This is a genomic window from Bradyrhizobium sp. SZCCHNS30572, assembly GCF_032484415.1.
In the GTDB taxonomy this organism is placed as follows: domain Bacteria; phylum Pseudomonadota; class Alphaproteobacteria; order Rhizobiales; family Xanthobacteraceae; genus Bradyrhizobium.
Map to the genome: position 1 here is coordinate 171,937 of NZ_JAUESY010000013.1, position 115,343 is coordinate 287,279.

The window sequence follows — 115,343 nt, forward strand, 5'->3', positions numbered from 1 at the left end:
CCCTTGCCGACCTCGTTGAGATTGTCGTCGCGCTCGTCGGCGAAGATGTCCTTGCGCAGTTCCAGCATGGCGATCTCTCCTCACGCACTCGCGCGCAGCGACGCGGCCGCCGCCAGCACCGCATTGATGATCGGCTCGTAGCCGGTACACCGGCAGATGTTGCCCGAAATCGCCTCTACCACCTGCTCGCGGCTTGGCTGCGGGATCTTGTCGAGCAGCGCCTTCGCCGCCATCAGCATGCCCGGCGTGCAATAGCCGCATTGCGCGGCAAAACCCTCGGCGAAGGCGCGCTGCAGCGGATGCAAATTCGGACCGCTCTTGATGCCGTCGAGCGTCTCGACCGCGCGGCCCTCGACGGCTTCGGCGAGCGTCAGACAAGACAGGTGCGCGTCGCCATCGATGAGGACCGTGCAGGCGCCGCAGCCGCCCTGGCCGCAACCGAATTTCGGCGTGAGGTCGCCGATCATCTCGCGCAGCACGACCAGCAGATTGGTGCCGCCGTCAACGAACAGCGCGACATCGCGACCATTGTGCCGGAACTGAAGTGGGGTCTTGGCCATGCTCTAGCTCTCCTGTCCCGACAACAGCCGCCGCAGATGCACGCCGACCACTTCGCGGCGATACCACGCGCTGGCCAGCGAATTGTCGGTGGGTGCCGTTCCCTCGGCCGCCGCAGCAGCGGCGGCACTGATCGCGCCGCCGTCGAACGGCCGCCCTTCGAGCGCGCGCTCGGCCGCCTTGGCGCGGATGGCGGTCGGGGCCATCGATCCCAGCGCGATCCGCGCGCCGGTCACGCGGCCGCCACTCTGTGGAAGATGCGCCGCAAGCGTGATCACCGATCCGCCCTTCGGCTTGATGCGGGCGATCTTGCGATAGCGGAACGCATCCGCCGACGCAGGCCGGATGCACGACACGCCGACCACCAGCGCACCGGCCTGGCGGTCGCGCGATTGCAGGAACTCCTCGATCGGCATGTCCCGGACGCCGAAGCCGCCCTGCAGCGAGACGATGCCGTCGAGCGCCAGCAGCGCCACCGTGAAGTCGCCGAACGGCGCCGGAGCGAACAGATTGCCACCGACGGTCCCCATGTTGCGCACCGCCGGGCCGCCGATCGAGCGCGCCGCCGGATGCAGGAAGGCGAGATCGCGCTCGGCCAGCACGCGGGCGAAGGTGACGCCGGCGCCGATCCTGATGCGCGCGCCTGCCGCATCGATGCCCTGCAAGGTCCGGTCGGTGGCGCGGATGACCGTCGCAATCGAGACGTCGCCCTCATTGAGATCGCGCATGACCAGCGTGCCGCCGCCCAGGTAGCGCGCCGCGCGGTCCGACGACAGCGCAGACGCTGCTTCGCTCGCGGCCTGAAACGTCTTCACCGTGACCGGCATCGATTCACCTCGTCCTCATGCCGCCTGCTTCAAATGCGATCGGATCGCCTCGAAGCCAGCCTGGTAGATGTCTTCTGCGACCATGCGCGTCAGCGCCTCGGCCAGCTCGGGCCGCGTCGTGAAGCGGCTCTCCCAGTGCCAGAAGGTGCGGTCGCCATCGGTGACCGGCAGCAGCCGGACATGGGCGACGTAGTTGAACATCGGGATCGGCGTATCGAGCAGGCAGTAGCTGAAGCTCTGCTCGAGATCGGACAGCGCCAGCAACTGCTCGCGCAGCTCGGAGCCGTCCTTCAGACGAAAGCGCCTGACACAACCGATCTTGTCGGACGTCTGCGAACGCTCGATCGCAGAGGTCGCCACCGCCGGGTGCCAGCGATCATGACCGTTGAAGTCGCGCAGCACCTCCCACACGGCCTCGGTCGGCGCATCGATGATGGTGCTCTTGACCACGTGCGGCACGGCGTCAGCCTCCGAACGCCCGCTTGAGCGCATCGAAGCCGCCCTGGAACACGCCGCCGCCGATCGAAGCCACCAGATCAGCCTCGCGCTCCGGCGCGCAGTCGAACTCGGCGGTCCACTCCAGAAACGTCTTGTCGCCGTCCGTGACCGGTGTCAGCCTGAGGGTCGCGACGTAGTTCGATACGCCCATCGGCGATTCCAGGATCGAGTAGGTGCAGAACATGTCGTAGTCCGACAGGCCGAGCAGCTTCTCGCGAATGCGGTCGCCGTTGCGAAGCCGGAAATCCCTGACGCAGCCGATCTTGTCGGCGGGCTCGCCGCCCTCGATCCGGCTTTCGGCGATCGCCGGATGCCAGTTCGGCAGGCCGTTGAAGTCGCGGACGCGCGCCCACACCCGATCGTTGCGGGCACTCACGACGGTGGAGACGTAAACCCTCGCCATCTCGCATCAACCCTTCTTGCGCGGACCGCGATCGGTCGGCGGCTCGGACGGGCTGCCCTCGCCCGATCCGGCGCCGCCGCCTGTCTCCTTGCGCGCCGAGGTTTCTTTCCGGATGCCCTGCATGTCCCTGGCCTCGCGGATCAGGCCCGGCATCTTGGCAAGGCTGCCACCCTCGACGCCGATATCGGAGAGGATCGAGTCGATCAGCGGCGCCTGGACGCGGTAGCGCAGCGCGGAATCGATCACCTCGTCGGTCGCACTGCGGCCGCCATTGCCGTTGCCGCCATTTCCGTTCAAGCCGTCGACCTGCAGGATGCGGATGCCCTCGATCTTCTCCATCGGCTTGACGCTCTCGCGCACGATGCCCTCGATGCGGTCGAGCAGCTTGCGCCGGAACAGCGAGTAGCGTGCCTGGTCGGTCAGGACGTTCTCGGCCTCGTTGAGCAGCTTCTGCGCCTCCGCTTCGACCGCGGCACGAACCCGCTCGGCCTCTGCGGCGATCCGCGTCTCCTCGGCCTGCTTCTCGGCCAGCAGCACCTCGACCGTCTTACGGCGGCGGGCAATCTCGCTCTCGCGCGCGGTGACGACTTTCTCCGCCGCTTCCGTTGCGCGCGAGCGCGCCTCCTCGGCCGCGACCTTGGCCGCGGATTCCTCCAACGATTTTTGATACAGCGCGATGGCCTTCTCCATCAGCGCCGTCTCGACGTCCTTCTCGCGGTTCACTTCGAGCTTACGCAGCTCGCGCTCGCGGCCGATGCGAGCCTCGTCGAGACCACGATCCGAGGCGATGCGGGCGCGTTCGACCTCCTCACGGGCCGCGATCTCGGCCTCCTGCAGCGACTGGACGCGCGCGACCTCGAGCTGCTCGATCGCCCGGCGACGCTCCAACCGGACGGCCTCCAGCGCCTGCTCGCGCGAGACATCGGCGGTCTCGACCTGCCTGCGCGCGACGATCTCGGCTTCCTTGACCTGACGATCCGCATCGATGCGCTCGGCTCGCTTGGCGGCGAGCTCGATGACGCGGGTTTCGTCGGCGAGCTCGATCGCCTTCTTCTGGTCGATGTTGAGCACCTCGCGCGTCCGCGACGAAGCAATGCGCTCGGCCTCCAGCGCCAGCTCGACCTCGATGCGGCGCCGCTCGACCGCCTCCCGACGCTTCAGATCGGCGGCCTCGACGGCCTCCGTGCGCTCGATCTCCAGGCTGCGCGTCTCCTTCTCCGACTGGATCCGCTTGGCTGCTACAGCCAGCTCCTGGGCGATGCGGGCCGCTTCGATCGCCTCGCGCGAGGCGATGTCGGCCTCCTCGATGGTCCTGACGCGCGCGATCTCCAGTGCACGCACGCGTTCCTCCTGGGCGATGCGGCTGGCCTCGGTGGCCTCGCGCGCGGCGATGCCGGCGATCTCGATGCCCTGGTTGCGCTCGATCTCCAGCCTGCGCGTGGCGTGCTCGGCGGCGATCCGTTCCGCCGACAATGCCTGCTCGCGCGCGATCCGGGCGGCCTCGACCGCTTTCTGCGCCTCGATCTCAGCCTCCTGGATGTTGCGCACTTGGGCAATCTCGGTGGCGCGGGTGCGCTCGTCGGAGCTGATGCGCTCCAGATTGACGATCGTGGTCTGCGCGATGCGCGCCTTCTCGGTCGCCTCGCGCGCGGCGATCTCCGCCTGCTCGATCACGCGGGTACGTTCGATCTCGCGGCGGCGTGTCTCCTCGTCATTTGCGATGCGCGCATCGGAGACGACGCGGTCCTGCTGAATCCTGGCTTTCTCCACCGCCTCGCGCGCGGCGATCTCGGCTTCCTCGATGGTGCGGGTCCGCTCGATGTCGCGCTGGCGCACCTCGCGCTCGGATTCGATGCGCGCGGCATCGATCGCGCGCTGGTTGGCGATCCGCGCCTTCTCGATGTCCTCGCGCGCCAGCAGCTCCCTCTCTTCGACGGCACGCGTCCGCTCGATCTCGCGCTGCCGCGTGTCGCGCTCGGCAGCGATTCGGGCCTCGGCAATCGTCAGTTCGTTCGCGATCCGCGCCTTCTCGATCGCCTCGCGCGCCATGATCTGTGCCTGCTCGGCCTCGGTCTCGCGCAGCGCCCGCTCGCGCGCCACCTCCGTCCGCTGCAGGGCGCGGCGCATCTCGATGTCGCGCTCCTGCTCCAGCCGCGCCGTCTCGCTCTCGCGCTCGATATCGAGCGCCTCGCGCTCGGCTTCGAGGTTGCGGGTGCGAATCTTGATCATCGAGTCCTGCTCGATGTCGTTGCGCAGCTTGCGCTTGCTCTCGATGTCCTCCATCAGCCGCGTCAGGCCCTCGGCATCGAACCGGTTCGAGGGGTTGAAAAATTCGAGATCTGTCTGGTCCAAATCGGTGATCGCCACCGATTCCAGCTCCAGGCCGTTCTGGGCCAGCGCCTCGGCCGCGGCCGCCTTGAGACGGGACACGTAGTCACCGCGCTGCTCGTGCATCTGCTCCATGGTCATTTCAGCGGCAACCGAGCGCATGGCCGAGATGAACTTGCCGGACAGCAGCGCATGCAGCCGCTCCGGCTCGAGGGTGCGACGGCCGAGCGTCGCCGCCGCGATCGACACCGCCTCGCGCGTCGGCTGGACACGAACGTAGAAGTCGGCCTCGACGTCGACCCGCATGCGGTCGCGCGTGATGACGGCGTCCTGCCGCGCGCGCGTGATACCCATCGGCAGCACGTTCATGTTCACCGGCGTATAGTCGTGAATGAAGGGCAGCACGAAGGCGCCGCCATTGATCACGACGCGCTCCCCGAGGAAGCCCGTGCGGACGAAGGACACCTCCTTCGAGGAGCGGTGATACAGCCAGTTGACGATGTAGACCGCGACCACGATGACGATGATCGCAATGATCAGCCAAAGAATCAGCTCACCGATCAGAGCCCCGGACATCTCATTTCTCCCTCAGTCTCTCGTCCGGCGAATGCGGCGCCTCAGCGCCGCTGCTGCCGGATCTCGTGTTGTCGCCTCAGACGCGGCGTGGCCGCGCGCTGATTGCCTTGAAATGTCGTACCTGCTCCGTCAGTGCGCGCTCCACCGGCAGCCGCTCCATCGAGGAGGCGCCGTAGAAGCCATGGCAGTTCTTGGTGTGCTTCATGATGAAGTCGGCGTCGGACGGCTCCGCGATCGGGCCGCCATGCGCCAGAACTAGAATCTCGGGGTTGACACTGAGCGCGGCCGAGGCCCAGCTGTCGATCAGGCCGGGACAGTCTTCGAGCTTGGGCGCGGTCTGCGCGCCGATCGAGCCGCCGGTTGTCAGACCGAGATGGCAGACGATGATGTCCGCACCCGCGATCGCCATGCCCGCGGCCTGGGCTTCATTGAAGACGTAAGGCGTCGTCAGCAGGTCCTTGTCATGCGCGCGCCCGATCATGTCGATCTCCAGCGCGTAGGAAATGCCCGTCTCCTCGAGATTGGCGCGGAAAGTGCCGTCGATCAGGCCGACGGTCGGGAAGTTCTGCACACCGGAGAAGCCGAGCGCCTTCAGCTCATCGAGGAACACATCCATGTCGCGGAACGGGTCGGTGCCGTTGACGCCCGCGAGCACCGGGGTCGACTTCACCACCGGCAGCACCTCGCTGGCCATCTCGACCACGATGGCATTGGCGTCGCCATAGGCCATCAGTCCGGCGAGCGAGCCGCGGCCGGCCATGCGATAGCGGCCGGAATTGTAGATCACGATCAGGTCGATGCCGCCGGCCTCCTCGCATTTGGCCGACAGGCCGGTGCCGGCGCCGCCGCCGATGATCGGCACGCCACGGCGCACCATGTCGCGAAACTTCTTCAGCAGCGGTGCGCGCTCATATCTCGGCATGACCATCACCTCGCCTGTCTGCGCCGCGCCGGCAGCCGCCCGAGCATCGGCCGGATGGCGCCGACGACCACTGCTGCGAACTCATTGTCGTTGATGTGATGCGGCACGCGGATCAGGCGCCGGCTCGAGGTCTGCCGTACGGTCTGCTCGAGACTGCGGAACAGCGCCTCATCCGCCTCGCGATCGAAGAACGGCTGCCCGGGCGCATCGAGCGCGGAGACGCCCTTTTCCGGCAGGAGAAACCGGACCGATCCATCCATGCGATTGAGCCGCTCGCCGATCCAGCGCCCCATCTGCGCGTTCTCCGCGGCCGTCGTCCGCATCAGCGTGACCTGCGGATTGTGCACGTGGAATTTGCGGCCGCGGTAGCGCTCGGGAATGGTCTCGGGCGCGCCGAAATTCACCATGTCGAGCGCGCCGACCGAGCCGACATAGGGCACGCGGGTGCGGATGATCGCGCCGAAGCGATCCTCGGTTGCCGGAAACACACCGCCCATCAGCAGGTCGCAGACCTCGGTCGTGGTGAGATCGATCACGCCGGCGAGCATGCCGGAATCGACCAGCTTCTCCATCGAGCGGCCGCCGACGCCGGTGGCGTGGAAGACGAGGCACTCGTAGTCGTCGCGCAGCTCGGCCGTGAGCTTCTGCACCGCCGGCGTGGTCACGCCGAACATGGTGATGCCGATCGCGGGACGTTGCGGTCGGGTGCCGTCAGCGACAGCGGACTGCCGCTCGCGGGCCATCACCATGCCGGCAAGCGCATGCGCGCCATTGCTCAGCACCGCGCGCGAAATCGAATTGAGACCCTGGACGTCGGTGACCGAATACATCATCGCGATGTCGGCCGGCCCGACATAGGCGCCGACGTCGCCGGACGCGACAGAGGAGATGATCAGCTTGGGCACGCCGACGGGGAGCTCGCGCATGCCCGGCGCGACCAGCGACGTTCCGCCGGAGCCGCCCGCCGAGATGATACCTGCGACATTGTCCTGCCGGCGCAGCCAGCGCCTGAACGCATCCGCCATCGCGATGACGGATGCGCCGCGATCGGTACCGAACACAGCGGGACCGCCGCGCGGATGATTGAGCGCGATCTCCTGGGCCGAGACGTCGCAGCTCGTATGGCGTCCGCTGGTGGAGAGGTCGACCAGCCGGGTGCGCAGCCCGTGGCTCGCGACGAGATCGCGGATGAAGCGCAGTTCGTCACCCTTGGTGTCGAGCGTGCCGGCGACGATCACCGCGGGCGGACCTGACGTGATCGGCGCGGCGCGCTCGCGGCCCTGGCGCGCGGCCTCGTCAAGTCGGCTGACGCTGGTGGAGAGCGTGCGCGCCTTGGCCTCGATCTGCGCGATCGGCACCGGCTGCGACCAGCGCGTCGGCAGCACGGGATTAGAGACGTAAACCTTGACGGGCGCAGCTTTCGGCGTCGTTGACACCGCCGCACGTGCGGCGGGCCTCTCCTGAACTTCGCCCGTCCCGAGATCGGTCTCGTCGCCGGCATGCTGGCCGACACCGAGCAGGCGCTGCTGCAGTTCGCGGTCGGCGGCGAGCCGGGCCGAGTCGATGATACGGTTGATGCGGCCATTGACCATGATCGCGACGCGGGACGAGATCGCGGTCGCAACGCCGATGTTCTGCTCGATCACGAGCACCGCCATGTCGCCGTCCTGGCTGAGCCGGATCAGCATCTCCTCGACCTGGGCGACGATGACCGGCGCCAAGCCCTCTGTCGGCTCATCCATGATCAGGAGCTGCGGATTGGTCAGCAGCGCGCGCGAGATCGCCAGCATCTGCTGCTCGCCGCCCGACAACTGGCCGCCGCCATTGTTGCGGCGCTCGGCGAGCCGCGGAAATGTTTCGTAGACGCGCTCGACGGTCCAGGCGCCGCGGCGCAGGCCGGCGGCGAGTCGCAGATGCTCGTCGACGCTGAGCGAGCGCCACAGACGCCGCCCCTGCGGCACATAGCCGACGCCGAGCCGCGCGATGCGCGCCGGATTGAGCCCGGTGATATCATTACCGCGCAGACGCACCGTGCCGGCGGACGGCCGCAGCAGGCCCATGATGGCCTTGCACAGCGTCGTCTTGCCCATGCCGTTGCGGCCGACCAGCGAGAAGACGCCGCTGTCGAGCCGGAGATCGACGCCCTGCAGCGCATGCGAATGGCCGTAGTACACGTCGAGGCCGCGGACCTCGAGCGCAGGCGCGGAGCGGCGGACGTCATTCATGGCCGCCTCCGAGATAGAGCTCCTGCACCTCCGGATCGGATTCGATCTCCTGCGGTGCGCCTTCCTTGAAGATGCGGCCGTTGTGCATCATCGTCACGCTCTCGACGACGCGCAGCGCCACGTCCATGTCGTGCTCGATGATGATGTAACCGATGTGCGGCGGCAGCGACGTCAGGATCTCGACCAGCTCGCGCCGCTCGGTCGGCGACAGACCCGCCGCCGGCTCGTCGAACAGGATGAATCGGGGCGCGCCGGCCAGCGCCAGCGCGATCTCGAGCTGCCGCTGCTGGCCATGGGCGAGCTCCGAAACCAGTTGATCACGCACGGACGTCAGATGCACGGCCTCGATCAGGCGCTCGGCCGCCTGCATCAGGGCGTCATTGGCGCTGGGACGCAGCATCGAGAAGCGCGCTCGCGAGACGCCACGGCATGCCAGATAGACATTGTCGCGCACCGACAGGCCGAGGAACAGCGCCGAGATCTGGTAGGTGCGGCGCAGCCCGCGGCGGATCCGCTCGTAGGGCGGAAAGGCGGTGATGTCCTCGCCGAAGAAGCGGATCGTGCCTGAGGTCGGCAGGAAGTCGCCGGTCACGCAGTTGAACAGGGTGGTCTTGCCGGCGCCGTTCGAGCCGAGCACCGCGCGCCGCTCGCCGGGCCGCACCGTGATCGTGATGTCGGTCAGCGCGGCGAGCGCACCGAACATCCGCGTGACACCGCGCAATTCGAGGGCTGCAGTCGAGCCGAGCGCCGAGAGCCGGTCAGCGACCCTATCCATGGCCGTGACCTCCGGGGCGCGACCGCGGCTCCGAAGCCTCGCTGCGACGGCGCCACCGCTCATAGAGGCCGATGACTCCGTCGGAGGACCAGAACACGATAGCGAGAAAGCCGAGCCCGATCAGCAGCCGGAACCGGTTGCCGTCGAGCCCGACCTTCACCAGGAAGTCGAGCGCGAAAGTGCGCAGGATGACGAAGATGAAGGCGCCGATATAGGGCCCAACCGGCCGGGTGATGCCGCCGACGACGGCGACGATGAGAATGTCGATGCAGCGCTCGACCGCGACAGATCCGGGCGAGATCTGCCGATAGTTCCAGACCTGCAGCACACCGCCCATGCCGGCGATCAGAGCCGCGAACGCATAGGCGGCGATGCGATGTGCATTGACGTTGAAGCCGAGCGCGGCCATGCGCCTGGGATTGTCGCGCACGCCCTGCAGCGCCAGGCCGAACGGCGCGCGCGACAGATAGAGCACAGCGAAATAGCACAGTGCGGCCACCGCCAGCGTCAGGTAATAGAACGCGACGTCCATGCGCCAATCGACGCCGAGAAAATGTGGCGTGGCGATCGTGTTGATGCCGGTGTGGCCGTTGAATATCGCCCAGTTCTGATTGGTGAAATAATAGAAGGCCGCGCCGATCGCGAGCGTGATCATGATGGTGTAGATGCCCTCGGTGCGTACCGCCAGCGCGCCACCCAGCGTGCCGAACAGCACCGCGAGCACCAGGGCCATCGGCGTCGCCAACCACCACGGCCATCCGAGGCTGATATTGGCGTTGCCGCTGACGCCGAACACGGCGACCATGTAGCCGGCAAAGCCCGCGATCGTCAGCTGCATCAGGCTGACCATGCCGCCATAGCCGGCGAGGAACATCAGGCTCAGCGCGATGGTGCCGAGGATCAGGGTTGTGCCGAAGATCTCGATCAGGAAGAAGCCGTTGGCGATCAGTGGCATGATCAGCAGCAGCGCGGAGACCGCCCAGGCCCAGGGCTGCTCGGTGGCCGACCATGCGGCCGGCTGCCGTGCGGCGCCGCCTGCCAGCATGCTCTCCCGCGCACTTGCCTCCTGGATCAGCGACATCTCATCGCCTCGCCAGGAGGCCCTGGGGCCGCAGCGCGAGCACCAGCACCATGATCAGGAAGGTCACGACGATCGCATAGGTCGGGATGTAGACCGAGCCAAGCTGCTCGGCGAGCCCAATGATCAGCGCGCCGAGCGCGGCTCCCGGGATCGATCCCATGCCGCCGACGATGACGACGACCAGCGAGGCCAGCAAAAAGCGCGTGTCCTCGCCGGGTGAGATCGACTGGAAGGTTCCGCCGACCACGCCGGCAATGCCGGCCAGCCCCGCGCCCAGTGCGAACACCAGCACGAAGACGAGCTGAATCTGCACGCCGGTCGCCGCCAGGATCTCGCGATCATCCACGCCAGCGCGCACGATCATGCCGACGCGGGTGCGGTTGAGCGCGAGCCACATCGCGACGCCGATCACGACGGAGCCGCAGAAGATCACCAGCCGCACCAGCGGATACTGCAGGAACACAGCCTCGCCCGACGATTTCATCGCCGTCATCAGCGGCAGCTGTACCGGCCCGATCAGCCAGGCTGGCGTCTGGATCTGATAGAAGTCGCCGCCGAACGCCCACAGCATCAGATCGGCGAACACGATCGAGAGGCCGATCGTCACCATGGTCTGGCGCAGGTCCTGGCCCTCCATGCGGCGAAAGACGAGCAGTTGCAAGAGAACGCCGATGGCCGCGACGACGATGAAGGCGGCGGCGAAGGCGAGGATCCATGACCCGGTCGCGGCGGACACGCCGTAGCCCACATAGCCGCCGAGCAGATAGAGCGAGCCGTGCGCAAGGTTGACGTTTCGCATCAGACCGAAGATCAACGTGAAGCCGCTCGCGACCAGGAAATACAGTCCGCCCAGCGTGATGCCGTTGAACACCGCACTCAGGAACACCTTCTTGCGGCCGATCGCCTCCTCGAGCCCCGGCGGCCAGACGGCGAAGATCAGCCACGCCAGCAGCGCCAAGGCGAGAAGAAGAATGAGGGACCAGATCGGGTGACGCTCGATGAAGCGGCTCATCAGCCCGCCCTCACGACAAGAGGGACGGATCCGTCATCACAGCGGAAAGGCGCATTCAGCCGAAGATCGCCGGGTCTGCCGGCCATCGCTCGTCCTCCCTCGTCGGATCCTTTTGCGGATCACGTTGCCCAGAGTGTAGCGGCAGACGAGAGTGCGCACTTGATCGACAGTCTCTTTTCGCGCGACGCGCAGCAGCACGTCAGGCGCGCAGCACCTTTGCAGCGCGGCGATAGTCGGTCGGCGCCATGCCGACATTGCCGGCGAAGAAGCGAGTGAAGCCGCTCTGGGAGGTGAATCCGAGATCGAAGCCGATGTCGGCGATCGGCGCTTCCGTTGCCACGACGGCATCGAGCGCCCGCTCCATCAGCAGCGTATTCAGATAGAGATTGGGCGTCACTCCGGTCTGGCTGCGGAACAGCCGATAGAAATGCGGCCGCGACAGTCCGGATTCGCGGGCGATCTGATCGAGCTCGATCTCGGCGCATGGACTGTCCGACATCAGCTTGATGCACTTGCGAACACGAAAATCCGTCACTTCCGCGCATGGCCGCTCCGGCATCTGCTCCGAAACACGCCAGCTTTCCTCGTAACAACTGTCGATCAGCTGCCGCAGCTCGCCGTCGAGACAACCGAGCGATGGCGCGCCACATACCAACGCTGCGGCGCGGCGAATGCAGCGATCGAGCGCGGCGGTCCGCCGGAAGCAGGTACGACCAAACCGCAGGCCCTGCTCGCGCGCGGCCGATGGCGTGAACCACTCCGCATTGACGTAGAGCACGAAGAAGATGGCGCCGTTGCCGACATCGTTCGGCAGGAAATTGTGCGGTTCCCACGGATTGACCGCGACGATCCAGTTCTCGCCGATCTGATAATGCTGATCGCAGACGTCAATATCGGCCGGCGTCCCGCCAACGTGAAAGATCAGATGTCCCTCGCGATGGGCATGCACATTGAATGGCCGATTGAGCTGATAAACCGTCGCACGGCCGAAGCGAGCATGAAAGACGGCGAGCGCCCTACTCATCACTTCCTCACCGAAATGGTTCTTATTGTTCGTCAGCGTCGATCATTGCTTGGCAGAACGCAAGGGACGCGACGACGCGGCCCGAGCCCGCTCGAGCCGCGTCGCCCTCTGCAGAAAGGTCAGTACTTCTTACATTCAGGCACGGTGCGGCTCGGCAGGCCGATCTTGGCGAAGGTGGCGGCATCATATCCCAGCGTCTGGTTGACGTCGGGAATCACCTTCACCACCTTGCTGAACAGCGCGCCCTTGCCGTCGTCGACGACCTCGGTGACGAAGTTGGTGCCGATGGCTTGGCGGTTGGCGTCGAGCTTGATCTTGCCGTTGGGAGCATCGATCTCGATCTTCGCCAGCGCCGCCTTGAGCTTGGCCTGGTTGTTCGACAGATCGCCATTGACCTCGCGCAGCGCCAGGATCAACGCCATGGTCGAACCATAGTAGTTGGTGGCAAGCAGCGACGGGCTCGGGAAGCGCTTCTCCGGCGGGAACGAGTCCTGATAGGCCTTCACGAACTTCTGCCAGCGCGGATCCTCCCAGGTATCGGCCTGACCCGACGCCGCAATCGTACCGATCAGGGCGTTCTTGGCATTTCCCTTGGACGCCAGGATGGTCTGGTCGATCATGATCGAGCCGCCCATCAGGTGCGCCTTGCCGCCGGCCTGCTGATACTGGTTGAGGAAGTTGACGGCATCGGCGCCGCCGAGACCGAGATAGATCGCATCGACGTCATCGGGCAGCGCCGCAATCACCGACGCGAAATCCTTGGTGCCGAGCGGGACCCATTGCCGGCTGGTGATCTTGCCGCCCAGGCCGCAGAACTCCAGCGCCAGGCCGAACACCTGGGTGTAGATGAAGGAATAGTCTTCGCCGACGGTCGCGATCTTGCGATAGCCCTTGGTCTCGTAGGCATATTTGCCGAGGCCGACCTGCCATTGGGCGCCGTCCATGTTGAAGCGGAAGAAGTTCGGCGCGGGATCGACATAGGTCGTCTCCTGTGCGCCGGACGCGGCGTTCACGAAGGTCAGCTCAGGGTGCGTCTTGGCGAAGTTCTTGACGGCGATGCCCTCGTCGCCCGACAGCGGCGACAGCAGAATCTGTACCTTGTCCTGCTCGATCAGCTTGCGCACGGCACGGACGGCCGAGTCCGGCGTGGCGTCGGTCGACGCGACGACGAATTCCAGCTCCTTGTCGCCGACCTTCTTGCCGAGCACGTTCAACGCGGTGACATGTCCGCGCATCCCGTCCTCACCGAGCACGGTATAGGTGCCCTCCAGCGTCGCCGTGACGCCGACCTTGATCTTTTCCTGCGCGAATGCCGTGCCGGACAGCAAAAGCGCCGTGAACACGGCGATACCTACACTTCGCATGTGCATCGAACTCCTCCCTTGTCGCCCATTGCTGGGGCACACGAGCGTGTGCCGGCCACTGTTTCTCTGGCCATGTTGGCAGCGGACCTTCCCGGCGCCTCGCGTCATCTCTGACGAGCGACGGTCAGTCCCCATCGACCGCGGAGGCTACCGGATGAGCCGAGCGCGCGTGCAACCCGCCTGGCCTCGACCTTGACGACGAGTCTCATTTTCCATGATGCGACGCGATAAGGGCGTGATGCATTCCGCGTGCGTCGCGGTCCCGTCAGTCCCCGGTAGGCGTGGTCGGCGACCTCGCCCCGCTGCAGAGCCCGAGCAACTCAACTGCCTCGGCCCGGCTCCCTCGGATTCGTCTTGGCGTTCAGTCGCCGCGATCGTACCGTCACCCGGGAGCGACGAATGCGCCGCTTCCGGAATTCCAATCCGCACATGACGATATCGATGCTTTCATTCGGGTGCCGCACGCGGCGCCCGTGGAACGCGAGCCATTTCTCGACCTGCCGCACGACCACGCGGCCGAGGTCCAGCCGCCGCACCAGCTCTTCACGCGTATGCAGCGAGGCGATGTCGACGATGTAGTCGAGCCGCTCCGACATGGTCCGGCCGACGAGCCGCGCGTACTCACTCGATACCAGCAAGGTTACGACCCGCTCAGGCAGATGCGGCTCACCCATTTCCAATCCTGCACTCCACCGTGCCCACCGGCCGACCCGAAAGGTCGGCAATCCGGCAAATGCAGGCACGGCGCCCCCCGATGACAATTCGACCGTGACACGCCAGGGACGGCCCGGTCGCCGCGACGATATCCTTTCGCCTCATTCCACGACGCCGCGCGCGGCGCGCTCATCGTCGCTCTGCACTCGACTTTCCATCACGAGTACACGCGCTCCGCCCGGTCGTGAGACGGCGCTGCATCCTGGTCTCTCCCCGTTGTCGACACGAGCGACTTCGTGATCTCCTGAGCCCGCATCGGCAACACCGAGAGCAGCGTGTCGCTCAGGCCGTGCGAGGTTTCGGCGCAGCCTTGGACATAGACTTGTGGACAAAACGCCGGGCTTGTCTGCAGACGATAGTCGCGATCGAGCGACGCCGACTCGATGTAGCGGCTGATCGGATCGAGACACGCCGGGACCGGAGATCGCTCGTAGCCGGTGGCGAGCACGACGGCATCGTACACTGCCCGGCGGCGGACCTCCTCGTCCTTGTTGACGAACTCGAGCTCCATCCCCTCCGGGACGGCATGAGCTGCGACGATCTCGCTGCGCGGATGGAGCGTCAGCTTCCGAGCCCCGGCGACACGCTGTTGGTACGTCATCCGGTAGAGCTGATCGAGCAGGTCGGGGTCGACCACCGCATAATTGGTATTGCGGAAGCTGCGGACGATTTTATCGCGCTGGCTGTCGGACCGCGAATGGAAATAATCGGTGTAGTCCGGGTTGAAGATCTCGTTCACGAACGGGCTGCTATCGGCCGGCTTGAGGGCGTGCCCGCGGAAGACCAGATCGATGTGGGCGTCGGGAAACCGTTCGCTGAGATCGAGCGTGACTTCAGCCGCACTTTGCCCGCCGCCGACGACCGCCACCCGCGGCGACCGGCCGTCCGATCCTGCCGCAAGCAACGAGCCGAGATAGCCGCTGGTGTGCACGACGCGCGGATCCATCGCGATCGCTCGAAATACCGACGGGATGTGCGGCACGCCGCCGACGGCGGCCACGAGGTGCCGCGTGACGCGTGACCGTTCTTTCCCGTCAGCCATGCGCGTGAGCACGCGAAGCGCGGTGACGGACTGGCCGGCGTGCACGGGCTCGACAGCCTCGACCGTCTCTCCATACGCAACCATGCCGCTGAACTGACCGGCGACCCAACGGAGGTAGTCGTTGAACTCGATCCGGCTCGGATAGAACGTCTTGCAGTTGGTGAAGTCGAGCAGCCGCCCGGATTTGTGCAGGTAGTTGACGAAGGTGAACGGACTGGTCGGATCGCGAAGCGATACGAGGTCCTTGAGGAAGGAGATCTGCATGTTGCTGCCGGGCAGCAGCATGCCGCCATGCCACTTGAAGTCCTGTTGCTTCTCCAGGAACAGGGACCGGCATTTCAAGCGCTGCTGTCTCGCGCAATCGTCGAGCGCGATCGCCAGTGCGAGGTTCGATGGCCCGAAGCCAATGCCGACGACATCATAGTCAGGGGCAGGATGATACGACATGGTGATGCTCCGTCCGCGCTAGGCTTCTGTGGGTGCTTCATTGATCGCCGGCTGCCACAGCCGGTCGCCGAAGAAGCGCTCGCGCAGCAACATGACCAGGGTTGCCCGCTTGTGTGGGAAATCGAAGTTCTTGAGCCGGGCAAACCCAGCCAGATCCAGGTTGCGCAGCTGCTGCGAATGCGCCGCCGCCGGCTCGCCGACGATGCGCTCGGTGCGGCAATCGTCGAGGAACATGTAGTGCATGAGCGAGGGAAGCCAGGCCGTGATGAAGCGGCGGCCCCGGAAGCCGTCCTCGCCAACGATCACGTGCCAGCCGCGATCATAGTCCGCCGCATCGTAGAACGGCGCGATGCGATTTTCCTTCGCCCAATAGAGCTCGAAATAGCCGAACGGCTGATCACCGAAGGAGCCGATCAGCGGCACCATGTGCGGGTCCGACATGATCCGCGACAGATACTGTCGGTGCTTGTCGATATCCCCCGCTTCGTTCCAGAACGAGTCCACCCGCGGATCGTTGAGCCAGCGGTGGACCAGCGGGAGATCGTGAGCGATGTCGACGACGCGAAAACTGACGACGTCGGACAGCCAGGGAATGAAGCGGGCGTAGACGGTGCCGACCGGCTTGGGCGGCCGCCGCGGATGGCGCCTGCCGTCGGTCATCGCGTAGGACAGTGGAAACGCCGGGCGTGCGGCGTCCGTCAGCCAGTTCTCGCGAAGCTGCATCACCATGTCCGGATACAACGCCAGCCTGCCGTCGGTCACGACCGCAACGCCGTCTTTCGCCAAGGCCGATGCTGCCGCCGGGTTGTCGTCAAGCGTGATGACGAGCCTCTCGAGCGACGGCGCCCAGCCGAAGACCGCTTCGGCCATTGCCGCCACTCCGCGCGACACCCGGCGCCAATCATCGATCCCGTCGTGCACGATCAGACGCGTCAGTTCGCCATCCGGCCGAAGCGACAGCAATGGCGCGCCGTCCGCGATCACCCGGAGCCCGTCATCGTCGCGAACGACCGACATTGTCGCATCGGTTGCGACAGGGAATGTCCGGACACTACCCCTAGCGCTCGCAGTCGCGCTCATGCGAACTCCTTCCCTCTCATTGATCTGCACGGGCGCCATCTCTGTCCACTCCCGCTCAGGATGTAGATCGGCCGGCACGACGAAGACAACAAAGTCTGTAGCGCTGTCTTTAGATTAACTACAAAGATGCGGCTCACGGATTCGATGCTCCAAGCGACGGAGCGGGCTCCTGCATAACGGTCGTGAGCGTGCGTTGCCTTTGTGCCGGCTCGCGGCGTTCAGCGGCGTCGCTGGCGTCAATCCGACCGTCGCGCAGGCGCACGATCCGATCGGCGCAGTGGAAGTAGCGATCGTCGTGTGAGATCACGATGATCGTCTTGCCCAGACGTTTGAGGTCGGCGAGCAGCTCGGTGTAGAAGATTTGACGGAACGCCGGGTCCTGATCGGCCGCCCATTCGTCGAACACCAGCACCGGGCGTCCCTCGATCCAGGCATTGATCAGGGCGAGCCGCTTGCGCTGGCCCGTCGACAGGTCGGTGGTTGAGAATGCGCCGCCATCGATCGAGACCTTGTGGGCGAGCTCGAGACGGTCGAGATAGCGCTGCGCGAGCTCCGGCCGCTGACTGCTCTGCTGCGCCAAGGTGTCGAACAGGAAATAGTCCGAGAATATTGTGGTGAAGAGCTGCCGATAGTCGTCGCGGGTCTCGTTGACGACCGGGCTGCCGTCGCGCAGCAGCACGCCGCGGTCGGGCACATAGAGGCCGAGCAGCAGCTTGATCAGCGTCGTCTTGCCGCTGCCGTTTTCACCGACGATGAAGACGATCTCGCCGCGGCGAATGCGAAGGTCGATCGGTCCGATGGTGAAGGGGCGTTCGGACGACGACGCCGGGAAGGCGTAGGAGACGCCGCGCAGTTCGATCGATTCGATCTGGTCGGCGGTTCGATCCTGCGGATCATCGAGCAGTTCCGCCTCTGTGGCGGTGAAACGGTCCGACAGCTCGGCGATCCGGCGCATCGCGACCTGCGCGCGGCCGAGCGACGGCAGCATGCCGATCAACTGGTCGATCGGTCCGCGCATGAACAGCAGCACCAGAACGAAGCCGCTGGACACCGAGGCCGGGCTGTCGGGCCACAGCAGTGGACGCAGCACCAGAGCGGTCCCGATCACCAGGAACAGGAGAACCGTCCCGAGCGCACGCGCCGTCACGAGCAGATTGATGGCCTTGATCTGCACGTTGCCGATCCGGTCGACCGTCCGCCCGATCAGATCGACATGGACGTGGCGCCGGCGCGGGCGATGCAGGCGCAACTCCTTGGCGCCTTCGGAGATCGCGCGGTAATGCTTCTGCAGGTCGTCTTCGTATTGGCGCGCGAGAGTGAAGCCCATCATTCCGCGCTTGCGGGCGAGATAATGGACGAACGACCCGAGCGCGATCAAGGCTGCCGTGACCAGGAACAGCGGCCACGACAGCACCGCCAAGTAGATCAGGCAGCCGGCGACGATGACGCCCGACACCAGGAAGGCCGGAAAGAAGAACGCGAAATCGCTGATGGCGTCGACATCCTTGGTCAGGACCGGGATGAGGCGGTGCGACCGATAGGATTCGAGCTGGTCGATCGGCGCCGTCAGGATCTTGGCGGCCAACGACTTGCGCAACGAGGCCACGATCCGCTGGCCGACGACATTCGCGCTGATGTCAGAGCCGACCGACCCGATCACGATCAGAATGCAGAGACCCGCGAACGAGGCGACGAGGCCACCGACGTCGCCTGCCCCTGCGTAGAGGCCGCGGTTCACCACGGCGAGCAGGCCCGCAACGCTGGCGCCGCCGAGGAGACCGAGCAGAATGGCTGCGGCGAGCAGCAGCCAATAGGGTCGCAGCAGGCTTCCGACGCTGGCAACGCCTGGATTGGATGACGTCATCATGGATTGCCGGCTCCCATTCGCGTGGCGAAGACAGCGGCGAGCTTGGCGCCGATGTCGGCGCGGGCGTGCAAAGCGTCCGGAACCACGTTGCCCATGCGCAGGAACTCGTGGATCATGCCGGGATAGACCTTCAGATCCACGGCGGCGCCGGCCGCGCGCAAGCGTGCGGCATAGGCCCTTCCCTCGTCCGCCAGCGGATCGAACTCGGGGAGCAGGATCAGCGCGGGCGCGACGCGCGTGAGATCGGACGCGGCCAGCGGCGCAAATCGCCAGTCGTGGCGATCGGCGTCATGGCGGAGATAGTGGTCGAAGAACCAGTCCACGGTCTCGCGCTCGAGCAGATAACCCGAACCGTATTTCTCGTAGGAGTCCGAGACCTGCTGCGGGCTGAGCCCGGGATAGGCGAGGACCTGAAGGACAGGCTGCGGTAAGGCCCGGTCGTCGCGCGCGGCGATCGCCAGCGCCGCGGCCAGCGTGCCCCCCGCACTGTCGCCGCCGATCGCGACCCGCCGCGGGTCGAGGCCAAGCGCAGGCCCCTCGCGCCCGATCCAGGCGAGGGCATCGACGCAGTCCTCGAATGCCGTCGGAAAGCGGTGCTCCGGCGCCAGCCGGTAGGCGATCGACAGCACTGCCGCGCCGCTGTCATCGGCAAGGCCCCGGCACAACGGCTGGTGCGAGTCGAGGCTGCCGACGACGAAGCCGCCGCCATGCATGTAGAGCAGCACGGGCATCGGATCGGCGACGTCCAACGGCCGCGCTGCATAGAGGCGCCCGGCAATCTCCGTCGCGTCGCGCATCGGCAGCGCAAGCTGCCTCTCGAAGGCGAGCGGCGGCGGATCGACATCCAGCAGCGGCGAGGAGGCGTCGAAATCGGCACGCGCCTGCGCTGGCGTCAGTTGCGGAAACGGAATGCGCGCGCCCGATTCCGTTCCGAGCTGGATCATCTCGAGCAGTGCCGCGATATCAGGATGAAGGCCCATGGTCACCTCATTCAGCCGGTTCCGGCTGCAGAGCCGGTGATGTCTGCGCCGCCTGGTCCGGCTCCAGCCACGCGCCGAGCGCCGCCAGGAAAGATTCGTTGCCAAGGATCGAGAAGTGGTCGTCGCCGACCACGCCCAAATCTGCCGCCTGCGGCAGTCCCGCCGCGAGCCGATCGCGCTGTCGAAGCCGGCCGGAGGTCCACCAGCAGCCGGGCGCTGCAACGAGATCGGCCGGCCATTCGGCCGCCCGAGCCAGTTGCGCGAGGTGGCGCCCGACCCTGAAGGCCGAGACGATGTCGTCGACGCGGAGAAGACCGTCGCGCGGCTGCAGCGGCGCCGTGCCGATTGCATCGACGACCAGGCGCCGGATCACCTCGTCCGTCACCGGCGCATCGCCGGAACGAATCGCCGTCACCTGCGACGCAATGGCTGAAGGCTGCACGCCCGGCGCCGCGACCGACAGCAGCGTCAGCAAGTCGTCGGTCCAATGCCGCCCGGGCGACGGCTGCTCGTCACCATGCGGAACGAAGCTGTCGATCAGCGCCAGGCGCTCGACCCGCTCACCGCGCCGCTCAAGTTCAGCAGCAACCAGGCACGCGACCAGTCCGCCAAGCGACCAGCCAATCAGATGATAGGGTCCCTTGCTTTGCTTCCGCGCGATCTCATCGACATAGTCCACGGCCATTGCCGTCAGCGACTCGTCGGTGAAGGACGGTTCGATCAGCGTCCGGCACTGCAGTCCGATCAGTTGCCTCCGTCCCTCCAGACGCCGCGCCAGCGGCGCGTAGTCGAACACCGTGCCGAAGCCGCCGTGAAGACAGAACACCGGCGGCGCGCCATCGATCGGCGAACTCAGGGGCAGCAGCGCCGACGGTCGGATGGATGATGCTGCGGGCGTGCCGAGCAAGGCGCGAATGGTCGGCTTCTGAAGGAGATCCCGCAGCTTGATCTCGCCATCGAGGATCGGGGCACGGCGAAGGCGCGCGATCACATTGAGGCTCAGGATCGAGTTGCCGCCGAGCTCGAAGAAGTTGTCGGTGACGCCGACTTGCGCAACACCGAGGATCTCCGCCCACAGCTTCGCCATCGCGACCTCGGCGGGACTTTCCGGGGCGATGAACGCGCGCCCGGCTGCGATATCAGGCGCGGGCAACGCCTTGCGATCGACCTTGCCGCTCGATAGCGTCGGCAGGCGCTCGAGCACGATGATGCGGGATGGAATCATGTAGGCCGGCAAAGTCCGGCGCAGCGCGGCAGTCAGCGTTGCAGACAGCCGCTCGGCCGCAGCCGCGGCGGCGTCGCCTGGCGCGCGTGGCGCCACATAGGCCACGAGCTGATTTCCTCCCGCACCCACCACGGCGAGCACGGCAGCCTGCGCGACCGCTGGGTCGCTCAGCAGAGCCGATTGGATTTCGCCAAGCTCGATCCGGAAGCCGCTGACCTTGACCTGATCGTCGCTGCGTCCGAGATATTCGATCGTGCCGCTCGCATCCCATCGCGCAAGGTCGCCGGTGCGGTAGAGACGTGCGCCCTCGTCCGCCGAAAATGGATCCGGCACGAAGCGTTCCGCCGTCATGCCTGGCTTGGCGTGGTACCCGCGCGCGAGCCCGAACCCGCCGATGTAGAGCTCGCCGGCTGCGCCTGCCGGAACGAGATTCAGCGAGCCATCGAGGATGTAGGCGGTGCGGCGGCCAACGGGAATGCCGATCGGCGCATAGGCCTTGTCGCACGCCGTGTTGCCGTCGACCTTCCACACGAGCGGTGTCACGACGGTCTCGGTCGGACCATAGCCGTTGATCAGGATCTGCGGCTTCAACGTCCGCCTGACCTTGTCGAAGCCGGCCTTGGGCATCGCCTCGCCGCCGAACGAATACAGCCTGACGGGCGGCGGATTGCCGGCCTGCTCCACCCACTCTGCGACCTGCTGCAGATAGGCCGGCGGCAGGCCGATATGCGTGATCCGCTGCGCATGAAGTTCGGCGACGGTCCGTTCGGGCGTCCACAGCTCCGCATCGCGCATGACCAGCCGAGCGCCCTGCGACAGCACCGTGAGCCACCGCTCATGCGCGCCGTCGAAGGCCAGCGACAGGAAATGCAGCTCGCTTGCGTGCTCGTCGAGCTCGTAGAGCGCAGCGGTCGCTCGGCAATGCATCGCCAGCGGTCCATGCGCGACGGCGACGCCTTTCGGCCGCCCGGTCGAACCGGACGTGTAGATCACATAAGCGAGACTCTCCGGATGCAGGCGTGGATCCGGCGCATGGTTCGGACCGCTGGCGAAATCGAACGAGGCCAGATCGATCGCCTGGACGCCTTCGATAACGGAGATGTCACACGCGCCGGACAGCAGCATCCTCATCCCGGAATCGCGCATCACATGAGCGATGCGGTCCGGCGGCAGCTCGGGATCGAGCGGGACATAGGCTCCTCCGGCCTTCAGCACGGCAAGCAACGCGGCCATCGTCGCTTCGTTGCGCTCGACGACGACGCCGACGCGCTGGTCGGGCTCGAGCCCGGCCTCGACGAGGTGGTGCGCGATCCGGTTGGCGCGACGATCGAGCTCACCGTAGGACACGTTCCGGCCGCCGATCGTCAGGGCGACACGTTCCGGATCGCGCTGTGCATGATCGCGGATCATCTCGTGGACGAGTGGACGCATCGCGGCAGACGCCGCCCGGCCATTGCAGGCGTCTGCGCGCTGCACATCCTGAGCGGTGGACGCATCGATCGCGCCAAGCCTGGCTTCCGGACCTCGTAGCATGGCCGCGAGCAGATGTTCGAATTGCGCCCTCACCTGCTCCGCCTGTTCCGGCGTGAAGTGGCTCGGCATATAGGTGAATTCGACCTGTAGCGTATCCTCGACCATGACGGACAGGTCCATCGGATAGTTCGTGACGTCGACGTTGCGCAGCTCGCCGAATTGAAGCGAGCCGTCGCCCTGCAGCAGGCCTCGGTCGACGGGATAGTTCTCGAACACGATGATGCTGTCGAACATGGTCTCGCCGGCACGCCCGGCCCAGCTCTGGATGTCGTAGAGCGGCGTCTGCTCGAAGTTGCGCATCGCCGCGTTGCGGTCCTGCATGGCGCGCAGCCAGTCACCGATCGTTGCGGCCGGCGAAGGCGTCTCGATCACGGGCAGCGTATTGATGAACAGGCCGATCATCTGCTCGGCCCCGTCGAGACCAGCCGGACGGCCGGCGACGGTGACCCCAAATGTAACGGTCTGCTGGCCGGTGTAGCGTTGCAGCAGCAGCGCCCAGACGCCCTGGATGAGCGTGTTCAGGGTGATGCGCTCGTGCCGGGCGAACGCCTTCAATGCCGCGGTCGCATCCTTGTCGAGCCGGGTGTAGCAGCGCCGGTGTCCGTGCGCGTCGTAGCGCCGCGCGCCGAAGGCATCGGCCAGTTGCGTCGGCTGGTCGAAGGCCGTGAGTTGTCCTCGCCAGAAGCGCTCGGCGGCCTGCGCGTCCTGGGCCAGCAGCCAGGCAACATAATCGCGATAGTGCGCCGAAAGAGCCGGGAGCGCCCGCCCGGCATAGCACCCTAGGATTTCGCCGATGAAGCGGGCCGAGCTCCAGCCATCCATCAGGATATGATGGTAGGTCCAGATCAGGCGATGACGATCGTGGTCGAGCTGCAACAAGCGGACACGCTGCAGTGGCGGCACCGCGAGATCGAACTCGGCATCACGCTCCGCGGCCAGCGCTGACGACAGCCGCGCCTCATCGACAGCTTGCCCACACCAGTCTTCCGTTGCGAACGGCACACTGGCCGCGCGATGGACGGCCTGCAGCGGTGCGCCGGACAGCTCGCGCCAGAGAAATCCGGTACGCAGCATCGGATGACAGGCAGAGACCTCCTGCCACGCGGTGCGCAGCCGCTCGACGTCCAGCCCGCGGATCTCGACGCTGACTTGGTTGACATAGACGCCACTTCCGGCATCGCGCAGGCTATGGAACAGCATGCCCTGCTGCATCGGCGAGAGCGGGTAGACGTCCTCGATGCGGTCCCAGTCGACACCGAGCCGCGCGAGCTCCTCGCTCGTCAGCCCGGACAATGCGCCGCGCGCGCGAGTGATTGCGGGCTGGTCGTTCCGCGCCGCCACGCAGGCCGGCGCGAGCAGCTCGATCGTCTGCAGCCGGAACACGTCTCTCGGCTCCAGCTCGAGACCAGCCCGGCGTGCGCGACTGACCATCTGCAGCGAGATGATCGAGTCGCCGCCGAGCTCGAAGAAATTGTCGGTGACGCCGACGTCCGGCTGGTGCAGCAGCTCGGCCCAGATCGCAGCAAGTGCGGCCTCGGTCGGATTGCGTGGCGCGACGCGCTGTCCCTGCCCAAGCCGCGTATCGGGCAACGGCAACGCCTTGCGATCGATCTTGCCGTTCGGTGTCAGCGGCAGCCGCGGCAGCACCATCACGCGCGACGGCACCATGTAGTCCGGCAGCGTTGACGCGAGAGTCGCGCGCAGCTCGGCTCCGTCGAGCGCATCGTCGCCGCTGACATAGCCGACGAGCTGCCGGCCGCCGCCGAGCTCTTGCGCCACCACGACGCTGTCGCGCACGCCGGTCTGCGTGCGCAGCCGCGCCTCGATCTCGCCGAGCTCGATGCGGTGGCCGCGGATCTTCACCTGATGGTCGGCACGGCCGACATAGTCGAGCAAACCGTCGGCGCGCCACCGCGCCAGATCGCCGGTGCGGTACAGCCGCGCACCGGGATCGCCGAATGGATCGGGAATGAAGCGCTCGGCGCTGAGCGCCGCTCGCCGCCAATAGCCGCGGGCCAGGCCCTCGCCGCCGATGAAGAGCTCGCCTGTCACGCCGACGGGGGCGGGTTTGAGATTGCCGTCGAGCACATGCAGCGTGGTGCTGCCGATCGGGCCGCCCAGGACGGGTGCGGGATCGCGTGCGTCGAGCCGATGGCGCGCCGACCACACCGTGGTTTCGGTCGGCCCGAACAGGTTCCAGGCCTCGCCTCCGAGCGCGAGCAGCCGAAGCGCCAGGTCGGGCGCCAGCGCCTCGCCGCCGCTCAGCAAGCGGCAGCCTTGAGGCAGCCAGCCGCGCGCACCATCGTCATGATCGAGCAGCATGCGCCAGCTCGACGGCGTGGCCTGGATCATGGTCACGCCATGACGGGCGACGATCGCCTTCAATCTCGCCGGATCATGGGCCGAGGCGCGATCCGCCAGCACGATCCGCGCGCCATGAATGAGCGGTAGCCAGAGCTCAAGCACCGCGATGTCGAATGACAGCGAGGTCAAAGCGAGCACGCGGTCATCGCGCGCGATGCCCGGTTGCTCAGCCATCGTCGCCAGGAAATTCGTCACGGCGCCATGGCGCACCATCACGCCCTTGGGAAGGCCGGTGGAACCGGAGGTGTAGATGACGTAAGCCAGGTTGTCTGGATGGATGGCGACGTCGAGATTGCCGACGCCGACCGAATCTTCTCCAAACTCCTCGTCCAGCAGCCAGGCCTGGGCGTGGCCGTCCGCCAGCACAGGCGCGAGCTGGTCGTGGAGCGTCGCCTGCGTCAGCAGCAGCTTCGCGCCGCTGTCGGACAGCATGTGCGCGAGACGCTCGGCCGGATAGTCCGGATCGAGCGGCAGATAGGCTCCGCCCGCCTTGAGCACCGCGAGCAGCGCCACCATCATCGTGACACTGCGCTCCAGCGCCAGTCCCACCACCACATCGGGACCGACGCCGTGCTCCCTGAGCCTATGGCCCAGCCGGTTCGCGCGCGCATTCAGCGCTCCGTAACTGATCGTCTCCTCATTGTGCACGAGCGCAATCGCATCGGGCGCGCGCCCTGCTTGGGCCTCGAACTGAGCGACGACACCCGGCGCTATCACGGCCCCGGCCGTTGCGTTGACCCGCGCCAGCAGCGCGATGTCCGCGGGATCATCAGCCGCAAGGCAGCCGACCGCCTGCTCGGCATCGCCAGTGATGGCCGCGAGCAGTTGCACGAACGCCTTGTGCAGCCGGCGAATCTGGGCCTCGTCGAAATGTTGCTGCTGGAAATTGAATACCAGCCGCAGCTCTGCTTCGAGACCGACGCTCACGAACAGCGGGTAGTTGCTCGTTTCGAGGATCCTCGTCCGGCCGACGCTCACGCGGCCATCTCGGGTCTTCAAGGCCTCGTCCACCGGATAGTTCTCGAACACCAGGATGCTGTCGAACAGCGGACGCCCTGCCTGGCCCGCGATCCGCTGAATGTCGGCCAGCGGCATCCAGCCATGATCCCGCAAGGCGAGATTGCGATCCTGCAGGTCGCGCAGCCACGCACCGACCCGCCGCTGCGGATCCTCGGCATCGACCACGGGCAAGGTGTTGATGAACAGGCCGACCATCTCCTCGGCGCCAGCGAGCCCAGCGCGCCGGTCCGACACCGTCACGCCGAAGCAGACCGTATCCTGGCCGGTGAACCGACGGAGCAATTGCGCCCATGCCGCCTGCACCACCGTATTCAGCGTGACCCGTTCGCGGGTCGCGAAGCGTTGCAGCCGCTCGCTGAGATCGGCGTCCACCGCCATGGTGAGCGAGCCATGGCCGACGCGAGCGTCGACCGCAGGCCGCGACAGCAGGCTCGGCTCGTCGAGCCCGGACAACGCCGCTCGCCAGAACTCGGCCGCAGCACCGTGGTCCTGCGCCTGCAGCCATGCGATGTAGTCGCGGTAGCGCGGCGGCTGTCCTTGCAGCGCCCCCTGCCCCTCGTGCTGCATCACCTCGGCGATGAATCGGGCCGAGCTCCAGCCGTCCATCAGAATGTGATGATGAGTCCAGATCAGCCAATGCCGGTCGTCGGCGATCCGGATCAGCCTTACGCGCTGCAGCGGCGGCCGCGAGAGATCGAAGCCGTCGGCGCGCTCGCGGTCTGCCGCCGCCATGAGCGCAGCATCCAAAGCGGCCGGAGCGAGCTGCGCCGCACGTTCCCGCCAATCTTCCGCGACGAAGGGAACGTCGGCACTGCGATGGACGACCTGCTGCGGTGGTCCCGGCAATTCACGCCACAGGAAACCGGTGCGAAGCACGGTATGGCGATTGCTGACCGCCTGCCACGCGGCTTGCAGCTTGCCGGCGTCGAGACCGCGGGTCTCGGCGGCAACCTGGTTGACGTAGACCCCGGTGCCGTCGTCGTGCAACGCGTGGAACAGCATGCCCTGCTGCATCGGCGACAGCGGATAGATGTCCTCGACCTCGCGCCAATCCAGCGCCAGCGCATCGAGCTCGGCCTGGCTCAGCTTCGACAACGGCACATCGGACGGCGTCACGCCATGGACGCCGCTCGTGCAGTGATCGACCAGCTCACGCAGCGCCGCCTCAAAACAGTCCGCCAGGCGCGCAATCGTTTCGCGGCGTTGACGCTTCCCGCTGAAGCCGAACGACAGCTCCAGACGACCGTCGAGCACCCTCGCATTGATCGCGATATGGTGGCGCAACGGGCTCGATGCGGCGCGCGACGGGCCGGCGCTCTCGGGCGCGATCGAGAACAGCGCCGTCTCGTCCGCGCTGCCATCGACCTGTCCGAGATAATTGAACCCGATGCGCGGCTGCACGCCCGTCGTCAGCGCCGCGCGCTGGGCATCAGAACCCAGGTAGCGCAGGACACCGTAGCCAAGTCCCCGGCTGGGGACGGACCGCAGCATCTCCTTGGTCGCCTTGATCAGCACCGCGGGCGGCTGCGATCCAGCCGCCAGTCGTACCGGGAACGCGGTCGTGAACCAGCCGATGGTTCGCGACAGGTCGAGCCCGCCGCCGAGATCCTCGCGGCCGTGACCCTCGAGTTCGATCGCCATGATCTCCCGGCCCGACCACAGCCACAGCGCACGCGCGAGCGCCGACAGCAGCAGATCATTGACCTGGGTTCTGTACGCCCCGTGCGCCGTGCCCAGCAGACGCGCGGTCAGCTCGGCGTCGATCGCGAGCGGCACGTCGTCGGCGTCTGCAATCGTATCCCGATCCGCATGATCGAAATCGCTCGGCACGTCCTCCGTCTGCCGGAGACCGGACCAATGATCCCACTCTGCAGCCGGCACATCCGAGGCCGCGTGCGCGCGCAGCGCTGCGCCCCATTGGGCATAGGCGTGCGTCTTGGGCGGCAGCGTCGCCTCTTGTCTACGCATGAGCTGCTCATAGGCAGCCGCGAGATCCTCCAGCAGCACACGCCACGACACGCCGTCGGTCACGAGGTGATGAATCACGATCAGGAGGCGCTGCCCGCCCTCCGGCAGATCGATGCCGACCAGCCGCACCAGACGTCCCTCCGCGAGCGAAAGGCTCGCCTGGACCTCAGCGGCGAGCGCGGTGACCGCCTCGCCATCGGCCAGCTCGCACGACCGAAACAGGTCGGAGACCGCCGGCGCCGGCCCGTGCTCGGCGCGCCAGATGCCGTCGATGCGTTCGAAGCGCAGTCTCAGCGCATCGTGATGAGTGACGACGGCCACTGCCGCGCGCCGCAGCACGTTCCAGTCGAGCCGCTGCTGCGGCCGCAGCAGCAAGGCCTGGTTCCAGTGATCGGGCGCCTCCAGCTCCTGCTCGAAGAAACGGAGCTGAATCGGCAGCAACGGGAGTGGCCCGGAGACGAGACCCTGCTCCGCCGTCGTCTCCAACCGGACGACCTGCCGCGCGTCGCGCGCCAGGGCTTCCAGCGTCTGATGCTTGAAGACGTCTCGTGGCTCGATCAGAAGGCCGGCCCGCCGCGCACGACTGACCATCTGCAGCGAGATGATCGAATCGCCGCCGAGCTCGAAGAAATTGTCGGTCATGCCGACATCGGGCTGATGCAGCAGCTCGGCCCAGATGGTTGCCAACGCAGCCTCGGCCGGCGTCCGCGGCGCAATCCGCATCGCTGCAGCGGGCGCCTCCGGCGCCGGCAGCGCGTTGCGATCGACCTTGCCATTCACCATCAGCGGCAGGCGGTCGAGGACCACGATCCGCGCCGGCACCATGTAGTCCGGCAACGTCGCGGACAATGCGTCGCGCAGCACCTCGCCATCGAGCGCGCCGTCACCGCAGACATAGCCGACCAGTTGCCGGCCAGCCCCGAACTCCCTCGCGATGACGACGGCCGCAGTGACCGATGGCTGCTGCAGCAGCCGCGCCTCGATCTCGCCGAGCTCGATGCGGAAGCCGCGAACCTTTACCTGGTGATCGGCCCGGCCGACATAGTCGATGGCGCCGTCGCTGCGCCAGCGCGCCAGATCGCCGCTTCGATAGAGCCGCGCGCCGGGAGGTCCGAAAGGATCGGGAATGAAGCGCTCGGCCGTCAGCGCCGCGCGCCCGAGATAGCCGCGCGCCAGCCCGTCTCCGCCGATATGGAGCTCGCCCGTCGTGCCCTCGGCGACCGGATTGAGGTCGGTGTCGAGAATGCGCAGGATCGTGCCTGGAATCGGAAAGCCGATCGGCACGCGCGCCCCGCTCGCCGCGCGGCAGTTCCAGAAGCTGGCATTGATCAGCGCTTCGGTGGGCCCATAGCGGTTGTCGAACCGGATTGCTGGGAATACCGCGTAGACTTGGTCCTTCAGCGGGACCGGCAAGGCCTCGCCACCGGAGAACAGCCGCTTCAAGCTCACGCATCGGCGAGCCTCCGGCTCAGCCACGAATTGCGCGAGCATCTGCGGCACGAAATGCAGCGTGGTCACACCATGCGCGGTGACCGCATCGACCAGCCGCTTCGGCTCGCGATGGGCCCCCGGCGCCGCGATCGCAAGCCGCGCACCGACCGTCAACGGCCACAGGATTTCCCACACCGCGACGTCGAAGCTGAACGGCGTCTTCTGCAACAGCGTTTCGCCGGGATCGAGCCCGTACTCCCGCTGCATCCAGGCGAGCCGCGCTGCCAGCGCACCACGCGTGCAGGCCACGCCCTTCGGCACGCCGGTCGAGCCGGACGTGTAGATCACATAGGCGAGGCTCTCGGCGTGGGTCGGACTCTGGAGATCCAAGCTGCCGGTGTCCGTGTCCTGCGAGGCGCGTCTGTCGCCGACGGCGATCAACTCGGCGCCCGCCCCTGCCGTGATCTCCATCAGCCGATCACGCAACTGCGGCTGCGTCAGCACCAGCCGCGTGCCGCTGTCGCCCAGCATCGCCGCGAGCCGCTGGCTGGGGTAATCCGGATCGAGCGGCAGGTAGCCGGCCCCGGCCTTCAGAACGGCCAACACAGCCACGACCAGGTCGGCGCTGCGCTCGAATGCCAAGCCGACCGGAGCATCCAGAGCGATGCCGGCCTGCATGATCTGTCGCGCCAGGCGGTTCGCCTGCGCATTCAGTTCCGCGTAGCTGATCCCCTCCTGATCGGAGATCAAGGCCATGGCCGCAGGCGCCCGTGCGACCTGCTGTTCGATCTGCGTCACGACGTCGACGAAGCCGTCTTTCACCGTCGGCGCGGCGGGTCCCGAGCTCCAGCCGAGCACCCGTTGCAAAGCGGCGGCGTCCAAGCCATGCAGCTCCGCGACCGGGCGGCTGCTGTCGTCGGCGATGCGCCCGAGCAGGCAGGCGAACGCCGCCTGTATCCGCTCGATCTGCACCTGGTCGAACCGGCTGCGATCGTAACGGAAGCCGAGCCGGATGCCGGCGTCGGTCACGAACACCGCGACCGTCAGCGCATAGTTGGTGATCGAGATCTGCTCGGCGCGGCTGGCGCGCGGCCCCCCGCCGGCCTGATCGCGCAGCGCCGCGTCGACCGGATAGTTCTCGAACACGAAGATGGTGTCGAACAGCGGCCGGCCGGCGCGGCCGGCAAGGCGCTGGATCTCGTGCAGCGGCATCCAGCCCTGCTCGCGCAGGTCGACGTTGCGATCCTGCAAGCTGCGCAGCCACTCGCCGACCGGCGTTTGAGGTCTCGCGTCCTCGAGCGCGGGCACGGTGTTGATGAACAGGCCGACCGCCTCTTCCACGCCCGCGATCTCGGGCGGCCGGCCGGAGATCGTGGCGCCGAAGCAGACGACATCCTGGCCGGTCAAGCGCCGCAGCAACTGGCCCCACGCCCCCTGCAGAAGCGTGTTCAACGTCACCCGCTCGCGCCGTGCCGCGACCTGCAGCCGCTCGGTCTTCACCGCATCGATCACGAGATCGATCGAGGCATGGCCGTCGGCAGGTGCGGCCGGCCCGCCCAGCGCATCGGCCAGCAGGCTCGGCTCGCCGAGCGTCGAGAGCGAGCGCGACCAGAACATGCTCGACGCCTCTCGATCCTGCCGCTGCAGCCAGGCAATGTAATCGCGATAGCGGCCGCGCGGTGCGCCCAGCGAGGCGCCGCCGACATGCTGCATGATCTCGCCGATGAGCCTTGCTGCGCTCCAGCCGTCGAGCAGGATGTGATGATGGGTCCAGATCAGGCGGAAAACGCCGCCGTCGAGATCGATGAGACGGACCCGCTGCAGCGGCAGCCGTGACAGGTCGAAACCGGCGCGCCATTCGGCTGCCGCCACCTCGGCCAGCGCCGCGTCACGCGCGGCCTGATCCATCGAGTCCACACGGTCGCGCCAATCCTCCTCGACGAAGGGAACAGGAGCCTGCCGATGGACGACCTGCTGCGGTGCGCCCGACAATTCTTTCCACACGAACGCGGTCCGCAGCACCGCGTGTCTCGCCGTCACCGCCTGCCACGCCGCGCGTAAACGCGCCGCATCGGCGCCGCTGACGTCGACGGCGATCTGACTGACATAGTTGCCGCTGTCACCATCGCGCAGCGCGTGGAACAGCATGCCCTGCTGCATCGGCGACAGCGGATAGATGTCCTCGATATCGCGCCAATCGCGCGAGGCTCCGAGCAGGTCGAGCTCCGGCTGGCTGAGGCCCGACAGCGGAACGTCCGACGGCGTGAGGCCATGTACGCCGCTCGTGCAATGCGCGACGAGTTCCCGCAGCGCCGCGGAATAGCACGCGGCCAGCCGCTCGATCGTCGCGCGGCGATAGCGTCGGCGGCCGAAGCTGAATGTCAGCCTCAGCTGGCCGTCGAGCACCTGGCCGTTGATGCTGAGCCAGCGGCCAAGCGGTGCGCCGGCGCTGCGTGACGGACCCGCGCCTTCCGGCGCGAGCGCGAAGGCAGGGTCAGGGCCGGCGCCGAACTGGCCGAGATAGTTGAACACGATCCGCGGCTCGGCGCCGCCCGCCAGGGCGGCGCGCTGCTCAGGGCTGCCGCAGTAGCGCAGCACGCCATGGCCGAGCCCACGCGCCGGGATGGCCCTTAGTTCCTCCTTGATCGACTTGATGAGCGTGGCATCGTCGCTCGCGCCACCGGAGAGGCGAAGCGGAAATGCGGTCGTGAACCAGCCGACCGTGCGCGACAGGTCGATGCCTTCGAACAGATCCTCACGGCCATGGCCTTCGAGCTCGACCAGGCATTCATCGAGTCCGCACCAGCGGTTGACGGCGCGGGCCAGCGCCGCCAACAGCAGATCATTGACCTGGGTCCTGTAGGCAGCGGGTGCCTGCTTGAGCAGCTGCCCGGTCATGTCGGCATCGAACGACACGGCGACGTCTTCGCCATCGGCGACACGATCGGTCTCACCTTGATCGTCGTCGCATGGCAGGCCGCCGGCGGCACTGCGCTGTCTCCAATAGTCGAGCTGATCGGCCAGCTCCTCGCTCGCCGCGTAGTCTTCAAGCCTCCGGCTCCACGACGCCATGGACTGGCTCTTGGGGGGCAACGCAATCGCAACCGCGCCCTGCGCCGCCTGTCGATGCGCCGACATGATGTCTTCGAGCAGCACACGCCAGGATACGCCGTCGACGACGAGGTGATGCACGACGATGAGAAGTCTCTGGCTGCCGTCCGCGACGTCCATGCCGACGAAGCGCAGCAACGGCCCCTGCAGGGACAGGCTTGCCTGCGCGGCGGCGGCAACCGAGGTGATCTCCGCCGCATCCTGAACAGCGCGGATCCAGAGCAGATCGGCGCTCGCCGGCATCGCGCCATATCTCGCCTGCCACGCGCCGTCGCTCTGGAGGAATTGCAGTCGCAGGGACTCGTGATGCGCCACCACGGCCTCGACCGCCGGCGCCAACACCCGCCAGTCGAGCCGTGCCGACGGCACCAGCATCAACGCCTGATTCCAGTGATGCCGTTCGCCGGCGTCCTCGGCAAAGAAGCGGCGCTGGATCGGCAACAGCGGCACCGGATCGCCATCGCGCGCGAGCGGCTCGGCGGAGACGACCGCCGCCCGATCGCGGCGCGCGACCTGCGCCAGCCCTTGCAGCGTCTGATACCGGAACAGGTCGCGCGGCTCGATGGCAAGCCCGCGCTGGCGCGCACGTCCGACCACCTGCAATGAAATGATGGAATCGCCGCCGAGCTCGAAGAAGTTGTCGGTTAGCCCGACCCGCGAATGGCCGAGCAACTCAGCCCAGATCGCCGCCAGCTCCAGTTCAGCCGGGGATTGCGGTGCGACGTAGTCGGCCTCAGCAGACAACTGCTCGGGCGCCGGCAAGGCGTCGCGATCGACCTTGCCATGGGCCGTGAGCGGCATCCGCGACATCAGTACGATGCGCGCCGGAACCATGTAGTCCGGCAGTTCCTCGGACAACGCCGCGCGCAGCCCGGTCTCGTCGAGGCCATCCTCGCCGCAGGCGTAGCCGATGAGCTGCTGGCGTCCGCCGATCTCGCGTGCCACCACCACCGCCGACTGAACACCCGCCTGCCGCGTCAGCCGCGCCTCGACCTCGCCCGGCTCGATGCGGAAGCCGCGGATCTTGAGCTGGTGGTCGGACCGGCCGACATAGTCGATGACGCCATCGGCGCGCCAGCGCGCCAGATCGCCGGTGCGATACAGCCGCGTGCCCGGTGCGCCGAACGGATCGGGGATGAAGCGCTCCGCCGTCAACGCCGGCCGATTCCGATAGCCGGCCGCGAGCCCCTCGCCGCCGATATGAAGCTCGCCGGTGACGCCGACCGGAACGATGTTGAGATCGCCGTCGAGAACATAGGCCGAGCGCCGGCCGACCGGACGGCCGATCGGCGCATAGGCGCAGTCGATCTCGGCATCGACGTCGACCTTCCAGACCAGCGGCGTGACCACTGTCTCCGTCGGACCATAGCCGTTGATCAGCTTGCGCGGCCGCAGCGCCTGCCTGGCCTTGTCGAAGCCCGATTTGGGCATGGCCTCGCCGCCGAACGAATACAGCGACACGGGCGGCGGATCGCCGCGCCACGCCGCGAAGTCGGCGAGTTGCTGCAGATAGGCCGGCGGAAAGCCGGCATTGGTCACGCGCTCCGCGCCCATCACGTCGAGCGTCTTCTCCGCCGACCAGAGATCGGCGTCACGCATCACCAAGGTCGCGCCGCAGCTCAGCGCGGTCCACAACCGCTCATGCGCGCCGTCGAAGGTGAAGGAGAGGAAGTGCAGCTCGCGGGACTGCCGATCCATCTCGTAGAGACCTGCGGTGGCGTCGCAATGCATCGCGAACGGTCCGTGCGCGACCGCGACGCCCTTCGGCACGCCGGTGGAGCCGGACGTATAAATCACATAGGCAAGGCTCTGCGGATGGACATCGACCGTCGGGTCGGTCGCCGTCGTCTCGGCCGGCATCGCGCCGGGATCGACGACCGCGATGCCCGGCATCGGCGGCCATTGCGATCGTCCCGTCGCATCGACCAGCACGACGCGCGCGCCGGCATCGCGAACGGTTGCAGCGAGCCGCGCCGGCGGATGATCGGGATCGAGCGGCAGATAGGCGGCGCCGGCCTTCAGGACGGCAACAAGACTTGCGACGAGATCGGGCGAGCGCTGCATCGAGAGTCCGACGAGATTGCCGGGACGAACGCCGAGCGCCAACAGATGCTGCGCGATGGCGTTGGCGCGGCGATCGAGCGCCTGATAGGTGATCGTCTCGGCCCCGAACACCAGGGCCGCTGCACTCGGCGTCTCCTTTGCCTGCCGGGCGAACATCCGATGCACCGGCTGGAACGGCACGAGCGCAGGAGGGCAAGCGTTCCACTGTCTGACGTCGTCGCGTTGCCGGGCCGACAACAGCTCCAATGCCGCGATCCGACGTGTGGGATCCGCGACCATCGCTTGCAGGATCGAGAGCCAATGCCCGGCGAGCAGTGCGATGGTCGACCGGTCGAACAGCGCGGTGGCAAAGGAGAACAGCGCCGAGACGTCTCCCGACGGCGCTTCCTCGCTGTCGAGAGCGAGATCGAATTTCACCGTCTCGATCTCTGCCGCGATCGTCTCGATCTGCAATTCGGACGCAGCCGGCACATGTGCCGGCTCGCGCCGATGCTGATGGTTGTAGAGCACCTGGAACAGGGGCGTCTGGCTCTGGCTGCGCTGCGGCTCCAGCACGTCCAGCAGCCGCTCGAACGGAAGATCCTGATGATCCTGGGCCTCGAGCGAGGCCTCGCGCAGGGCGTGAATGACGTCGGCGATCGTGCTCCGGCTGTCGATGCGCGTGCGCAGCACCTGGGTGTTGACCAGCAGCCCGATCAGCCGCCGCGTTTCCGACCGGTCGCGATTGGCGAGCGGAACGCCGACGCAGATGTCGCCCTGCCCGCTGTAGCGATAGAGCACCAGCTTCAGCGCCGCGAGCAGCACGACGAACAGCGTCGTGTGATGCTGTCGGGCGAGCCCGCGCAGACGATCGGAAAGCTCGGCGCCGAGCGACAGGCGTATGGCATCGCCGGATTGGTCGGTCTGGGCCGATCGGGGGCGATCGAACGGCAGTTGCAGCATGGCCGTGTCGTGCAGCCGGTCGGTCCAGTACCGGAGCTGCCGCTCTTCCTCCACGGCACCGAGCCACAGTCGCTGCCAGGCGGCGAAATCGGCGTAGTCGATCTCGAGCGCCGGCAGTGAGGCGGTCTCGCCGCGGACGGCAGCGCGATAGAGCTGCCAGAACTCCTCGGTGAGGACCTGCATCGACCAGCCATCGGCGACGATGTGGTGCAGCGTGACCGAGAGGATATGCTCGTGCTCGCCGAGCCCGAGCAGCGCCGCGCGCAGCAGCGGTCCGGATTCGAGATCGAACGGCAGCGCCGCTTCCTCACGCAGCAGCCGGCGCGCCTGCTGCGCGCGATCGTCGCCCGCAATCTCGATACGGCGAAGCGCGACCGGCGCCGGCTTGCCTACGATCTGCTCCGGCTCGCCGCCGTCCTGCCGGAACGTGGTGCGGAGCGCGGCATGGCGCATGACGAGTCCGTCGAGCGCCTTCTGAAGCGCAGCGGCGTCGAGACGACCCCGCAGGCGGATCGCGACCGGCATGTTGTAGGCGGAGCCGCCCGGATCCATCCGCCACAGGAACCAGAGGCGGGCCTGCGCGAACGACAACGGCGCGCGCTGCAGATGCTGGCGCGCGATCGGCAAAATCGACAGATCGATGCCCTTGGCCGCCAACTGCGTGAGGAAGGCCCGCTGCTTCGGCGCATCGAGACGCGCCAACCGGCGCGCGATCTCGCTGAGCTGCTGGGTCTGAAGTCCCGACTGATCATTCATTGGCGAACTCGACTTCCTCAAGCAGATCGAACATGGCGGCGATGTCGTCGCTGCGCCTGCTCGTCGGCGGGTCCGCGGCGAGCGCGGACGCCATGGCCTCGACCGTGGTCAGCTCGAACAACCGTTTCAGCGGCAGCTCCCGCGCAAGATCGCGCTTGATGCGGCCGACGAGCTGGACGGCCACCAGCGAGTCGCCGCCGAGCTCGAAGAAGTTGTCGGTGACGCCGACCTCCGGCCTGTGCAGCAGCTCGGCCCAGATCGTCGCGAGCGCCGCCTCGGTCGGATTGCGCGGGCCGACTCTGTGCGCCCCCGGCGGCTTCGCGTCCGGCCGCGGCAGCGCCTTGCGGTCGATCTTGCCGTTCGGGGTCAGCGGCAGCTCCGGCAGCACGATCACGCGCGACGGCACCATGTAGTCCGGCAGCGCCGTTGCGAGCGCGGCGCGGAGGTTACTGCCATCGAGCGAGGCCTCGCCGCTGACATAACCGACCAACTGACGGCCGCCGCCGAGCTCCTGCGCGACGACGACGCTGTCGCGCACGCCCGGCAGCTCCCGCAGCCGCACCTCGATCTCGCCGAGCTCGATCCGATGTCCGCGGATCTTCACCTGATGATCGGCGCGGCCGACATAGTCGAGCACACCGTCGGCTCGCCAGCGCGCGAGGTCGCCGGTCCGGTACAGCCGCGCGCCGTCGCTGCCGAACGGATCCGGAATGAAGCGCTCGGCACTCAGCGCCGCGCGTTTCCAATAGCCGCGCGCGAGTCCGTCACCGCCGACGAAGAGCTCGCCAGTGACGCCCATCGGCGCAAGGTTGAGATCGCCGTCGAGCACGTACAACCGGGTGTTGCCGATCGGGCTGCCGAGCAACGGCACGGGATTCGTCGCATCGAGGCGGTGACGCGCCGACCATACCGTGGTCTCGGTCGGCCCATACAGGTTCCAGACCTCGCTGCTCAGCGCGCTGAGCCGCCGCGCCAGATCCGAGGCCAGCGCCTCCCCGCCGCTCAGCAGGCGGCAGGCTTTCGGCAGCCATGGAGCGGTTTCGCTGGTATTGGCCGCATCGTGATCGAGCAGCATGCGCCAGCTCGACGGCGTCGCCTGGATCATGGTCACGCCGTGCCGTGCGACCAGCGCCTTGAGCGCCGCCGGATCATGGGCCGCGGCGCGATCGGCGAGCACGATCCGGGCGCCATGGGCCAGCGGCAGCCACAGCTCCAGCACGGCGATGTCGAAGGACAACGAGGTCAGCGCCAGCACGCGGTCGTCGGCCGCGATGCCCGGCTGTTCGGCCATCGTCGCCAGGAAGTTCGTCACCGCGGCGTGGCGCACCATCACGCCCTTGGGGAGCCCGGTCGAGCCGGAAGTGTAGATGACGTAGGCGAGGCTCTCCGCATGCCCATCGACGGAAAGATCATCGGTCTGGCCGAGGCCATCGCCGGCCGCTACGTCGAGCAGCCAGGCCTCGGCATCGCTCCGGGCCAGCACCGGCGCGAACCGGTCATGCAGCGTGGCCTGTGTCAGCAGCAGTTTGGCGCCGCTGTCGTTCAGCATGTGCGCGAGACGCTCGGACGGATAGTCCGGATCGAGCGGCAGATAGGCCGCGCCCGCCTTGAGCACCGCGAGCAGCGCCACCATCATCGTGACGCCGCGCTCCAGCGCCAGCCCGACCACCACATCCGGCCCGACGCCGCGATCCCGGAGCCGCCGCGCCAGCCGGTTCGCCCGCGCATTGAGCGCACCGTAGCTGATCATCTCCTGCCCATGCACCAGTGCGACCGCATCGGGAGCTCGCGCCGCATGGGCCTCGAACTGCCGGTGCACGCAGAGCGCATTTGCATCGTTGGTCGCCGTCGCGTTCCAGGCCTGCAGCAGCCGCGCGCGATCTTCGTCCGGAACGACGTCGATCCTGCGCACCGGCGTATGCGGCGCCGCTTCCAGCGCCAGCGCCAGCTGCTCGAGCGAGTGCTGCATCATCGCGCCGACCCGCTCGGGCGCGACCGGCGCCACGGCCTGGACCGTCAGGTGAAGCCCATGGCCGTCGTCGTCTACCGCCAGCATCAGCGGATAATTGGTACGCTCCTCGCCACCGAGCCATTCGACGCCTTGCAGGGACTGTGCGTCTGCCAGCGCATCCTGTCTCCTGCCGTGCCGATAGTTCAGGATCGCGGAGAACAGCGGCGTCGGCGGCGCGACGCCGCTGCAGCGCTGGGCCATTGCCAGCGAGGCATGCTCATGCGCCATCAGCTCCGCCAGCCGCCCATGCGCTGCGCGAACGCTGTCCTCAACCGACGTGCCGTCGAGATCGAGCCGCAACGGCAGCGTGTTGATGAACAGGCCCAGGCTGCGGCCGGTATCGTGGCCGGCCTGCATGCGGCCGAGCAGCACGGTGCCGAACACGACCTGCTCACGTCCGCTGCTGCGCGCCAGCACCTGGCCCCAGGCGACATGACAGAGGCTGGCGAGGCTCGCGCCAAGGCGCCGCGCCTGCGCGCGCAGCCGCGCGTCGAGCGTAGCCGGCACGGGCAGCTTTGCCTCGCGCGCGCCGTCGCCGTTGCTGCGCACCTCCATCAATCCGAATGGTGCCGTCGGCGCATCGATGTCGGCGAGCATGCTCCGGAAGAAGCGCTGCTGCGCATCCTGCCCGCCGGCCTTGCGGGTCTCGGCCACGAGGTTGCGGAACGGACTCGGTGGAGGAAGAGCGCTGCGGCGGCCCGCCAGGATCAGTTGCACTTCCTCGTGCAGCGCCTGCAGAGTGGTATGGTCGCCGACCATGTGATGCAGCAGGACCAGCAGCAGCAGGCGATCATTTCGTGGGTCGCGGGCGACAACGAGACGCAGCAATGGCGCCTGGGTCAGGTCGAGCCGGCAGGACCTCGGATCGAAGCGGCGCGCCAGCTCGACCTGGGCCGGCTCGTTGCCTTCGAGCTCAACTTCGGTGACGCTTAGCGGTGCCTGGCGCCAGACCATCTGCGCCGGCACCGACAGCCCATCCCAGAGGAACGACGTCCGCAGGACGTCATGCCGGTCGATCACGTCCTGAACGGCCGCAAGATAGCGATCCAGCAGATCACGGCCCGCAAATGCCATCTGCGCGACCAGCACGTAGGGGTCGCCATCGGTCGCGAGCAGATGATGGAACAGGATTCCCTCCTGCAACGGCGACAGCGCGTAGATGTCCTGGACGTTGGCGACGCCGCCCGGCACACGGCCCACCACGCGGTCGATCTCGTCCTGGCCCAGCGCGATCAGCGGCAGCATGTCCGGCGTGATGACCGGGCTCTGCGCCGTGATCGGGTTGTCGGGAATTGCGGTCTCCTCGCTTTGCCGCAGGCTGGCCGCGAGATCGCGCAGCACCGGCTTGGCGAACACCATCTGCGCATCGATCGTCAGCGCAAGGCGCTTCAGCCGGTCCATCATGCGGACGACGAGCAGCGAATGGCCGCCGAGCTCGAAGAAATGATCGTTGCGACCGACGCGCTCGATGCCCAGCAGCTCGCGCCAGATAGCAGCGAGGGCCTGCTCGATTTCGCCGTGGGGCGGATCATAGGCGCCACGGCCGAACGCCTCGTCGTCCGGCGCCGGCAGCGCCTGCCGGTCGACCTTGCCGTTGGGTGTCAGCGGAAACGCATCGAGGCGAACGATCGCCGAGGGAACCATGTAGTCCGGAAGACACGCCTGCAATTGCGTGCGCAGGCGCGCCGCCCATGCGCTGGGATCACCTGCATCGTCCGCCGGCACCACATAGGCGATCAGCCTGAGATCGCCCTGCGCATCGCGCCGCGCCAGCACCGCCGAGTCCCGCACTCCGGCCTGCGCATTCAGCCGATGCTCGATCTCGCCGAGCTCGATACGGAAGCCGCGGATCTTCACCTGATGGTCGTTGCGGCCCAGGAATTCGATGTTGCCGTCGGCGAGATGGCGGCCAAGGTCACCGGTTCGATACATCCGCGCGTCGGACGACAGCCCGAACGGATCCACGGCAAAACGCTGCGCCGACAAATCGGGACGGTTGAGATAGCCGCGGGCAACCCCTGCCCCGCCGATCCAGATCTCGCCGACGGCACCGCGCGGCACCGGCATGCCCTGGGCGTCGAGCAGATAGATCCGCGCGTTGGCGATCGGGCGACCGATTGGGACGACACCGCCGGCGAAGCCGGGCGGACGGCGCCATGCGGTTGCGCAGACGGTTGTTTCCGTCGGGCCGTAGGCGTTGAAGACCGCGATCTCCGACGGCAGGGCCTCGAACAGCTCCGGCTTTGGCAACTCGCCAGCGAGAACGAGCACCTCGAGCCCGGAGAGCCGCGCGAGGTCCGAGCGGCCGTGCAGTATCGCCGGCGGCAACGTGGCATGGGTGATGCGATGTTCGGCGAGATAGTTCACCAGCTCCGCCGCATCGCGGTGCTCGCGGCTTCCGAGCAGATGCAGTTCGGCGCCGGCGCAAAGCGCCATGACGATGTCCCACACGCTCGCATCGAAGCTGAAGGAGGCGAATTGCGCGATCCGGCTGTGCGGACCGGTGTCGAACAGCCCGATCTGGGCCTGCGCGAGATTGACCAGGCCGTGGTGCTCGATCATCACGCCCTTCGGCTGTCCGGTCGAGCCCGACGTGTAGATGACATAGGCGAGGTTGCGCGGCGTCAGGCCACGGGCAACAACATCCGGTGCGCCCTCCGGCAGCCCGCTCCAGGCCGGCGCATCGCTCTCCACATCCACGACCGGACATGCCACGCTGCCGAGCGTACTGGCGCTCGCGCCGTCACAGAGCAGCAGCGTCGGCCGGGCATCGGCCGCGGTCTCGCGCAGCCGCTGCGGCGGATAGGTGGGATCCAGCGGCAGATAGGCCGCTCCCGCTTTGAGGACCGCGAGCACGCTGACGATCGCATCGATGCCGCGCTGCTGGCAGATCGCGATCAGCCGGTCCGGACCAGCGCCCAGCGCGACGAGATGATGCGCGAGGCGATTGGCGCGCAGCTCGAGCTCGCGATAGGTCAGGTTGACCTCGTCATGGACCAGCGCCACCGCCGACGGCCGGCGGCGCGCCTGCTCGGCAACGAGATCCTGAATGCAGCAGTCAGGCGGCGTGAACGAGCGCGTGCGATTCCAGTCATCCAGCAGCAGCGCACGTTCCTCGGCTGGCAGCAGCTCGATGCGATCGACCGGCTGGCTGGTGTCGGCGACCATGGCGCGCAGCACCGCCAGCAGATAGGTGCGATAGCGCTGCACGGTCTCGGCGTCGAACAGCGCCGTCGCGTAGTTGATCTTGCCGGAGATGCGTCCACCGCTCTCACTGAGATCGAGCTCGAGATCGAACTTGATCTTGTGCTGCTCGGTCGCAAGGCGCTCGACCGCCAGGCCGGGCAGCGCCAATGAACCGATATCATTGCTCTGCCATGCGAACACCACCTGGAACACGGGCGTGTATTCCGGATGCCGCGGGGGTTGGAGCGCCTCGACAAGATGCTCGAACGGCAGGTCCTGATGATCCTGTGCCGCAAGGACGGCCGTCTTCACCCGCTCGATCAGCTCCGCCACAGCAGGACCGCGCGAGAGGTCGAGCCGCAGCGCCAGCATGTTGACGAAGAAGCCGGCCAGGCCCTCAAGCTCCGAACGCATCCGATTGGCGGTCGGCGTGCCGATGACGAGATCCTGCTGGCCGGCCAGCCGCGACAGCACGAGGGCCCAGGCGGCCAGCACGATGACGAACGGGGTGGCGCCGAGCGCGATGCTCAATTGCCTGATATCGGCCGAAAGACCGTCCTCGATCTCGACGGGCACCGCGGCGCCGGCGTTGGATCGCGGTGCAGATCGCGCCCGGTCCGTCGGCAGTGCCAGCAAGGATGGCGCGTCGCGCAGCACGGCGGTCCAATGATCGAGCTGCCGCCGCAACCGATCTGCCGTCAGCGAATGGCGCTGCCATGCAGCATAGTCCGGATACTGAATTGCCAGCGGCGGCAACGGATCATTGCCGCCTGCGACGAAGGCGGCATACAGCGCCGAGAGCTCGCGGACGATGACGCCCATCGACCATCCGTCGGAGATGATGTGATGCTGGCTGAGCAGAAGGACATGATCATCATCGCCCAGGTCGATCAAATGGCTGCGGATCAATGGACCCCGCGCAAGATCGAACGGCGCGCGCGTACACTCATTCAGCAGATCGGCCAGCCGCGTCTCGCGGTCCGGCCGGCCGCGAAGATCGTGCACCTCCAGCGGCAGGCTGGTGTCCGGCGGCAACAGCGCGACCCGCGGCTCGCCCTGCTCGGCGACGAAGACCGTCCGCAGCGCCTCGTGGCGGGAGAACAGCCGGTCGAGGCTGCGGCGCCATGCGCCGATGTCGAGCCGGCCGCGCAGCCGCAGCGCCACATCGATGTGATAGTTGGTACTTCCGTTTTCGAGCTGAGCCAGCAGCCAGAGCTGCTGCTGCGCGAAGGAGAGCGGCAGCGAGCCCCCGCGATCGGCGATCGGGATCGTGTTTGTATCGCGTGTGGGGGCGTTGCGGCCGCGCTGTCGCGCGCGCGAGGCCAACCGGCGCAGCGCCTCCGGATCGAGGTTGTGCAGAAGAGGCTGTCCTGATTGTCCGCTCATGATAGCTCCGCTGTCATCAGGTCCTCGAGTTCACCTTCGGCGAACTGCTGCTCGATCAGTCTGATGGAGAGGACGCGCGCGAACTCCGCCAATTCCGGATGAGCGAACAGCTCGGACAATCGCATCGATGTGCCGAACTCCTGCGCGACACGGCTGAGCAGCCGTACCGCCAGCAGAGAGTGGCCGCCGAGATTGAAGAAGTGATCGCCCCGCCCGACGCGGTCGAGGCCGAGCAGCTCCGCCCAGATGCCGGCCAGCGTGATCTCGATCTCGCCGACCGGAGCTTGATAGTCGGCCCCCGCTTCGCCTTGTGAGGCCAGCGGCAGCGCCTTGCGGTCGACCTTGCCGTTCGGCGTCAGCGGCAGCCGCGGCAGCACGATGACGCGCAACGGCACCATGTAGTCCGGCAGCGCCGTCGCGAGCGCCGCGCGCAGCTCGCCGCCATCGAGCGCGCACTCACTGCCGACATAGCCGATCAGGTTGCTACCGCCACCGACATCCTGCGCGACCACGACGCTGTCGCGGACGCCGGGCAGCGCGCGCAGCCGCGCCTCGATCTCGCCGAGCTCGATGCGATGCCCCCGTATCTTGACCTGGTGATCGGCGCGGCCGACATAGTCGAGCGCGCCATCGGCACGCCAGCGCGCCAGGTCGCCGGTCCGGTACAGCCGTGCACCGGGGCCGCCGAACGGATCCGGGATGAACCGTTCCGCGCTGAGCCCGGGCCGCTTCCAATAGCCGCGCGCCAGTCCCTCGCCGCCGATGAACAGTTCGCCGGCCACGCCGGGCGGCGCCAGATTGAGATTGGCGTCGAGCACGTAGAGCGTGGTATTGCCGATCGGACCGCCGAGCACCGGCATGGGATCATTGGCATCGAGCCGGTGGCGCGCAGACCACACCGTGGTCTCGGTCGGCCCATACATGTTCCAGGCCTCGCCGCTCAGCGCGACGAGCCGCCGTGCCAGATCGGGAGCCAGCGCCTCGCCGCCGCTGAGCACGCGACAGCGACGAGGCAGCGCGGCGGCCTCGTCATGATCGAGCAGCATGCGCCAGCTCGACGGTGTCGCCTGGATCAAGGTCACGCCGTGCCTGGCCACGATCGCCTTCAGCGCCGTCGGATCGTGCGCGGAGGCGCGGTCGGCCAGCACGATCCGGCCTCCCCGGGTCAGCGGCAGCCACAGCTCCAGCACCGCGATGTCGAACGACAGCGAGGTCAATGCCAGCACGCGGTCGTCCGATGCGATCCCCGGCTGCTCGGCCATCGTCGCCAGGAAATTCGTCACTGCGCCGTGACGCACCATCACGCCCTTGGGCAGGCCGGTCGAGCCCGAGGTATAGATGACGTAGGCGAGGCTCTCCGGATGAATGGCGAGGTCGAGGTTGCCGGCGTCGCCTCCATCGTCGATGCGATCGAGCAGCCAGGCTTCGGCTCCGCTGTCGGCCAGCGCGGGCGTGAACCGATCTTGCAGCTCCGCTTGCGTGAGCAGCAGTCTTGCGCCGCTGTCGCCGAGCATGTGGGCAAGACGCTCGGCCGGATAGTCCGGATCGAGCGGCAGGTAGGCGGCGCCGGCCTTCAGCACGGCGAGCAGCGCCACAATCATCTCGGCGTCGCGCTCCAGCGCCAGTCCAACCACGACATCGGCGCCGATCCCGCGCGCGCGCAGTCGCCGCGCCAGCCGGTTTGCCCGCGCGTTCAGTCCGCCGTAGCTGATCCGGCGGTCGCCGCAGACGATCGCAACCGCGTCCGGGACGGCCTTCGCCCGCGCCTCGATCTGCGCCACGAGGCCAGGCGCCGCGCCGATCGACAACGGTCGGGGTGACGTCTCGCCGATCGCAGCTCCGCTCCAGCGCAGGACGCACGCCAGCGCCTCTCCGTCGACCGTGCGAAGGCTGCCGGTCGGACGGGTGGCATCCGCCGAAATCCGCGTCAGCCAGTCTCGCAACGACGCGCTCACCCGGCGAACCGCATGGTCGTCCAGTTGCGCGCGATCGTAGTTGAAGTCGAGGCGCAGGCCCTCGGGTCCATCGAACACGATGACCGCGATCGGATAGTTGGTCGGCGTCACGTGTTCGACCCGCCCGATCTGCGGCCCGGCACCGTCGCGCGCGGTGAGCGACTGATCGATCGGATAGTTCTCGAATACCATCAGGCTGTCGAACAGCGGCTGCCCGGCCCTGCCGGCCAGACGCTGGATCTCGTGCAGCGGCAGCCACTCATAGTCGCGCGCCGCGACGCTCTGCGCCTGAAGGGCGCGCAGCCAGTCGCCGGTCGCGGTCTGCGGATGCGCGCGATCGATCAGCGGCAGCGTGTTGATGAAGAGGCCGACCATGTGCTCGGCGCCGGCAAGCTCGGCCGGACGGCCCGAGACCGTGACGCCAAAGCAGACCGCGCTTTGCCCGGTATATTGCCGCAGCAATTGGGCCCAGGTCCCCTGCAGCAGCGTATTCATCGTGATGCGCTGCTGCGTCGCGAACCGCCGCAGGCGAGCCGCGAGATCACCGTCCACGCGCAGCGTCAGCCGGCCATGGCCGCTCGCAGCGTCGATCGCGCGGCTCGCACGCAAGGCGTCGGCGAGCAGCGTGGGCTCGAAATCGCGCAGCGTCTCGCGCCAGAAATCAGCGGCTGCCGCCTGGTCGCGCGTCTGCAGCCAGGCGATGTAGTCGCGGTAGCCGCCCTGCGCCGCCGACGGCGCGGCGCCGCCGATCTGCTGCAGCACGTCGGCGAGCAGCCGCGCCGAACTCCAGCCGTCGATCACGATGTGATGATGCGTCCAGATCAGCCACAGCCTGTCTTCGCCGAGCCGGATCAGCCGCAGCCGCTGCAGCGGCGGCCGGGTAATGTCGAAGCCGAGTTCGCGCTCGCGCCGTGCCGCCTCCGCAAGCGCCGCATCGATCTCCGCCGCCGCAGCCCCGCCCGTGATACGGCTGCGCCAATCCTCGTCGACGACGGGCACGTCGAGCTGCCGGTAGACGATCTGCTGGGCTGCTCCGGACAATTGTTGCCAGGCGAACCCGGTCCGCAGCACCGCATGCCGCGCACTCGCCGCCTGCCATGCCGCACGCAACCGCGCCGGCGTCACGCCCCGAAGCTCGATCGAGAGCTGGTTGACATAGACGTCATCGGCGCCATCGCGCAGCGCATGGAACAGCAAGCCCTGCTGCATCGGCGACAGCGGGTAGATGTCCTCGACGGAGCGACAGTCAACGGTCGCGCAGAGCCGGTCGAGCGCCGCCTGATCGAGCCCCGCGAGCGGAACGTCGGACGGCGTGAGACCGCCGGCGCCGCCGAGGCAATGATCGACGAGACCATGCAGCGCCGCGCGATAGAGTTCGGCGAGCCGTTCCACGGTCGCGCGCCGATACCGCCGGCTTCCATAGCGGAAGCCGAGCCGCAGCCGCCCGTCACGCACCTCGCCGTTGATGCTGAGCCAGGCCCGCAACGGCGTGTCGGCGGCCCGCATCGATCCCGGATTCTCCGCCGCGATCCGGTACGGCGCGGCCGCACCGAGCTGGCCGTCGAAGCGGCCGAGATAGTTGAAGACGATTCGCGGGTTCGGCGTCGCCGCCAGCGCGTCGCGATGCTCTTTCGCGCCGAGATAACGCAGGACGCCATAGCCGAGCCCGCGATCGGGCATGGCGCGCAGCGTTTCCTTGACGCGGGTGATGAGCGCGCGGTCGGTCTCGCTGCCGCCGTCGAGACGCACCGGGAACGCGCTCGTGAACCAGCCCACCGTCCGCGTGAGATCGACGTCCGCGAAGACATCCTCGCGGCCGTGGCCCTCCAGCTCGATCACGACGCCTTCGATCCCGCTCCAGCTCCAGAGCGCGCGTGCCAGCGCGGCCAGCAGCAGGTCGTTGACCTGCGTGCGATAGGCCGCAGGCGCGGCATCGAGCAGCCGTTCAGTCAGCTCCGCCTCGAGGTTCAGCACGACCTCCTCGGCGTCGGCCTCGACGTCGGTGCCACCATGAGCGTCGTCACAGGGCAACTCACTGCCGCGGGAGGACGCGAGCCAGAACGGCAGTCCGCCTGCGAGCCGATCGGAGGCCGCATGCGCGCGCAGTCGCTGCGCCCAGGAAGACGGCGCGGAGCTCGTGGGCGGCAGGCTGACGGCGGCCGCCTGCCCCGCCACCTGTTCGTAGGCCGACGCGATGTCCTCGAGCAGGATCCGCCATGACACGCCATCGACGGCGAGATGATGGATGGCGACCAGCAGCCGCTGGCTGCCGTCGCGCATGTCGAATCCGACGGCGCGCAGCAGAGATCCCGATGCCAATGACAGGCTCGCCTGCGCCGCCGACGCGATCGCGCCGACGTCGGCCGGCTCGACTGCCGTGCGGAGCCAAAGCAGCTCAGGCGCAGCAGGCAGGTCGGACGGCACCGCCTGCCATTCACCCGCGATCCGCCGATACGTCATGCGAAGCGCATCGTGATGCCTCACGACGGCAGCGAGCGCCCGCTGCAGCACGCTCCAGTCGATCCGGTCCCGCGGGATCAGCAGCACCGCCTGGTTGAAGTGATCGCGGTTGGAGATTTCCTCGGCAAAGAAGCGCAATTGGATCGGCAGCAGCTCCGCAGCGCAGGCGTTCATTGCGTTGCGTGCTGCTGCCGGCGGCGTCATGGCCGGCGCGGAGGTGGTCGCAACCACGCCGGCCAGCGCCGCTATCGTCTGCTGCGCGAACATCTGCTTCGGCGTCAGCATGACGCCGCGCTTGCGCAGCCGTGCGATGATCTGCAGGCTGAGGATGGAGTCGCCGCCGAGCTCGAAGAAATTGTCATTGCGGCCGATCCGCTCGCGGCCCAGCACGTCCTGCCAGACGGCGGCGATGGCCTGCTCCACCGCGCCGACCGGGGCGACATACGACAGCACGGCGTCCTCGTCCGGCTGCGGCAGCGCCGCGCGGTCGAGCTTGCCATTGGCGGTCAGCGGCAGCCGCTCGAGCACGACGATGCGCGACGGCACCATGTAGTCCGGCAGCATCGCCGAGAGTTGCTGCCGCAGCGCCTCCGGCTGCAACACGACGCCGGCCGCGGCGACGCAATAGGCCACGAGCTCCTGGCGTTCCTGCTCGGCGTCGACGGCGCGGGCCACGACGGCGGCATCGGCGACGCCGTTCAACGAGGAGACGGCGCGGCTGATCTCGGCCGGTTCGACGCGGTAGCCGCGCAGCTTCACCTGATCATCGCGTCGGCCTAGGAACACGATCCGGCCCGCTCGATCACAGCGCACCAAATCGCCGGTCCGGTAGAGGCGTTCGCCTGCAGGTCCGAACGGATCGGGAATGAAGCGCTCGGCCGTCTGTCCAGGCGCACCGCGATAGCCGCGCGCCAGCCCGGCGCCGCCCACATAGAGTTCACCGGCGACTCCGGCCGGGACGATATTCAACGCATCGTCGAGAACGTAGGCGCGCAGGTTCGCAAGCGGCAATCCGACCGGCAGCACACCTTTGGCTTCGGCGTCCGTCCACTCATGGGTCGTCACGCCGACCGTCGTCTCGGTCGGGCCGTAGTGATTGACGATCCGGCAGTGCGGCCGCAGCCGGCGGACCTCTTCGATCAAGCCGGGATCGCAGGCCTCGCCGCCAAGGACCAGCACGTCGCGCGGCAGAACGTCGGCCGAGCGCCGTGCCCGCAGCAAGCCGCGCAGATGGCTCGGCACGATCTTGAGGACGCCGACCTCGCCGTCGCGCATCGCTTGCGCAAACGCATCCGCATCGAAGGCGGCATCGGCCGGCAGCAGATTCAAGGTCACGCCACTCGCAAGCGCGCCAAACAGCACGGTATGGCCGAGATCGGCGGCGACCGTCGAGACCATCGCCATGCCGGCGCCGGCGCGCGGCCGCAGCCGGGACAACAGCGCCTGAACGTAGTTGGCGAGCGCGCCGTGCGACACGGCGACGCCCTTGGGCGCACCGGTCGAGCCCGACGTGTAGATGATGTAGGCGGTCTGCGCCGGATGCGGCCGCGGGGCATCGAGCGCGCCGGAGGACGCATCGCCGCGCAGTTCACCGTCGAGCGTATGACACTCGAGCGCCCTCGCCGCGGCCAAGTGCTCGCCGGTTGCGATCAGGATGCCGATCTCGCCGTCGCGAAGGATGCGATCGACGCGCGCCGCCGGCCATGCCGGATCGAGCGGCACTGCGGAGCCGCCCGCCTTGAGGACGCCGAGCAGCACCGCGACGAAGGCCGGCGACCGCTCGATCCACAGCGCCACCGGCGTCTCGTGCGTGACGCCGGCCGCGACGAGCATATGCGCGATGTGGTCCGACCAGCGCACGAGCTCGGCTGCGCTGACGGTGTCCCGTCCCTGGCGCAGCGCGATCCGATCATCGCGGCGTGCGAGCGCAATGCCGATCAGATCGAGGATGTCGGTCGCGGGGAAGCTCGTCGCCTCCGCCACGACGGTCTGCTCGACGCCGCGCGCGATCGCGAAGTCGCGCAGCGGCCGGTCGGTGCCGGCCGCGATCTGCCGCAGGAAATCGACGAGCTGGCTCCCGATCCGCGCGACCGTCGTCACGTCGAACAGATCGGTTGCGAAATTCAGGCTCGCATTCATGCCCGTCGGGCCGTCGACGATGTCGAGCGCGAGATCGAAATGCGAGCCGGCGAGATCGACGATGCGCGGCTGGGCGTGCAGGCCGTCGCCGAGCGCAGGTCCGGCAGGCGCGGCCATGTAGTTGAACTTGACCTGGAACAGCGGATTGTGGCCGCCGAAGCGGGTCGGCTTGAGCGCGTCGACGAGACGGTCGAACGGCAGATCCTGATGCGCCAGCCCGGAGATGACCTCCTCCTTCGCCCGCGCCAGCAGCTCGGCGAAGCTCATGCCGTCGGTCACGTCGGCCCGCAGCACCAGCGTATTGACGAAGCAGCCGATCAGCGACGCCAGCTCGGCCTGGCGGCGCCCGGCGACGGGCACGCCGACGCGCAGGTCGGAGCGGCCGGAGTAGCGGAACAGCAGCAGCTGATAGGCGGCGAGCAGCAGCATGAACATGCTGACGCGATGCTCCCTGGCGAGCGCGCGGAGCCTCAGCACAAGATCTGGCGCGATCTCCACGTGGATGGTGTCGCCGCGATAGCTCTGTACGGGCGGCCGCGGCCGGTCGAACGGCAATGCGAGCGGCGTATCCGCATCGCCGAGCCGCTCGCGCCAGTAGGAGAGCTGCTGCGCGGCCTCGGGGCCGGAGAGCCAATCCCGCTGCCATGCGGCGTAGTCGGCATATTGGATCGCGGACGGCGGCGGCAGCGCCCCTGCCCCGCGCCGGAGCCCGTCATAGAGCGCGGCGATCTCGGCCAGCAGCACGTCGAGCGAGAGCCCGTCGGCGACGATGTGATGCGCCGACAGCAGCAGTTCGTGGCGGTCGTCCGCGAGCTGCATCAGCACGGCGCGCAGCAGCGGGCCATTGACGAGATCGAACGGCCGCGCCAGCTCCTCGCGTGTCCGCGCCGCGACGCGCGACGCGCGCTCCGCCGCCGGGCTGCGCCGCAGATCCTCGACCGCGACGGGAATGTCCGGCGACGCATGGATGACCTGCACGACGCGGCCATCCGGGGCAGAGAAGGTGGTGCGCAGCGTCTCGTGGCGGGCGACGATTTCGGTCAGCGCCTGCACCAGCCGTGCTTGATCGAGCGGGCCGTCGAAATGCACCGTGCAAGCGATGGTGTAGGCCGTGCCGGCCGGATCCATGCTCCAGAGAAACCACAGCCGCTCCTGCGCGGGTGACAGCAGCTCGCGCAGCCCCGCCGGTGCGGGCTGCAGCGGCGGGAGCACTTTCGCGTCCGCGCCGGCCGCATCGATGAGCGCTGCGAGCGCGACGAGCGTCGGCGCATCGAAGAAGCCGCGCAGCGCGAGCTCGACCCCGAACTGCTCGCGCACCATCGCCGCGATCTGAGCGGCCGCGACCGAATTGCCGCCGAGCATGAAAAAGTCGTCGTTGCGGTCGACGGTCGCGCGCCGCAGCACATTCCGCCAGATCAGCGCAAGACGGCGTTCGGTCGCCGTCGCAAGCTTCGGTGACGGCGATGGGTCCGCCGCCTCGCGTCGCCGCTCGAACACCATGAAGCTATCGAGCGTGCCCTGCGCCCACCTGGCGCGGCAGGCGGACCGCTGCAGCTTGCCGCTGGTGGTCAGCGGCATGCCTTGCGGGTTCAGCAGCACGACCACCGCCGGATATTCCTGCGTCTGCCGCATGACCGAATCGCCGATCGCCTTGATCAGCACGTCGGCCGGCGTTCGCCGCAGTACCGCCCTGCCGAACTCGGCGGCGACGCCGATGCCTTCGACGCCATCGATCTCGACCGGGAAGGCCGCGACACGTCCCTTCCGCACCGAGGCCACCTCGGTCTCGACGGCCTGCTCCAGATCGAACGGATAGATGTTCTGGCCGCGGACGATCAGCAGATCCTTGAGCCTGCCGGTGACGACGAGATCGCCGTCGCGGACGAAGCCGAGATCGCCCGTCCGCAGCCAGCGCGCGCCATCGCGAAGGACGAATGTCTGCTGCGTCGCCTCGGGATTGTTCCAATAGCCCTGCGCGACGCTCGGACCTGCGACCCAGATTTCGCCGACCTCATTCGTCCCGGCGTCGGCGGACGCATCGACCCTCATGATGCGCACGGCATGGCCGTCTGCCACGGCGCCGCACGCCATCAGGTCCGTGCCCTCGCCGGCCTCCGCAACGCGGCCACCCGCGAGCGCCGCGGGATCGAGCGTGTGACAAACCGCCCGGCTCGCGCGGTCGCCCGCCGTCACCAGCAAGGTCGCCTCGGCCAGGCCGTAGCACGGCGTCAGCGCGCGAGGATCGAGGCCCGCCGGCCGGAAGCGCGCGGCAAATCGATCCAGCGTCGCGCGGCGCACGAACTCCGAGCCGGAGAACGCGAACCGCCATCGGCTGAGGTCCAGGCGCGCGATCGCTTCGTCCGAGATCCGGTCCGCACAGAGCGCGAACGCGAAGTCCGGCCCGCCGCTGCAGGTGCCGCCGTGGCGATGGATGGCGTCGAGCCAGCGTCGCGGCTGCTCGAGGAAATTGCGCGGCGACATCAGCACCGCCGTGAAGCCCGTGAACAGCGGATTCAGCAATCCGCCCATCAATCCCATGTCGTGATAGAGCGGCAGCCAGCTGACGAAGACGTCGTCCCTGGTCCCGCCGAGCGCCGCTTCGATTGCGATCTCATTGGCGACCAGGTTCCGGTGAGTGACGCAGACTCCCTTCGGCTGCGACGTCGAACCCGACGTATATTGGAGGAAGGCGGTCGCATCGCCGTGCAAGTCCGTCTCGCGCCAGGATGCGGCGGCATCGACCGGCACCTCGTCGACGGCAATAACATGAGCATCGGTCTCGCCGACCGAAGCGACGACGGCGTCGCGAAGCCGCGCCTGGGTGAGAATGAGTCGTGGCGCCGCATCGCGCAGGATGCCATCGAGGCGGCTGGCGTAGCGCTCCTTGCCGGTCTCCGGCGGATAGGCCGGCACGGCAATGACCCCGGCATAGAGGCACGCGTAGAATGCGACGGCATAATCCGGACCGTTCGGCAGCAGAATCACGGCGCGCTCGCCGGCACGCGCGCGCTCCTGCAGATGCGCCGCAAGCGCGCGGATGCGCCGGTCCAACGCAGCGAATGTCAATTCGTCGACGACATCGTCGCCTTCGATGAAGCGCAGTGCCGGATGGCCGGCGCGCGAGGCGGCATGCTCGCGGAGTCGTTCGACGAGGGTCTGTGTCGGCATTTTCCAAAGGTCCGATGACAACGTGAGGATCGATGCCGCAGGCTCAATTGACGCGATGGGCTTGCGCCATCGCGACGATCACCCTGCGCGGCCCCTTGAATGGCTCGCGCGCGTGCGCCGTCAGCATGTTGTCGAGCATGACGACGTCGCCGGTCTGCCAGGGAAAGACGATCTTGTGCCGGTCGAGCACGGCTCTGACCGTGGCCAGCGTCTCGTCCTCGATCGGCGCGCCGTCGCCGTAGAACGCATTGCGCGGCAGCTCGAGCGGATCGCCGACGATGTCGAGAAGACTTTCCCGAACCTCGGGCGCGAGGCTGGAGACGTGGAACAGATGCGCCTGATTGAACCACACCATGTCCCCGGTCACGGGATGCACCGCCGTCCCCTGGCAGACCTGCCGCGTCCGTAGCTCGTCGCCATCCTTCCATTCGCAGGCGATTGCATGGGAGGCGCAATAGGCCTCGACCTCGGCCTTCGACTCCGTGCCGAACACCTGTCGCCAGTCGACATCGAGTCCACTGCCGTAGTTGCGGACATACATGACGCCCCGCTCGGCGAAGCGGTTACGGATCGCGGCCGGCATGTCGCGATGGATCGACCGGCTGTCGGCGACCGGCGTCTCACCGCCCTGCTGTGCCGCCTGCTCGCAATAGAACCAGATCTTCATCGGCCAGTCGCGCGTATAGGCCTGCTCGTTGTGCAGCGGGATGCTCTGGTGCGGCGGATATTCGGTCGAGGTGTAGACGCCGGCGCTGACCTGCGATCGGGGCGTCGAGCCGAATTCATAGGACAGCAGCGGATGGCCGAAGCTCGCGGCGAAGCTCCTGAACGCCTCGGCGCCGTCGAGATGGAAGCCACGGAAGAGAATTCCGCCGCACGCATAGAGCTGGCGCTCGATCATGTCGCGGACCTCGCTGACGGCCTCCATCAGCGGCTGCTGCGTGCGGCTGGCCCGCAGAAGGAACGGTAGCGATTCTTGTTCTATTTTAGATTGTATTGCGAACATGACTTCTCCCCGTCTCCCGTCGATTTCAGCATCGAAGTTTCTTCACCGGCCGGCTTTTCCGGCTGGGTCGTGCTTTCGGCACGCCGCTCAAGGCCCCGCGCGAGCAACGGCGAGTCCCGGCCATGCCCGACGTGCCAGCAATGCGGCAACGAGCTTCAGCAGATCCGCCTGTCGGCTATGGATGAAGAAGTGGTCGCCCGGCAGCATGTCGCGACCGAACGCGCCGGAGGTCTCGGCCCGCCACGCCTCCAGTGCCTCGGCACGCGTCTCGTCGAGATCTCCGCCGAACACGTGCAGCGGACACGGCAAGGGCCGGCGCCGCCGATAGACGTAGTTTCCGCACATCAGGAAATCGGCTCGCAGGATCGGCAGCGTGCCGCGCATGATCTCCATGCTCTGCAACGCCTCCGGCAGCGTGCCGTTCAGCCTAAGAAGCTCCTCGCGCAATGCGTCGTCACCGAGCGGCTCACGCCAGCGGCTGCCGTCGCGCACGGCCGGCGCCTCCGTTCCGGACACGAGCAGCATCTGCGGACTTGGCGCGCCGAGCGCGAGCAGCCTGTGCGCGAGCTCGAAGGCGAGCAAGCCGCCGAGGCTGTGCCCGAACAGGACGTAAGGCTCCGCCAACGGCGTGCCGATCAGTTCGGACGCGAGCTGATCGGCCAATGCCGCCGCGTCCGTTTGCAGCGGCTCGTCCATCCGCGCGCCCCGTCCGGGCAGCTCCAGCGGCACGATTTCGATCCAGGACGGAAGACCCCTCCTCCAGCGCGCATAGACCATGGCGCTGCCGCCAGCATAGGGCAAACAGATCAGCCGCATGGCAGCCAGCCTCCTTCGCTTCAGGATTCGGCAGAGGCCTGGGCGTTCTCCTGCATAAATTTCCGCAGCGAGAGCGGCCGCAAGTCGGTCCACACCTGTTCGATATGGTCCAGACACTCCTTCTTGCTCCCGGTCACGCCGACGGCCGTCCACCCGTTCGGGATGTCCTTGAACGTCGGCCAGATCGAATATTGTTCTTCGTGATTCACGACGACGGTGAAGGTGACGTCATCTCTGTCGAAGACCATCATGCCCGGCTACTCCTACTAACAAACGACGTTGATGAACTACGAGTAATGCAGTTGATAATGACAGTCAAAAGGATACCGCCGATCGAAGTTTTTAATCTCTCCAAGGTGACACGTAGGTGACGATTCAACATCAGGATGCATCGGCTCCAACGAGATGATTTGCTGACCCGATCGCGTTGTCACCGCGGATATGATCACGCCTCGACGCGATCGATGAGTAACGCAAATCTTTATCAGATTGGCGTTGAACGCCGTCCGCATCGCTCAGACTAACAAGGCCGCCGCACAATGGCCGTGCGGCGGCCTCATCATCGCCAACGCGTATCGACGTCCTAGAAATTGAACGTCGTGGAAACGAGATAGGTGCGCGGCGCCCCCAGGGTGATCACACCGCTATAGGCCGACGCCCAATACGCCTTGTCGAATACATTCTCGACGCTCGCCCGCAGCACGATCGGCTTGCCGTTCCAGGGCGAGGTGAAGGTGTAGCGGGCGCCCAGGTCGACGCGTGTCCAATCCGGCAGCGAGAGTTTGTTGGCCGCGTCGACATATTGTGCACCGGTGTAGACGACCCGCCCCGTGAGCGTCAGATCCCGCACAAACGGTGTATCCCACTCGGCGCCGAGATTCACGGTGAGCTCGGGCACGCCGATCGCCCGCTTGCCGTCCGTCAGGCCGCCCGAAGTCTTCTCCTGCACGCCGTGAATATACGCCACGCCCCCCAACAGCCGCAGCGTCGGCGTGACCTCACCGAATACGTTGAACTCGGCGCCCGTATTTCGCTGCCGGCCATTCAGCTCTTGAGTCAGCACTCCCCCTGAACTCGTGGTAATCACGCTCGGGCGTGAGATATCGAATGCGCTGACCGTGGTCGTGATTCGGCCGAAGTCGACCTTGATGCCGGTCTCGACCTGCTTGGTCTGCCCTGGCGGGAAGACCGTGCCGCTGTTGGCATAGCCGGCGGCAACGACGGTCGGGGTCTGCAGGCCCTCGATGTAATTGGCATACAGCGACACAAACTCGACGGGCTTGACCACGAGCGCATAGGCTGGCGTCCACACCGAGGTGTCCTCGAACGGGCGGCTCGATGCTGGAGTAACGAGATTCGTGACTTCCGTTCCCGCCGTTTGTCTGCGCGCACCGACGGTCAGTTGAATCCGCTTGTTCAGCAGCGACATCGTGTCGGAGACGCCGATGCTCCAGAGATTTGCGCCGACGGTCTGATTGGCCTGGAGCGTCGGAAAGCTTGGCAACGCGATGTTGGTCGGCTCGCTGTAAAGGCTCCAGTTGGGCATCTTGCCGGAGACCACCTGCTGGGTATAGGTGCGGTCGGTGATGGAGTAGCCGACATTGACGGCATGGTTGATCGGGCCGGTATCGGCGGTCATGCGCAGGCCAGCCTCCCCGGCGTACGTCTTGTACGTCTCGCTTCCCGTTCCAGGAGTCCCGGACAACAAGCCAGCGTTACTCGAGAGCACCGGCGACGGATAACGGTAGTTGATGTTGCTGTCGTGATAGCCGAATCCGGCATAGGCGGTGATACGATCGTTGAGATCGACTTCGCCTTTCACCGTCGAGAAGAAATCGGTCGGCGCATAATACGCCCACGGCACCTGGAAATTGGTGCCGGACGACGGTGGCGACGGAATGCTGGTGACAGCAGTACCCACGCCGAAGAATCGCAGCGGCGGATTCAGCTTGTCCGCCTGATAGCCGACATCGGCGTCGATTCGGACATTCTCGCCATGATAGTCGACGGCGAGATGGGCGTTGCCGAACTCGTCGGTCTGCCGGTTCCAGGGGGTATCGCCGTTCGAATACTTGCTGTTCAGCCGTACGCCCCACTCCTTGTGCTCGCCATAGCGGCGGCCGACGTCGATCTGCTCGCCGAATTGCGTCTTGGACGCATAGGTCGCCGTTAGCTGCGTGATGTCGGTGTCGAGCGCGTGCTTGGTGACGAGATTGACGCTACCGCCGACCGCGCCGCCGCTTGAGGCGCCAGTGCCGCCGACCGTCATGCCGTTGAGCAGAGCCGCCGGCCCCTTCAGCAATTCGACCCGCTCGATGAAATTGGCGCCCGTCGAATAATATGGCGCGATGCCGGCGAGGCCATTCAGGGCGTAGTCGCCGCTGTCGTAGTAGAAGCCGCGGATGAACAGGCTGTCGGCGCCGCCGCCGGCGGCTTGGATCGTGCGCACCGAGGGATCGTTGATCAGCACGTCGCGGATCGTGCGCGCCTGCTGGTTCTGGATCAGCTGCGAGGTGAAGCTCGTCTGGTTGAAGGGCGTGTTCATGACGCCGCGGTTGCCGAGGAGTCCGAGGCCTCCGCCGCTCGCGACCTGGCCGCCGGCATAGGGCGACGGCGGCGCGCCGACCGTTCCCGTCGACGGCGTCACGTAGGCCACCGGGGCGGTCGGCGGCAGGTTGCGCGGAGCGACGCGGCGCTGCTGAGCGGTCCGCGTCGCGGTCGTCTGCGGTCTCGAGGCGGTCTGCCGGACTTTCGGCTTCGGCGCGTCGACGGTCACATCGGGGAGCTTGGTCTGCGCGAGGGCCGATTGAACGCCTCCGACATTCAGCGTGAGCGCCAATGAGCTCACAAGTCCCAACGACATCGTCAATCCAACGTCTTTATCCCAAATGCGACAGACCATCCTGACACCCCGATCATTCCAAGTTCCAACTCGGCTCGTCGGTGGTCCTAACACACAGGTATTTGAGGATGGCGCCGCGCGACGTAGAACTCGTCTAACGAGCGACAGCTTCGCCGAATTGATCGACTCAACAGATTGTCGCTACTACGAGATTCTTTTCCCTCCGCTTCTTTGAAGCCTTCAAAAGAAGCGCATGTCGCGGGAAGAGCGATGCGATCGCGTCGGCTGATACAACTCACGACACCGATCGTCTCGAACTCATCGAAACAATTTCGATCAATCGTACGATGATAACTAATCACATTGCCACTTTTGAATCAATCTTTGCTTTCAAATGCGCCACATCTCCGCCGCGCCACGCGCAGATCGGAGAAGGCATCGAGACATTTGTATCTGCTTGTTTCCAGGCCGGAGCGACGCCGCTCGCGTCGGCGCTCGCTGCGCGAGACCGATCACGCGCCGCCGACGCAGCGTGCTGCCATCGCGATGACGCGTCGCGCGAGAGAGGGGACGCGTGAGAGAAGAGATGCGTGGGATCGTTGGCCGGCCGAGCGCATCAGGGTCATCGCGCCGAGCGCGTAGTCCAGCAGCGCGGATCGAGATCAATGATGCGGGCTATCTTCCGCCGACCGGCGGCGGACGTCAGCGCTCAGAGCGGCCCATCCTGCGTCCCGGCCCGAGCGCCTTGCGCTTCGGCCTTCGCGCCGCGGCTCCGTCTCGTCCCGTAGGCGAGCGACAGCAGAATCGGAATTGACAGTCCGAGCCAGCACAGCGCGTCCCAGAGCCCGTCGCCGAACAGTCCGAAGGCGAGCCCGGCTGCGGCAACCAGACCGATCAGCAGCGGCGCACGAAACACCTGCCAGGTCGAGAGTTGCGCGGCGCGGGCAGATGGCCTCGCCGATGCCGCGGAGGAGCTCATGGCGACACCACCGCAGGCGCTGCCGATGTCACGACGCCGGACACCTTCCTGCGGAAGCCCCGCCGCTTGGCGGCCCACAGATAGAGTCCGCTGCACAGCACGACGATCGTGATGAGATCGAGAACGGCCCAGATGATCTTCAGCGGCAACCCGCCGTAGTCACCGAAATGCAGCGGCCGCGATACCTGCAATGCGGTGAGATACCAGGCGAGCTCGGGCGCGACCATCTTGCTGCTGTCCTGGGCATCGACCAGGACCGGCTTGAACATGCGCGCAGTGAACGGCGTGCGGCCCTTGGTCCAGATCATCAGATGCTGCGGGCTGCCGAACCGCGTCGTCGTCGGCAGGGTGATGGACGTCACCAGCCGGTCCGGAAACGCGGTGCGGACGGCGCCGACGGCGGCCTCGACCGATTTCGCTTCCGCCAGCGGCTTGCCCTGATAGGGCGCGAGCAGTGCCGGCATGGTCTTCGCGCGCCAGAGGTCGAACAGCGGCACCGCCAGCGTGTTGATGGTGCCGGTCAAGCCGACCGCGAGCGCCCAGCTCACCGTGACGATACCGAGCAGATTGTGCAGGTCGAGCCATTTGAGCCGCGCCGAGCGATCCCGCACCGTGCCGAACTGCAGGCGACGCATGAACGGCCAGTATACGACGACGCCCGAGACGATGGACGCTGCGAACACCAGTCCCATCAGTCCGAGAAAGAGCTCGCCCGGCAGGCCGGTGAACATGTCGCGGTGGATGCGCAGGATCACGTCCATGACGTCCTGATGCGGCGCTTCCTCGCCGAGAACGACGCCGGTGCGCGCATCCACGGTGAGCCGATGAAACTGCCCAGGCACCGGAATGGCGGTCGGCGACATCGCGACCACGATCAGCGGCTCCGCCTGCTTCAGGCTCACGAACAGCGCATGCTGCTCCGGCAATTGCTGCCTGGCCGCCGCGATCAGGCGGTCGAGCGGCAGCAGCGGCGTGTCGGCCGGCATCGCCGGCGCGGCGATCTCATCCTCGAAGAGATGATCGATCTCCTCATGGAAGATCAGCGGAAGCCCGGTCAGGCACAGCATCAGCAGAAAGATCATGCTGATCAGCGACGTCCACGTGTGAACCTGAACCCACAGCCGCATGCGCCCGAACCCACCCTTCGTCATCGACGTTGCACGTGATGAGCCGAACGTCCGGCAAGAGAAGGGCCGCAGCAAACTGAATCGATCTAAAGCCGTTGGAATTTCTTTAAGGTAGCGCGCCTGTCCGCCGCAACCAGCGGAGCTGCAACGTGAATTTCGATCGCACCTCGCACCGTCGGTGCTCACGGACGGCGCGTGTCGCCGCCGTGAGGGCGCGCGCCGAAGTCGCCCTTGCGCGATGCTCCGGATACATATGGAATCGCTTCCGCGTGGCCGCGCGGAATACGACCGGCTCTGGCTGCATCCGACGATGCGCCAGTGCCGGGCCGCAAACGCCGTCTCAGAATGGATAGTGCCGTTCGCCGGTCTGCACCGTGATCCAGCGCAGCTCGGTGAACTCGTCGATCGCGGCCTTGCCGCCGAAGCGGCCATAGCCCGAGGCCTTGACGCCGCCGAACGGCATCTGCGGCTCATCATGCACCGTCGGCGCGTTGACGTGGCAGATGCCGGACTCGATTCGCTTGGCGACAGCGAGCGCGCGGGCGATGTCGCGGCCGAACACCGCCGACGACAGGCCATATTCGGTGTCGTTGGCGACGCGCACGGCTTCGTCGACGCCGCTGACGCGCACGATGGTGACGACGGGACCGAAGCTCTCCTCGCCATAGATGCGCATCGCCGGCGTGACGTGATCGACGATGGTCGCGGGCATGATCGTGCCGCTGCCGCGGCCGCCGGCGGCCAACACGGCACCCTTGGCCACCGCGTCCTCGATCAGGCCGCCGACACGGTCGCAGGCGGCGGCGCTGACCAGCGAGCCCAGCACCACATCGCCCTTGCGCGGATCTCCGTAAGGCAGGCTGTTGGCCTTGGCCGCGAACTTTGCGACGAATTCATCCGCCACCCTGTCGTCGACCACGATGCGCTCGGTCGACATGCAGATCTGGCCCTGGTTCATGAAGGCGCCGAACGCGGCGGCATTCACCGCGGCGTCGAGGTCGGCATCGTCGAGAACGACCAGCGGCGCCTTGCCGCCGAGCTCGAGCAGCGCGCGCTTCAATTGCCTGGCACAGGCCATGGCGATGAGACGGCCGACGCGGGTCGAGCCGGTGAAGTTGACGCGCCGGATCGCGGGATGGGCGATCAGCGCCTCGACCACGGCCTGCGCATCCTCGGGCGCGTTGGTCACGACGTTGACGACGCCGTCGCCGAGACCGCCTTCGGCCAGGCACGCGCCGATCAGCCGGTGCACGCCCGGGCTCATCTCCGAGGCCTTCAGCACCACGGTGTTGCCGCAGGCGAGCGGCATCGCCACCGAGCGGACACCGAGGATGACCGGCGCATTCCACGGCGCGATGCCGAGCACGACGCCGACCGGCTGGCGATGCGCCAGCGCAATGTTGTCGGGCACGTCGGTCGGGATCACCTCGCCCGCGATCTGCGTCGTCATCGCCGCGGCCTCGCGCAGCATGCCCTCGGCGAGATGCACGTTGAAGCCGGCCCAGCCCGCGGTGGCGCCGGTCTCGGCCATCATCAGCGCGATGAACTCCGGGGCGTTGCGCGCCAGCGCATCCGCAGCCGCATTGAGCCGCTTGCGGCGCTCGCCCGGGCCGAGCCGGGACCACGCCGGAAACGCCGCCGCAGCGGCATCGGCGGCGCGCAGCGCGTCATCGATCGACGCCGCCGCAACGATGGTTGCGATCTCGCCGCTGATCGGATTGAGCCGCTGGAAGGTGCGCTGATTGGTGGCGGACTGGTCCTTGCCGCCAATCAGGAGATTGATCGCGTTCATGGGCGCTCCTAGGTCGATGGGGTTGTTGCGGTTGCGGAAGCCGGGGCGCGCGACTGGCCGAGATAGGCGCGCTGGATGTCGGGATTGTTCTTCATCTCGGGCGCCGGCCCCTCGCCGGCATTGCGTCCCTGCTCGATCAGGTAGACGCGGTCGGCGATGTCGAGGCTGGCGCGGGCGTTCTGCTCGACCATCAGGATGCCGACGCCGTCGCCGCGGATCGTCCTCAGCGCCCGGAACACCTCGCGGCTCAAGAGCGGCGACAGGCCGAGCGACGGCTCGTCGAGCAGCAGCAGGTCGGGCCGCGACATCAGCGCGCGGCCGATCGCGACCATCTGCTGCTCGCCGCCGCTCATGGTGCGCACCGCCTGCCCCATGCGCTCGGTCAGGCGCGGAAACAGCGCGAGCACGTGCGCCAGCCGCGCGGCCTCGCCGTCGCGGGCGCGCGAAGGATAGGCGCCGAGCTGGAGGTTCTCGGCGACGGTGAGATCGCCGAACACGCCGCGGCCTTCTGGCACCAGCGCGATGCCGCGCTCGACGATCAGATGCGGCGCGAGCGAGCCGATGTCCGTCCCGCCGAGCCGGATCACGGCTCCGGGCGACGGCTGGATCAGTCCCGCGATCGCCTTCAGCAACGTCGACTTGCCGGCGCCATTGGCACCGAGGATGGCGACGATTTCGCCGCGCGCGACCTCGAGCGCGACATCGGTGAGCGCCTGGTGCTTGCCATAGGCGTGCGACAGCCGCTTGATCTCAAGCATCGGGCTCTCCGAGATAGGCTGTGATCACCGCGGGATCGGCGAGCACCTCGTCCGGCGTGCCGCGCGCGATCACGACGCCCGCGCTCATGACGACGCAGCGGTCGCACAGCGCGCGGATCGCATCCATCACATGCTCGACCATCACGATGGTGATGCCGCGGTCGCGCAGCGAGGCGATCAGCCTGATGCCGGTCTCCAGCTCGGTCGGATTGAGCCCAGCCAGCCATTCGTCGAGCAGCACAAGCCGCGGGTGCAGCGCCAGCGCGCGGGCGAGCTCCAGCCGCTTCTGGTCGATGTAAGTGAGATCGCCCGCCGGCATCTCCGCCATGCCATCGAGGCCGACCAGGGCGAGCAGCTCATGGATCGATTCTGCGGCCGCACCGGTCTGGCGCATGCGGAACAACGCCGCCGCCGCGACATTCTCGGCGACCGTCAGGTCCGGCATCACCCGCACCAACTGGAAGGTGCGGGCAAGCCCGAGCCGGGCGATCCGGTGCGCCGCGAGGCCGCTGATGACGGTGCCGCCGAAGCGGATCGTGCCGGCCGAGGGCACGAGCGCGCCCGAGAGCATGTTGAGCAGCGTCGTCTTGCCCGAGCCGTTGGGGCCGATGACGCCGAGGATCTCGCCGGCGCGGACGTCCAGGCTGACCTGGTCGACGGCGCGCAGGCCGCCGAAGGATTTGCCGACAGTCTCGGCCGTGAGCAGCGTTCCGCCCTGCTCCGGTTTGGCGCCGACCACCTTGGGCTCGCGCCGCCAGACCCGATCGACCAACCCGATCACGCCCCTCGGCAGCACCATCACGATGCCGATGAAGATGAGGCCGAGCACGATGCTGAAGTGGTTGGGCAGCGCGGCTGTCAGCACCTCGAACAGCAGCACAAGCGGGATGACGCCGAGCACCGGGCCGATCAGCGAGCCGGCACCGCCGAGCAGCGCCATGATCACGACCTGGAACGAGATCATCGGGTTGAACGCGATCGCCGGATCGATATAGGTCCAGCGCGGCGCCATGATCGCGCCGGTCACCGACATGAACACCGCGCTGAGGATGAAGACCCCGAGCTTCACCGCGGTCGCATCGATGCCGGAATGGCGCGCGGCGGTCTCGTCGGCGCCGATCGCGCGCAGCGCGAGGCCATAGCGCGAGCGCGTCAGCAGAAAGCCGGCGAGGAAGACCAGCGCCGTCAGCGCGCAGAGCTGCCAGTATAGCATCTCCTGGGTGATGTCGCTGAACAGATAGCGGCCGACCGATTTGTGGATGTTGACCTCGTACCAGATCACGAGCTGGCGGATCAGCTCGGCCAGGCCGAACGAGAAGATGATGAAGTAGATGCCGGACAGCCGCAGCGTCGACAGGCCGGTGATGGCCGCGACGACAGCGCCGACACCCGCAGCGGTCATCAGTTGCAGCGGCCAGCTCAGCGTCTCGCCCGTCACCGCCGCCGTATAGGCGCCGATGCCGAAGAACGCCGCGGTCGCCAGCGAGACGTAGCGGGTCGGCCCGGAGAACATGGCCCAGGCGGTTGCCAGCACGGTGAAATAGAGAATGCTGATGCCGAGCGCGAGATAGTAGCCGTTGGCATAGAGCGGCAGCGTGACCGCCGCGGCAACGCCGACGAGCCCGATGCACCAGGCGAGAATCTTGCCGGGGCTGATCACGACGCCGCCTTTCCGAACAGTCCGGTCGGCCGGATCAGCAGCACGCCGAGAAACATCGCAAACGTCGCGGCCAAGGTCAGCCCGGGATCGACCAGCCGCGCCACCGCGGTCTCGACGACACCGAGCAGCAGCCCTGCGGCGAGCGCGCCCATGACGTTGCCGACGCCCCCCATGATCACGACCACCAGCGCCTTCATCGTGAATACGACGCCCATCGAGGCGTTGAAGGTGAGGAACATGCTGACCAGCACGCCGCCGGCCGCGACCAGGCCACCGCCGAACGCAAACGCCAGTCCTGCGAGCCAAGCGACATCGATGCCGACCAGCCGCGCGGCATTGGCATCGACCGCGACGGCGCGCACGGCCGTGCCGATCCTTGTCCGCGTCAGCGCGAGATAGACGCCGGTGCCGATCAGTGCGGCGAAACCAAGCGCGACCAGCCGGTTCACCGCGAGCGTCGAGCCGAGCACTGTGACGGGAATGGAGAGATAGCTATAGCTGTAGTACTGCCCGCCGAAAGCGACCAGCATGATGCCCTGGATCACGAACAGCACGCCGAAGGTGACGAGGATGCTGTCGACCTCCTGGGCGCCGGCGTCCTTGCCGCGGCGGATCAGGCGCTGCAGCAACAGCCTGTAGAGCAGCCAGTTCAGCAGTCCCGCGGCGGGCATCGCGAGCAGCAGCGCCAGCAGCGGACTCAGTTGCAGCCCGGAATAGAGCGACAGCGTGCCGAACGCGGCCGCGACCAGCGACTCGCCATAGGACAGGTTCATGATGCGCGCCACGCCATATTGCAGCGTCAGGCCGAGCGCGATCAGGGCATACATGCCCCCCAGCACCAGACCGGGCAGCAGGATGTCGAACAGCAACATGGGATGGTGCCTCTTGCGCGAGGCCCGCGGACGCGCGCGCCTTGACGCGCGTCCGCAAGCTCACGACCTCGTTCCGGCTATTTCCACTCGGGCTTCGGCACGACCGCGGCGCGTGCGCCGGGCAGCGAGGCCGGCGCCACGGCGTAGAACTCGCCGTTCTGCCACTGGCCGACGCTCCAGACCTCCTGCAGCAGGCCGTCCTTCAGCTTCACCTTGCCGATGATGGTGTCGAAAGAGCCCTCGCGGATCTCCTTGGCGACCGCGGCACGGTCGACCTTGCCAACCTTCTCGATCGCCTGCTGCAGCACCTGCAGACTGGCATAGGTGATCGGGCTCGCCCAGCGATCCGGCTCCTGCCCGGTCGCCGCCTTGTGGCGGGCGAGATAGTCCTTGAGCGCGGGCGAGTCGGCGTTCCAGCCGCCGATGCCCATCACGCCGTCGCTGCCCGCGCCGAACTTGCCCTTGAACAGCGGGAACGCCGTGCCGACGCCGACATAGAAGACCTTCGGATTGTACTTGAGCAGTTGCGCCTGCTCGGTCAGCCCGATCGTATCCGGCGGATAGCTGAAGGCGACGAAGGCATCGGCTTTGCTCGCGATCGCATCCTTGAGCAGCGGCTGCAGGTCCTGCGAGCCCATCGGATAGGTCTTGTCGTAGGCGACGGTCAGTCCGGCCTTCTTGAAGGCCTCGCGCCCGGCGGCGGCCAGCTCGATGCCGAACTGGTCGGCCACGCTGACCATCGCGACGGTGCCGCCGATCTTGCCCTCGCTCTTCAGCTTGCCGAGCAGTTCGGCGAGCCCATTGGAGATCTGCGCCGACGTGCCGAGCCAGAAGGTGGCATTGGCCCAGCGCTTGGCGAGTTCTGGCGCCTTGTCGGTCACCGACGTCACCGCGAGATGCGGATAGCCGAGCCGGTTCAAGGTCGGACCGACCGCAAGGTTGAGACCGGTGCCCCAGGGCGGCAGGATGAAGTCGACCTTGTCCTGGTTGGCGAGGCGCTCGATCGCCTTCACCGCCTCTTCCGACGAGCTGCGGTCGTCATATTCGACGATCTCGATCGGCAGCCGCTTGTCGCCGAGCTTGATGCCACCGGCCGCGTTCACGTCCTTCACCCAGAGCTGATAGTTGGGCAGCGTGGTGATGCCGGCGCCGCCGGCATAGGGGCCGGTCTTCGAGATCGCATAACCGATGCGGATCTTGTCCTGCTGGGCCTGGGCGGCCGATACGGCAAAGCCGGCTGCGATCGCCGCCCCCGCGATCCGCAACACCTGACGACGGTTGGTCGAAGTCATCTCTCTGTCCTCCTCCCATGTTCACGCGCGCGGACCGCGCGGGTGAATCGGTGACGTTCCTCTGCCCCGGCGTCGTCCGCGGTTTTTTGTTTGCGGTCGTCGGGACTTGACGAGGGAAACACCGCAGGCTTGGGTGGCGCAATGGACAGTTCCGGTAAAAGAGTGCACTTTTCTGGGGCGACGACCGCGCGTAATGCCGCGCCTCGGACGCTGCCGCCGGCGGCCCGTGGCACCCCGGCAGCGCTCGGGGCCGAAGCCATCCCCTCGCATTTCGAGGCACGGCGCTGGGCCCTGCGCTCGGATGCCGCGCGGCCGTTCGTCCACCTGCTCTGCCTGACCGCCGGAACGGCCTCGGTGCGCTTCGCCGAAGACGAAATCCAGATCTGGGCCGGTGCGGCGCTGGTCTGGGTACCGGCGGGAGGGGCCGAGCATCTCGACGTCGCGGCAGGTTCCGCCGGGCATCTCCTGCGGCTGCGCTCCGGGCTCTGGCACCGCCACCTGCCCTCCTCGGCCGAGCCCGCCTATCTCGACCTCGCAGGCACCGAGGCCGTCCTGGCCTTCTCCGTCACGGCTGAGTTCGCCGCGGTCATCGCGCGCTCGATGGCGGCGATTGCAGCCGAGATCGAAAATCCCTCACGGCGCGGCGCGGCCTCGATCATGTCATCGGAGCTGACCCTGTGCGTGCTGCGCTTCTGGCGGCTGTTTGCCGACGAGAGCGCCAGCGAGGCGCAAGGCTCCAGCGCCGAGATCCTGAGCCGCTTTCGCCGGCTCGTCGAGGAACGCTTTCATCAGCAGTTGCGGGTCGCCGACTATGCTGCGTTGCTCGGCGTCACGCCGGATCGCCTGCACGCGCTGTGCACCCGGGTGCTGCAGCGGTCACCGAGCGCGCTGATTCAGCAGCGCGTCATTCAGGAGGCGGCGACCCGGCTCGAAACCACCACCGCGACGATCAAGCAGATCGCCTTCGCGCTCGGCTTCAAGGACAGCGCCTATTTCAACCGCTTCTTCGTCAGGCACACCGGTCAATCACCGGGCGCCTGGCGCAAGGGTGTTTCGTCGCAGCGGACCAAAGGCCAGTCACGGACCATGCTCAACTTCGCCGACTGGCCGTGACGGCGCGGCGCAGCCAAGCGCCTCGGTCGTCCTCTTTGACAGTCCAGGACGACGTGTCAGCGTCGGACCAGCAAATCCCGAGTTCGCACGGGCGGCGCAACCCTGGATGCTCAATGCGCCGGGAAACTGATTTCCGCTGCGCGATCAAGCTGATTTGGCCTGTCCAGTCCCCGCGCCGAAAATATTTCTCTTTCGTTTTTCCGGAAATCATGGTTCTATTCCCGCATCCCGTCTCGAGCTGAGGGGCGTATCGCGGTCGTCACGAGACGCGAGGCGGGGAGCGGTGGGCGTGGTGGATTGCAGCGCGGGTTGCCCGCGCCGACGAACAATTCGCCACGCACGGTCAAGTCGCGCGGTCCTGATATCCCGATGCTGATATCAACTCACGTTGAGGCTTCGCTTCGCGTGGGGATGGTGGCCAGAAAGCCCGGCGCACCAGGGAGAACGCGAAGCAGCCGTTCAGCCATCGCGCAGGGAGGGCCGGGTTTCCGGCTGACCTGTGGTACCTGCCGCCTGCATTTTTTTCGCAGGCGGGCCACGGGCCTCAGTCGAGGTCCGGCCTTCCCTGCGCCCTCACGCCTCGCGAGGGCTTCACGATGCATCACCCGGACGGGTCGCCCGCCGCGGGATGGCGCGATCACGCGCGCCTGTCCGCAAGGGAGGCGACCTGATGTTTCACATTGATGTCAAATCGTCGCAGGCTTGAACGGTCCCGCCAGCATCGAGGACACCCGGGGGAGCCGTCCGATATCGTCCCCGCTCCCCGGAGCCATCGCGAGTATGGCGGCACCGTTGCTACCCTGCCACGAATGCGCTATGAGTTGAACATGATCAGCCGGTCCTGGTCGCACGCGAAATGCCAGTACCGCAAACCGATGCTTCGCGCTCGGCGCGCGACGTCGGTCGATACGGGCGCCGCGATCGCGCCCGTATCGCCAGCTCCGCGCTTCGCGCTCATTCGCATTCCGTAGCCGTGTCCGGGAGCCCGAACGCAGATGGATTGTGAAACCTGTGGCCGGCCCAATCCACCGGGCTCGGATGTCTGCGGCGGGTGTGGCGGGGTGTTGCGACAGCCGTCATCCGATACGACGACGAGTTCGCGCCTGCTCGGCATGCATCGCGCCGAGCGGCGGCAGGTGACGGCGCTGATCTGCGATCTCGTCGGCTCCGTCTCGCTCACCGTCAGGCTCGATCCGGAAGATATGACCAGCGTCATCGACGCCTTCCTGACGACCTGCGAAAACGTCATCGGCCGCCATGGCGGCGCCATCACGCAATATGCCGGCGACGGCGTGCTCGCTTATTTCGGCTATCCGCGTGCGGGGGAAGACGATGCGGCCACCGCGATCCGCGCCGCCATCGCGCTGCGCGACGCCGTCGGCCGGCTCGATGCCCCGCAAGGCCAGCCACTGCGTCTGCGCATCGGCATTGCCACCGGCCTCGTCGTGGTCAGCGACCTCATGCCCCGCGCCGACGGCCGCCCGGTCGACATCGTCGGCGAGACGCCGAATCTCGCGGCGCGGCTGCAATCGATCGCCGCCCCCGACAGCATCGTCGTGGCCCGGACGACCGAGCGCATCGCGCGCGGCATGTTCGACTTCCGCGATCTCGGCACGTTCGCGCTGAAGGGATTCGCCGCACCGGTCGAGGCGTTCGAGGTGCTGGAAGAAGCCGCCGTCGCGAGCCGTTTCCACGCCCGCATTCGCGGCGAAAGCTCCCCCCTGGTCGGGCGCGACCAGGAGCTGGCGCGTCTGTTCGATTGCTGGGCGGCGGCGCGGTTCGGCAGCGGACAGGTGGTGCTGCTCCATGGCGAGCCGGGCATCGGCAAGTCGCGGCTGGTCGAGGAGCTGCGGCGGCGCGTGGCCGACGTCTCCCAGCTGCAGATGATCTGGCACTGCAGCCCCACCCGTTGTGACAGCGTGCTGTATCCGATCTCGGAACAGCTCGCGCTCATCGCCGGCTTCGACCGCACCGACGGCGCAGCGACGCGCCGCGACAAGCTCGATCGCTTCATGAACGCGCACGGCGTCACCGACACCACCGCGCGCGCCGTGCTCGCCGACGTCCTTGGCGTCGCGCCCGAACCGGACAATCCGCTGCAGACGATGACCGTCGAGAAGCGCTCGGAGGTCACGCGGGAGACGCTGCTCCGGCTGATCGACATGATGGTGCCGACCGGGCCCGCGCTGCTGGTGCTGGAAGACGCGCATTGGAGCGACACGACCACGCTCGAGCTGCTCGATCGGGCGATCCAGCGCGCCGCACAACGCCGCTGGCTGATCGTGGTCACGGCCCGGCTCGAATATGAGCCGCCCTGGGCCGCGAGCCCGAAGGTCACGCGGCTCCCGCTCGGGCGATTGAGTCACGGCGACGCCGAGCGGATCTGCACCCATGTGGCCGCTTCGGCCGCGCTGCCGGCAGCGACGCTACGCCAGATCGTCAACCGTGGCGAAGGCATTCCGCTGTTCCTGGAAGAGCTGGCGAAGTACGTCGTCGAAGCCTCCGCGGCGCCCGCACGGGACGGCCATGCGAGCGTGGCCATTCCCGCCTCGCTGCAGGACTCCCTGGTTGCGCGGCTCGACCGATTGGGGCCGGCGCGCCGGATTGCCAATCTCGGTGCCGCCATCGGCCGCCGCTTCAGCTACGATCTGTTGTCGGCCATCGTGGCGGAGCCCGAAGCCAGGCTCGGCGAGAGCCTGGATCAGCTCGTCAAGTCCGGCCTCGTGGAGAGCAGCGGCGCACCGCCCGACAGCCTCTACACGTTCAAGCACGCGTTGATCCGCGACGCCGCCTACGAGTCCCTGCTCCGGCGCGAACGCCAGACGTTGCACGGCAGGATCGCCGCGGTGCTGCGCGATCGCTTTCCCGAGACGCGGGACACCGAGCCGGAGTTGCTGGCCTACCATTTCACCGAGAGTGGCGCGATCGCCGAAGCCATCCCGCTATGGGCGGACGCGGGCCGGCGCGCCGCCTCGCGCGCCGCGCATGTCGAAGCGGCGCGACATCTGCAGACGGCGCTCGACCTGCTGCGTCATCAATCCGCCGACGGCGAGCGCGCCGACTTGGAGCTCGAGCTCCTGATCGGGCTTGCCGTCAGCCTCGCCGCCTCGCGCGGCTACACCGTGCCCGAGGTCGGCAAGGCGCTGTCCGAGGCACGGGCGATTTGCGACGCACTCGGCAACACCGCCGGCCTGTTCGCCGTGCTGCGCGGCATCTGCAGTTTCCTGATCATCGCGGGCGATCTCGATGGCGCCGAGGAGATGGCGCATCTGTGCCTGGGAATCGGCGAGCAGACCGGCCTTCCCGAGCATCGCATCGAGAGCGGCGTTGCGTTGGGCTACATTCTCTTCGCCAGAGGCGACCTCCCCGCCGCGCGCCGGCTGCTGGCCGCCGCGGTGCAGCTCTATCAGGCGTCGGACGGCGCGCGGCTACCGCAACTGTCCTCCCAGGATCCGCTGGTCGCCGGCCAGGCCTCGCTGCTGCAGGTGCTGCATGCGATGGGCGACGATGCCGGCGCGGCCGCCGTCGCCAGCGATCTCATCGCGCATGCGCGCCGGCTCGGACGTCCGTTCGACCTCGCCTGGGCGCTGTCGTGGCTCGCCTTCTATCAGCTCGCACGCGGCGACTACGAGGATGTCCTCCTCGCCACCGAGGAGGCCCTGCGCATCTGCCGTGACCATGGCTATCCGCTCTATCAGCTGGTGGCGGGCAGCCTGCAGGCGCATGCCCGCGGCCATCTCGGCAGGACTCCAGACGAGGCGCTGGCGGCGGCATCTGAGGCGTTGCCGGCGTTCCAGACGCTCGGCATGATGCATTTCTCCTGCTTCTATCTCGGAGAGGTCGCCGGTCTGCAACTGATCGTCGGCAAGACGGCCGAGGCGATGCAGACGATCGACGCGGCGATCGACGCCGCGCGGCGCTATGGCGACGGCTATTTCCTGTCGCCGCTGCATCGGCGGCGCGCCGAGATCCTGGCCGCCCTCCCCGACACCGCACCCGGCCAGGTGACGGCCGCGCTACGCGAGGCCGTCGCGGTCGCCGAGGCGCAGGGCGCGTCGGCGTTCCTGCGCCGGGCGGCGGCGCGGCTCGCCGCCATCGACGATGACGCGCCGAGGCGACAATCGGCGTGACGACCTGCTCAGGCCATGGGGCTGGCCCTGGCGACGGTGAAATCGATCTCGGCCCAGATGCGCGTGGTCGCGGTCAGCACGAGCTTGCCGTCGACGGGCGTGCCGAGCCCGAGATCGCGAATGAACGGCAGGCTATCGAGCGCGCTCATCTCGATCGACCAGTTGCCCGACTGCAATTGCCAGCTGCGCAGCCCCGTCAGGTCGAGCGCGCCGTTCAACAGCGTCTTGTAGCTCGCCGCGGTGAGACTGTCCGCCGACCGCGCCTGCTTGAGATAGAACACGGGGATCGGCAGGCCCCAGACGCCGCCCAGGAACGACGCCATGCCCGGCCCGGTCGTGAGCTGCTTCATTCGCTCTTGGTCGGCCCCGGCACAGAGCTGCCGGAATGCATCCGCCGGAGAGGCCGCCGCGGTCGGCGTCGATCCCACCGTGCCTTCGATTCGGATGATGCGCTGCTGGGAGGCATGGGCCTCCGGCCCGTAGCAGGCAATCGCCATTCCCGAGACGTCGAACGGATCGTTCGATGGCGCGCTGGCGGGCTGGGCGATCGTCGCGTGATATTTGGGAAAGCCCCAGACCTCCTGCCCCGCAACCACCGACCAGGCATTGTCGACGAACAGATAGGCCGGCACGAAGCCGATCGTTTTCGGCAGCACCGCGCCGCGCTCATAGCTGCCGACCAGGAGCCACAGCCCGACATCGGTCTCGGACATCGTGCCCTGCTCCGCGAAGGGCGGCGTGGCCGCCTGGCTCTTGCGCACCTGGATGACGTTGACGAAGGCCATGTCCAGCATCACGCGGAACTGGTCGCGGCCCGCGACGCGGTTGAAGGAGCGGTCGAGGAACCGCTGGCAGGCGCCGAGGTCGGCCGATATGGCGAAGCCGTAGAAGGTCGAGTCGTTGCAGATATAGGGCGTCGGCGGAAGCGTGATCCATCCGGCGTAGTTGACGTAGGCGTTGGTGATGTAGGGTTCCGGACTGGTCGAGACGATCGGAATGTAGACGCCGGACAGCGCCGAGGCGGCGGCAAGGCCGGACATCGCCGCGACCTCCACGCATCCGGCGTTGATCTCGGGCACACGGGTCCAGTCGCCGGCGAGGAAGAGATTGTCGTAGCCGGACTTGCCGGGCTCCATGCGATGCCGCAGCGTGCCCGGCAGGCTCAGCACATAGCGCTCGCTCGGATTGATGTTGGCACGCCAGAACTGGAAGTCGAGCCGCGCCGATCCGCTGATGTCGCTCGGCGCGTGCAGGAGATCCCAGCGGAACGTGCTGCCGCTGCCGATGTTGGTCCACAGCGTATCGAGCCAGGACGTCATCCAGTCCTTGGATGCGTTCTTCACATAGTCCGCGGCAAGCTGCTCGTCGTTCGGCGCGCTGTCGTCACTCATGATGGCGCAGTAATAAGCGATCGAACGTGGCCCCGGCGCCGGCCAGTCCTCGGCCGGCAGCAATTGCGACATGTCGGAATAGGTGTCGAGCGGCGGCTTGCAGGTGGTGACGATCGGTCCCATCGTCTCGAGCGACGGTCCAGGCGCCACATAGGGACCTCCGAGATCTCCGACCGCGCAGTCGAGCCAGAGTTGCAGCGCCATCGTGCGCACGGTGGGGAGATTGCCGACCATGTCGGCCCAGGCCGGCTTCTGCTGCATCAATGGCCGGCAGATCTCATCGAGCGCGCCGACCGAGATGCCGAGGACCACCTGGTCGAAATCCTCGCCGAGCTGCAGGCTGAGCCGGGCCGCCGGAGGCGGCTGCGGCGGGTTGGGGGGACCATAGGCGTTCTCGAAATTGTAGCCCTTCAGCGCGTAGTACTCGCCGTTCTCGATCTCCTGCCATTTGGGCTCGGACGGCCAGCACCAGTAGTCCTTCACCAGGACCAGCGGATCATATCTGCCATCGACGAACTCGACCTGCTTGTCGATGTGGATGGTCGCGATGTTGCTGCCGTCCTTGGTCGGCTCGAGACTCGTGACCTTGTGAAAGAACTTGAAGTTCACGCCGCGCCGCGCCAGGAGCTGGTAGATGGGAGTGCAGATCGTATCCCCCATTCCGACGACGGATTTATAGAAGAACGCCCCCTTGTAGGTGAAGAACAGCCGCAGCAGTCCCTGAACGGCCGAGCAGGCCGACACCTGCTGCTGCGACGGCTCGCGGGAGCCGTTGCGAAAGGCGAAGATGTATTCGTAGAGAGCGGTCACGATGGCGTTGTTGGCGGCCTCTTCATCCTGCTGCGCCAGAAAGCTGCGGAATTCGTATCTGTCGAGAACCTCCAGCCCGTCCGTCAGGCAGTCGTTCTCGATGATGCCGAGCAGCATGCAGATGCCGAGATTGGCGAGGATCAACAGCCGGCGCAGGCCCTCCTCGAGGCCGTCGATCGTCTGGTGCTCCTTGACGATGCCGCGGAACGCATGGAGCAGCGCCGCCATGTCGCCCTGGGCATCGCGGCGGATCGCTTCGACGTCACTGTGCAGCTTCTCGCCGACGCGGTGGGCCAGCAGCAGCAGCGGATGGCCCTTGCCATCAGGCGAGACGGCCGCCAGCCGGACCTGCCGCTCGGCGGGCATGGCGGCGATCGCCTTCGCCAGCTCGGCATTCTGGTCGCCCGGCCAGTCCTCGAGATAGTAGTTCAGGTTGAAGATGATGCTCGCGATGGTCCGCAGCAGCAGGGTCGAGAGCGGTGGCACGATGTTGTCGGCGGGCGCCCACAGGCTATCCCTGCCGGGATAGACCGATTCATCGACATCCGGCTGAAACCAGAACGGCCAGGGCAGCCATTGGCCGTCGGTGTACTCGGCGTAGAAGATCTCGCTCTGCCGCTTGAACGCATCATCGATCGTCCTGATCGGATCGCTCGGCGGTGCATCGAGTGCCTTCAGCGCGGCACGCAGGATGGTGAAGGCATTCTCGTAGAAGCCGGCCCAGATATGCAGTCCGTGCTCCTCGATGCGCTGGCCCTGCTTGGCGTTGCGTCCGCTGGCGGTCTTGCCCCCGAGACGCCAACCGAGCTGATAGAGAGTGATCTCGTAGCGCTCGCCGCGCGGATCGATCTCGCTCAAGGCGAAGGCCGCGCTCAACGCGCCGATGCCGCCGCCCAATATCGCCACGCGGGTCTTTGTTGCTGCCATGTCGATGATCCCCTGACCTCGGACGTTCTCGCCCGGGCGAGCCGGAACGACGTCGTCCATCGGCGCACGGGTCCGCGATCCGCGCGGCCCGTGCGGTTGAATGACATTCGGTACTATGGGTTTACAAAATCGGCGCCACGCCCAGTTCAATCCGCGCGGCGATGCAATGAGGATGCATCGAATACCTATCACAATCTCCACGCGATCATCAAGCGGGCGCATCGTCGACATCGCGTCAGGCGAAGACGAGGCCGCCGCATCGTTCCCACCGGCTACGTCGTCGTCTCAACTTTTACGAGAAGAACGACGGGCTGCCACCGCTTAAAGACAGCGCCCCGATCGCGACGCTGCCGTCGATCACGTCAGATCGGAATGCACGTCGCCGGGCCCGTCGAGAAACAGCGGCAGCCGCACGACGATGCGGGCGCCGCGCGGCGCGTCGGTGATCGCGATGCTGCCGCGATGGGCCTCCACCAGCGTCCGCACCACCGCCAGTCCAAGCCCGGCTCCGCCGGTGCCGCGATTGCGCGACGTGTCCAGGCGCGTGAACGGCTCCAGCATGGCCTTGCGCTGGTCGCGGGGAATCCCCGGCCCTTCGTCGTCGACCGTCAGCACGGCGTGCTCCGGCTGGCGTTGCAGCGAGACATGCGCCGCCTCGCCATATTTGAGCGCGTTGTCGATGATGTTGGCGACGATACGACGCAGCGCGACGCGGTCGCCCAGCATCAGCTGCTCGCGCCCGTCGCCTGCATGGTCGAAGCGCACCCGCGCCTGATGCGCGCGGCGATCCTCGACCTCCGCGCGCACCAGTTCGTCGAAGGCAACGAGCTCCTGCGGCAGTTCGCCGGCACCCGCCCGGCTCGCAAGCAGCGCGTCGTCGAGCAGGCGGATCATGTCGGAGATATCGATCACGGCGCGCTGCCGCTCGGCGTCATCCGGGATCTGGTCGACGCGCAGCCGCAGCCGCGTGGCAAAGGTGCGAACGTCGTGAGCAATGCCGCCGACCAGCGCCATGCGCGCCTGCATCAGATCGGCAAGCCGGTCCTGCAGTCGCCCGAACGCCGTCACCACGGCGCGAACCTCGGGCGCATTGCGGCGAACGTCCGGCAGCGGCACCGCCGCCCCGCCGGGGTCGACCCGGTCGACGGCGGCCGCCAAGCGCGCCAGCGGCCGCGTCTCACGCTGCATGATCAGGAGCGCAAACAGCGCGACCAGCGTACCGAACAGGCCCGCGCCGAAGCCGATCGGCAGCCCCTGCTGGGTCAGCACCAGCGACGCGCGCGAGTCCACGACGAGAACATCGCCGCCGTTCAGGCCAATGCGAAACTCCAGGGCATTCTGCGGCGTCCGCGCGAGCCTGGGCAACCACCGTCCCTCCGGCTCCGGCACGAAGGTGATTGTCAGCGGGCGCGCACCGAGCGCACCGGCATAGGCGTCGCGCAATCCGGACCGGACCGGCGCGGGCTCGGTGCGCGGAAGGCGGACCGCCGCGTCGGGTCCGACCAGCCGGACCTCGAAGCGGTCAGAGGACACGGCATCGACGACCCTGCCCCGCTCAGCCCCGGGTGTTCGTTCGATCAGTTCGGCGAGCTCGGCCAGCCGCGTCGGCGGCGGCGTCGCGCCTTCGAGGTCCGCGGTCCGGGCGCGGTAGAATCGCGCCAGGGTGACGATCCAGATCGCGAGCAGACCAATGATGACGATGAGGCCGATACGCATCGCAAGCGTCAGCCGCATCATCACGCCACCGGCCTCACCGTCGCCGTGAACAGGTATCCGCCGTTGCGGACGGTGGTGATCAGGTTCGTTCCCGGGCTTGCGGCATCGAGCTTGCGCCGCAGCCGCGAGATCAGCATGTCGACGGTGCGGTCGAACGGCTCGGCGGAGCGGCCGCGCGTCCAGTCCAGGATCTGGTCGCGGCTCAACACCCGCCGTGGCCGCTGCACGAAGCAGGCGAGCAGGTCGAACTCCGCCGAGGTCAGCTGGATCGGCGCGGCCTGCGCATCCACGATCTCGATGCTGCGGGCATCGACGTCGAGTACGAACCGGTCGAAACCGAAACGCCGGCTCGCGTCACGCGGTGGGCTCGCCTGGGTGCGCCGCAGCAGCGCCCGAACGCGGGCCAATAGCTCGCGCGGCCCGAACGGCTTGACCATGTAATCATCGGCGCCGAGCTCCAGCCCGACCACGCGATCGATCTCGTCGCTCTTGGCCGACAGCATCAGGATGGGAATGTCGTCGCTCTGCCGCAGCCGGCGGCAGATCGAAAGCCCGTCCTCTCCCGGCAGCATCAGGTCGAGAATGATGAGATCGGGCCGCAGCCGCCGCAGCACGGCATCCATCGCCGGCGCCGTGGCGGCGACCTCGATCTCGAACCCTTCCCGGCGCATGAAATCGCTGACGAGCCGGCTGATCTCCGGGTCGTCCTCCACCATCAAAAGCGTGGCCGCAGGCATGCTCATCGCCAGGACTGATGCCCAAAACCCGTAGCTTGGCAATGGGCCGGGAGCGACTGTTACAAGCCGTTACGCGGCAGCCAAATACCGGTATGCGGCCGACCGCGACGCCGGCATTGGCCGGCCGAGAAGGCCGCCGCAAGCGCAAGGCATGTCCTGCACGCCGGCGACATTTAATTTTGCAGAGCCACTTGCTGAGCAAAATCAGATTTAATATAAATTAAATCGCGCGGCACTCCCAGATCATTTAATGGTTATAAAACAAGATCCTCGTTCTCGCAGGCAAACCGGGCGGCTCTGACGTCCGAAGCGCAACTGAAAAGCCCCACAAACATGCTGCACAATCCCAACGCGAGCACGGTTACCTACCCCTCCCCACAGGAGCAAGGTTGGGAACGTAGCGGACCCGGACCGTTCGACATGGCGCTGGGATTCCTGCGCCGGCACTATCTGGTGATTGCGATCACCACCGTGCTTTCGCTCCTGGCGAGCTTCGCCCTGCTGAAAATCCTGCCGCCCACCTACTCGGCCGACGTCAAGATCATGCTGGGCACCACCTCGAAGGCCGCAGTCGTCCAGCCGCAACCGCCCGTTCAGGACGAGCCGCCGCTCGACATGGAATCGCAGATCGAGATTCTCAAATCGAAGTCGATCGCGACAGCGGTCATCGACAAGCTCAATCTGGCGGACGATCCCGACTTCAACGGCAAAGCCAGCCCGCTGCATGGTGCGGTTGATGCGGTTCGCCGCCTCGTGGGTTCGGCGCCGCAGCCGAACGCGCCCTCGATGGACGATCTCCTCGACGAATTCCAGCGCAGAATGAACGCCTTCCGAATTGGCACGAGCACGGTCGTCGAGGTCGATTTCAGCGCCAGCGACCCCAATCGGGCGGCGATGATCGCCAACGCCATCGTCAAGGAGTATTTCGATCAGCAGTTGAAGGCGGACGCGAACGAGCACCGCACAATCACCGCCTGGCTTCACGACCGCCTGCAGGATCTCGGCAACGACGCGACCGCGACCGAACGTTCCGTGAACGAGCTGAAAAGCCGGTACAACATCGTCTCGGCCGACGGCAGGTTCATGGACCAGCAGCAGGTCACCGAGCTCACCAACCGCCTGGTGGCAGTGCGCACGCGTACCGCCTCGCTGATGACCCGGCTCAATCGGTTCGACGACATGCTCGCGACGAGCAGTGCCGATATGACGATCGACCGCGTAGCCGCGGTCTCCGACTTCTCCCCGGCAGAGCTCAGCGGCAATGTCAATCCGCCCGACGGTCTCTCCTTGAGCAATTCGAACAGCACGCTCATCATCAACAGCTTGCGTCAGCAATACCTCGATAACGCCAAGCGCGAGTACGAGTATTCCGCCAAATATGGCAAGGATCATATCGCGGTCGTCAATATTCGCGCGACGATGAAGAGCATCCGCCAGGCCATCGTCGACGAGGTGCGGCGCCTTGCCGACGTCGCCAAGCACGATTACGAGGAGTCCAAGCAGCAGCAGCAGGAGATCGAGAAGCAGCTTGCACAGGCCGTTGTCCGGTCGCAGGATACCAGGGCGGCCGAGCTCAGCCTCCGCGAGCTGGAGACCAGCGCCAAGAGCTATCGCACGCTCTACGACACCTTTCTTCAGCGCTACATGGGCTCAGTCCAGCAGGGCTCCTTCCCGATTGCGAAGGCGCGGGTGATCTCAGCGGCCACGCCGCCGAAGAAGAAGATCAAGCCGAAGTCCATCGTGCTGATGGCGCTCGGCCTGTTCGGGGGCCTGGCGCTCGGCGGCGGCCTCGGCCTGCTCGCAGAAGTCAAGGACCGCAGCTTTCGGACGACCGACCAGGTCGAGGATCGCCTGCGCCTGCCCTGCCTCTCGGTCGTCCCTCTGCTCAAACGAGGCGAGGTCGACCGGTTCACCAAGAAAGCGACGGTCAACGCCGTTTCCAAGGTCGAACCCGATTCCAGCCCGCGAATGGTGACGAGAGGCCCCGGGACCTGCTGGGCCGCATCCGCCATGCCCACATCGCGCTTCGCCGAATCCATCCGCTCGTTGAAAGTCGCCATCGACCAGGATCCAAGCCCGACGTCGCGGAAGGTCTTCGGACTGACGTCCGCCCTGCCCAACGAAGGCAAGTCGATCATCGCCGCGTCGCTGGCTCAGCTCATCGCAAATTCAGGCAAGCGTGTGATCGTGGTCGATTGCGACCTCAGGAATCCGTCGCTTTCCGCCATGCTGGCCCCCGATGCCAGCACTGGGATCGCCGACATCGTCCTGGGAGGATGCCAGCTCGCAGACGCAGTCTGGACCGACCCGCTGACGCGCCTGGATTTCCTGCCGGGAACGGGTGCCATGCAGCGCGACACCAGCGACATCCTCGGCAACGAGCAGATGCGCAAGCTGTTCGAGCAGCTGCGGGCAGCCTATGACTACGTCATCGTCGATCTTCCGCCGCTCGCGCCCGTTGTCGACGCGCGCGCCATCTCCGCGCTGCTCGACAGCTTCGTCCTCGTCGTGGAATGGGGGCGCACGCCGGCCGAGGTGGTCGAGCACGCGCTGAACACGGCTCCCAACGTCTACGATGCTCTGTTCGGCGTCGTGCTCAACAAGACGAACATGAAGGCGCTGAAGCGCTACGCCAATCATTTCGGCGACTACTACAACCACAAATATTACGCCCGTTACGGGAGCGTGATGGCCGAGTAGGTCGATCAGCGCGCGCCGGCCGGTGCGCGCCATAGGCCGCGGCCGGCAACGGAAATCGATCGACGGTCAGCGCTGGTGCTCGGGGCGAATGGAGGGATGGGCGATGCCGGCACGCTCCAGAGCGCTGCGGACATAGACGCCCGAGAGATAGCCCACCTGGACTGCAATCAGACCGGCGCCGGCATAGAGCGCGGCCGGTAGCCCGCTGATGATCGACGCCGCGATGCACTCCATGAAGACGATCGCGGCGAGCGCCAGCAGCGTGCGAACCGTGAACATCGTCCCGGCAACCACCCCGGCTGTAAAATGAAGCGCGATCACCCACATCAGTTCATGCCTCCTCGGGCGTTTCGAGAGGCTAGCGGCCATTGGTTAGCGATGAGCTAAGCCGCCCGGGAGGATTCGAACAAGCGCATCAGGGCAACACTTTCAGGCGAAAGATGCGGCTACGGCCCGCTGAGCGGGTGCAGCATTGTCTGGCGGTTCAGCCAGTGCGCCCGGTAGAGCCAAAGCACCGCGGTGACCAGGACGACATCGAACAGGCCCATCACGGTCTGGCCGTAAACCTGCGGGTGGACGCCGCCCAGGAGGAGCGCGAGCTTGACCGATTGCCGCACCACCTCCGACCCGAGGAACGCGATCAGCGAGTTCTGGCCGACGTTGAGGATGAGCGCGACCGCCGGCGATCGCCGGGTGCGCGCGAACACCGCCCACAGCAGCGCCAACAGCAGCGGCAATGTCCAAAGCAGGTTGAGGAGCTTGTCGAACCGATAGGGGTATTTTTCGCCGTTGCTGGGAAAGCCGAGGCTGTAATCGAGCAGCAGCCCGAAGGTGAAGATCCCCGCCAGCGCCGTATAGAACGCGGGTCCGATCAAGCGGTTGGACCGATGGAGATCTCCGAGCCAGATACCGATCACGAAGAACATCTGCGCCTGGAGCGAGAACAGCAACAGAATGATGGCGGGACTCTCGAGCTTGGCTGCCGTGCTCGTGTTGCTGAACCAGGTGGAGGCCACGAAGATCGCAGCCGACAACGCGAGCACCAGGAGCCTGCCGCGCTTGAACATCGGCAGGATCACCGGCAGCAGCAGGAACATCAGCCCGTAGAACTTGAGGATTGTGATGGCGGTCGGCTCGGACTGAAACGTCAGCACGTCGAAAATCGCCTGCCCCACCGGCTCTCGCTTGTTCCCCAGAACAGCCATGCCGACCGCGACCGGCACCGAGATGACGAAATAGGCGGCGAGCACCTTCAAGCCGCGGGCGAGGAGCTCTCCGTGCCTCTCCTTGTGCAGATAGACGTACCCGACCATGAACCCCGAGATCACGACGAACAGCTCGGCGAAGGGGTTGAATTTCGTGAACAGATCGACGGAGTCCGGAAAGACGTTGGCCGTGTGATGATAGAACACGAACAACATCGCGCAGCTTCGATAGAAGTCGATCAGAAGCTCGCGCCTCTTCTGGCCTGCTGCGCTCACCGCTCAATCTCCGAACACACGTCGCTCCATGGGCGACGGTCAGCCGATGGGCGCCGGTCGGACTGACGGCTCAGGCAATCCTTCGCAACGCGGGCAAGCGTCGCGGCGGCGATCATCGAACCACCGACTGCTGAAGCCGTGATGCGACCGATGACAGGCCTCCCTCTCTCATTGCTGGTCCAGACCGCCGAAGCGGAAGATGCGGGCCATCAGCGGCGAAACGCCCACGAAGGTCGCGGTACAGCCCTGGGCTTCCAATTGCTTCCTCAGCATGAGCAACAATCCAAGGAAGCGCGCATCGATGGCGCAGACGTTCGAGAAATCGATCGTGACCGGCTTGCGGGACGCCGAAGCGGCGCGGAACACCGGAATGGCCCGGTCTACGTGACGCGCATCGGCGGGCCCCGACAGGCTGAGCGTGACCGCGCGCGTCCCATAGTCCTGCGTGATGGTCAGCGCCTCACCCCGCTCATGCGTGCGGCGCATCCACCAGGTCCACACCACGAACGGCAACACGTGGGTGAGCATGAGGCCGAGCATCGCCGTGCCATCGTTCCAATAGCGGCGCCAGAGATAGGGCTCCTCCTTGATGCGCCACAGCCACTCGAAGCCTGATTGGCGCAGGATCGCCGGTGCGCGCTTCACCGTGCCGGCCTGGAAGTTGAGCGCGGCGCCGAGGTGGGCGCGAACTGGAATCTCGAGGCACTCATGATTGCGCTGCAGCCATGATTGTCCCTTCACGCTGCTGAGCGAGGCAACCAGGAAGTCCGCCCCGCTGGCATTGATCTCGTCGATGATGTGATCCCGGCTCAACTCCTCGGCCGACAAATAGCCGGGGTTCAACCAGCCCACGCACTGCAATCCCGCCGACTGGCCGTTCAGCGTCCGGGCGGCCCGTTCGGCGGCCCCCTCCGGGCCACCGAAAAGAAAGAGCTTCAGCGCGTTTGCCGGCGCGGCCTCCGACTTCAGCGCGTCGAAGATATCGGCGCCGGCCGTCCGGCTCTTGATCGGAATCCCAAGCAGCCTAGCGATCCAGACCACCGGCATGCCGTCCACCGTGCAAAGATCGCTCAGGATCAGCGACTCCCTGAAGCTCCTGTTCGACTGGCTGGCGACCAGGAAGTTGAGATTGGGAGTCGAGATGAGAAGCCGGGTCCTGCGTCGGGCAGCGTCGCGGATGCGGCGCAGTACGCCGCGCATGCCGATGGCATCGACCGGTATTCCGAGGACGCAATAGACGTCGCGCGCGAGGTCGTCGGGAATCGCGGCGTCGGCCAGGGCGGCAGCATCGACCTCCGGCCGATCGCGACCCGCCCCGGAGCGCCCCACGCGATAAAGGGGGGATCCCGGCTCCTGCAATTCATGCGTGGTCAGCATCCGCCGCTCTCCCTCAATCTGCCCGCCGCACGAGGATTCCGGGTTGCGGATCCCTGCCGCACCTCCCCGACCGAATAACGTGCGACCCAAAAGCCACTATTTAATTTTAAATCATACCATTTATTTAATACGGTTTATTTGTAAATGCCAGGGCAGATTTGCGGCGCGGCTGCAGCAATACCTTCCCGGCGCACGTCGAAGTCCTTTTATTTAATTGCATCTCCGGATAATGTTCACGGACGGTATTCCCGGCGGCTGCCGGGGCCACGCCGTTCGAATATCCGGGTGAGATCGATGCCGAGAATTTCAGCGACGACGTCGATGTCGGCCGGGCCGCGCGCCTCCGCGGGGACGTTCGATGTCTGTGCGCTGATTCCGGTCCTCGCCTTCGCCTACTCGTCCCTCATTCAGCCGCTGATCTATTTTGGCTTCCCGCCATCGCCCGGGCTCCAGGGCCTGCTCGAGAGCCGGATCGAGAACCGGATCTTCTGGCCTGTCCTCGCGGCCATCGCCATCGTCGTTGCGATGCAACGCCTCGCCCGCGGCGAGCGGCTTGCCGCTGCGCCCAACATCATCAGTCTCTGCGTCTATTTTGGATTGGCCGGCGCCAGCATCGCGTGGGCATTCAAACCCGAATTCGCCTTCGTCCGTTTCGTCCAGGAAGCGATGGTCCTCACCGCCATCGTGCTGCCCGCCCTGCTATCGAGGCCGAGCGCCGACATCCTGCGCGGCGTGTTCCTCTGCTTTGCAGCAGGGGTGATCCTCAATGTTCTGCTGATCCCCGGCGGCTACGCGACCTACGCGCAGTACGGCAACGCGCTGGTCGACATCGGTTACCAGGGCTACTTCTCGGGCAAGAACCTGCTGGGCGAGTTTGCCGCCATTGCGTTCCTGCTCTCGGTTCACGAGTTGCTCTATCCCGGAACGCGCCGCGCGCTCGGGATCGTCGTTGCCGTCGGTGCCATCGTCCTGATCTTCTTCTCGAGCTCGAAGACCGCGCTCGGCCTCGCTCTGGTCGCCCCGATCCTGGCCATCCTGACGCTGGCGCTTGCGAGAACGCTGCGGGTTGCACCGCTTCTGATCCTGGTGGCGATCATCCTCGGCTACTTCGTGGTCGGCGAGCTCGCGGGCTTCACGACCAGCCGCATCGCCTATCTGCTGACGGGTGATTCCAGCTTCACCGGCCGAACCACCATATGGGCCTTCTCTAACTTGGAGATCGCGAAGAGGCCGCTCCTGGGATGGGGCTATCAGAGCTTCTGGCTGGTCGGTGCCGACGCACCAAGCATCACCGATGCACCCGGCTGGGTGAAGGCCATGCCGAACTCCCACAACGGCTACTACGATGCGATGCTGGAACTTGGCTATGTCGGATTTGCCTTTCTCCTCGTGTTTCTGGCGGCCACCGTTCACGTCATCGGCCGCGTGATGAAGCACGACTACAAGCGGGCGTGGATCCTGCTGTCCGTCGCGCTGTTCGTCATGCTCTATAACCTGCTCGAAACCCTGTGGCTGCGCGCGTTCGACGTGACCTGGGTGGTATTCGTGCTCGTCACGGTCGAGGCCGCGCGATACTGGCGGAGGTCGCAACAGAGCATGCCCGCCGCTCAGCCGGCGAACAGGCGGTCGGCTCGTTGGAGCCGTACACGGCCGGCTTGGCGGCCACGGCTCGGCGTCCGCACCTGACGGGAGGCCCGTTGAAGCGTCACGCCAGCGCTATTGCGTTGATCCCGGCGCCGCCGCGAATGGCGCGCCCGCATCGAATCTCGCCTTGGCCGGTAACGTATGCAGCTTGGTATCCCCGGTTGGGTCCACCCAGGGCCACGGATGACTGCCGAAAAAGCCGGGCTTGGCTCTCAGATACAGCGACGCCGGCAGCGGCTGCGCCGCGAGAGCGTCCGTCCAGACCACCTTGCCGGTGAGATAGTCGAAATTGCCGCCGCGGATCACCGTGGCCAGCGTCTTCGGATCAGGCGCCATGGTCCATCGCTCCGGGTCGTAGCCAAGCACCCAGACGTTGCCGACACCGCCCTGCCCCCAAACCGCCGTTCCGGCCCGCATCGATGGATCGTCGTAGCTCCAACCGCTCATGCGTCCAGGTTGGCCCAGCACATTGCCGGCGAACGAATCCCACCACGAGCCATAGGCGAGACCGACGGCTCGAACGCCCGAACGATCGACGAAGCGCTGGCGTTGGCCGGTGAGATGGTTGCGGAAGAAGGTCAGATAGATCGCGTTGCCATGGGTGTAGTCGCTGTCGGCATTGTGGGACAGATTGCCTTCGAACAGGACGTGATGGGCGCCGGCCATGTGCGACGCGTTGATGCCGACCTCGACCCAGCCGGGATTGTCGAAATCGAACGAGTCGTCGGCATAATTGTAGCCGACGACGCTGCCGGCGCCGGACGACCGGAACACCATGTTCTTGCAGACGTCGACGAGGATGTTGTTCTCGATCAGGACCTCCGAGGAGCCCGTCGCCAGGCTGATCGCGTATCCGGCGCCGCCCGGCTGCGGCCACGAGCCGGCGTGGATGTAGGAGTCGCGGAGCTCGACCCGGAACGAATTGTCGATCGCCACGCCCTCGCCGAGCCATTGCGTCACCTCGACGGATCTGGCCCAGGAATAAGCAGCGGCTTCGAACCGCAACGCGCCGTCCGCCCCGCCGACGATGCTCAGATCTTCGACGCCCACCTTGGCAACGTGGATGTCGCGATTGTTGGCGGCGTGGCGACCGCTGTTCGGGTCGGTGCTATAAGGCGTGAGCTGCGCTTGGTGATCCCGGCGATAGCTGATCGTGAGCGGCGAGGTGAATGTCACCGTGCTGCCGGTCACCGAGGCGATCTCCTTGATCTCGGCGGTCGCCCGGTCGGTCCGGGCAAACCACGACATCGACTTCGGCAACACGCCGGGAGCCTGGTCATAGGGACCTCCGGCATTGGCACCGGCATTGTCGTCGCCCGGCTGAACCGGATAGTGCATGTTCCAGGCGACGCGGTCGCCTTGCCAGACCTTCGCTCCCGCTGGAAAACCCGCCGGCGTCGCCTGCCACGATGCGCCTGAGACCTCGTCGAGCAGAACGAAATCGCCCGGCTTCAAGGCCGCGGCACTGGCGAGGGCGACGGTCGACGTCCCCTGATCGCCGTCCGCCAACAGGTCCTGCGACGCGCTGCTGTCGGGGCCATTGTTCCAGCGCGAAGGTCCGACGATGATGACAGGCTTGGCGTCGTAGCTGTACGAGCTCGGGTCGACCGGCGTCAGGATTCCCTTGGTGCCGGCAATCACGACCGGCGTTCGTGCCCGCGCACCGTTGGTTTTCACCAGCCTGGTCGCGCCTGCGCCGGCGCCGCGCAGCGTCACTGGCCGGCTGATCAGGAGCGGCTCGTTGACGATGAACGTCCCGGGGCCGAGCATCACCACCTGGCCGGCGGGTGCAGCGGTCAAGGCAGCCTGAATCGCGCTGCTGTCGTCTCTCCCACTCGGAGACAGCGTGCGGTAAATGATGGTCCGGTTCGGAATACCGCCGGCTGACATCAGCCCGGGATTCCAGGCGGCGAGACGCTCCACCGGCAGCAGATTGCCGGCCAGTGACGGCCCGGTGGACGCGGTCGGCTCGGCGGCCGCGGCAACGCCGCGAAGGAACAGCAGGGCAAGCGCTGCCGTGAACAGCGCCCGGATGCAGGCGGCGTCGATCCGGCGCGTCACGCGCGCGACCGGCCGGGACGAAGCCTGGGTGCAGCCGGGGATCACGAGGCCGATGTCATCCATGGGAACCTCTCGCAGGACCGGTCACACAGCCAAAACGGGCGCCGATTTAAAAACACCATGACTTTGACACGCGCCATGACATAATATTAATTCACGATTTAATTTATTGAAAGGCGGCCGGCGACGCCCTGCTCGGCAGAGCTTCGTCCCAATCTTCCGCCTTCGGCAAGGGATTTGATACGTGACGCCATCGCGCCGCTACCTGCTCATCTCGCCCTGCCGGGACGAGGCCCAATATCTCCGCCGGACTCTCGACAGCGTCGCTGCGCAATCGGTGCCGCCGGCGCTGTGGATCGTGGTGGATGACGGATCGACCGATGACACCCCGGCCATTCTCGACGAGTACGCCCAGCGCCTGCCCTATCTGCGCGTGATCCGCCGCGCCGACCGCGGCGGACGCAAGGTCGGACCCGGCGTGATCGAGGCATTCTATGCCGGCCTGGAGAGCGTGCGGCTGGAGGATTTCGACTATCTCTGCAAGCTCGACATGGACCTCGATCTGCCCGCGCGCTACTTCGAGCTGCTGATGGAGCGGATGGAGAGCGATCCGCGGGTCGGGACCACCTCGGGCAAGCCGTGGTTCGTCCACCCGCAGACCGGCGCCTTGGAGCCGGAGGTCTGCGGCGACGAGATGTCGGTCGGGATGACCAAGTTCTACCGCGTCGCCTGCTTCCAGGAGATCGGCGGCTTCGTGCGCCAGGTCATGTGGGACGGCATCGACTGCCACCGCTGCCGCATGCTCGGCTGGATCGCCGAGAGCATCGACACCGAAGCGCTGCGCTTCATCCATTTGCGGCCGCAGGGCGCCAGTCACAAGGGCATCTGGACCGGACGGCTGCGCAAGGGTTTCGGCCAGTACTTCATGGGAACGTCGCCGCTGTATCAGCTCGCGGTGGCGGTCTATCACCTGCCGGCCTATCCCGCCCTGATCGGCAGCACCGCGATGCTGTGGGGCTATTTCCGGAGCTGGCTGACGGGCCTGCCGCGCTACGACGATCTCGAATTCCGCCGCTTCCTCCGCGCCTATCAGCATGCCTGCCTGCGCCTGGGCAAGCGCGCCGCCACGGCCCGGATCAACGCGGAGCGGGCCCAACTCTGGCGCGCCAGCCACGCCGCGGCCGACACGCGATGACGCTCGGCGGCCGATCGCCGCGGCATTGACACGACGACGACGAAGCTACGTGTTTCTCCGACCCCGTCTGGACAACATGGCCAAGATTCTCGAGCTCAGCCGCTTTCGTGCCGCTTCCGCCGTGCCGCCGATAACGGCGCCTGGCGGCGAGGCGACCGCGCCGGCAGCGTCCCGCAGCACGAACGCCCATGGCAGCGCATCCCCGCTCATTCCATCACTCGACGGCATCCGCGCGCTGTCGGTGCTGATCGTGGTCCTGGGCCATTCCGGGCTTCAGGCCATGGTCCCCGGCGGCTTCGGCGTCACCATCTTCTTCTTCCTGAGCGGCTTCCTGATCTCCACGCTGATGCTGGCCGAGCATCAGCGCACCGGCGCGCTCGACGTTCCCAGCTTCTATGCGCGGCGCGTGTTCCGGCTGATGCCGCCTCTGCTGCTGTCGTTGGCGATCGCCTACGGCCTCACCGCCGCCGGCCTGCTGGACGGCGGAATGACCGTCAAGGGCCTGGCGGCCCAGGTGCTGTATTTCGCCAACTATTACGGTCTGTTCTTCGATCCCGGCAACACGGTGCCCGACGGCACCGGCATTCTCTGGTCGCTCGCGGTCGAGGAGCACTTCTACATCGTCTATCCCCTGCTGATGACGCTGCTGCTCGGATCGGCGCTGCGGCCGCGCACCATCGGCGCGCTGCTCGGGCTCGTCTGCCTCGGCGTCCTCGCCTGGCGCATCCATCTCGTGCATGCCCCTGGGTTCTTCTCCGACCGCACCTATTACGCCTCGGACACCCGCATCGACTCGATCGCCTATGGCTGCATTCTGGCGCTGGTCATGAACCCGGTGCGGCAGCGCTCTGCCTCGGGGCGGATGTCGGCGGCGCAATGGGCGCTGCTGGCCGTCGCCGCGGCGGCGCTGCTGGCTTCGCTGGTCTACCGTGATGCGGTGTTCCGGGAGACCGCCCGCTACAGCCTTCAGGGGCTGGCGCTGATGCCGTTGTTCTACTTCGCAGTCCGCTTCGCCGACGCGCCGCTGTTTCGTCATCTCAACCGCTCCTGGGTGATGACGCTCGGCACCTATTCCTATGCGATCTATCTGATCCACAACGTCGTGATCCGGACGATCGACAGGAACCTGCCCGCGATCGCTGCCAAGCCCTACCTCCTGTTTCCGCTCGCGCTCCTGATCTCCGTCATCTACGCGGCGGCGATCGAGCGCTTCATCGAGCCGTATTTCAGACAGCTCCGGCGCAAGTTCAGGCCGGCGCCTGCTGCGAGAGCAGCGCAGGACGCGTCCGGCGCAGACTGGCGGCTCGGCAACCGTCTCGCCGAGAGTCCGACGCCGCGCGCATCCTGAGCGCATCGGCACCCCTTCACCGCTCCATCGCCTGCTGCACAAATGCGTCAAATTGTGCAGTTTAAATAATTAGTCCCGCATTTAATACTGCGACCCCGACCAATGAATACTTTCGGGGACGGGTGGATGCGGATCGCGAGCGCAGTTGCACGACGAATTCGACGACATACGCTCGGTCCCCTGCCGGACGATCCGGCACTGCGACCGTTGAGGTCCCCGCTCCAGATCAATCTCTCGGGCAAGGTCGCGCTGGTCACGGGAGCGGCGGGAGAGCTCGGCCGCCCGATCGCCCGGACACTGGCGGCCTGTGGTGCAAAGGTCGCCATCCATTATCTGACGGCGCGCGCTGCTGCGGAGAGGCTGTGCGAGGAGCTGAACGAGCTCCAGCCGCAGCACGCCTGCACCATTTCGGGTGACGTTGCCGAGCTCGAGGATGTGCAGGCCATGCGCCGCGTCACCGAGGGTGTGCTCGGCCCTGTCGACATCGTCGTGAACAATGCGGTGACATGGTACGACGAACGCCCCGTCGTCGAGCAGACGCCCGACCAGTTCGACAAGGTGTTTCGCTCCTCGGTCCTGCAGGCCTGGGCGACCGCGCGGGTGTTTTCCGGCCCGATGATCGAGCGAAAATGGGGACGCCTGATTTCTCTCGGCACGGAGATGACGAGCCTGGCCTTGCCCAACCGCGCGCCCTACACGGCGGCCAAATGCGCCATGGACGGCATGCTGCGGTCCCTGGCGCGGGAGCTCGGACCGCATGGCATCACGGTCAATCAGGTCGCCCCGGGCTGGGTCGTCTCCGACAAGGACCGTCGTGACCGTGACGAGGTGCAGCCGCTCTACGAGCGGTCCGTGCCGCTCGGACGGCGCGGCTACGATCAGGACGTCGCCAACATGATCGCGTTTCTGGCCTCGGACCTCGCCGGTTTCGTGACCGGCGTTCGCGTGCCGGTGTGCGGCGGAGTCGTCATGCCGGAGGCCTGAGCACGCGCGCCTCGATGCGGCCGATTCTCGTGATGTCGATCGCGCGTCAGCGGAAGACGCGGTGACGGTGGCACCAGCGCACGAACACGTAGATCGACCATATGCGCGACCAATAGATCCCCGGCGCCCCATTGAGGAAGGCGCGCCAGAGGCGCTCCACGGCCGTGGGGTCCAGCCCCACCGGCGCAACGGCCTGCGGGTCCCGCAGGGTCCGGTCCATTGCATCCTGCAGGCCGCGCCGAATCCAGCGATCGAGCGGCAGCACGAAGCCGCTCTTCGGCCGGTCGAACAGCGACGGATCGAGGCCACGCAGGCCGATCCGCCTGAGCATCGCCTTGCTTCGCAGCGGCGCGTAGCGCGTCGCATCGGGCAGCCGGTCGACGCTTTCGAACAGCACCTGATCGACCAGCGGCACCCGCTGCTCCAGCGAGGCCGCCATGCTCGCCACGTCATTGTCGCGCAGCAGGCGCTCGCCGAGAAACAGGCGCTGCTCCATGACGCTGATCGCCGACAGCGGAGTGCGCGCGCGCGTCTCCGCGGTGATCTTCGCTCTCATCGCGGCCGGCAGCCCATCTGTCAGCGTATCGACGAGATCAGGCGCGAGCAGCTCGCGCTGAAAACCGGGCAGGAACAGCGCATAGGCCATCTGGTAGAGCGCCAGAAGATCGTCGCCGCGTCGAATCATCTCCGGGAGCTTGGCCCAGCGTGTCTGCGGCGCCACCGTGCCGCGCGACGGCGACAGCATCTGCGCGGCCAGCTTCGCCGCAGCGGCTTTGACGCCGGCCGGCACCCAGGCCGTGCGCTCCGACCATCGCTGCAGGATCGGCAGGTCGCGAAACGACGTATAGCCGCCGAACAGCTCGTCGCCGCCGGTCCCCGACAGTGCCACCGTGAAGCCTGCGCCGCGGATGGCGTGCGACATGAAGTATGAGTTCAGGCCGTCGAAGGTCGGCTGGTCCAGGCTGTCGAGCGCGGCATCGAGGTTGTCGACGAAGTGCTGCTCCGTCAGCACCACCTCGTGATGCTCGGTGCCGATGGCGGCGGCGATCTGGCGCGCGATCGGCCCCTCGTTCAGCTCCTGCTCCTCGAAAGCAAGCGTGAAGGTGTGGATCGGACCCGTGGCCGCGCGCTGCGCCAGATTGGCCATGACCGAGGAATCGATGCCGCCCGAGAGAAACACTGCGAGCGGCACGTCGCTGGCGAGATGCAGCCTCAGCCCCTCCTCGAGGATCTCGGCAAGATGATCCTCGTCCATCGTCGGGTCCGGAGCCCGCTCCGGGATCGACCAGAAATCCTCATCGCGGATGATGTTGCCGACGCCGTCGAACGTGGTGAGATGGCCTGGAGGCAGCAGTTCGACGCCCTTCACCGCCGTGCCGGGACCGACCACGAAGCCGTTCCAGACGCCGCTGGCGACGGCCTGTGGATCGAGCTGGGCCCTGCCCAGAAGGCCGGATGCCAGGAGAGCACGCAGCTCGGATGCGAAGGCCACCGACCAGCCCGCGTCGGGTTTCGACGCGCGGGCGACGTACAGCGGCTTGATACCGAGGGGATCGCGCGCCAGCAGCAGCCGGCGCTCCTTCGGATCCCAGCAGGCGAACGCGAACATGCCGCGCAACCACGCCACCGCCTCCGGCCCATGCAGGCCGAGCGCGCGCAGCATCACCGCCGTATCGCCGGTCGAGCTGAACTGCTGGCCGCCGGCGACCAGCCGCTGCCGCAGGTCGGCAAAATTGTAGATCTCGCCGTTGAAGACGATGACATGCCCGGTGACCGGATCGGTCATCGGCTGCACACCGGCGGGCGACAGATCGAGGATCGCGAGCCGGCGGTGCGCCAGCAGCGCGCCCCAGCCACGCTCGTCCGCGGGCGAGGTCCAGACTCCCCCGGCATCCGGACCGCGATGGAGCATGGCATCGTTCATCCGCCGCAGCGCGGCGCGGTTGTCGTCGTCAACCCGTCCGATGATCCCAGCGATGCCACACATCAGAACATTCCGTTTGAGACGCGCGACGTCAAAATGACCGACGACACGGAACGGCCTCGCGCGCGAGATCGCGAGCGACCAGACCTCGGGCATCGCAGGACGATCTCGGCCCTCAAATGGAAGCAGCCGTTCCGGACGACCAGGACGCCGGCGCTGGCGCCGAAGCCGGCAGCGGACCGTAGGTCCGCGCCAGGCATTGTTCGTAGTCGAGCGGCGGCGTCCAGCCAAGCGTCTCCCTCAGCTTGCGGTTGTCGAAGCGCAGCGGCTTGAGCATCGCGTCAAACTTCTTGGGCGTCAGGATCGCCGGCACTTTGGTCGCCCGCCTGAACACGGTCGCAAACGCCAGCCGTACGATGCTGCTGGCGAGCCAATGCGGGATGGGCAACCGGAGGCCGCGCTCGCCGGTGCCGCGCATGTAGTCCGACAGATAAGTCCAGACCCGCTCGCCGGGACCGTCGACGATGTTCAGCGTCTGGCCGATCGCCCGCGAATCCGTCGCCGCCAGCGCGAAGACGTCGGCGCAGTTCTCGACATGGGTCATGGGGATGCGGGTCAGCGGCCCGATGACGACGTGGTGGCGTCCGATCTGCTGGCCGAGCGCGGCGAGATAGCCGTGGCCGCGTCCCCAGATGAAGCCGGGACGCAGCACGGTGAGATCCCAGCCGTTCTTCTCGACGTAGCGGCGCGTCACCCGCTCCTGCCACCATTTGGCGACGGTGTAGCCGCCACGGGTGTAGACGTCGGGCGTCTGCTGCAGCGGCGCGCTTTCGTCGAGGACGTCGCGGGTCGCAGTGTAGTCGTAGACCGAGAAGCTGCTGCACAGCACGAGCCTGCGACAGGCGCTGCCTGCCATCGCCTCGAGCAGCCGCTCGGTGCCGCCTACCGTGCCGGCGAATTGCGCGTCCTCGCCGCCGGCGACCACGGCCGCCAGATGGATCAGCACATCCACATTCTCGAACGCGCGAGCAAGGTCGCGCGAGGTGCGCAGGTCGGCCCTGACGATGTCGACCGACGACGGCCAGCCAAGGGCGTCAACGCGCGTCGCCGGACGCACCATGGCGCGAACCTCGATGCCGCGGGCCAGCAGCGCATCGACGACATGCCGGCCGAGAAACCCGTTGGCGCCAGTGACCAGGGCTTTCATATCGCCAGCTTCCTCATGTCCGCCTGCTCCGTCGGCTTCATCGCTTCGACCATCCGATTGACGGCCAGGACGTCCTCGATCGTGATCGGCAAGGCCGTTCCCGAGCCGAGCGCCTGATAGGTGCGCGCCAGGCACTCCCACAGCCCCTCATAGGCGCCTGGGCCCTTGAACTTGCGCAGCAAGGTCGAAAGCGCCGCGCGGCGGATGTCGCGGCCCTCCTCCAGTCCGCTGAAGAACGGGCGCAGCGGCTTCGGCACGTTGCGCGGGCCATCGAAGGTCAACCGCGTTTCGAACAGATTGGCGGTCGCCTGCATCCGCTCGCCATAGACCCGCAGCCAGAACGCATCGGGCCGCGCGCTCGCGCTGAAGCCGAGCGTCGCCGTGCCGCGCTCGGCCTCGACCACACAGCGAAACTCGTCGAACGGCAGCGGCGAGGCCTTGCGCTTGCTCCAGACCGTCTCCGCCTTGCGGTGTGGGCCGACGAAGGCATGCGACAGCGAGGCGAGATGCGGCAGGAAGTCGGCGATCGCACCACCCGCCAATTTGAGCGCCGGATGCGGCGAATTCGGATCGGCAAAGCCGTCGGGGCCGAGGATGTCGAGGCAGATCAGCACGTCGACATGGGTCACGGCACCGAACTCGCCGGTCTCGATGCGACGGAGTATCTCCTGCGGCGCCCGGTTGAAGACGTAGTTGTAGTCCTCGACGACATGGCGGCCGGTCTGCTTGGCGCGCAAGGTCAGGGTCTGCAGCTCGTCGAAGGTCGAGGTCGCGGGCTTCTCGACGATCACATGCGCGCCGGCCTCGAGCGCGTCCATCGCGAGTCGAAAATGCGAGGTCGGTGGCGTCGTCACGTGCACCACATCGGGCCGCACCGTCTGCAGCATCGTGCGATGATCGGTGAACCAGGACGGGATGGCGTAACGCTCGGCCGCGGCCTCCGCCGTTGCCGGCGACAGGTCGCAGATGCCGGCCAGTTGAACGCCCGGCAAGGTGTTGAGGCAGGCGAGATGCTGGCGGGCGATCTGCCCTGCCCCGATGAGCACGGCCTTCATCACGAACGGGTCTCCAGGATCTCGCAATAGAAGTCTTCGAGCGCCTGTGCGGCCGCGCTCCAGGCATATTTCTCGACCGCGACCTGCCGCGCCGCGCCGCCGATCCGCACCGCAAGATCGGGCTCGGCGAGCAGCCCGTTGACCGCATCTGCAAAGGCGTCGGGCTCGTCTGCGATGAGGATGTCGCGTCCGGGCATCGCCTCGATGCCCTCGGCACCCAGGCTGGTCGAGACGATCGCCTTGCCCATCGCCATGGCCTCGACGATCTTCAGCCGCGTGCCGCCACCGAGCCGCAGCGGGACGATCACCGCCGCCGCCGCGGCGAGGTGCGGCCGCAGGTCCGGCACGAAGCCGGTCAGTTCGATCCGCGGCCCGGCCAGCGCCGTCAACGCCGGCGGCGGCCGGCCGCCGATGATCTTGCAGCGCGCATCCGGGTGCCGGGCGGCGATACGAGGCCAGATGTCGTGTACGAAATGCGTGACCGCATCGATGTTGGGCACCGTCGACAGCAGGCCGAAATAGACCAGCGTACGGCCATCGGGCGCGGGATCGGTGCTGCGCGGCTGGTAGAACTCGACATCGGCGGCGTTGGGGATGACCGCAGTGCGGGCGTTCGGAATGTCGTCATGCAGACGCTTCTCGTCGTCCGCGCTGCAGAGATAGACGCCATCGGCTTTTCGATAGGCCGCGATCTCCTCGCGGCGCAGCTTGCGCCAGTTCGCACCGGCGTAGAGCCGGCGGCCCAGGCTCGCGCCGGTGGCGGCGAACTGCCGCGCCAGATCGTAGGCGATCTCATGCGAGTCGATGATCAGCCGCGGCGGCGTCGCGCCAGCCGGCGCCTGACGGAACAGGCAGTGGCCCAGATAGGGAAATTCGAGATTGACGACGTCGAACCGCGTGGTCCGCAGCACCCGATCCAGCACCCGCTGCAATTCCGGCAGGGCCACGCGCAGCCGGTCGAAGCTCCGCACCGAGACCAGCGAGCGCAGTTGCAGCAGCCGCTTCGCAAGACCGTCGCGGCCGTAAGGGTTCGGCACCAGCACCACGTCGCGGCAATAGGCCTGCATGGCCCGCCGACACTCCTCGATGTCGAAGGCGTCATCGACCATCATCACCGCCGTGAGGTCGTGGCGGCGCGCGAGCTGGGTCATCAGCCCATGCATGCGCGCCTGTGCCCCGAACCGCGGCGGGCTCGCCGGCATGTGCGAGACGCTGAGGATGCTGAGCCGCCGGCGATCGGCGAAACCGGACGCGGACCATTCGGGGTCGCGCTGCGCCGACGGCGCAGGCTCCGCCTCCATCACATCCAAGCCTGGGTGGTTGTCGCTGGTCATGACCATTTAAAACATTTAAATCACGGGATATTTTATATGTGGCATTTAACGATTGCGATAGTTAATCGCGGCACGAGGGCGGGGTTCCGGGCTCCTTTCGCTCCCTCTCAACGCTTGCCGATGAAGTCCCGGACGATCGTACCTGCGATCCTGAGCGGCTCGCGGACCCGGAACACGCCGACAACGATCGCGAGATAGAGACAGCCGCAGAAGCAGCCGGACAGGATCATGCGCACGAGCGCGGGATAGGCTCCGAGAAACGTCGCTTGCAGCCACCAGCCGGTCGCTGCGGTTGCGACGGCGCCGATGGTCTGCGCTCCGACGGCCCGGACCACGAGCTCGGCACCGATCCCGATCGGACGTCCGGCATACATCACCGACGGCAAAGCGATCAGCGAGTATCCGACCACGACGCCCCAGGCCACGCCGGCCGGCCCAAAGGGCAGCCCCACCAGCACCGCAACGACCTGCGCGACGAGCGAGATGATCCCCCAGGTCTGCCACCGGTCCGCCCGTCCGAGCGACAGATGCAGCCAGCCCTGCGAGCCCTCGACGACGTGCGAAATGCCGCGCAGCGCGATGATGCTGAGCAGCGCTCCCGCAGCCTGCCATTTCTGCCCGAGCAGGACGACGGTCAGGTCCTCCGCCGTGACGGAGAGGATCGCCGCCGCCGGCATCAGGAAGAACGCCAGGATCGACAGCGCCGCCTCGTACTTCTGCCGGAGCGCGGCCGGATTCGACTGCAGCTTGCTGAGCGCCGAGCTTCCCACCGCATGCGTCTGATTGAGCGCCGCATAGATCGAGTTGTCGTACAGGTTCATCGCATTCTGGTAGTACCCAACCTGATCGGGCCGGTAGAGCAGACCGAGCGCGATCCGGTCCACCGCCCGCGACAACGTATAGGCCACAGTGAATCCGACCACGTGGAGGCCAAAACGCACCATCGATCGCACCTCGGCGTCGAACACCGGCGCGCTGGGCCGCCAACGGCAGGCTGACCACGCGGCGACCACGACGCAGATCGATGTCACGACGGGGCGAATGACCAGCGCCCAATAGCCGTAGCCCTCGAATGCCATGGCGACGGCGGCAACCGTCCCCGCCAGCGTGCCGAACAGCTGGATCCGACCGATGCGGCCGAACTGCAGCGTGCGCCGGAGCAGCGCCATGTGCTGATTGGTCAGCCCGGACAGCACGAAGGTGATCGCGACGCAGAGCGCGATCGGCTCCAGTCGCGGATCACCGTAGACCCAGGCAATCAGCGGGCTAGATGCCGCGACGACGATCGCCACCGCAACGCCGATGCCGGTGCTGACCCAGAACAGACCGCTGACCTGGGCCGGAGTGATCCTGCTGCGCTGGGCAGTGGCATCGAGCAGGCCGAAGTCGATCAGCAGCGGCGCGAAGCTCGTCAGCACGGTGACGATGGCGACGAGCCCGAAATCCTCCGGCGCAAGCAGCCGGGCCAGAACGATGGCCGCTCCGATCTGAAGCACGGAATTGCCGTATTGGATGACGATGGAAATCAGGCCGCCGCGCAGCGCGCGGCGTCCGAGATCGCTCGACTCCCGATGTTCCTCGAAATAGGCGGCGACGGCTTCCGACATTTCCGTTCAATCGCTTTCAATCATCGTAACCAACCTTCCGATTCCCAGTCACGGGCCAAACAGATCCGTCCAGGGCCATGAAAATCCGACCATCGAAAATGCAGCCGGTATAAAATCGTTCGCGGCCGAGATCGGAGGCCGCGGGGAGCGATGACGTCTCCTTGTGGCGGAGAAAATGATTGAAACGTCACTGCGCCAACAATACCGGCTTGCGATTTAACTCCTGCTCGCGCGTGATCCCTGGACCGGCCGCCATCGCGGCCAGCCTCTTCAGCCGATCCTTGCGGGCAGCGAGGCCCGGCATCGGCTGCAGACCCGTGGCCTCCAGGATCGTCTCCCACCGATACACCCAGTCATGCCGCATCAACGTCTGGGCCATGCCGGTTCGCCGCATCCGGTCCTGGCGGACCGGATCGTCGTCCAGCTCCCTGATGACCCGGTCGATGTCGGGCGATGTATGCGGCACGTCGATCATCACCTCGGGCCAATCGAACAGCCGCGGAAACAGCTCGTTGTCGGGACGCTCGCCGAGCATGATGGCTCCCGCCGCCGCGCCCTCGAAATACCGATAGCCGAACTCGACCTGCCGCCCGGTCTCCTGCGGCTCGTCGAACTTGCCGGGATTGACCAGAAAATACCTGCTCCTCTTGGCGAGGTTTGCCATCTGCGTCCGGTGCTCCCGGAGATCGATGGCCTGGCTGCCGCCGATCGTGTCGTGGAGATAGAACAGGCCGCTGTCCCGCGCCATCGCGAGCAGTGATTGGTGCGTGACACGGGAGCGGCGCCCCATGCTGAAGACGTCGATGACCCTTGCGGGCGGATCGGGATAGGGACAAAACCGGATCGCATCGATGGCGAGCGGAAGATGCACGCATGCCTTGCCGATCTCCTCGCTGAGCGGCTTCACAGTACTGATCTGGAACGGCATCACGACGTCGAACTTGGCGAGGATCTTCAGGAAATGCCGGTGCTTGGCGATCTCCTTCACCCAGAGCTCGTCCAGCAGACACACCGAGGTCCTGCACGCGCCTCTCAGATCCTCGATCGCATTGAACATGATCAGGTCCTGCGGGAATCCGCAGATCGCGAACAGAACGTCGTATTGCTGTTGCGGCTCGATCCGCGCCAGCCCGGGATTCAACAGCACGGGCGCGTGGTAGCCCAGCCGGGTGGCGAAGCTCGCCCGTCGGCTCGACGGGTCGAGCACGGGTGCAAACATCTCGGCTGAATCGACCTCGCAGATGATGTCCTCGAACTCGACGTGAGGACCGCGATTGAGGGCTTTGCCGAAGATGTTTCGGAGTGAGAAGACGGCGATGCGGGGCTTGGCCGGCTGCGAACTCATGACGCCTCGCTCTGGTGTTGTTGGATCACTTGCACGGTGCTGTGCGGAGAAGGCGGCGACGTCACGACGATGAAACCGGCGTTTGGATGAGACCCGCGTCCAGCGCGATCCGTGCGGCGGCATCGATGCGCGCGAACGGAACGTCGGCCCGGACCGCCATGTCGAGCAGGCTATGCTTGCCATCCGCAAGGTTGAGGACCCACAGGAGGTCCATCTGCGTCGCACCGCCTGCCTCGCGCTGGCCGGCAATCGCGCGATACAGGCCGCGCCGTCCCAGTTGCGGCTCCCCTCGCCCATCGACGCGCTCATAGATGCAGTCGCGATCGAGCAGATCCAGCACCTCCTCGATGACCGCGTAGGATTGGTCGAGACAGTCCGGCTTGACGAAATTCAGATTGTCGGCCGAGGTGTGATATTCGGGGAACGTGCCGTGCACGCCGCGCATCAGGCACCCGACCGGCAGATCGAATCCCGGTGAGCAGAACTGCCGCTCGTCATATCCATAGGGGCTGAATGGCAGAATCTCATGCGGATGGCCGGCGTGCTTCAGGACATGGGCGACGGCGCGATCGATGCTCGCTCCGCTCCGGCTCTGCTTGTAGTGAAATCCACTGGGATCGCCGAGACAGGTGAGGACGAGGCCGTGTTCGACATGGCCGAGATTCCGCTCGTTGCGGTCGAGCCATGCGAGCGCGCCGATCGTTGCCGGCAGGAACAGAAATCGGTACCCGAGCCGGTGTGTCCGCTGCGCCTGCCGCATCGCCAGCGCCGTCATGACGGCAATCCCTGAGAGATTGTCGTTGGCGAGACTCGGGTGACAGATGTGACAGGTGATCAGGACTTCCTTGTCCGTCCGTCCAGGGACGAAGAATTCGCCATAGGTCAACGATCCCTGCGAGAGCTCGCTGTCGATCTCGACGCGGTAGCTGTCCTCCGTCATTTCCCGCCACAGACGGTCCGGCAGGCAGAAGCCCCAATCGTCGGCATAGTAGCCGGTCCGGTATGGAATGAGATCAGGCTGATCCGGCAAGCTATGGACGTGCTTGGCAAGCTCGGCACGGCTGAGCACCGCCTGGACCGGCTTGCTGTAGCCCATCACGTGCAGATTGTTGTCGGCGAAGTCGACGAGAACGCGGCCCGACAGGGTCGAGATCGTCGCGCGACGAATGTTCCACTCCGCCGGCACATGCCAGTCCAGGACGGGCGTCCCGGAGGGTACCTCGTGAATCGTAAGACCCACATGACGCGCGACAATGCCGAGCGTCTGCCGGACACCCGCCCCGGTGAGGCTGCGATTGATCGGAAACAGCTCAGCGACCAGATCGTGGAGATCGATCGCCGGCATTCTCGGACCAGCCGTGGATTTGAGGATGTCCAACATGGCGCGTCGACCCTACACCATCATTCAGGCCGACGCCTGGGCGGCATCGGCTGCGAGATCGCCGGTCGGCAGCGGCACGATCGTCGGCTGGTAGACCAGATACTCCGCGGGAGCTTCCACCTGATCGTATGGCGCGACGACCTCCTCAGGCAGCCGCGCAAGATCGGTCACCCGCAGGAAGTCGCGCAGGCTCGTGCCTGTCGACTCCGAATCGACGTTGATGGCGCCGCGCCGGCCGCTGACGTCGGCAAAATGCACGGTGCGGAAATCGATGCTGAACCGCGTCACGCCCGAGGTGTTCGGCACCGACGAATGCAGATGCGCTCCGGAGAAGATCGTGACGCCGCCGCTCGGCGCGACCACCCGGATCTGTGGATCCAGTGCAATCTCCTGCTCCGGCTTCGGCTGCACCCGTGTATCAGTCTTGATGTGCCGCGCCGCCGATGCGCGTGAGGTCCGGTTCCACTCGTAATAGTTATAGTTTCTGGAGCCGTTCTTGATCGCCTCGTCGAAATAGCGCGGGTGGAATGCAAGGCCGTTGTCCGGCGCAATGTCATACACCGGCAGCCACCAATTGAGCTGGCACGGCGGCGCCGAGTACCAGGTGTCGCGATGAGGGTGGAATGCGAATGCGATCCCGGTGGTGAGATAGTCGTCGCTCGTTGCCGACCGCAGCCGCGGCACGTCGAAATAGGTCAGCTCGGGATCGCAGCCAAGCTCGCGGAGCGCTCCCTGCACCAGCTCCTTCGACCGGGCGTGATGAATGAAGAATGGCTTCAGCCTGACGAGAATCTCGACGTAGCGCTCGACAGGAAGCTCGAATTGCGCCGTCCGCGGATCGTAAGGATGAAACGCCTCCTCGATCAGCTCCCTGGCGAACGCCACCAGCGCATCGAGCGAAGGCGTCGGCGAGTACAGGAACAGCGCACCCTCGTACAGTTTCTGGCGCCGCTCGTCATCGGGCATGATGGCATCAACGAAAATGTTCGTCATTCCGTGATCCTCCTCGACAGAGGCGATCGGGCCGCTCCGGAGCCGCCAGATTCCTCCCCCAAGACACCTCGCTGCCGCCGTGCTGCTTCACCACAGCCCCCGTTCGGCAAGCGAGGGCCAGGCAGCATCCTTGGCCGACAACACCGTCACCGGCTGCGGCCATCGGATGCCGATCATCGGATCGTCGTGCCGGAAACCGTCCGAGAGCTCCTCGACATAATCCTCGCCCATCAGATACTCGACCGTCACGTCGTCGGTCAGCGTCTGGAATCCATGGGCAAAGCCCGCGGGGACGTAGAGCATCCGCGCCGTCGAGGGACCGAGCTCACAGGCATAGACCTCGCCGCGCGTCGCAGACTCCGGCCTGATGTCGACGATGACGTCGTGGATCAAGCCGGCGCTGCAGCGGACGATCTTGGCGTCAGGCTTCGGCGCACGCTGGAAATGCATTCCGCGGACGGTGCCGCGGCGTCGGGTCACCGAGCTGTTGCCCTGCACCGGGACAAACGCGATGCCCTGCTCCGCAAAGGTCTTCGCGCACCAGGTTCGCGTGAAGCTGCCGCGCTCGTCGGAGCGAACGGTCAGCTCGATCAGCCGCGCATCCGAACGTCCCAGCTGGACAAACCTCATGGCTCAAAACTCTTCGCGCAATCGTGCGGCAATGCCTTGCTCTACTCCTCGATGGTGGCCTTGGGGACCGGCACGATGAAGCGGCCGCCCCAATCGCGAATGGCCGCCATCTGCGCCTTGATCTCGCTCTTGATGTTCCACGGCAGGATCAGGACGTAGTCGGGCCTGGCTTCGAAGATCGCCTCCGGCGGCAGGATCGGAATGCGCACGCCCGGCATGTAGCGGCCCTGCTTGGACGGGGCGCGATCGACCGTGAAGTCGAGAAAATCGGTGCGGATCCCGCAATAATTGAGCAGCGTCACGCCCTTCGCCGGGGCTCCGTAACCGACGATCTTCTTGTTGTCGCGCTTCAGCGCCGTCAGCAGCTCGAGCAGCGCCCGCTTCGTCTCTTTGACCTGCTCGTTCCAGGCCATGTAGATCGCGTCGTCATGCAGCCCATAGGCCCGCTCTCGTGCCAGAACATCGGCGACGTTCGGGCTCTCCGCATGAGCGGCGCCCGCGTGGCAGACGAAGAACCGGATCGAGCCGCCATGCGTTTCCGGGAGCTCGACGTCGAACACCCGCAAGCCCGCTTGGGCGAAGATGCGCAGGCCCGCGATCAGCGACAGATAGGAGAAATGCTCGTGATAGATGGTGTCGAACTGATGCCGCTGCATCAAGGTCAGCAGGTGCTGAACCTCGAAGGTCGCGACGCCCTCGGGGGCCAGCAGGATTTTGACGCCGCCGACGAAGTCGTTGATGTCGGGAACGTGCGCGAGCACGTTGTTGGCCGTGAGGAGATCGGCCGACCAGCCCTCCTCCCGGAGGCGGGCCGCATAGTCGCGGCCGAAGAACTCGACCCGGGTCTCGATGCCCTTGGCGCGCGCGGCCAGCGCAACGCTTTCGCAGGGTTCGACGCCGAGGCAGTCGATCCCCTTCTGGAGGGAGTATTGCAGCAGATACCCGTCATTTGACGCGATCTCGACATGCCGCGAGGCCGGACCGAGCTTGAAGCGATCGGCCATGGCTTCGACGTAGCACCGCGCGTGCTCGAGCCACGAGGTGGAGTGCGAGGAGAAATAGGCATAGTCGGCGCGGAAGATCTCGGACGCGGCCAGGAGGTCGCGTGTCTGCGCCAGACGGCACTCGCGGCAGACGAAGGTCTCCAGCGGATAGAACGGCTCCGCGCGCATGTAGTTGGCCGGATCGATGTAGTCGTTCGCAACCGGCGAGGCGCCGAGGTCGATCAGCTTGAGGGTCAGGTCGTCGCCGCAGTGCCGGCACTTGGGCGCGACGCCGACGGCGGTGGGAAGGGTCAGTTCCATGATGTCTCCGTCACTACTGTCTTTGCCGGCTGAGGCGAAGCGTCCGCCCCGGCGCGATCACGTCCATTGCAACCTGTCGTTGATCCTGGCCGTCTCCATGTGGTCCTGCAGGACCTTGAGACGGATCAGATCGGACGAGCGAAACTCGGCATCCTTGAACTGCATTCTCTTGAGACCATCGACCAGGTTCTGGATCGACTGGTCCAGGGTGACCTGCGGCTGATGATCGGGGGCGAGGGAGCGGTACAGGCCGAAATCGACCTTGTAGGAGCGGCTGTCCACCGGCGCGGAGGTGTTGATCGACACGCTGGTCCCCGGCACGCGCGCAGCCACCGCGTTGGCGAGATCCTTGACCTGGTAGTTGCGGTCGTCCGAGCCGGCATTGACGGTGAGGAAACGGCCGCCCGTCGCCGCCGGCCTGTCGATGGCCCAGTCGATCGCCCGCGCCATGTCGGCGACGTCGATCAGAGGACGCCACGGGGTGCCGTCGGAGAGCACGCTGATCTGGCGACGGGTGAGCGCGCAGGCCACGAAATCGTTGAGGACGAGGTCGAGCCGCAGCCGATCCGACATGCCGCAGGCCGTCGCAAAGCGCAGACAGGTGATGGTCATGCCGGTGTCGATCGCGGCGAGCTCCTGCTCCGATCCGATCTTCGACTTGGCGTAGGCCGTGATGGGATTGAGCGGATCGCTCTCCTTGCGCGGCGGTCCGTCGGCGATGCCGTAGACGCTGCAGCTCGACGCGAACACGAAATTCTTCACGCCGGCCGCCGCAGCCCTCCTGGCGAGCGATACGGTGGCATTCTGGTTGACGTCGAGCGTCACATCCTGGAAGCGATTGCCCATCGGATCGTTGGAGATCGCCGCCAACTGGACCACGGCGTCATAACCGCGGAGGTCGAGCGACATGTCGCGGACGTCGCCATGGATCTGCTCGTCGAGACATCGCTCCGGAACAACCGGCGCTCCGGTCAGGCAGTGCGCGAAATAGGCGTTGTCGAAGCCGTGCAGCGTCGCATCCGGGCGCTGCGCCCGCAGATGCCGCGCGACGACCGGACCCACATAGCCCATGTTTCCGGTGATCAGTACCTTCAAAATCGCACCCTCTATGCCACAAGCCAAAACAAGAATTTAAATCATCCTGCAGTGGATTATAATTTAATATTCTAGCCAGCGTCCAGTGAATCCGTCGGCAAGCGACGCCGCCCGCCGATTTCTCCGGCACGGCGCACAAAACTCCGGGAAAACCCGTGTATTTACCCCGACCCGCCTGATGTTGCGATCATCCGGCCGGCGCGGCATCAGGCACCCTCTTGATTTAATTAATTCGCTCAATTAAATAATGCCGCAAAAGGAACAAATGTTGATCGCAGACCTCGGCAGCTTTAATTCGATCCCTGCAAATGAGGCATCCCGCGCGGGATGCCCCGCCCGCCTCGATGACGCATTGATTGAAGCATTGAAAGACAGAGCATGACACTATCCGCTGGCGACTGGGTCGAAGTGCGCAGCAAGGAAGAGATCCTGGCGACGCTCGATGCCAACGGGCGCCTCGAAGGGTTGCCGTTCATGCCGCAGATGTTCAAATGGTGCGGCCAGCGCTTCCAGGTCTACAAGCGCGCCCACAAGACCTGCGACACGGTCACCGGATACAACACCGGAGAGTGGCTCGGACGGCGCCTCCCCAACGCGGTGCATCTCGAGCATCGCTGCGACGGCGAGGCCTATGGCGGCTGCCAGGCGGCCTGCCTGATCTTCTGGAAGGAGGCGTGGCTCACCCCGGTCGATCCGGCCAAACCAGCGTCGGCCGGCCCGGATCGCGCGGCTCCCCTTCCGCCGCCCGGCGGCTGCACGGTGCGCGCGGTGTGGGATGCGACCAAGTCGCCGGACCAGCAGCCGGGAAAGGGCCCGCGCTACGCCTGCCAGGCGACCGAGCTGCCGACCTACACCCAGCCGCTCAAATGGTGGGACGCCCGGCAATACGCCGAGGACATCGCGTCCGGCAATGTCTCGCTCGCGAAGATGTTCCGGGGCTTCCTCTACTTCGCCTATGTCGGCGCCACCATGGCGCGTCGTCCCCGGCTCGGCCGGCCCGCGCGCTGGATCTACGACCGCGTCCAGTCGCTGTGGGGCGGCGTACCGTTTCCGCGCAAGCGCGGCGATCTCCTGACGGACAAGGACGCGCCGATCGCCGATCTCGGGCTGCAGCCCGGTGATCTTGTCCGCGTGCGACCGCACCAGGACATCCTGGCCACCATCGACAAACAGACCAACAACCGCGGCATGGGCTTCGACGCCGAGATGGTGCCCTATTGCGGCAAGGTGTTCCGGGTGCGAACGCGGGTCGAGAAGTTCATCGACGAACGCACCGGCTACATCCGGCGGATGAAGACGCCGGCCGTCATCCTCGACGGCGTCTATTGCCAGTCGCGCTACAGCGAGAACCGGTTGTTCTGCCCACGCGGCATCTATGCGTGGTGGCGCGAGGTCTGGCTGGAGAAGGTGCCGGCCACCGCAATCGAGCGCCCGCCGGCAGAGGAGATCGTCGAACTTCCCCGACGGGCGGCCGGCTGACCGCCGGGCGCAGCGACGCATCGCGGCCGAGCGCCGATCATCTCCTCGCCGATCGGATATCGATGCGCCCTTCGCGGCGAGCGCCTTCGGCCGCCGTTCACCCCAGTGACAGCTTGCGCGCGACGAATGCCTCGGCATAGCGCTCGGCGGCGCGGCATTCCATGCCCCGCAGTCGCGCCAGTCCCATGAACGTTTCCGGGTCGAACCATTGCTTGGAGCGCTGGCTGCCGAAATGCGCCATCAGCAGCGCGACCTTCCGCTTCATGATCCGCTCGGAGACGGGCATGTAGACATTGGGCCGTCCGAGATCGCCATCCCATTTCGGAATCTCGTACTCCAGGACGAGATGATCGCGGAACGTGTTCCAGACCAGGCGGTTGACCTGCCGATGGTCCTGATGGGCGTCGTCGCGGCGGTGGGCGAGGATGACGTCGGGATTGATGCGGCCCTTGAGCTGCTCGAACCAGGCCTTGATCTCCTCGCCCTGCTCGGGGAAGAAGCCGTCGCGGAACTGCATGATCTCGAGATTGCGGCCGGCGGCCTCGGCGAGGAAATCGTCGGCAGACGCCCGCGCCTCGACGCCGCGCTCGCCATTGCCGCTGAGCACGCACCAATGAACATCCAGGCGGATGCCCTGGTCGAGCCAGGACAGCAGCGTGCCTCCGGCGCCGATCTCGATGTCGTCGGAATGCGCACCGAGGCACAGGACCGACAGCCGGTCGCCGCGACCGGCGAGCTGCAGCGCCCTCATCCGTTCACCACAGCCGGAAGGCTGGAGCCGAGATGCCAAGGCGTGTCGCCGCGCTCGATCATCTCCTCGAGCACCTGGCGGTCGCGGAGCGTGTCCATGGCCCGCCAGAACCCTTCGTAGCGGTAGGCCATCAGCTCGCCGCGGTCGATCAGCCGCTTGAACGGCTGCACGACCAGCTCATCCCCCTCCTCGATATAGTCGAAGATCTCCTTGCGGAAGATGAAGTAGCCGCCGTTGATCCAGATGTTGGAATCATTGCTCGCCGCCATGCGGCCCACGGTGCCGTCGGCGTCGAATTCGGCGAGGTGGAAGCTGATCGGCGGATGGATGGCGATGAAGCAGCCGATCTTCCCGCTGCGCTTGAAACGATCGATCATCTCCGGCAGCGGCGCGTCCGTCAGGCCGTCGCTGTAGTTGGCGAGAAAGATCTCCTCGCCCTCGACCATGTGCCGGACGGCCCGCAGTCGCTGGCCGATGTTGCGCCAGATGCCGGTGTCCACCAGCGAGACCCGCCAATCCGGTGGGCGATCGCCCAGCAGCTCGACCTTCCTGCCGAACTGCGAGATCGTACAGTCGGTGGTGGACGCCTGATTGTAGTTCAGGAAATACTCCTTCACCACATTGGCCTTGTAGCCCAGGCACAGAACGAAATCCCGGTGCCCGTACTGGCTGTAATACTGCATGACATGCCAGAGGATCGGCTGATGGCCGATCGGGATCATCGGCTTCGGAATGCTGTCGGAATATTCCCGGATCCGCGTCCCGAGTCCTCCACAGAACAATACGACCTTCATGGCGCGACGTCCTTCGGGTTCTCGATCGTTGAAATGAGCATCATTATCTTCCAATCTCGCCGGCCGGCCTCGGAGACGGCTCGCCGTGCCCTCGTTTCGCCCTCCCGACTGCGCGAGGAAAACCTCCCCTGCATTCGGTCTGCTGCGGACGTCACCCGCGTCGCGGGCGCCCGGCTCCGGATTAATAATCCAATTATATTTATTTTTAAATGCCGTTCTTGGCGTCCGGCATTGAAATATCCGCCGCACGAACATTAATCCGCCACACCGGCATTTGCCGGGACCGCCTGGAGGGCGCGCGCTCGGCATCGTTTCCGCGCTTCAAGAACCGCCATTCCGGTGTCATCGGCCTCGTCGCGGTATCGGGAGATGATCCGCGGTATCGGGAGATAATCCGGCAGCGCGAATAAATCCCAATGGCAATTTTTAACTGTTTAAATTAAATACCAAAACATATAATGACGGCTAACCGCTATTTAACCGAGTTTCGAACACCGACATCCCATGCATTACGTGGATCAGCCCGAGACTCTCGACCGAAACGGAATGCCGACCGTCCTCGTGGAACGGCAATTCCAAGGGCGCAAATGGCCCGTCCACTACGACTCGGTGGAGCCCTTCGCGATCGTGGCGGACATCGCAACGATCACCATGTCGAGCGTCCTGTCCGGGTTTCTGTATCACCTGCAGGATGCGGCGGGCGCCAACGACGTCAGTAAATCGCTCGGCCTGGCGATCCTCGTGTCGGCACTGTTCGTCTCGCTGATGAAGATCCGCGGGATGTACCGGCCGGCCGAGCTGCTGATCCTGCCGCGCCAGATCCGCGCGGCCTGCCTGACCTGGGTCACGGCGTTCCTCGTGTTGGCCGGCGCGCTGTTCGCGCTCAAGATCGGGAGCGAATTCTCACGCGGCAGCAGCATCGTATTCGCGATGCTCGGGCTCGCGGCGCTGATCCTGCATCGCCGGACCACCGCCTATCTGCTGGCAAAGGGGCTGGCGGAGAGACGGTTTTCGGGCCGCAACATCGTTCTGATCACCGATGAAGCCAGCAAGGACAACCCCGGACTGACCCAGGTGCTCACCGACACCGGCTTTCGCGTCCAGCGACACTTCCTGCTTCCCGAGCCCGACGCGGATCCGGATCAGCGACAGCGGATCGTCTCCAGCGTGATCGACTATGTGCGCGGCTCCGACATCGAAGAGATCGTCGTCGGCGCCAATCCCGAACCCTTGTCCGACCTGCGCACGCTCGGCGCCGAGCTGAGAGTCCTGCCGTTTCCAGTGAGTTTCGTGCCGCTCGGAACGGCGTCGGACCTCTTCAAGCGGCCGTGCCGCGAGCTCGGCAATGCGGTCTGCATCGAGCTGCAGCGCGGCCTGCTGAGCCCGCTCGAACACGCCACCAAGCGGCTCATGGATGTCATGCTGGCGGGCATCGCGCTGGCATTGATGTCGCCGCTGCTGCTGCTGGTGGCGATCGCCATCAAGCTCGACTCGGCCGGGCCAGTGCTGTTCCGGCAGCAGCGCTGTGGATTCAACGGCCGATCTTTTCAGATCTACAAGTTTCGCACGATGTCCGTTCTCGAGGACGGGCCTTCGATCGTCCAGGCCCAGATCGGCGACAGCCGGTTCACCCGGCTCGGGACCTGGCTGCGCCGGACCAGCATCGATGAGCTGCCGCAGCTGCTCAACGTCCTGGACGGCAGCATGTCCCTGGTCGGTCCCCGCCCCCACGCATTGGCGCACGACAACGAATTCGACAAGCTCGTGCGCAACTACGCGTTCCGTCGCCGCGTCAAGCCCGGACTGACCGGCTGGGCGCAGGTGCATGGCTGCCGCGGCCCGACGCCCACGCGTGCGTCGATCGAACAGCGCGTCGAATTCGATCTCTGGTACATCGACAATTGGAGCCTGTCGCTCGACATCGCGATCCTGCTGAGGACGCCGATCGAGCTGATCCGCGGCAACAATGCCTATTAGGCGCATTCGCAACGGATGATGATCGCGAGCCCATCGGCGGAGCCGTGCGGGCAGATCGGACCGATTTCAGGGTTTTGGCCGGCGGATCGCAACATGGGCGTCAGACCGCTCACATGTCGCTCCCCAATGCAGACAGTGCGAATCAGGTGCCGCATCGACGCGGCACGTCGCTCAAACTCTGAACGGGCCTGACTGAAGCTACCTCGATCAGGCGCGCTGACGGCGACTTTTCGAAGCGGCAGCCCCATTGATCGCAAACTCCTCGATCCGATGCCCGGTCTTGATCGCCGCCACCAGCCAACGCGGCTGCTTGCCTCGGCCGGACCAGGTCTCGGAGGTCTGCGGATTGCGATACTTCGGCAGCACGCGGGGATATTTGCGCCGCGCCTTGCCGCTCGTGGTGTAGGACTGCCCACTCTCGCTGCCGGCACCTTCGATGGCACCGCGGCTGCGGTTGAGAACCGCCAGTCGACGTTCGAGCTCGCGCTTCTCCGACGTGATCCTCACGGCGAGGATCTGACTGATCTGCTCGTGGAGAGACCAGAGGTCATCGAAGGACATCGCCTCGAAATCGATCTTCTTGGTGGACATACAGCGACCTTTGTCTGTGATCTCTATCCTGCCGGATTAACGTCATATAATTCGGTATTTCGTTCCGCAAGTGGCTCGTGGTCGGAAAAACTGAATATTTGAGTTATACCACCCCGGCCAAGCCAAATGGTTGTAACTCAAATAAAGTGCAACCTGCAACCCCGTTTCCGAAACGATGTCGCGCCGCCTTCGAGATTGCGGCAGCATTCGTCTGCACACCGGAAGAAGTCGCCGAATCAACACGATTCTGCGACGAATTCGCAGCATATTACGGCAAGACCGCGTCAAAGTGACGTAGTTTCGATGATCGAACTTGCGCGTATTTGATAGCTGATATTCTCCCCACGCCATGGTTTTCAAAGCTGCCGCGGCGGACTTACAACCTATTCGAGCGAGCACCCTGATAACCCGGACCGAGATATTTTTGCATGCGCACAAAATGTCGCGAGCGAGTTTAATTGAGCACGCCATCGTGAATATGCCGCAAAGCCGCCGACATTGTTCCGGCGAATCAAACGCCTTCCCCAAATATTGAACCCTTCAGGAGCGTTCGCGCGAATCAGACTCGCTCACGTCGCGCCGACAGCATCCGGGGGGCGCGCGGCGTCAGACGGGCACACCATCGGCAGCGGAACTAACTGCCGCTGCGATCGGCCGTGAGGTTGAGGACGGCTGCGGACACCCGGCGGCCGATCCCGGCACCCGTTGTCCAAAGTCATCGCTCGTGGGGGCTACGTCAGAGGCCCGTGCGCCAGGTGAAGCGGCAGCATCGCATGGTTCGCCGCGATATGGTTTCCGGCCCGTCTCGGAGCGCCGTCTTGCGGGACACGACGGCTGAAGAACGTCCAGATGACATCCGGCCGTCGAGCGCCACCGACAGCCGCACTGGGCGACCTGATGCGTCATCAGGGGTCAATGCCGAGCGGCTGTCGCCTCGCGCCGGCAACCGGCGCGGCCATGACGGCCGGCCGGCGCGGCGATCAAATTCCGATGCGATTATTTCTGCTGCCTGGTTCGACCCGGCACCGCCGGCCGGGGCGGAATCAAGTGCGCCGTCCCGCGGCCGTGCCGCGTGGCCATCGGGCGACGCCTGGAAGCCGTGGACTTCTTCGCGCGTTTGCCGAGGCTGCTGCTGATGGATTGGATCTCATCGAGCAAGGCATCACAAAGCTCGATCTGCGACCGCAGCGCGGATTGCTGCGAACGGCCCGACGTTGGCCGGCCGAAACGTAATTTGGCAAGGCGTATTTTATTCAGCGATTTCAGGACGGCCTTCAAAGCGCTACCGCCGCCACCCATCTCAATATCCTCAATCAACGCGGCACCAAGCTCGTCACACAAGGACGGACCCCACTCGTTGGCGAGTTTCGAGGGCTTCTTCGCCGAATGCCGCCGAACCGTCATCGCAACGATGCACGAATTCGATTTTCGGCATTAAATTAACCACTCGCGACAAGTTAATTTACCATTTGACATCAAGACATTAAATACTTCTAGCGCTCGCTGCGGTTTGCAGTAAAATGCTACCGCATTGCCAGAAAGGTATTTTTAGGTACCTTTCGTCCGGTACAATTGAAGCTTTAGTTTGTTCAGTCTACCCTTTTATGTCTCCGACCGTGCAGAATCGTCTCTACACAATTAATTTAATTCTAGATTACGTAAGAATACGGTGCGGAGCTGCCCATTTAATCGTCTGCGCGATGATCGACGCTCCCCGAACGCGGCGGGACCGGCCGAGCACCGCCCTTATCGGCCATCGCGGCCGCCATCTTGCGCCGAGATTGACCATGACTCGGCCGAGCGGAGCGTCCAGCGCCGTTCGGAGACGTCGAGGAAGGGGCCCAGGTTACCACAACATGGGCCGCGCCGGCGCCCCGCACACCAGCGCGCGGCGGTACAGCACGCCCCGGGGCGTCTCGACGGCGACGCGCCGAATGCATCCGGGATGAAGCGCGAGATTGTAATGAAACGGAGTGGCCTCGAATGCCCCGTGCAGCCGGCAGAGTCGGCTGAGATCCGGCCCGCACTCCGTCAGCGGATAGAGGCCGCGCGCCGACGCGGGATCGGATAGGCCCGTGAGGGCGATCGCGAAAGCGCCTGCGGCGATCCTGATCACGTTCGACAATTGCGTGCTCCGTTGCAAACAGCCTCAAAGGCTGGCGCAGCAGCATAGACTTGATCGGCGGCCTAGGACAACCGGCCGCCCGCATGCGGTCCCGCCGCCCGCACGGCCTTCGAATCTCGCCGATTACAGAGGCGCCTGGGCGGCGCGGGTTCGCCTCCCTCGGCTGTCCGGCTGCCTCGGCTCACCGACGCGCTGCGCGGACTGCGATGTCGTCGCGCCTGCTCGAGCGAAGCGACTCAGGCTAACCGTTGCGCAACGGCTTTGTGCTTAAAATTGCTCGGGTTCTGTTAGGTCGAATGGATCATCCCTCCACCATGGGACCCTCCGGCGGCGTCGACAGCCTTGAGTGGTAATATGGTAATGTCAGACTGTGGCCTAATTGGCACGGCCGGGCAAAAGCGGACCAACCGGAATGGCGGTGCGCTTTCGTCCGGTATGGCCGCCGGGTAGGTTGAAACAAGTGGGACGTTCTCCCTTCTTGGTGAGGGAGCAGCGTGGGGAACGTATTTTTGCTGTATTTGGGGAAGCGTTTGAAAGCCTTGATCAAGCCGCCCGGGTCGACCGGTGGCGGGGCTGCTGTGCGCAAGAGCGCAGCGGGCCCGAAGGGCTTTCGTGGCCTTCGCCGTGGCTCGCGCGCGCTCTTAACTCTGGCGATCCTGGCGCTTCTGCCAGCCTGCTCCCTGCTTCCCGGGACGGGGCCGACCAGCGACGCAGTGAGCGACAATGCCACGGCCAGCGTGCGGTCGAATACGGCGCTCCCCTATGCGCTGGTCGACGTCAGCCCCGAGACGATCGGCTTCCTGTCGCAGCCCAACATGGTCACGTTCCAGGGCGTGTTTCCCGACAAGCGGCCGAAGCCGGTGCAGCTCGCCGGCATCGGTGACGTGCTGAACGTGTCCATTTTCGAAGCCGCCCCAGGCGGGCTGTTCACGCCGGCCACGGCCGCCGGCGCCCGACCTGGCAACTTCGTGGATCTGCCGGCGCAGGCGGTGGACCAGCAAGGCAATATCCGCGTTCCCTATGCGGGCGAGATCGCCGCCGCCGGCCGGACGCTGCCGCAGATCGAGCAGGAGATCGTCCTCCGGCTGCAGAAGCGCGCCCTCGAGCCGCAGGTCGTGGTCAGCCTGAACCAGCAGCATTCCAGCGTGGTCAGCGTGCTCGGCGACGTCAACACGCCGGGCGTGCTGGCCCTCAACAGCGTGGGTGAACGCCTGCTGGCGGTGATCGCGCGTGCGGGCGGCCCGAGGCACGAGGCGATCGAAAGCTACGTGACCCTGCAGCGGGACGGCAAGCGCGTGCGCGTGCTGCTCAGCCGCGTGGTGCAGGATCCGCGCGAGAACATCTTCATCCGCCCGAACGACGTCATCTACATCACGCGGGAATCCCCGACGTTTACGGCCCTCGGCGCCCTCAACCAGAACGTCTTCGGCTTCAATTCCGAGATTGCGTTCGATACGGAGACGCTGACGCTGGCCCAGGCGATCGGCAAGGCGGGCGGCCTGAACGACCAGCAATCGGATCCCGCCGAGGTCTTCCTCTATCGCTACGAGGAGCGCCCGCTACTGCAGAAGCTCGGCATCGATACCAGCCGCTTCATCTACGACCGCATTCCGACCATCTACCACGTCAACCTGCGCGATCCCTCCGGCATGCTGCTGGCTTCGGGCTTCCAGATGCGCAGCAAGGACGTGATGTACGTCGCCAATGCCAAGGTGGTCGACTACTACAAGCTTCTGACCCTGATCAACAACACGGCGACGACGACGTCCAACACGGCCACCGCGGTGATCAACGTCAACACGGCGACAAAGACCCGGTGGTGAAGCGCAACGGCGGGCCGGTAGCGGCCTGAACGGGAGCGGCGGGCCGGAGTCCGCCCCGCTCGAGGTTGCGGCATCGGACGGCCGTCGTGTGACAAGCCGTGACAATCCAGCCAATCGCCGCGACCAAACGACACCGGCGGTGCATCCGGCCGCGACATCGAACGCGCAGTATCCCTCTGCAGGCGACACGATCGCCCGCGCGAACGAATTGGGAGACTGACGTGAAGACATCCATCGCGACATTTCTGCTCGTGGCAGTCCTTTCGGCGGCAGCAGCGGTCGACGCGAATGCCTGGACCCGCAGCGGCTCGGTCACCGGACCGCGCGGCACCACCTCATTTGGCGGCTCCGGTAGTTGCTCCGGGGGTGCCTGCGCCTGGCAGGGTGGCGGCACGGGTCCCGCCGGCCGCAGCTGGTCGCGCTCTGGCTCCGCGAGCTGCAGCGACGGCAGCTGCACCCGGCAGGGCCAGGGCACGGGACCGCGCGGCAATTCCTACAGCTACAGCCGCACCGTCACGCGCTGAACGGACGCCGCGGCGCCGCTGGCCGTGGTCCTCCCGAAGCAATTGACATCGCCGGTCCGCTTGCTGTTCCGGAGCGGACCGGCGCGCCGTCTCCATCCGATGACGCCGGACACGCGCCATGCCCATCCTCCCTTCCCTGCCCCCATCGACCCGCATGATCGTGCTGCTGACGGCGGTCGGCTTCATGACGCTGGAATATGGGCTCGGCCGGCTCGCCGGTCGCGAGACTCACGACCTGCGCGAGACCGCGGCCTCGTTCGCCATCGCGGTCGGACAGCACCTCATCCGCGCAATGGTCGCGCTCGTCGCAGCCGTTCCCTTCATCATCGCCTATCGCCACAGGATGTTCGATTTCGATCCGAGCCGGCCGCTGGCCCTGCTCGCATTGTTTCTCGCCAGTGAGTTCGTCTATTATTGGCACCATCGCGCCTCGCATCGGGTTCGCTGGCTGTGGGCCACGCATGCCGTGCATCACTCTTCGACGCATCTGAACCTGACGGCGGCCATTCGTCTCGGCTGGACAAGCGAGATCTCCGGACATTTTCTGTTCTATCTGCCGCTGGCGCTGCTCGGCTTCCATCCGCTCGCGATCATCGCCATGCTCGGCGTCAATCTGCTCTACCAATTCTTCATCCATACCGAGCTCGCACCGCGTCTCGGTCCGCTCGAATATGTGCTGAACACGCCGCGACATCACCGCGTTCACCACGCGGCCAACGCGTCCTGTCTCGATCGCAATTATGGCGGCATGCTCATCATTTTCGACCGGCTGTTCGGTAGTTTCGCCGAGGCCCCGGCCGGCGAGACCTTGCGCTACGGCCTCGTCGGCGTTGCGCCGAGCGTCAATCCGTTGCGGATCGCATTTGGCGAATGGCTTGCGATCGCCCGCGATCTCGCGGCAGCCCGGAGCTGGGCGATGCGGCTGCGCGTGCTGATCGCTGCGCCCGGAGAGAAGCTCCACCAAGGGGAGTCCCCCGCCAGCCGAGAAGGATGCTCATGATGTCACATCGCCGATCATTCATGGCCGCCATGGCGGCCGCTCTGCTCGTGTCGACCACGGCGCTCGCCGCCGAGCGCGGCATCATCCTCGATACAAGCGACGGTCCGCGTCATGCGCTGGTGATGACCACGGGCAGGACGCCACAGCCGACCGTGATCGTGCTCCATGGCGCGCTCGGCAGCGGCGCCGGCACCGCCCGCACGACAGGCTTTGCCGAAGCCGCGAGAGCCCATGGCTTCGCCGCGGTCTTTCCCGACGGCGTCGACCGGCAATGGAATGACGGCCGCGACGGCCGCTCCGGCGGTCCCGATGATGTCGGCTTCATCCGCAACTTGGTCCGGCAGCTCGTCGCCGACGGCACGGCCGATTCCCGGCGCATCTATCTCGCCGGCATCTCGAATGGCGGCATGATGAGCTTCACCCTGGCCTGCAAGGCGCCGGAGCTGTTTGCCGGCATCGGCACGGTGATCGCCAACATGCCTGAAGGCATCGAGCCCTGCCCCGCGCGGCCGGTGCCGGTGGTGATGATCAACGGCACGGCTGATCCCATGGTGCCCTATCGCGGCGGCGAGGTCGGGCTGCGCGGCGGGCGCGGCCGGGTGTGGAGCGCTGAAAAGACGGCGGAGTTCTTTGCGCGGCGCGACGGTTGCAGCGCACGCCAGGCCGTGGCGCTGCCGCATCGGGATCTCGCCGGCGACACCTCCGTCACGCAACTCAGCTGGCGCGATTGTCAGGTGATCGGCGGCGTGTCGCTGTATCGCGTCGAAGGTGGCGGACATGCCCTGCCCGGCCGCCGCCCGCTGGCGCCGCGCCTGCTCGGCCCGAGCAATTTCGACATCGATGCCGCCGAGGTCATTCTCCGCGCGTTCGATCTCGCGCGCACGCTGTAGTCCGGCAAGTCTGAAGGCTCCGAGCGTGCCGAGACGGAGCGGTCACCAGTGGGCACGCGAGCTCAGGCGGCGATCGTCGGCGTGGTGTTCGGTTCGCGCGGCAGCTCTGCCTCGCCGTGCGAAGGAAGATTCTCACCGCGGATGCCGAGCGGCGGTCCGATCCACAACGCGTGCGCGGTGTGATCGGCCAACGGCTCCGTCGTATTCGGATGCACGAGCACGCTGAGGCGGCCATGATTGAGCATCAGCCATGGCACCAGCGCTGGAAACACGTCGACCGCGAAGGCAACTTGATACATCGGCCGCTCGTGAGG

Annotated in this window: 69 protein-coding genes (2 of these 69 only partly in view); 13 read left to right on the top strand and 56 right to left on the bottom strand. The window is 66.4% G+C overall.

Going from position 1 to position 115,343, the window contains the following annotated elements; genetic code table 11:
* From QX048_RS32865 to QX048_RS33020, 32 genes are all read right to left on the bottom strand, one after another.
* On the bottom strand, positions 1-68 hold the 5' end (the start) of the coding sequence (locus QX048_RS32865; protein ID WP_315827791.1) for a xanthine dehydrogenase family protein molybdopterin-binding subunit. It extends 1,507 nt beyond the left edge of the window; 68 of the gene's 1,575 nt are visible here — the first part of the coding sequence; the start codon lies at positions 66-68; its stop codon lies off the left edge, out of view.
* A 12-nt stretch (positions 69-80) separates the two neighbouring features.
* Positions 81-560, bottom strand: coding sequence for a (2Fe-2S)-binding protein (locus QX048_RS32870; RefSeq protein WP_315717444.1), 480 nt, complete (start codon positions 558-560; stop codon positions 81-83).
* Positions 561-563: 3 nt separating this feature from the next.
* Positions 564-1,385, bottom strand: coding sequence for an FAD binding domain-containing protein (locus tag QX048_RS32875; protein WP_315827790.1), 822 nt, complete (start codon positions 1,383-1,385; stop codon positions 564-566).
* A 15-nt stretch (positions 1,386-1,400) separates the two neighbouring features.
* Complete coding sequence (locus tag QX048_RS32880) at positions 1,401-1,844, bottom strand: SRPBCC family protein (protein ID WP_315827789.1); 444 nt, start codon at positions 1,842-1,844, stop codon at positions 1,401-1,403.
* 4 nt (positions 1,845-1,848) lie between these two features.
* On the bottom strand, positions 1,849-2,286 hold the full coding sequence (locus QX048_RS32885) for an SRPBCC family protein (RefSeq protein WP_315717441.1): 438 nt from the start codon (positions 2,284-2,286) through the stop codon (positions 1,849-1,851).
* Positions 2,287-2,292: 6 nt separating this feature from the next.
* Positions 2,293-5,190, bottom strand: a complete 2,898-nt coding sequence (locus tag QX048_RS32890; protein WP_315827788.1) for a flotillin family protein — start codon at positions 5,188-5,190, stop codon at positions 2,293-2,295.
* Positions 5,191-5,266: 76 nt separating this feature from the next.
* Positions 5,267-6,112 carry a phosphoenolpyruvate hydrolase family protein gene (locus QX048_RS32895; RefSeq protein WP_315717439.1) on the bottom strand — a complete coding sequence of 282 codons (846 nt, stop codon included), beginning with the start codon at positions 6,110-6,112 and terminating at the stop codon, positions 5,267-5,269.
* A 5-nt stretch (positions 6,113-6,117) separates the two neighbouring features.
* Positions 6,118-8,337, bottom strand: coding sequence for an ABC transporter permease (locus QX048_RS32900; RefSeq protein ID WP_315827787.1), 2,220 nt, complete (start codon positions 8,335-8,337; stop codon positions 6,118-6,120).
* The gene (locus tag QX048_RS32905) at positions 8,330-9,112 is read right to left on the bottom strand and encodes an ABC transporter ATP-binding protein (RefSeq protein ID WP_315717437.1); all 783 of its coding nucleotides are present in this window, start codon (positions 9,110-9,112) and stop codon (positions 8,330-8,332) included. The genes QX048_RS32900 and QX048_RS32905 overlap by 8 nt, the downstream gene beginning before the upstream one ends.
* Entirely contained in the window at positions 9,105-10,193 is a 1,089-nt protein-coding gene (locus QX048_RS32910) for a branched-chain amino acid ABC transporter permease (RefSeq protein WP_409999268.1), read from the bottom strand. Before QX048_RS32910 ends, QX048_RS32905 begins: the two co-directional genes overlap by 8 nt.
* A 1-nt stretch (position 10,194) precedes the next feature.
* The gene (locus QX048_RS32915) at positions 10,195-11,205 is read right to left on the bottom strand and encodes a branched-chain amino acid ABC transporter permease (RefSeq protein ID WP_315827786.1); all 1,011 of its coding nucleotides are present in this window, start codon (positions 11,203-11,205) and stop codon (positions 10,195-10,197) included.
* Positions 11,206-11,404: 199 nt separating this feature from the next.
* On the bottom strand, positions 11,405-12,229 hold the full coding sequence (locus tag QX048_RS32920; protein ID WP_315827785.1) for an AraC family transcriptional regulator: 825 nt from the start codon (positions 12,227-12,229) through the stop codon (positions 11,405-11,407).
* Between the two features lie 119 nt (positions 12,230-12,348).
* Positions 12,349-13,599 (bottom strand): ABC transporter substrate-binding protein, encoded by a 1,251-nt coding sequence (locus QX048_RS32925; protein ID WP_316200845.1) that lies wholly within the window; start codon positions 13,597-13,599, stop codon positions 12,349-12,351.
* Positions 13,600-13,913: 314 nt separating this feature from the next.
* Positions 13,914-14,267, bottom strand: coding sequence for a hypothetical protein (locus QX048_RS32930; RefSeq protein WP_316159712.1), 354 nt, complete (start codon positions 14,265-14,267; stop codon positions 13,914-13,916).
* 197 nt (positions 14,268-14,464) lie between these two features.
* Complete coding sequence (locus QX048_RS32935) at positions 14,465-15,796, bottom strand: lysine N(6)-hydroxylase/L-ornithine N(5)-oxygenase family protein (protein ID WP_315827783.1); 1,332 nt, start codon at positions 15,794-15,796, stop codon at positions 14,465-14,467.
* A gap of 18 nt (positions 15,797-15,814) precedes the next feature.
* A complete protein-coding gene (locus QX048_RS32940; protein WP_409999267.1) occupies positions 15,815-16,876 on the bottom strand; it encodes a GNAT family N-acetyltransferase in 1,062 nt (353 codons plus the stop codon).
* 133 nt (positions 16,877-17,009) lie between these two features.
* A complete protein-coding gene (locus tag QX048_RS32945; RefSeq protein ID WP_315827781.1) occupies positions 17,010-18,743 on the bottom strand; it encodes a cyclic peptide export ABC transporter in 1,734 nt (577 codons plus the stop codon).
* Entirely contained in the window at positions 18,740-19,723 is a 984-nt protein-coding gene (locus QX048_RS32950; RefSeq protein ID WP_315827780.1) for an alpha/beta hydrolase, read from the bottom strand. Before QX048_RS32950 ends, QX048_RS32945 begins: the two co-directional genes overlap by 4 nt.
* A gap of 7 nt (positions 19,724-19,730) precedes the next feature.
* Entirely contained in the window at positions 19,731-36,137 is a 16,407-nt protein-coding gene (locus QX048_RS32955; protein ID WP_316200844.1) for a non-ribosomal peptide synthase/polyketide synthase, read from the bottom strand.
* Entirely contained in the window at positions 36,130-42,720 is a 6,591-nt protein-coding gene (locus QX048_RS32960; protein ID WP_315827778.1) for a non-ribosomal peptide synthetase, read from the bottom strand. Before QX048_RS32960 ends, QX048_RS32955 begins: the two co-directional genes overlap by 8 nt.
* The gene (locus QX048_RS32965; RefSeq protein WP_315827777.1) at positions 42,717-52,442 is read right to left on the bottom strand and encodes a non-ribosomal peptide synthetase; all 9,726 of its coding nucleotides are present in this window, start codon (positions 52,440-52,442) and stop codon (positions 42,717-42,719) included. The genes QX048_RS32960 and QX048_RS32965 overlap by 4 nt, the downstream gene beginning before the upstream one ends.
* Positions 52,443-52,485: 43 nt before the next feature.
* A complete protein-coding gene (locus QX048_RS32970) occupies positions 52,486-53,370 on the bottom strand; it encodes a TauD/TfdA family dioxygenase (protein ID WP_315827776.1) in 885 nt (294 codons plus the stop codon).
* 165 nt (positions 53,371-53,535) lie between these two features.
* Complete coding sequence (locus QX048_RS32975; protein ID WP_315827775.1) at positions 53,536-54,264, bottom strand: thioesterase II family protein; 729 nt, start codon at positions 54,262-54,264, stop codon at positions 53,536-53,538.
* A gap of 20 nt (positions 54,265-54,284) precedes the next feature.
* Positions 54,285-54,515: an MbtH family protein gene (locus QX048_RS32980; protein ID WP_315827774.1), complete on the bottom strand. Its 231-nt coding sequence runs from the start codon at positions 54,513-54,515 to the stop codon at positions 54,285-54,287.
* A 332-nt stretch (positions 54,516-54,847) separates the two neighbouring features.
* Positions 54,848-57,127 (bottom strand): TonB-dependent receptor, encoded by a 2,280-nt coding sequence (locus tag QX048_RS32985; protein ID WP_315827773.1) that lies wholly within the window; start codon positions 57,125-57,127, stop codon positions 54,848-54,850.
* A gap of 688 nt (positions 57,128-57,815) precedes the next feature.
* Positions 57,816-58,085, bottom strand: coding sequence for a hypothetical protein (locus tag QX048_RS32990; RefSeq protein ID WP_315827772.1), 270 nt, complete (start codon positions 58,083-58,085; stop codon positions 57,816-57,818).
* Positions 58,082-59,212 (bottom strand): PepSY-associated TM helix domain-containing protein, encoded by a 1,131-nt coding sequence (locus tag QX048_RS32995; protein WP_315827889.1) that lies wholly within the window; start codon positions 59,210-59,212, stop codon positions 58,082-58,084. The genes QX048_RS32990 and QX048_RS32995 overlap by 4 nt, the downstream gene beginning before the upstream one ends.
* 340 nt (positions 59,213-59,552) lie before the next feature.
* Complete coding sequence (locus QX048_RS33000) at positions 59,553-61,004, bottom strand: aldehyde dehydrogenase (protein WP_315827771.1); 1,452 nt, start codon at positions 61,002-61,004, stop codon at positions 59,553-59,555.
* An 8-nt stretch (positions 61,005-61,012) separates the two neighbouring features.
* Positions 61,013-61,762, bottom strand: a complete 750-nt coding sequence (locus tag QX048_RS33005) for an ABC transporter ATP-binding protein (protein WP_315717418.1) — start codon at positions 61,760-61,762, stop codon at positions 61,013-61,015.
* The gene (locus tag QX048_RS33010) at positions 61,755-63,422 is read right to left on the bottom strand and encodes a branched-chain amino acid ABC transporter ATP-binding protein/permease (RefSeq protein ID WP_315827770.1); all 1,668 of its coding nucleotides are present in this window, start codon (positions 63,420-63,422) and stop codon (positions 61,755-61,757) included. The genes QX048_RS33005 and QX048_RS33010 overlap by 8 nt, the downstream gene beginning before the upstream one ends.
* Positions 63,419-64,294, bottom strand: coding sequence for a branched-chain amino acid ABC transporter permease (locus QX048_RS33015; protein WP_315827769.1), 876 nt, complete (start codon positions 64,292-64,294; stop codon positions 63,419-63,421). The genes QX048_RS33010 and QX048_RS33015 overlap by 4 nt, the downstream gene beginning before the upstream one ends.
* Before the next feature lie 77 nt (positions 64,295-64,371).
* Positions 64,372-65,586, bottom strand: a complete 1,215-nt coding sequence (locus QX048_RS33020) for an amino acid ABC transporter substrate-binding protein (RefSeq protein WP_315752510.1) — start codon at positions 65,584-65,586, stop codon at positions 64,372-64,374.
* A gap of 162 nt (positions 65,587-65,748) precedes the next feature.
* Here QX048_RS33020 and QX048_RS33025 point away from each other — a divergent pair, with 162 nt between their 5' ends.
* Together QX048_RS33025 and QX048_RS33030 are read left to right on the top strand one after the other, a co-directional pair.
* Positions 65,749-66,699 (top strand): helix-turn-helix domain-containing protein, encoded by a 951-nt coding sequence (locus tag QX048_RS33025; RefSeq protein WP_316200843.1) that lies wholly within the window; start codon positions 65,749-65,751, stop codon positions 66,697-66,699.
* 1,061 nt (positions 66,700-67,760) lie between these two features.
* Complete coding sequence (locus tag QX048_RS33030) at positions 67,761-70,829, top strand: ATP-binding protein (protein WP_315827768.1); 3,069 nt, start codon at positions 67,761-67,763, stop codon at positions 70,827-70,829.
* An 8-nt stretch (positions 70,830-70,837) separates the two neighbouring features.
* On the opposite strand, the gene QX048_RS33035 is transcribed toward QX048_RS33030, so the two are convergent.
* From QX048_RS33035 to QX048_RS33045, 3 genes are all read right to left on the bottom strand, one after another.
* Positions 70,838-73,957, bottom strand: a complete 3,120-nt coding sequence (locus QX048_RS33035) for an NAD(P)-binding protein (RefSeq protein WP_316192074.1) — start codon at positions 73,955-73,957, stop codon at positions 70,838-70,840.
* Between the two features lie 357 nt (positions 73,958-74,314).
* Positions 74,315-75,694 (bottom strand): ATP-binding protein, encoded by a 1,380-nt coding sequence (locus QX048_RS33040; protein WP_315827766.1) that lies wholly within the window; start codon positions 75,692-75,694, stop codon positions 74,315-74,317.
* Positions 75,694-76,416, bottom strand: a complete 723-nt coding sequence (locus tag QX048_RS33045) for a response regulator transcription factor (RefSeq protein WP_315752505.1) — start codon at positions 76,414-76,416, stop codon at positions 75,694-75,696. The genes QX048_RS33040 and QX048_RS33045 overlap by 1 nt, the downstream gene beginning before the upstream one ends.
* 414 nt (positions 76,417-76,830) lie before the next feature.
* On the opposite strand from QX048_RS33045, the gene QX048_RS33050 reads away from it, so the two are divergent.
* Positions 76,831-79,110 carry a polysaccharide biosynthesis tyrosine autokinase gene (locus tag QX048_RS33050; protein WP_315717409.1) on the top strand — a complete coding sequence of 760 codons (2,280 nt, stop codon included), beginning with the start codon at positions 76,831-76,833 and terminating at the stop codon, positions 79,108-79,110.
* A 66-nt stretch (positions 79,111-79,176) separates the two neighbouring features.
* Here QX048_RS33050 and QX048_RS33055 read toward each other — a convergent pair whose 3' ends face one another.
* From QX048_RS33055 to QX048_RS33065, 3 genes are all read right to left on the bottom strand, one after another.
* A complete protein-coding gene (locus QX048_RS33055) occupies positions 79,177-79,437 on the bottom strand; it encodes a hypothetical protein (RefSeq protein WP_315827765.1) in 261 nt (86 codons plus the stop codon).
* Positions 79,438-79,556: 119 nt separating this feature from the next.
* Positions 79,557-80,591, bottom strand: a complete 1,035-nt coding sequence (gene opgC, locus QX048_RS33060; protein WP_315827764.1) for an OpgC domain-containing protein — start codon at positions 80,589-80,591, stop codon at positions 79,557-79,559.
* A gap of 168 nt (positions 80,592-80,759) precedes the next feature.
* Complete coding sequence (locus QX048_RS33065; protein ID WP_315827763.1) at positions 80,760-81,968, bottom strand: WecB/TagA/CpsF family glycosyltransferase; 1,209 nt, start codon at positions 81,966-81,968, stop codon at positions 80,760-80,762.
* Between the two features lie 144 nt (positions 81,969-82,112).
* Between QX048_RS33065 and QX048_RS33070 the strand changes: the two genes are divergently transcribed.
* Positions 82,113-83,654 (top strand): O-antigen ligase family protein, encoded by a 1,542-nt coding sequence (locus QX048_RS33070; RefSeq protein WP_315827762.1) that lies wholly within the window; start codon positions 82,113-82,115, stop codon positions 83,652-83,654.
* Positions 83,655-83,684: 30 nt separating this feature from the next.
* Here the strand turns inward: QX048_RS33070 and QX048_RS33075 are convergent, their stop codons facing one another.
* Positions 83,685-85,736, bottom strand: a complete 2,052-nt coding sequence (locus QX048_RS33075; protein ID WP_315827761.1) for a glycosyl hydrolase family 28-related protein — start codon at positions 85,734-85,736, stop codon at positions 83,685-83,687.
* Positions 85,737-85,917: 181 nt separating this feature from the next.
* On the opposite strand from QX048_RS33075, the gene QX048_RS33080 reads away from it, so the two are divergent.
* The 3 genes from QX048_RS33080 (at position 85,918) to QX048_RS33090 (ending at position 89,200) form a co-directional block, all read left to right on the top strand.
* Positions 85,918-86,868, top strand: coding sequence for a glycosyltransferase (locus QX048_RS33080; protein ID WP_315717403.1), 951 nt, complete (start codon positions 85,918-85,920; stop codon positions 86,866-86,868).
* A 76-nt stretch (positions 86,869-86,944) separates the two neighbouring features.
* Complete coding sequence (locus tag QX048_RS33085; RefSeq protein ID WP_315827760.1) at positions 86,945-88,216, top strand: acyltransferase; 1,272 nt, start codon at positions 86,945-86,947, stop codon at positions 88,214-88,216.
* A 207-nt stretch (positions 88,217-88,423) separates the two neighbouring features.
* Positions 88,424-89,200, top strand: a complete 777-nt coding sequence (locus QX048_RS33090; RefSeq protein ID WP_315717401.1) for an SDR family NAD(P)-dependent oxidoreductase — start codon at positions 88,424-88,426, stop codon at positions 89,198-89,200.
* Between the two features lie 46 nt (positions 89,201-89,246).
* Here QX048_RS33090 and asnB read toward each other — a convergent pair whose 3' ends face one another.
* The 11 genes from asnB to QX048_RS33145 form a co-directional block, all read right to left on the bottom strand.
* On the bottom strand, positions 89,247-91,187 hold the full coding sequence (asnB, locus tag QX048_RS33095) for an asparagine synthase (glutamine-hydrolyzing) (protein ID WP_316200842.1): 1,941 nt from the start codon (positions 91,185-91,187) through the stop codon (positions 89,247-89,249).
* Positions 91,188-91,299: 112 nt separating this feature from the next.
* Positions 91,300-92,331 (bottom strand): NAD(P)-dependent oxidoreductase, encoded by a 1,032-nt coding sequence (locus QX048_RS33100; RefSeq protein WP_315827758.1) that lies wholly within the window; start codon positions 92,329-92,331, stop codon positions 91,300-91,302.
* Positions 92,328-93,386: a Gfo/Idh/MocA family oxidoreductase gene (locus tag QX048_RS33105; RefSeq protein WP_316200841.1), complete on the bottom strand. Its 1,059-nt coding sequence runs from the start codon at positions 93,384-93,386 to the stop codon at positions 92,328-92,330. Before QX048_RS33105 ends, QX048_RS33100 begins: the two co-directional genes overlap by 4 nt.
* Positions 93,386-94,726, bottom strand: coding sequence for a glycosyltransferase family 4 protein (locus tag QX048_RS33110; protein ID WP_316200840.1), 1,341 nt, complete (start codon positions 94,724-94,726; stop codon positions 93,386-93,388). Before QX048_RS33110 ends, QX048_RS33105 begins: the two co-directional genes overlap by 1 nt.
* A gap of 101 nt (positions 94,727-94,827) precedes the next feature.
* Positions 94,828-96,327: a lipopolysaccharide biosynthesis protein gene (locus QX048_RS33115; protein ID WP_316200839.1), complete on the bottom strand. Its 1,500-nt coding sequence runs from the start codon at positions 96,325-96,327 to the stop codon at positions 94,828-94,830.
* A 187-nt stretch (positions 96,328-96,514) separates the two neighbouring features.
* Positions 96,515-97,672 carry a glycosyltransferase gene (locus QX048_RS33120; RefSeq protein WP_316200838.1) on the bottom strand — a complete coding sequence of 386 codons (1,158 nt, stop codon included), beginning with the start codon at positions 97,670-97,672 and terminating at the stop codon, positions 96,515-96,517.
* Between the two features lie 61 nt (positions 97,673-97,733).
* A complete protein-coding gene (locus tag QX048_RS33125; RefSeq protein ID WP_316200837.1) occupies positions 97,734-99,053 on the bottom strand; it encodes a DUF4910 domain-containing protein in 1,320 nt (439 codons plus the stop codon).
* 24 nt (positions 99,054-99,077) lie between these two features.
* Positions 99,078-100,046 carry a phytanoyl-CoA dioxygenase family protein gene (locus QX048_RS33130; RefSeq protein ID WP_316200836.1) on the bottom strand — a complete coding sequence of 323 codons (969 nt, stop codon included), beginning with the start codon at positions 100,044-100,046 and terminating at the stop codon, positions 99,078-99,080.
* A gap of 87 nt (positions 100,047-100,133) precedes the next feature.
* Entirely contained in the window at positions 100,134-100,676 is a 543-nt protein-coding gene (locus QX048_RS33135; RefSeq protein ID WP_315752493.1) for a dTDP-4-dehydrorhamnose 3,5-epimerase, read from the bottom strand.
* A 41-nt stretch (positions 100,677-100,717) separates the two neighbouring features.
* Positions 100,718-101,980: a class I SAM-dependent methyltransferase gene (locus QX048_RS33140; protein WP_315752492.1), complete on the bottom strand. Its 1,263-nt coding sequence runs from the start codon at positions 101,978-101,980 to the stop codon at positions 100,718-100,720.
* 57 nt (positions 101,981-102,037) lie between these two features.
* Positions 102,038-103,075: an SDR family oxidoreductase gene (locus QX048_RS33145; protein WP_315717391.1), complete on the bottom strand. Its 1,038-nt coding sequence runs from the start codon at positions 103,073-103,075 to the stop codon at positions 102,038-102,040.
* A 378-nt stretch (positions 103,076-103,453) separates the two neighbouring features.
* Between QX048_RS33145 and QX048_RS33150 the strand changes: the two genes are divergently transcribed.
* Positions 103,454-104,554: a hypothetical protein gene (locus QX048_RS33150; protein WP_315717390.1), complete on the top strand. Its 1,101-nt coding sequence runs from the start codon at positions 103,454-103,456 to the stop codon at positions 104,552-104,554.
* Positions 104,555-104,651: 97 nt separating this feature from the next.
* Here the strand turns inward: QX048_RS33150 and QX048_RS33155 are convergent, their stop codons facing one another.
* Both QX048_RS33155 and QX048_RS33160 read right to left on the bottom strand, forming a co-directional pair.
* Positions 104,652-105,305 (bottom strand): PIG-L deacetylase family protein, encoded by a 654-nt coding sequence (locus QX048_RS33155; protein WP_315717389.1) that lies wholly within the window; start codon positions 105,303-105,305, stop codon positions 104,652-104,654.
* Positions 105,302-106,099 carry a glucose-1-phosphate cytidylyltransferase gene (locus QX048_RS33160; protein ID WP_315717387.1) on the bottom strand — a complete coding sequence of 266 codons (798 nt, stop codon included), beginning with the start codon at positions 106,097-106,099 and terminating at the stop codon, positions 105,302-105,304. The genes QX048_RS33155 and QX048_RS33160 overlap by 4 nt, the downstream gene beginning before the upstream one ends.
* Positions 106,100-106,603: 504 nt before the next feature.
* On the opposite strand from QX048_RS33160, the gene QX048_RS33165 reads away from it, so the two are divergent.
* A complete protein-coding gene (locus tag QX048_RS33165; RefSeq protein ID WP_315827754.1) occupies positions 106,604-108,076 on the top strand; it encodes an undecaprenyl-phosphate glucose phosphotransferase in 1,473 nt (490 codons plus the stop codon).
* A gap of 207 nt (positions 108,077-108,283) precedes the next feature.
* On the opposite strand, the gene QX048_RS33170 is transcribed toward QX048_RS33165, so the two are convergent.
* The 3 genes from QX048_RS33170 to QX048_RS33180 all read right to left on the bottom strand — a co-directional run bounded on the left by QX048_RS33170 (position 108,284) and on the right by QX048_RS33180 (position 110,783).
* A complete protein-coding gene (locus QX048_RS33170) occupies positions 108,284-108,667 on the bottom strand; it encodes an H-NS histone family protein (RefSeq protein WP_315717385.1) in 384 nt (127 codons plus the stop codon).
* Positions 108,668-109,663: 996 nt separating this feature from the next.
* Entirely contained in the window at positions 109,664-110,071 is a 408-nt protein-coding gene (locus QX048_RS33175) for a hypothetical protein (RefSeq protein WP_315717384.1), read from the bottom strand.
* Between the two features lie 442 nt (positions 110,072-110,513).
* Positions 110,514-110,783, bottom strand: coding sequence for a hypothetical protein (locus QX048_RS33180; protein ID WP_315827888.1), 270 nt, complete (start codon positions 110,781-110,783; stop codon positions 110,514-110,516).
* Between the two features lie 722 nt (positions 110,784-111,505).
* Here QX048_RS33180 and QX048_RS33185 point away from each other — a divergent pair.
* The 4 genes from QX048_RS33185 to QX048_RS33200 all read left to right on the top strand — a co-directional run bounded on the left by QX048_RS33185 (position 111,506) and on the right by QX048_RS33200 (position 115,029).
* Positions 111,506-112,615 carry a polysaccharide biosynthesis/export family protein gene (locus tag QX048_RS33185; protein WP_315717382.1) on the top strand — a complete coding sequence of 370 codons (1,110 nt, stop codon included), beginning with the start codon at positions 111,506-111,508 and terminating at the stop codon, positions 112,613-112,615.
* A gap of 221 nt (positions 112,616-112,836) precedes the next feature.
* Positions 112,837-113,139: a hypothetical protein gene (locus QX048_RS33190; RefSeq protein ID WP_315717381.1), complete on the top strand. Its 303-nt coding sequence runs from the start codon at positions 112,837-112,839 to the stop codon at positions 113,137-113,139.
* 118 nt (positions 113,140-113,257) lie between these two features.
* The gene (locus QX048_RS33195; RefSeq protein ID WP_315827753.1) at positions 113,258-114,139 is read left to right on the top strand and encodes a sterol desaturase family protein; all 882 of its coding nucleotides are present in this window, start codon (positions 113,258-113,260) and stop codon (positions 114,137-114,139) included.
* Positions 114,136-115,029, top strand: coding sequence for an alpha/beta hydrolase family esterase (locus QX048_RS33200; protein WP_315827752.1), 894 nt, complete (start codon positions 114,136-114,138; stop codon positions 115,027-115,029). The genes QX048_RS33195 and QX048_RS33200 overlap by 4 nt, the downstream gene beginning before the upstream one ends.
* 62 nt (positions 115,030-115,091) lie before the next feature.
* On the opposite strand, the gene QX048_RS33205 is transcribed toward QX048_RS33200, so the two are convergent.
* A protein-coding gene (locus QX048_RS33205; RefSeq protein WP_315827751.1) for a DOPA 4,5-dioxygenase family protein crosses the window boundary here: on the bottom strand, positions 115,092-115,343 show its 3' portion. 168 nt of this gene lie beyond the right edge of the window; only the last 252 of its 420 coding nucleotides appear in the window; its start codon lies off the right edge, out of view; its stop codon occupies positions 115,092-115,094.

Coding starts and splice junctions, on each gene's coding strand:
- QX048_RS33150 (WP_315717390.1), top strand. CDS start 103,454: ATGACACTATCCGCTGGCGACTGGGTCGAAGTGCGCAGCAAGGAAGAG.
- QX048_RS32885 (WP_315717441.1), bottom strand. CDS start 2,286: ATGGCGAGGGTTTACGTCTCCACCGTCGTGAGTGCCCGCAACGATCGG.
- QX048_RS33040 (WP_315827766.1), bottom strand. CDS start 75,694: ATGATGCGGCTGACGCTTGCGATGCGTATCGGCCTCATCGTCATCATT.
- QX048_RS32960 (WP_315827778.1), bottom strand. CDS start 42,720: ATGAGCGGACAATCAGGACAGCCTCTTCTGCACAACCTCGATCCGGAG.
- QX048_RS33115 (WP_316200839.1), bottom strand. CDS start 96,327: ATGTCGGAAGCCGTCGCCGCCTATTTCGAGGAACATCGGGAGTCGAGC.
- QX048_RS32965 (WP_315827777.1), bottom strand. CDS start 52,442: ATGCCGACACAGACCCTCGTCGAACGACTCCGCGAGCATGCCGCCTCG.
- QX048_RS33195 (WP_315827753.1), top strand. CDS start 113,258: ATGCCCATCCTCCCTTCCCTGCCCCCATCGACCCGCATGATCGTGCTG.
- QX048_RS32975 (WP_315827775.1), bottom strand. CDS start 54,264: ATGCGGCTGATCTGTTTGCCCTATGCTGGCGGCAGCGCCATGGTCTAT.
- QX048_RS33160 (WP_315717387.1), bottom strand. CDS start 106,099: ATGAAGGTCGTATTGTTCTGTGGAGGACTCGGGACGCGGATCCGGGAA.
- QX048_RS32935 (WP_315827783.1), bottom strand. CDS start 15,796: ATGTCGTATCATCCTGCCCCTGACTATGATGTCGTCGGCATTGGCTTC.
- QX048_RS33045 (WP_315752505.1), bottom strand. CDS start 76,416: ATGAGCATGCCTGCGGCCACGCTTTTGATGGTGGAGGACGACCCGGAG.
- QX048_RS32890 (WP_315827788.1), bottom strand. CDS start 5,190: ATGTCCGGGGCTCTGATCGGTGAGCTGATTCTTTGGCTGATCATTGCG.
- QX048_RS33130 (WP_316200836.1), bottom strand. CDS start 100,046: ATGACGAACATTTTCGTTGATGCCATCATGCCCGATGACGAGCGGCGC.
- QX048_RS32985 (WP_315827773.1), bottom strand. CDS start 57,127: ATGTCGTTGGGACTTGTGAGCTCATTGGCGCTCACGCTGAATGTCGGA.
- QX048_RS33135 (WP_315752493.1), bottom strand. CDS start 100,676: ATGAGGTTTGTCCAGCTGGGACGTTCGGATGCGCGGCTGATCGAGCTG.
- QX048_RS33105 (WP_316200841.1), bottom strand. CDS start 93,386: ATGAAGGCCGTGCTCATCGGGGCAGGGCAGATCGCCCGCCAGCATCTC.
- QX048_RS33065 (WP_315827763.1), bottom strand. CDS start 81,968: ATGCTGACCACGCATGAATTGCAGGAGCCGGGATCCCCCCTTTATCGC.
- QX048_RS32905 (WP_315717437.1), bottom strand. CDS start 9,112: ATGGATAGGGTCGCTGACCGGCTCTCGGCGCTCGGCTCGACTGCAGCC.
- QX048_RS33005 (WP_315717418.1), bottom strand. CDS start 61,762: ATGCTTGAGATCAAGCGGCTGTCGCACGCCTATGGCAAGCACCAGGCG.
- asnB (WP_316200842.1), bottom strand. CDS start 91,187: ATGTGTGGCATCGCTGGGATCATCGGACGGGTTGACGACGACAACCGC.
- QX048_RS33050 (WP_315717409.1), top strand. CDS start 76,831: ATGGCGCTGGGATTCCTGCGCCGGCACTATCTGGTGATTGCGATCACC.
- QX048_RS32910 (WP_409999268.1), bottom strand. CDS start 10,193: ATGTCGCTGATCCAGGAGGCAAGTGCGCGGGAGAGCATGCTGGCAGGC.
- QX048_RS33085 (WP_315827760.1), top strand. CDS start 86,945: ATGGCCAAGATTCTCGAGCTCAGCCGCTTTCGTGCCGCTTCCGCCGTG.
- QX048_RS32945 (WP_315827781.1), bottom strand. CDS start 18,743: ATGATGACGTCATCCAATCCAGGCGTTGCCAGCGTCGGAAGCCTGCTG.
- QX048_RS32895 (WP_315717439.1), bottom strand. CDS start 6,112: ATGCCGAGATATGAGCGCGCACCGCTGCTGAAGAAGTTTCGCGACATG.
- QX048_RS32875 (WP_315827790.1), bottom strand. CDS start 1,385: ATGCCGGTCACGGTGAAGACGTTTCAGGCCGCGAGCGAAGCAGCGTCT.
- QX048_RS33170 (WP_315717385.1), bottom strand. CDS start 108,667: ATGTCCACCAAGAAGATCGATTTCGAGGCGATGTCCTTCGATGACCTC.
- QX048_RS33110 (WP_316200840.1), bottom strand. CDS start 94,726: ATGGTCATGACCAGCGACAACCACCCAGGCTTGGATGTGATGGAGGCG.
- QX048_RS33015 (WP_315827769.1), bottom strand. CDS start 64,294: ATGTTGCTGTTCGACATCCTGCTGCCCGGTCTGGTGCTGGGGGGCATG.
- QX048_RS32955 (WP_316200844.1), bottom strand. CDS start 36,137: ATGAATGATCAGTCGGGACTTCAGACCCAGCAGCTCAGCGAGATCGCG.
- QX048_RS33175 (WP_315717384.1), bottom strand. CDS start 110,071: ATGACGGTTCGGCGGCATTCGGCGAAGAAGCCCTCGAAACTCGCCAAC.
- QX048_RS32950 (WP_315827780.1), bottom strand. CDS start 19,723: ATGGGCCTTCATCCTGATATCGCGGCACTGCTCGAGATGATCCAGCTC.
- QX048_RS33155 (WP_315717389.1), bottom strand. CDS start 105,305: ATGAGGGCGCTGCAGCTCGCCGGTCGCGGCGACCGGCTGTCGGTCCTG.
- QX048_RS32930 (WP_316159712.1), bottom strand. CDS start 14,267: ATGGGTGAGCCGCATCTGCCTGAGCGGGTCGTAACCTTGCTGGTATCG.
- QX048_RS32980 (WP_315827774.1), bottom strand. CDS start 54,515: ATGATGGTCTTCGACAGAGATGACGTCACCTTCACCGTCGTCGTGAAT.
- QX048_RS32990 (WP_315827772.1), bottom strand. CDS start 58,085: ATGAGCTCCTCCGCGGCATCGGCGAGGCCATCTGCCCGCGCCGCGCAA.
- QX048_RS33020 (WP_315752510.1), bottom strand. CDS start 65,586: ATGACTTCGACCAACCGTCGTCAGGTGTTGCGGATCGCGGGGGCGGCG.
- QX048_RS33055 (WP_315827765.1), bottom strand. CDS start 79,437: ATGTGGGTGATCGCGCTTCATTTTACAGCCGGGGTGGTTGCCGGGACG.
- QX048_RS32900 (WP_315827787.1), bottom strand. CDS start 8,337: ATGAATGACGTCCGCCGCTCCGCGCCTGCGCTCGAGGTCCGCGGCCTC.
- QX048_RS33120 (WP_316200838.1), bottom strand. CDS start 97,672: ATGAGTTCGCAGCCGGCCAAGCCCCGCATCGCCGTCTTCTCACTCCGA.
- QX048_RS33100 (WP_315827758.1), bottom strand. CDS start 92,331: ATGAAAGCCCTGGTCACTGGCGCCAACGGGTTTCTCGGCCGGCATGTC.
- QX048_RS32870 (WP_315717444.1), bottom strand. CDS start 560: ATGGCCAAGACCCCACTTCAGTTCCGGCACAATGGTCGCGATGTCGCG.
- QX048_RS33035 (WP_316192074.1), bottom strand. CDS start 73,957: ATGGCAGCAACAAAGACCCGCGTGGCGATATTGGGCGGCGGCATCGGC.
- QX048_RS32925 (WP_316200845.1), bottom strand. CDS start 13,599: ATGCACATGCGAAGTGTAGGTATCGCCGTGTTCACGGCGCTTTTGCTG.
- QX048_RS32970 (WP_315827776.1), bottom strand. CDS start 53,370: ATGGAGGCCGTCAGCGAGGTCCGCGACATGATCGAGCGCCAGCTCTAT.
- QX048_RS33165 (WP_315827754.1), top strand. CDS start 106,604: ATGCATTACGTGGATCAGCCCGAGACTCTCGACCGAAACGGAATGCCG.
- QX048_RS32995 (WP_315827889.1), bottom strand. CDS start 59,212: ATGCGGCTGTGGGTTCAGGTTCACACGTGGACGTCGCTGATCAGCATG.
- QX048_RS32940 (WP_409999267.1), bottom strand. CDS start 16,876: ATGAGCGCGACTGCGAGCGCTAGGGGTAGTGTCCGGACATTCCCTGTC.
- QX048_RS32915 (WP_315827786.1), bottom strand. CDS start 11,205: ATGAGCCGCTTCATCGAGCGTCACCCGATCTGGTCCCTCATTCTTCTT.
- QX048_RS33125 (WP_316200837.1), bottom strand. CDS start 99,053: ATGTTGGACATCCTCAAATCCACGGCTGGTCCGAGAATGCCGGCGATC.
- QX048_RS33140 (WP_315752492.1), bottom strand. CDS start 101,980: ATGGAACTGACCCTTCCCACCGCCGTCGGCGTCGCGCCCAAGTGCCGG.
- QX048_RS32920 (WP_315827785.1), bottom strand. CDS start 12,229: ATGAGTAGGGCGCTCGCCGTCTTTCATGCTCGCTTCGGCCGTGCGACG.
- QX048_RS33075 (WP_315827761.1), bottom strand. CDS start 85,736: ATGGATGACATCGGCCTCGTGATCCCCGGCTGCACCCAGGCTTCGTCC.
- QX048_RS33070 (WP_315827762.1), top strand. CDS start 82,113: ATGCCAGGGCAGATTTGCGGCGCGGCTGCAGCAATACCTTCCCGGCGC.
- QX048_RS33000 (WP_315827771.1), bottom strand. CDS start 61,004: ATGAACGCGATCAATCTCCTGATTGGCGGCAAGGACCAGTCCGCCACC.
- QX048_RS33200 (WP_315827752.1), top strand. CDS start 114,136: ATGATGTCACATCGCCGATCATTCATGGCCGCCATGGCGGCCGCTCTG.